The organism is Paenibacillus sp. FSL R7-0312 (assembly GCF_038004445.1).
Taxonomy (GTDB): Bacteria; Bacillota; Bacilli; order Paenibacillales; family Paenibacillaceae; genus Paenibacillus_AQ.
Map to the genome: position 1 here is coordinate 576,717 of NZ_JBBORE010000001.1, position 115,343 is coordinate 692,059.

At 52.9% G+C, this 115,343-nt stretch carries 91 protein-coding genes, 3 rRNA genes, 1 pseudogene and 4 riboswitches (2 of these 99 cut by a window edge); of the genes and pseudogenes, 20 read left to right on the forward strand and 75 right to left on the reverse strand.

Going from position 1 to position 115,343, the window contains the following annotated elements; translation table 11 throughout:
- From purH to MKX70_RS02485, 15 genes are all read right to left on the reverse strand, one after another.
- On the reverse strand, nt 1-1,176 hold the 5' portion of the coding sequence (gene purH / locus MKX70_RS02415; protein ID WP_042232438.1) for a bifunctional phosphoribosylaminoimidazolecarboxamide formyltransferase/IMP cyclohydrolase. It extends 372 nt beyond the left edge of the window; the window shows 1,176 of its 1,548 coding nt (coding positions 1-1,176); its start codon is at nt 1,174-1,176; its stop codon lies beyond the left edge, outside the window.
- Between the two features lie 473 nt (nt 1,177-1,649).
- On the reverse strand, nt 1,650-2,267 hold the full coding sequence (purN, locus tag MKX70_RS02420; protein WP_340781070.1) for a phosphoribosylglycinamide formyltransferase: 618 nt from the start codon (nt 2,265-2,267) through the stop codon (nt 1,650-1,652).
- Nucleotides 2,267-3,307: a phosphoribosylformylglycinamidine cyclo-ligase gene (gene purM / locus MKX70_RS02425; protein ID WP_340839519.1), complete on the reverse strand. Its 1,041-nt coding sequence runs from the start codon at nt 3,305-3,307 to the stop codon at nt 2,267-2,269. Before purM ends, purN begins: the two co-directional genes overlap by 1 nt.
- 770 nt (nt 3,308-4,077) lie before the next feature.
- Nucleotides 4,078-5,574, reverse strand: coding sequence for an amidophosphoribosyltransferase (gene purF / locus MKX70_RS02430; RefSeq protein WP_042241463.1), 1,497 nt, complete (start codon nt 5,572-5,574; stop codon nt 4,078-4,080).
- On the reverse strand, nt 5,559-7,805 hold the full coding sequence (purL, locus tag MKX70_RS02435) for a phosphoribosylformylglycinamidine synthase subunit PurL (protein ID WP_340839520.1): 2,247 nt from the start codon (nt 7,803-7,805) through the stop codon (nt 5,559-5,561). The genes purF and purL overlap by 16 nt, the downstream gene beginning before the upstream one ends.
- Nucleotides 7,783-8,472 (reverse strand): phosphoribosylformylglycinamidine synthase subunit PurQ, encoded by a 690-nt coding sequence (gene purQ / locus MKX70_RS02440; RefSeq protein ID WP_042232430.1) that lies wholly within the window; start codon nt 8,470-8,472, stop codon nt 7,783-7,785. Before purQ ends, purL begins: the two co-directional genes overlap by 23 nt.
- 5 nt (nt 8,473-8,477) lie before the next feature.
- On the reverse strand, nt 8,478-8,723 hold the full coding sequence (gene purS / locus MKX70_RS02445) for a phosphoribosylformylglycinamidine synthase subunit PurS (RefSeq protein ID WP_019913657.1): 246 nt from the start codon (nt 8,721-8,723) through the stop codon (nt 8,478-8,480).
- A gap of 65 nt (nt 8,724-8,788) precedes the next feature.
- Nucleotides 8,789-9,679 carry a phosphoribosylaminoimidazolesuccinocarboxamide synthase gene (locus MKX70_RS02450; RefSeq protein ID WP_042232428.1) on the reverse strand — a complete coding sequence of 297 codons (891 nt, stop codon included), beginning with the start codon at nt 9,677-9,679 and terminating at the stop codon, nt 8,789-8,791.
- 362 nt (nt 9,680-10,041) lie between these two features.
- Entirely contained in the window at nt 10,042-11,337 is a 1,296-nt protein-coding gene (gene purB, locus MKX70_RS02455) for an adenylosuccinate lyase (RefSeq protein ID WP_042232426.1), read from the reverse strand.
- Nucleotides 11,338-11,343: 6 nt separating this feature from the next.
- Nucleotides 11,344-12,645, reverse strand: a complete 1,302-nt coding sequence (locus MKX70_RS02460; RefSeq protein ID WP_042241461.1) for a 5-(carboxyamino)imidazole ribonucleotide synthase — start codon at nt 12,643-12,645, stop codon at nt 11,344-11,346.
- A gap of 80 nt (nt 12,646-12,725) precedes the next feature.
- Complete coding sequence (gene purE, locus MKX70_RS02465) at nt 12,726-13,211, reverse strand: 5-(carboxyamino)imidazole ribonucleotide mutase (protein ID WP_042232424.1); 486 nt, start codon at nt 13,209-13,211, stop codon at nt 12,726-12,728.
- Nucleotides 13,212-13,450: 239 nt separating this feature from the next.
- Nucleotides 13,451-13,552, reverse strand: a riboswitch (purine riboswitch).
- 162 nt (nt 13,553-13,714) lie between these two features.
- Nucleotides 13,715-14,149, reverse strand: a complete 435-nt coding sequence (locus tag MKX70_RS02470; protein ID WP_042232422.1) for a universal stress protein — start codon at nt 14,147-14,149, stop codon at nt 13,715-13,717.
- Between the two features lie 50 nt (nt 14,150-14,199).
- Nucleotides 14,200-14,463, reverse strand: coding sequence for a DUF1294 domain-containing protein (locus MKX70_RS02475; protein ID WP_039310312.1), 264 nt, complete (start codon nt 14,461-14,463; stop codon nt 14,200-14,202).
- Nucleotides 14,464-14,610: 147 nt separating this feature from the next.
- A complete protein-coding gene (locus tag MKX70_RS02480) occupies nt 14,611-15,864 on the reverse strand; it encodes an MFS transporter (protein ID WP_052415950.1) in 1,254 nt (417 codons plus the stop codon).
- Nucleotides 15,865-16,309: 445 nt separating this feature from the next.
- Nucleotides 16,310-18,439, reverse strand: a complete 2,130-nt coding sequence (locus MKX70_RS02485) for a DNA topoisomerase III (protein WP_340839521.1) — start codon at nt 18,437-18,439, stop codon at nt 16,310-16,312.
- A gap of 127 nt (nt 18,440-18,566) precedes the next feature.
- Between MKX70_RS02485 and tsaA the strand changes: the two genes are divergently transcribed.
- Nucleotides 18,567-19,016: a tRNA (N6-threonylcarbamoyladenosine(37)-N6)-methyltransferase TrmO gene (tsaA, locus tag MKX70_RS02490; RefSeq protein ID WP_042232419.1), complete on the forward strand. Its 450-nt coding sequence runs from the start codon at nt 18,567-18,569 to the stop codon at nt 19,014-19,016.
- Between the two features lie 22 nt (nt 19,017-19,038).
- A complete protein-coding gene (locus MKX70_RS02495) occupies nt 19,039-19,944 on the forward strand; it encodes an AraC family transcriptional regulator (protein ID WP_042232417.1) in 906 nt (301 codons plus the stop codon).
- A 76-nt stretch (nt 19,945-20,020) separates the two neighbouring features.
- Here MKX70_RS02495 and MKX70_RS02500 read toward each other — a convergent pair whose 3' ends face one another.
- The 17 genes from MKX70_RS02500 to MKX70_RS02580 form a co-directional block, all read right to left on the reverse strand.
- Nucleotides 20,021-21,157 carry a DUF4179 domain-containing protein gene (locus MKX70_RS02500; protein ID WP_042232414.1) on the reverse strand — a complete coding sequence of 379 codons (1,137 nt, stop codon included), beginning with the start codon at nt 21,155-21,157 and terminating at the stop codon, nt 20,021-20,023.
- Nucleotides 21,132-21,716, reverse strand: coding sequence for a sigma-70 family RNA polymerase sigma factor (locus tag MKX70_RS02505; RefSeq protein ID WP_042232412.1), 585 nt, complete (start codon nt 21,714-21,716; stop codon nt 21,132-21,134). Before MKX70_RS02505 ends, MKX70_RS02500 begins: the two co-directional genes overlap by 26 nt.
- 162 nt (nt 21,717-21,878) lie before the next feature.
- A complete protein-coding gene (locus MKX70_RS02510) occupies nt 21,879-22,625 on the reverse strand; it encodes an acyl-[acyl-carrier-protein] thioesterase (protein WP_042232410.1) in 747 nt (248 codons plus the stop codon).
- Between the two features lie 233 nt (nt 22,626-22,858).
- A 5S ribosomal RNA gene (gene rrf, locus MKX70_RS02515) occupies nt 22,859-22,975 on the reverse strand.
- Between the two features lie 127 nt (nt 22,976-23,102).
- Nucleotides 23,103-26,033 (reverse strand): 23S ribosomal RNA (locus MKX70_RS02520).
- A gap of 388 nt (nt 26,034-26,421) precedes the next feature.
- Nucleotides 26,422-27,979: ribosomal RNA gene (locus tag MKX70_RS02525) — 16S ribosomal RNA — on the reverse strand.
- The 16S, 23S and 5S rRNA genes sit together here, the layout of an rRNA operon.
- A 403-nt stretch (nt 27,980-28,382) precedes the next feature.
- Nucleotides 28,383-29,174 (reverse strand): transglutaminase-like domain-containing protein, encoded by a 792-nt coding sequence (locus MKX70_RS02530; protein ID WP_231637763.1) that lies wholly within the window; start codon nt 29,172-29,174, stop codon nt 28,383-28,385.
- A 32-nt stretch (nt 29,175-29,206) separates the two neighbouring features.
- Nucleotides 29,207-29,287: riboswitch (cyclic di-GMP riboswitch) on the reverse strand.
- Nucleotides 29,288-29,360: 73 nt separating this feature from the next.
- Nucleotides 29,361-29,441: riboswitch (cyclic di-GMP riboswitch) on the reverse strand.
- A gap of 127 nt (nt 29,442-29,568) precedes the next feature.
- Complete coding sequence (locus MKX70_RS02535; protein WP_042232406.1) at nt 29,569-30,222, reverse strand: class D sortase; 654 nt, start codon at nt 30,220-30,222, stop codon at nt 29,569-29,571.
- Nucleotides 30,223-30,391: 169 nt separating this feature from the next.
- Nucleotides 30,392-30,796: a GtrA family protein gene (locus tag MKX70_RS02540; protein ID WP_042232404.1), complete on the reverse strand. Its 405-nt coding sequence runs from the start codon at nt 30,794-30,796 to the stop codon at nt 30,392-30,394.
- A complete protein-coding gene (locus MKX70_RS02545; protein ID WP_081956361.1) occupies nt 30,786-31,763 on the reverse strand; it encodes a glycosyltransferase family 2 protein in 978 nt (325 codons plus the stop codon). The genes MKX70_RS02540 and MKX70_RS02545 overlap by 11 nt, the downstream gene beginning before the upstream one ends.
- Before the next feature lie 84 nt (nt 31,764-31,847).
- The gene (locus MKX70_RS02550) at nt 31,848-35,687 is read right to left on the reverse strand and encodes a phospholipid carrier-dependent glycosyltransferase (RefSeq protein ID WP_340839522.1); all 3,840 of its coding nucleotides are present in this window, start codon (nt 35,685-35,687) and stop codon (nt 31,848-31,850) included.
- Nucleotides 35,684-37,642 carry a hypothetical protein gene (locus MKX70_RS02555; RefSeq protein ID WP_340781075.1) on the reverse strand — a complete coding sequence of 653 codons (1,959 nt, stop codon included), beginning with the start codon at nt 37,640-37,642 and terminating at the stop codon, nt 35,684-35,686. The genes MKX70_RS02550 and MKX70_RS02555 overlap by 4 nt, the downstream gene beginning before the upstream one ends.
- 326 nt (nt 37,643-37,968) lie before the next feature.
- Nucleotides 37,969-39,369, reverse strand: a complete 1,401-nt coding sequence (locus MKX70_RS02560) for an NCS2 family permease (protein ID WP_042232401.1) — start codon at nt 39,367-39,369, stop codon at nt 37,969-37,971.
- Nucleotides 39,370-39,493: 124 nt separating this feature from the next.
- Nucleotides 39,494-39,593: riboswitch (purine riboswitch) on the reverse strand.
- 300 nt (nt 39,594-39,893) lie between these two features.
- Nucleotides 39,894-41,432: a glutamine-hydrolyzing GMP synthase gene (gene guaA / locus MKX70_RS02565; protein ID WP_042232399.1), complete on the reverse strand. Its 1,539-nt coding sequence runs from the start codon at nt 41,430-41,432 to the stop codon at nt 39,894-39,896.
- A 700-nt stretch (nt 41,433-42,132) separates the two neighbouring features.
- Nucleotides 42,133-44,580: a transglutaminase domain-containing protein gene (locus tag MKX70_RS02570; RefSeq protein ID WP_340839523.1), complete on the reverse strand. Its 2,448-nt coding sequence runs from the start codon at nt 44,578-44,580 to the stop codon at nt 42,133-42,135.
- A 52-nt stretch (nt 44,581-44,632) separates the two neighbouring features.
- On the reverse strand, nt 44,633-46,132 hold the full coding sequence (locus MKX70_RS02575) for a DUF58 domain-containing protein (RefSeq protein ID WP_042232397.1): 1,500 nt from the start codon (nt 46,130-46,132) through the stop codon (nt 44,633-44,635).
- A gap of 121 nt (nt 46,133-46,253) precedes the next feature.
- A complete protein-coding gene (locus MKX70_RS02580; protein WP_042241453.1) occupies nt 46,254-47,675 on the reverse strand; it encodes a polysaccharide deacetylase in 1,422 nt (473 codons plus the stop codon).
- Nucleotides 47,676-47,784: 109 nt separating this feature from the next.
- On the opposite strand from MKX70_RS02580, the gene MKX70_RS02585 reads away from it, so the two are divergent.
- On the forward strand, nt 47,785-48,471 hold the full coding sequence (locus tag MKX70_RS02585; RefSeq protein WP_042232396.1) for a DedA family protein: 687 nt from the start codon (nt 47,785-47,787) through the stop codon (nt 48,469-48,471).
- 13 nt (nt 48,472-48,484) lie between these two features.
- On the opposite strand, the gene MKX70_RS02590 is transcribed toward MKX70_RS02585, so the two are convergent.
- Entirely contained in the window at nt 48,485-49,762 is a 1,278-nt protein-coding gene (locus MKX70_RS02590; RefSeq protein WP_042232395.1) for an MFS transporter, read from the reverse strand.
- A 133-nt stretch (nt 49,763-49,895) separates the two neighbouring features.
- Between MKX70_RS02590 and MKX70_RS02595 the strand changes: the two genes are divergently transcribed.
- Both MKX70_RS02595 and MKX70_RS02600 read left to right on the forward strand, forming a co-directional pair.
- The gene (locus MKX70_RS02595) at nt 49,896-50,867 is read left to right on the forward strand and encodes a helix-turn-helix transcriptional regulator (RefSeq protein ID WP_042232394.1); all 972 of its coding nucleotides are present in this window, start codon (nt 49,896-49,898) and stop codon (nt 50,865-50,867) included.
- 131 nt (nt 50,868-50,998) lie between these two features.
- Nucleotides 50,999-51,295, forward strand: coding sequence for a zinc ribbon domain-containing protein (locus MKX70_RS02600; RefSeq protein WP_042232393.1), 297 nt, complete (start codon nt 50,999-51,001; stop codon nt 51,293-51,295).
- Between the two features lie 91 nt (nt 51,296-51,386).
- On the opposite strand, the gene MKX70_RS02605 is transcribed toward MKX70_RS02600, so the two are convergent.
- Together MKX70_RS02605 and MKX70_RS02610 are read right to left on the reverse strand one after the other, a co-directional pair.
- Nucleotides 51,387-52,919 (reverse strand): DHA2 family efflux MFS transporter permease subunit, encoded by a 1,533-nt coding sequence (locus tag MKX70_RS02605; protein ID WP_042232391.1) that lies wholly within the window; start codon nt 52,917-52,919, stop codon nt 51,387-51,389.
- On the reverse strand, nt 52,916-53,368 hold the full coding sequence (locus MKX70_RS02610) for a MarR family winged helix-turn-helix transcriptional regulator (RefSeq protein ID WP_039310060.1): 453 nt from the start codon (nt 53,366-53,368) through the stop codon (nt 52,916-52,918). Before MKX70_RS02610 ends, MKX70_RS02605 begins: the two co-directional genes overlap by 4 nt.
- Nucleotides 53,369-53,577: 209 nt before the next feature.
- On the opposite strand from MKX70_RS02610, the gene MKX70_RS02615 reads away from it, so the two are divergent.
- Nucleotides 53,578-54,267, forward strand: coding sequence for a hypothetical protein (locus tag MKX70_RS02615; protein WP_042232390.1), 690 nt, complete (start codon nt 53,578-53,580; stop codon nt 54,265-54,267).
- 215 nt (nt 54,268-54,482) lie between these two features.
- On the opposite strand, the gene MKX70_RS02620 is transcribed toward MKX70_RS02615, so the two are convergent.
- Both MKX70_RS02620 and bcp read right to left on the reverse strand, forming a co-directional pair.
- Nucleotides 54,483-58,769: a 2-hydroxyacyl-CoA dehydratase gene (locus tag MKX70_RS02620; protein WP_052416818.1), complete on the reverse strand. Its 4,287-nt coding sequence runs from the start codon at nt 58,767-58,769 to the stop codon at nt 54,483-54,485.
- Nucleotides 58,770-58,889: 120 nt separating this feature from the next.
- Nucleotides 58,890-59,351: a thioredoxin-dependent thiol peroxidase gene (bcp, locus tag MKX70_RS02625; protein WP_042232388.1), complete on the reverse strand. Its 462-nt coding sequence runs from the start codon at nt 59,349-59,351 to the stop codon at nt 58,890-58,892.
- A gap of 102 nt (nt 59,352-59,453) precedes the next feature.
- Here bcp and MKX70_RS02630 point away from each other — a divergent pair, with 102 nt between their 5' ends.
- Nucleotides 59,454-60,512 (forward strand): LCP family protein, encoded by a 1,059-nt coding sequence (locus MKX70_RS02630; protein WP_042232387.1) that lies wholly within the window; start codon nt 59,454-59,456, stop codon nt 60,510-60,512.
- Between the two features lie 105 nt (nt 60,513-60,617).
- Complete coding sequence (locus tag MKX70_RS02635) at nt 60,618-61,943, forward strand: glutamate-1-semialdehyde 2,1-aminomutase (RefSeq protein ID WP_042232384.1); 1,326 nt, start codon at nt 60,618-60,620, stop codon at nt 61,941-61,943.
- 72 nt (nt 61,944-62,015) lie between these two features.
- On the opposite strand, the gene MKX70_RS02640 is transcribed toward MKX70_RS02635, so the two are convergent.
- From MKX70_RS02640 to MKX70_RS02685, 10 genes are all read right to left on the reverse strand, one after another.
- Entirely contained in the window at nt 62,016-62,633 is a 618-nt protein-coding gene (locus MKX70_RS02640) for a hypothetical protein (protein ID WP_042232381.1), read from the reverse strand.
- A gap of 33 nt (nt 62,634-62,666) precedes the next feature.
- A complete protein-coding gene (locus MKX70_RS02645; protein ID WP_042232379.1) occupies nt 62,667-62,918 on the reverse strand; it encodes a hypothetical protein in 252 nt (83 codons plus the stop codon).
- A complete protein-coding gene (def, locus tag MKX70_RS02650; protein WP_340841615.1) occupies nt 62,915-63,517 on the reverse strand; it encodes a peptide deformylase in 603 nt (200 codons plus the stop codon). The genes MKX70_RS02645 and def overlap by 4 nt, the downstream gene beginning before the upstream one ends.
- A 72-nt stretch (nt 63,518-63,589) precedes the next feature.
- Nucleotides 63,590-64,882 (reverse strand): stalk domain-containing protein, encoded by a 1,293-nt coding sequence (locus tag MKX70_RS02655; protein ID WP_042232377.1) that lies wholly within the window; start codon nt 64,880-64,882, stop codon nt 63,590-63,592.
- Between the two features lie 106 nt (nt 64,883-64,988).
- Nucleotides 64,989-65,279, reverse strand: coding sequence for a hypothetical protein (locus MKX70_RS02660; RefSeq protein WP_340839524.1), 291 nt, complete (start codon nt 65,277-65,279; stop codon nt 64,989-64,991).
- Nucleotides 65,280-65,294: 15 nt separating this feature from the next.
- Nucleotides 65,295-66,182: an inositol monophosphatase family protein gene (locus MKX70_RS02665; protein WP_039308641.1), complete on the reverse strand. Its 888-nt coding sequence runs from the start codon at nt 66,180-66,182 to the stop codon at nt 65,295-65,297.
- Nucleotides 66,183-66,347: 165 nt separating this feature from the next.
- Nucleotides 66,348-67,355: a UV DNA damage repair endonuclease UvsE gene (gene uvsE, locus MKX70_RS02670; RefSeq protein WP_042232373.1), complete on the reverse strand. Its 1,008-nt coding sequence runs from the start codon at nt 67,353-67,355 to the stop codon at nt 66,348-66,350.
- Nucleotides 67,352-67,669 carry a hypothetical protein gene (locus MKX70_RS02675; RefSeq protein WP_042232370.1) on the reverse strand — a complete coding sequence of 106 codons (318 nt, stop codon included), beginning with the start codon at nt 67,667-67,669 and terminating at the stop codon, nt 67,352-67,354. Before MKX70_RS02675 ends, uvsE begins: the two co-directional genes overlap by 4 nt.
- 46 nt (nt 67,670-67,715) lie before the next feature.
- Nucleotides 67,716-68,807, reverse strand: a complete 1,092-nt coding sequence (locus tag MKX70_RS02680) for a D-alanine--D-alanine ligase (protein WP_042232367.1) — start codon at nt 68,805-68,807, stop codon at nt 67,716-67,718.
- A 19-nt stretch (nt 68,808-68,826) separates the two neighbouring features.
- On the reverse strand, nt 68,827-69,855 hold the full coding sequence (locus MKX70_RS02685; RefSeq protein WP_042232363.1) for an amidase domain-containing protein: 1,029 nt from the start codon (nt 69,853-69,855) through the stop codon (nt 68,827-68,829).
- 443 nt (nt 69,856-70,298) lie between these two features.
- Here MKX70_RS02685 and acnA point away from each other — a divergent pair, with 443 nt between their 5' ends.
- The gene (gene acnA / locus MKX70_RS02690) at nt 70,299-73,043 is read left to right on the forward strand and encodes an aconitate hydratase AcnA (RefSeq protein WP_340781086.1); all 2,745 of its coding nucleotides are present in this window, start codon (nt 70,299-70,301) and stop codon (nt 73,041-73,043) included.
- Between the two features lie 117 nt (nt 73,044-73,160).
- Here acnA and MKX70_RS02695 read toward each other — a convergent pair whose 3' ends face one another.
- The 3 genes from MKX70_RS02695 to MKX70_RS02705 form a co-directional block, all read right to left on the reverse strand.
- Nucleotides 73,161-74,174 carry an ABC transporter substrate-binding protein gene (locus tag MKX70_RS02695; RefSeq protein ID WP_340839525.1) on the reverse strand — a complete coding sequence of 338 codons (1,014 nt, stop codon included), beginning with the start codon at nt 74,172-74,174 and terminating at the stop codon, nt 73,161-73,163.
- 197 nt (nt 74,175-74,371) lie between these two features.
- Nucleotides 74,372-76,588, reverse strand: a complete 2,217-nt coding sequence (locus tag MKX70_RS02700; protein WP_340839526.1) for a helix-turn-helix transcriptional regulator — start codon at nt 76,586-76,588, stop codon at nt 74,372-74,374.
- A 167-nt stretch (nt 76,589-76,755) separates the two neighbouring features.
- Nucleotides 76,756-77,505 (reverse strand): IclR family transcriptional regulator, encoded by a 750-nt coding sequence (locus MKX70_RS02705; RefSeq protein ID WP_042232357.1) that lies wholly within the window; start codon nt 77,503-77,505, stop codon nt 76,756-76,758.
- Nucleotides 77,506-77,853: 348 nt separating this feature from the next.
- On the opposite strand from MKX70_RS02705, the gene MKX70_RS02710 reads away from it, so the two are divergent.
- Nucleotides 77,854-78,849: an alpha/beta hydrolase gene (locus MKX70_RS02710; protein ID WP_340841616.1), complete on the forward strand. Its 996-nt coding sequence runs from the start codon at nt 77,854-77,856 to the stop codon at nt 78,847-78,849.
- A 203-nt stretch (nt 78,850-79,052) separates the two neighbouring features.
- Nucleotides 79,053-80,234 carry a Fe-Mn family superoxide dismutase gene (locus tag MKX70_RS02715; protein WP_340839527.1) on the forward strand — a complete coding sequence of 394 codons (1,182 nt, stop codon included), beginning with the start codon at nt 79,053-79,055 and terminating at the stop codon, nt 80,232-80,234.
- 87 nt (nt 80,235-80,321) lie between these two features.
- Here the strand turns inward: MKX70_RS02715 and folE are convergent, their stop codons facing one another.
- From folE to MKX70_RS02740, 5 genes and pseudogenes are all read right to left on the reverse strand, one after another.
- Nucleotides 80,322-80,915 carry a GTP cyclohydrolase I FolE gene (gene folE / locus MKX70_RS02720; RefSeq protein WP_039308661.1) on the reverse strand — a complete coding sequence of 198 codons (594 nt, stop codon included), beginning with the start codon at nt 80,913-80,915 and terminating at the stop codon, nt 80,322-80,324.
- A gap of 54 nt (nt 80,916-80,969) precedes the next feature.
- On the reverse strand, nt 80,970-81,221 hold the full coding sequence (locus MKX70_RS02725) for a YneF family protein (protein WP_042133331.1): 252 nt from the start codon (nt 81,219-81,221) through the stop codon (nt 80,970-80,972).
- Between the two features lie 101 nt (nt 81,222-81,322).
- Nucleotides 81,323-83,094 (reverse strand): annotated as a pseudogene (gene queG, locus MKX70_RS02730) (tRNA epoxyqueuosine(34) reductase QueG).
- Between the two features lie 38 nt (nt 83,095-83,132).
- The gene (gene lepB, locus MKX70_RS02735; RefSeq protein WP_081956359.1) at nt 83,133-83,750 is read right to left on the reverse strand and encodes a signal peptidase I; all 618 of its coding nucleotides are present in this window, start codon (nt 83,748-83,750) and stop codon (nt 83,133-83,135) included.
- Between the two features lie 209 nt (nt 83,751-83,959).
- The gene (locus tag MKX70_RS02740; protein WP_039308670.1) at nt 83,960-84,379 is read right to left on the reverse strand and encodes a GNAT family N-acetyltransferase; all 420 of its coding nucleotides are present in this window, start codon (nt 84,377-84,379) and stop codon (nt 83,960-83,962) included.
- Nucleotides 84,380-84,848: 469 nt separating this feature from the next.
- Between MKX70_RS02740 and MKX70_RS02745 the strand changes: the two genes are divergently transcribed.
- Nucleotides 84,849-85,457 carry a superoxide dismutase gene (locus MKX70_RS02745; protein WP_039308673.1) on the forward strand — a complete coding sequence of 203 codons (609 nt, stop codon included), beginning with the start codon at nt 84,849-84,851 and terminating at the stop codon, nt 85,455-85,457.
- A gap of 164 nt (nt 85,458-85,621) precedes the next feature.
- Here the strand turns inward: MKX70_RS02745 and MKX70_RS02750 are convergent, their stop codons facing one another.
- Nucleotides 85,622-86,488, reverse strand: coding sequence for an SDR family oxidoreductase (locus tag MKX70_RS02750; RefSeq protein WP_042232348.1), 867 nt, complete (start codon nt 86,486-86,488; stop codon nt 85,622-85,624).
- 221 nt (nt 86,489-86,709) lie between these two features.
- Between MKX70_RS02750 and MKX70_RS02755 the strand changes: the two genes are divergently transcribed.
- A complete protein-coding gene (locus MKX70_RS02755; RefSeq protein WP_042232345.1) occupies nt 86,710-87,303 on the forward strand; it encodes a TetR/AcrR family transcriptional regulator in 594 nt (197 codons plus the stop codon).
- A gap of 163 nt (nt 87,304-87,466) precedes the next feature.
- Here MKX70_RS02755 and mutY read toward each other — a convergent pair whose 3' ends face one another.
- Complete coding sequence (gene mutY / locus MKX70_RS02760) at nt 87,467-88,807, reverse strand: A/G-specific adenine glycosylase (RefSeq protein ID WP_340841617.1); 1,341 nt, start codon at nt 88,805-88,807, stop codon at nt 87,467-87,469.
- Between the two features lie 137 nt (nt 88,808-88,944).
- A complete protein-coding gene (gene acpS, locus MKX70_RS02765) occupies nt 88,945-89,337 on the reverse strand; it encodes a holo-ACP synthase (protein WP_042232341.1) in 393 nt (130 codons plus the stop codon).
- Nucleotides 89,338-89,503: 166 nt separating this feature from the next.
- Here acpS and MKX70_RS02770 point away from each other — a divergent pair, with 166 nt between their 5' ends.
- Complete coding sequence (locus tag MKX70_RS02770; RefSeq protein WP_042232338.1) at nt 89,504-90,322, forward strand: alpha/beta hydrolase family protein; 819 nt, start codon at nt 89,504-89,506, stop codon at nt 90,320-90,322.
- A gap of 112 nt (nt 90,323-90,434) precedes the next feature.
- Here the strand turns inward: MKX70_RS02770 and nadE are convergent, their stop codons facing one another.
- The 3 genes from nadE to MKX70_RS02785 all read right to left on the reverse strand — a co-directional run bounded on the left by nadE (nt 90,435) and on the right by MKX70_RS02785 (nt 93,417).
- Nucleotides 90,435-91,244, reverse strand: coding sequence for an ammonia-dependent NAD(+) synthetase (nadE, locus tag MKX70_RS02775; RefSeq protein ID WP_042232337.1), 810 nt, complete (start codon nt 91,242-91,244; stop codon nt 90,435-90,437).
- Between the two features lie 125 nt (nt 91,245-91,369).
- Nucleotides 91,370-91,804: a BrxA/BrxB family bacilliredoxin gene (locus MKX70_RS02780; protein WP_042232334.1), complete on the reverse strand. Its 435-nt coding sequence runs from the start codon at nt 91,802-91,804 to the stop codon at nt 91,370-91,372.
- Between the two features lie 176 nt (nt 91,805-91,980).
- On the reverse strand, nt 91,981-93,417 hold the full coding sequence (locus tag MKX70_RS02785) for a two-component system sensor histidine kinase NtrB (RefSeq protein WP_052415943.1): 1,437 nt from the start codon (nt 93,415-93,417) through the stop codon (nt 91,981-91,983).
- Between the two features lie 445 nt (nt 93,418-93,862).
- Between MKX70_RS02785 and MKX70_RS02790 the strand changes: the two genes are divergently transcribed.
- Nucleotides 93,863-95,131 (forward strand): BaiN/RdsA family NAD(P)/FAD-dependent oxidoreductase, encoded by a 1,269-nt coding sequence (locus tag MKX70_RS02790; RefSeq protein WP_042232331.1) that lies wholly within the window; start codon nt 93,863-93,865, stop codon nt 95,129-95,131.
- Nucleotides 95,132-95,210: 79 nt separating this feature from the next.
- Here MKX70_RS02790 and MKX70_RS02795 read toward each other — a convergent pair whose 3' ends face one another.
- Together MKX70_RS02795 and MKX70_RS02800 are read right to left on the reverse strand one after the other, a co-directional pair.
- Nucleotides 95,211-96,479: an ABC transporter permease gene (locus tag MKX70_RS02795; protein WP_340839528.1), complete on the reverse strand. Its 1,269-nt coding sequence runs from the start codon at nt 96,477-96,479 to the stop codon at nt 95,211-95,213.
- On the reverse strand, nt 96,458-97,201 hold the full coding sequence (locus MKX70_RS02800) for an ABC transporter ATP-binding protein (RefSeq protein WP_340839529.1): 744 nt from the start codon (nt 97,199-97,201) through the stop codon (nt 96,458-96,460). The genes MKX70_RS02795 and MKX70_RS02800 overlap by 22 nt, the downstream gene beginning before the upstream one ends.
- 402 nt (nt 97,202-97,603) lie before the next feature.
- On the opposite strand from MKX70_RS02800, the gene MKX70_RS02805 reads away from it, so the two are divergent.
- On the forward strand, nt 97,604-98,071 hold the full coding sequence (locus MKX70_RS02805) for a MarR family winged helix-turn-helix transcriptional regulator (RefSeq protein ID WP_039309924.1): 468 nt from the start codon (nt 97,604-97,606) through the stop codon (nt 98,069-98,071).
- 125 nt (nt 98,072-98,196) lie between these two features.
- Here MKX70_RS02805 and MKX70_RS02810 read toward each other — a convergent pair whose 3' ends face one another.
- The 3 genes from MKX70_RS02810 to MKX70_RS02820 form a co-directional block, all read right to left on the reverse strand.
- Nucleotides 98,197-99,702, reverse strand: coding sequence for an MDR family MFS transporter (locus MKX70_RS02810; protein WP_445323638.1), 1,506 nt, complete (start codon nt 99,700-99,702; stop codon nt 98,197-98,199).
- 18 nt (nt 99,703-99,720) lie between these two features.
- Entirely contained in the window at nt 99,721-100,290 is a 570-nt protein-coding gene (locus tag MKX70_RS02815; RefSeq protein WP_340839531.1) for a GNAT family N-acetyltransferase, read from the reverse strand.
- Nucleotides 100,291-100,461: 171 nt separating this feature from the next.
- A complete protein-coding gene (locus MKX70_RS02820; protein ID WP_039309934.1) occupies nt 100,462-100,761 on the reverse strand; it encodes a hypothetical protein in 300 nt (99 codons plus the stop codon).
- A gap of 221 nt (nt 100,762-100,982) precedes the next feature.
- On the opposite strand from MKX70_RS02820, the gene MKX70_RS02825 reads away from it, so the two are divergent.
- The gene (locus MKX70_RS02825; RefSeq protein WP_340839532.1) at nt 100,983-101,462 is read left to right on the forward strand and encodes a GAF domain-containing protein; all 480 of its coding nucleotides are present in this window, start codon (nt 100,983-100,985) and stop codon (nt 101,460-101,462) included.
- 139 nt (nt 101,463-101,601) lie between these two features.
- Here MKX70_RS02825 and MKX70_RS02830 read toward each other — a convergent pair whose 3' ends face one another.
- The 3 genes from MKX70_RS02830 to MKX70_RS02840 all read right to left on the reverse strand — a co-directional run bounded on the left by MKX70_RS02830 (nt 101,602) and on the right by MKX70_RS02840 (nt 106,429).
- A complete protein-coding gene (locus MKX70_RS02830; RefSeq protein WP_340781105.1) occupies nt 101,602-104,034 on the reverse strand; it encodes a glycogen/starch/alpha-glucan phosphorylase in 2,433 nt (810 codons plus the stop codon).
- Between the two features lie 105 nt (nt 104,035-104,139).
- Nucleotides 104,140-105,243, reverse strand: a complete 1,104-nt coding sequence (gene glgD / locus MKX70_RS02835; RefSeq protein ID WP_042232315.1) for a glucose-1-phosphate adenylyltransferase subunit GlgD — start codon at nt 105,241-105,243, stop codon at nt 104,140-104,142.
- A 22-nt stretch (nt 105,244-105,265) separates the two neighbouring features.
- Nucleotides 105,266-106,429: a glucose-1-phosphate adenylyltransferase gene (locus MKX70_RS02840; protein WP_042232313.1), complete on the reverse strand. Its 1,164-nt coding sequence runs from the start codon at nt 106,427-106,429 to the stop codon at nt 105,266-105,268.
- A 480-nt stretch (nt 106,430-106,909) separates the two neighbouring features.
- On the opposite strand from MKX70_RS02840, the gene MKX70_RS02845 reads away from it, so the two are divergent.
- The 3 genes from MKX70_RS02845 to MKX70_RS02855 all read left to right on the forward strand — a co-directional run bounded on the left by MKX70_RS02845 (nt 106,910) and on the right by MKX70_RS02855 (nt 109,971).
- The gene (locus MKX70_RS02845) at nt 106,910-107,596 is read left to right on the forward strand and encodes a response regulator transcription factor (protein WP_042232310.1); all 687 of its coding nucleotides are present in this window, start codon (nt 106,910-106,912) and stop codon (nt 107,594-107,596) included.
- Nucleotides 107,593-109,221: a sensor histidine kinase gene (locus MKX70_RS02850; RefSeq protein WP_042232309.1), complete on the forward strand. Its 1,629-nt coding sequence runs from the start codon at nt 107,593-107,595 to the stop codon at nt 109,219-109,221. The genes MKX70_RS02845 and MKX70_RS02850 overlap by 4 nt, the downstream gene beginning before the upstream one ends.
- 183 nt (nt 109,222-109,404) lie before the next feature.
- Nucleotides 109,405-109,971, forward strand: coding sequence for an FAD-dependent oxidoreductase (locus MKX70_RS02855; protein WP_042232307.1), 567 nt, complete (start codon nt 109,405-109,407; stop codon nt 109,969-109,971).
- 220 nt (nt 109,972-110,191) lie between these two features.
- Here the strand turns inward: MKX70_RS02855 and MKX70_RS02860 are convergent, their stop codons facing one another.
- The 6 genes from MKX70_RS02860 to MKX70_RS02885 form a co-directional block, all read right to left on the reverse strand.
- Complete coding sequence (locus tag MKX70_RS02860) at nt 110,192-111,175, reverse strand: glycosyltransferase family 2 protein (protein ID WP_340781110.1); 984 nt, start codon at nt 111,173-111,175, stop codon at nt 110,192-110,194.
- Nucleotides 111,176-111,205: 30 nt separating this feature from the next.
- Nucleotides 111,206-113,356, reverse strand: a complete 2,151-nt coding sequence (locus MKX70_RS02865; RefSeq protein WP_340839533.1) for an ArnT family glycosyltransferase — start codon at nt 113,354-113,356, stop codon at nt 111,206-111,208.
- Between the two features lie 252 nt (nt 113,357-113,608).
- A complete protein-coding gene (locus MKX70_RS02870) occupies nt 113,609-114,154 on the reverse strand; it encodes a DUF1697 domain-containing protein (RefSeq protein ID WP_042232302.1) in 546 nt (181 codons plus the stop codon).
- Nucleotides 114,155-114,179: 25 nt separating this feature from the next.
- Nucleotides 114,180-114,995 (reverse strand): phosphotransferase family protein, encoded by an 816-nt coding sequence (locus MKX70_RS02875; RefSeq protein ID WP_340781112.1) that lies wholly within the window; start codon nt 114,993-114,995, stop codon nt 114,180-114,182.
- Nucleotides 114,996-115,012: 17 nt separating this feature from the next.
- Entirely contained in the window at nt 115,013-115,309 is a 297-nt protein-coding gene (locus MKX70_RS02880; RefSeq protein ID WP_042232297.1) for an antibiotic biosynthesis monooxygenase family protein, read from the reverse strand.
- Between the two features lie 15 nt (nt 115,310-115,324).
- On the reverse strand, nt 115,325-115,343 hold the 3' portion of the coding sequence (locus MKX70_RS02885; RefSeq protein ID WP_042232296.1) for an alpha/beta hydrolase. It continues 602 nt past the right edge of the window; only the last 19 of its 621 coding nucleotides appear in the window; the start codon falls outside the window, past its right edge; it ends in the stop codon at nt 115,325-115,327.

Below are 115,343 nucleotides of genomic sequence, written 5' to 3' on the forward strand. Positions count from 1 at the left end.
GACCTGCAGCTCCTCCGGATTCACGGAATGGACGTCACTTTCCTGCACAACCATTCCCCCTTCAATGGAGGTTACGACAAAGCTGGTTTTGCGGGAAGCCGCCGTGCTGAGGTTGCCCAGCTTGAGCAGGCGGATATTCTTTTTCTTCGTCAGGATTTCCAGCGCTTCATCCGTGAAGCCCGGAGCCAGCACGATCTCAAGGAAAATATCCTTCAGCATATTAGCCGTATCCTCATCAATGATCCGGTTCGCTGCTACAATTCCGCCGAAGATGGAGGTTGGATCAGCATTGTACGCTTTTTGATAAGCCTCATATACACTCGCCCCCACGCCTACGCCGCAAGGATTCATATGCTTAACAGCTACAACAGCCGGTTCTTCGAACTCTTTGACAATCTGGAGCGCGGCATTCGCATCGTTGATGTTGTTGTAGGACAGCTCCTTGCCGTGCAATTGCTCGGCAGCGGTGAGTGTATCCTGCGCAGCCAGCGGCTTGCGGTAGAAGGCAGCCTTCTGATGCGGGTTCTCCCCGTAACGCAGATCCTGGATTTTCTCATAAGTGACCGTATAGCGCTCCGGCAGCGGTTCACCGGTTACATTCGCCAGATAATCGGCAATCAGGGCATCGTAAGCCGCCGTGTGGCGGAAGACTTTGGCCGCAAGACGTTTGCGGGTTGCAAGGGTGGTATCTCCGCTGGCGCGAACCTCCTCAAGCACTGTAGCATAATCAGCCGCATCCACTACCACACTGACAAAAGCATGGTTCTTCGACGCCGAACGCAGCATCGTAGGTCCGCCGATATCGATGTTCTCGATAGCTTCCTCATACGACACATCCGGCTTGGCAATGGTCTCCGCGAACGGATACAGATTCACCACTACAAGGTCGATGTAGTCGAGTCCAAGCTCGTTCATCTGCCGAGTGTGCTCCTCGTTATCACGAACCGCAAGAAGGCCGCTATGTACAGCGGGATGCAGCGTTTTGACACGACCGTCCATAATTTCGGGGAAGCCCGTTACTTCGGAAATACCGATGACCGGAACGCCTTCTTTAGCCAGAAGTGTGCTGGTGCCGCCTGTGGAGATAATTTCTACGCCTAGTGCAGACAACTCGCGGCAAAAATCCACGATGCCCTGTTTGTCGGATACGCTGACCAGCGCTCTTTTGATACTCACTTTGAATAGTCCTCCTCTGGATTCACGCTAGATTAGGTTGTGGCCTATGATCGCAGGATCATTGTCGCCGGTTAGCCCGTGCTTATACTTGAGTTTGTAGTGTTTATATAATAAGTGGATTTACGTCATTTAATTTCGGCTTGTTATCAGCCGGATAAATTAGTTGGATATTGTCCATCTAAATGATGCCATATGCGCCTTAGAGCCTACGAGCGCCAGAATTAGTTGTACTGTATCCAATTACGTTCTACGATCGCTGGTATTCAGACAAATTAATTGGAGTGAATCCAATTGCTATATCGACAGCAACCGGCATCTCAGCAAACCCGTAATTCCGGCAATTTCAAACTGCTCAGTCAGCCCATCCGACATCTTGCAGACTTTGTGCAATATTTCCCGAGAAATATCAGAATCAGCCGCACCTGCCTGAAATACATTTATTCGTGTGTCAGATCCGGCTGGTATGGCTTCTGCTATTGTTCGCTGATTGTCGTTATTCTTCCGTTCAGATCCACTCTGCCGGCTGCCAAAGCTGCCACCACTTCGGGATACAGCCCGTACTCTACCTGGTGGATACGTTCTGCAAGTGAATCGGCTGTGTCTCCCGGCTTCACCTCAACGCTGCGCTGGGCAATAACCGGTCCGGTATCCATGCCTCCGTCGACAAAATGCACCGTCACTCCCGTCAGCTTCACGCCATAATCCAGCGCCTGGCCAATCGCATCCTTACCTGCAAAGGCCGGCAAAAGCGACGGATGGATGTTGATGATCCGTCCGGCGTAAGGCTCAAGCAGCACCGGTGAGATCAGACGCATGTATCCGGCCAACACGATCAGTCCGATGTCCCGGCGCTGAAGCTCCGCAACAATCGCTGCCTCGTACAGCTCGCGGCCCGCGAAGTCCTTCGGCCGCAGCAGGAGGGTGGGAATTTCCGCTTCCTCCGCCCGCTGTGCCACAGGCGCTTCCGGCTTGTCTGAGACCAGCAGCTCTATGCTGCCTCCGCCGAGCTTCCCCTCCTGCTGCGCCTGGACCAGTGCGGCGAAATTGCTGCCCTGCCCCGAAGCAAATACAGCGATCCGGCTCCACTCCATCAGACTTCAGCCCCCGTGAAGGTAACCTTGCATTCACCTTCTGTTACAGTGCCGATACGATAAGCTTCTTCCCCGCTGGCCTTCAGCAGCTCGAGCGCGCGCGCTCCGTCCGCTTCAGCTACCACCAGTACAAGGCCGATGCCCATATTGAAAGTGGTAAACATATCGCGGTTGCTTACCTTGCCTTTGCTCTGCATCAAAGCAAAGACTGGCTGAATCGGCCAAGAGCCGTAGTTAATCTCTACATTTACATTCTCAGGCAGTACACGCGGGATATTCTCGATGAACCCGCCTCCGGTAATGTGGGCCATACCTTTAACCGGAAGCTGTTCCAGCAGGGCCAGCAGCGGCTTCACATAGATTTTGGTTGGAGCCAGCAGAACGTCCACGAGTGGAGCGCCGAGTTCAGGCACTACATCGTTCAATCCGTAGCCGCCCTCCTCCAGCAAAAGCTTGCGCACCAGCGAGAATCCGTTGCTGTGAATGCCGCTTGATGCCAGACCAATTACAGTGTCTCCAGCTGCAATGTCTGCTCCCGTTACCAGCTTCGCTTTGTCAGCAACCCCTACGGTAAATCCGGCGATATCATACTCACCGGCCGAGTACATGCCCGGCATCTCCGCAGTCTCTCCGCCAATCAAGGCGCAGCCTGCCTGATGGCAGCCTTCGGCGATTCCGGCAACGATCGCCTCGATCTTCTCCGGCACTACCTTGTCGCAGGCCAGATAGTCGAGGAAGAACAGCGGCTCTGCGCCCTGGACTACGATATCATTTACACACATGGCTACAGCATCGATGCCAATTGTGTCGTGGCGGTCCGCTGCGAACGCGATTTTGAGCTTCGTGCCCACGCCGTCCGTTCCCGATACGAGGACCGGCTCTTCGTATTTGTCCTTATTCAGGCCAAACAATGCGCCGAATCCGCCCAGCTCCGTCATCACTTCAGGACGGTAGGTGCGCTTCACATGCTTCTTCATGCGTTCTACCGCTTCATTGCCAGCCGCAATATCCACTCCGGCGTTTTTATAAGCTTCCGACACTTTTGGACACCTCATTTAAATTAGTTTAGAGCGCGGTTCGGGGCGGCCTGGGTTTGGCCGGATTGGTGGTTATAGTCGTCATTACGAAGAATATTTGGACTTCCGGCCGCTGTTATATTTGGATTTCCTTGATTTGAACCGCTGGCCGCGGTAGAAATCCAAATATAAAGGCGGACGCTACCGCTCCTACAGTTCCAAAATTCCTCTCCATGACTCCAACCACCGGGGTTCAAACCCGTGCCGCAAGCCGAATTACGCGCCTTGCACAGCAGCAATGTTTCGGCGCTGTGGGCGAAGCCCAGCGCCTCCAAGCGCACGGGGCGAAGCCGTGCGATCCCTAAAGCGACAGAACCTCCGATTTTGCGACAGCAAACAGGGCAGGTTCTGGAGCACTTCCCGCACGGGGCGAAGCCGTGCGATCCCTAAGGCGACAGAACCTCCGGATTTGCGTTAGCAAACAGGGCAGGTTCTGGGGCTCTTCCCGCACGGGGCGAAGCCGTGCGATCCCTAAGGCGACAGAACCTCCGGATTTGCGTTAGCAAACAGGGCAGGTTCTGGAGCTAAGGCCCGGCGGGAAGCATGCCGCCAGGGCGCGGAGCGCCGTGAAGCGTGTCCCGGCCGTGCGCAGCACACAGGGACAAAGCGGGCACCCGCACCCACGCCCTCTTAGCAAGTTTAGAGCAAACTCCTTCCACCAAACTTCCGGGTGGCCGGAGGGCAGCGCCCTCCGGGGTCCCCCTTCGCAAGGGGGATTTAGGGGGATGTCCCACCTAACACGAGCATCCGTCCTTCTCTTCCCCGCCGAAATCCACCTGCGTGGGGTAATCATTATCGAAGCAGGACAGGCATAATCCGCCTTTGTAATCGTCACTATTATAGCCGCCGATGGACTGGATCAGTCCATCCGGTGAAAGGAACGCAAGCGAATCCGCATTGATCTCCTCGCACATCTCGGCGATTGTCTTATAAGAGGCGATCAGCTCGCGGCGGTCCGGGGTATCGATGCCATAGAAGCAGGGATTCTTGAACGGCGGCGAGGTGATCCGCACGTGAACCTCAGCCGCTCCGGCCTCGCGCAGCAGATTAACAATCCGGCGCGAGGTCGTGCCGCGCACGATGGAATCGTCGATCATGACTACACGCTGGCCTTCCACGACACGTCGCACCGCGCTGAGCTTCATCTTCACGCCCTGCTCACGCAGCTCCTGGCTCGGCTGGATGAAGGTCCGGCCGGTATACTTGTTCTTGATCAGTCCAAGCTCGTACGGGATGCCTGTCTGCTCAGCGTAGCCGATAGCTGCGGAGATACTGGAATCCGGCACGCCGGTTACGATATCTGCGTCCACAAAGGCTTCAAGCGCCATCCGGCTACCCATCCGCTTGCGGGCGGAGTGCAGGTTGGAGCCGTTCAGATCGCTGTCCGGACGGGCGAAATAGATATATTCCATCGCGCACAGTGCTTTGCGTTTAGGTTCCGCGAAGCGGTCCTCGCGGAAACCGTCCTTATCCAGCACGAGCAGCTCACCCGGCTCAATATCACGCACCAGCTGGGCGCCAATGACTTCGAGTGCACAGGATTCGGAAGCGAAGACATACGCCGTACCCAGCCGGCCCATCACTAAGGGACGCAAGCCATGCGGGTCAGAAGCAACAATCAGCTTGTCGTTGGTCATCAGCAGGAAGGCGAAACCACCAACCAGCTGGGCCAGGGCATCCTTCGTGGCTTCGACAAAATCCTTCTGCGAACGCGCGATCAGATGCGCCAGCACCTCGGTGTCGCTGGTGGTCTGGAAGATCGAGCCTCCCTGCTCCAGCTGCTTACGGATTAGAGGTTCATTCACGATATTGCCGTTCGTGGCAATCGCGAGATCACCGTCACGGTATTTGAAGACCAGCGGCTGCGCATTGGTCAGCCGGCTGTCTCCGCTGGTCGAATAACGCACATGCCCGATAGACATGTCCCCGATCAGCGAAGCGATCTTATCTTTGTCGAATACTTCCTTCACCAGGCCCATGCCGCGGTGATAGTTGAAGTCGCGTCCATCCGCCACACAGATGCCCGCGCTTTCTTCTCCCCGGTGTTGCAGGGCGTGCAGGCCGTAATAGGACATGGAAGCGGCTTCCGGGTGTCCGAAGACCCCGAAGACGCCGCATTCTTCTTTTAACGTGTCAAAAATATCTCCCGAGCCCGTTCCTTCGTTGTAAAAGTCGCCGGTCCACAGGATAGGGGCTTCCTGCTTGTTCCCGGTCTTTATTTCATAAGACATGGAATAGCATCCTCCCAAATGGTCTTGAGTTCAGTAACGGCTTCATCCAGTGCTGCCGCTCCGTCCAATGCAATACGCAGGCGGTCTCCGCCAACAGTTCCAATGATTTCGACCGGTACGCCGTAGGCGGCAACCGCTGCTTGTAATTCTTCCGCACGGCTAGGCGCAGAAGTCAGAATAATCCGGGATTGGCTCTCGCTGAACAGCGCCACATCACGGCGCAATCCGCTGGCGGACAGCTCAATATTCGCTCCAATGGTGCCGCTGATGCAGCTCTCTGCCAGTGCTCCGGCCAGGCCGCCTTCGGACAGGTCATGCGCAGAGCGGACAAGCCCGCTGCGGATCGCAGCAAGTACGGCATCCAGCAGTTTGCGTTCCGTTGCCAGATCGAGTTCTGGCGGACGTCCTTCGGTCAGGCCGTGAATAGCATACTGAAATTCACTGCCGCCTAGCTCTGCCTTCGTAACACCAAGCAACAGAATCGAATCGCCTTCCTGCTTGAAGGCCTGAGTGGTAATATGATCGGTATCTTCAACTAATCCCACCATGCCGACAACCGGTGTCGGATAGATAGCTCCTGAAGCATTTTCATTGTAGAGACTGACGTTACCGCCAATTACAGGGGTATCAAGCACACGGCAGGCTTCAGCCATACCGTCTACCGCACGTTCCATCTGCCAGAAGATTTCCGGCTTCTCCGGACTGCCGAAATTCAGGTTGTCCGTAATCGCTAGCGGCTGGGCACCGGAGCAGACAATATTACGTGCGGCTTCGCTGACAGCAATACGCCCGCCCACTTCAGGATCGAGATAGACATAACGTCCGTTACAGTCCGTAGTCATCGCCAGAGCTTTGCGTGTGCCGTGGATCGTTACCACCGCTGCATCGGAACCCGGACGAACGGCCGTGCTGGTCCGCACCATATAATCATATTGGTTGTATACCCATGCTTTGCTGGCTACTGTAGGTGATCCCAGTACGGTGCGCAGGGCTCCGCCCAGATCGGTGACTTCATCATAGCGAAGCGTATCCACCGCAGCATTCTCCTCATAGTAAGCAGGAACTGCCGATGGTTTGTTATAAATCGGACATTCATCGACCAGAGCTGTTACCGGCATGTCGCCGACCACTTCACCGTGATGGAACAGCTTCAGGCGGCCATCGTCAGTAACCTTACCCACTTTGCGGCAAATCACGCCCCAGCGGTCGAAGATTTCCTGCGCCTGAGCTTCATCCTTAGGCTCAACCACGAACAGCATCCGCTCCTGGGATTCCGAGAGCATCATTTCATAAGGGGTCATGCCATCTTCGCGCTGCGGCACCTGATCCAGATACAGCTCCAGACCGTTGCCCGCTTTGCTCGCCATTTCCGCACTGGAGCAGGTAAGACCGGCTGCGCCCATATCCTGAATTCCGAGTACGATCCCGCTGTCGATCAGCTCCAGGCAAGATTCCATAACCAGCTTCTCCATGAATGGATCACCGACCTGTACCGCCGTACGTTTCGCTTCGGACTCTTCACTGAGCTCAACCGAGGCGAAGGTCGCACCGTGAATCCCGTCACGGCCGGTAGGAGGACCCACGTAGAACACAGGGTTGCCTACACCTTTGGCGACACCGCGCTGGATTTTATCATGATCAATCAGTCCTACACACATCGCGTTGACGAGCGGGTTGCCGTCATAGCTGTCATCAAACATAATTTCCCCGCCGACGGTAGGGATGCCGATACAGTTGCCGTAGCCTGCGATCCCGGATACAACATGCTCGAACAGATACTTTACCCGGTCGCTCTCAAGCTTCCCGAAACGCAGGGAATTCAGCAGCGCCACCGGTCTTGCGCCCATGGAGAAAATATCGCGGATAATCCCGCCCACCCCGGTCGCCGCGCCCTGATAAGGCTCAACTGCTGATGGATGGTTGTGGCTTTCGATTTTGAAGACCACCGCCTGGTTGTCTCCGATATCGACGATCCCCGCGCCTTCGCCCGGCCCCATCAGTACCTTCGGTCCACTTGTCGGGAAACGGCCCAGCAGCGGCTTCGAGTTCTTATAGGCACAGTGCTCGGACCACATCACACTGAACACGCCGATCTCCGTATAGTTAGGCTTACGTCCCATGAAGGAGGTAATGAGCTCATATTCGCTGTCCGATACACCGAACTGACTGTAGATTTTCTGCTCCGCGATTTGCTCTGCGGTCGGCTCCTTAGCGGATACTTGCTGCGTCATAACGATCCCTCCATGTTGTAAGAATGGATGTGAACATCCGTTTGCCGTCTTCCGAACCAAGCAGGCTGTTCGCTGCGCGTTCCGGGTGAGGCATCATACCAACCACATTACCCGCCACATTGCTGACTCCGGCAATATCAGCGACTGAACCGTTCGGATTGTCGCTGTATGTGAACACGATCTGGTTATTAGCCTTAAGCTCAGCCAAAGTCTCTTCATCGCAGTAGTAATTGCCTTCACCATGCGCGATCGGAATGACGATCTCTTCATCCTTCGCATAGTCAATAGTAAACGGGGTTGTGTTATTCACGACCTTAAGCACCGTGTCATGACAGCGGAACTTCATCGACATGTTGCGGCGCAGAGCGCCTGGCAAGAGGCCCGCTTCGGTCAGGATTTGGAACCCGTTGCAGATGCCGAGCACGAATTTACCCTGCTCCGCAGCCTTGGCCACTTCAGCCATGACCGGAGCGAACCGGGAAATTGCGCCGCAGCGCAGATAGTCACCATAAGAGAAACCGCCCGGCACGAGAATGCAGTCATAAGCCGACAGATCCGTCGCCGTATGCCACACATAATCTACTGGTTCACCGAGGCTGTCTTCTACTGCTTTGTAGCAGTCAATGTCGCAATTGGAGCCTGGAAAGACAAGTACAGCAAATTTCATGACTTTTAGTCCTCCAATTCGTAGCGGTAATCCTCGATCACCGTGTTGGCCAGCAGCTTCTCGCACATTTCCTTGAGGCGTCCTTCCGCTTCTGCGCGGTTATCGGTATCGAGGGTCAGCTCCATATACTTGCCGATGCGCAGACTTTCAACTTCCTGGAAACCTACAGAATGCAGCGCCCCTTGCACGGCTACACCTTGGGGATCGAGCACGCTTTTTTTGATGGTGACGTAGACTGTCGCTTTTAACATACGCTTGTAGTTCCTCCTAAAATTTATTGAGCTAACTTCTATAAGAGCATTCCGTCAAAAACAATCTATAACGACTTCCCGGTAAGGCGGTGATAAATATCCAGGTAACGGCGTGAGGTCTCTTCAACGACTTCTGCCGGCAGCGGGTCCGGTGTACTATTCTTGTCCCAGGAGGATGCCGAAAGGTACGTCCGTACAGGCTCTTTATCCATGCTGTCGATCTCGATATCCAGCGCATATTTGTCTTTGGCCCAGAAACGGGAAGCATCCGGTGTGAAAATCTCATCGATCAGGATGACCTTGCCGTCCAGCAGCCCGAACTCGAATTTGCAATCCGCAAGAATAATGCCGCGGTCGTTACAATATTCTCTGGCAAAAGCGAACAGCTTCAGGCTCTTCTCCTTAAGCTCCAGTGCAAGCTCCGCGCCAATCAGCTCCTGCATCTGCTCAAAAGGAATGTCCTCATCATGGCCGACATCATTCTTCGCTGCCGGTGTAAAAATCGGTTCGGCCAGCACCGCATTCTTGCGGAGCCCTTTGGGAAGCTCGATGCCGTTCACTTTACCTGTCTCCTGGTACTGCCGCCAGCCTCCGCCGGTAATGCAGCCGCGCACGACACATTCGATATCAATCCGCTCTGCTTTGCGGACAACCATGATGCGGTTCTTCAGTGCTTCGCGGTCCCGTACAATATCCCCGAGCCGGTCTACATCGATATGAACCACATGGTTCTCAATGAGCTCCTTGGTCTGACCGAACCAGAAAGCGCTAAGCCGGTTAAGCACATTGCCTTTGTCCGGAATCGCCGGGTCCAGCACGTAATCAAATGCGGAAATGCGGTCCGTAACGACGATCAGTACCTCATCCCCCAAATCGTACAGCTCACGAACCTTACCTTTGTAGAGCAGCGGCGCATTTACGAGTTCCACGGCTGTGGATACGGCCGTTGATGTCATGACCTTTCCTCCCTTGAACAAATGATCTTGCTTATATTTGGGCTAAAAGCGCCTGGGACGCTGTCATTCCCCGCTACGCGGGAGAATTGAACTGAACGGCTAGTTAATCGGCCCCTACAAAAAATTTTGGACTTCCGAACGCTGTTATGGTCATATTTCTCTGATTGAACCACAGGCTGTGGTAGAAATCTGACCATAAAGGCGAACGCTGACGCTTCTTCCAGTTCCAAAATTCCTCTCCGTTCCTTATTAACTAATCTCACAGCTTCAATTCTGTCGCTTATCGCTCCAGAACAACAACTCCCCATCCCTCCGCCCGTATCTTCTCCAGCTCATCAGTTCACCACTGACTCACCTTTTTTTTAGATTAGCTCCAGCTTGTGGAAAATGGTATCCACATGCTTGAGGTGCCAAGAAGGATTGAAAGCATCCTCGATCTCTTCCGGACTAAGCACAGCAGTGATTTCCGGTGTAGCTTCAACGATGTCACGGAACTGTGTTTGTTCTTCCCAAGCCTGCATCGCACGCGGCTGTACAGTGTCGTATGCCTGCTCGCGGCTGAAGCCTTTGTCGATCAGCTTCGTCAGGATGCGGCCGGAGAACGGAACACCGAAGGTGCGGTTCATGTTGCGCTTCATGTTGTCCGGGAATACAGTCAGGTTCTTCACGATGTTGCCGAAGCGGTTCAGCATATAGTTCAGCAGCATGGTCGCATCCGGCAGAATGATCCGCTCTACCGAGGAATGCGAGATATCGCGTTCATGCCACAGCGGCACGTTCTCGTATGCTGTAACCATGTGCCCGCGGATCACGCGGGACAGGCCGGAGATGTTCTCGCTGCCGATCGGGTTGCGCTTATGTGGCATAGCGGATGATCCCTTTTGACCTTTGGCAAAAGCTTCCTCCACCTCGCGGATCTCACTCTTCTGCAAAGCGCGGATTTCAGTAGCGAACTTGTCCAGAGAAGTGGCGACCAGTGCCAGCGCAGCCATGTACTCCGCGTGACGGTCACGCTGCAGCGTCTGTGTGGAGATCGGTGCCGGGCTGGTGCCCAGCTTGCGGCAGACAAATTCTTCAACGAATGGGTCGATGTTGGCATAGGTGCCGACAGCCCCGGAGATTTTACCGAATTGGACGCCATTCGCCGCATGACGGAAACGCTCCAGATTACGCTTCATTTCCTCATACCAGAGCGCCATCTTGAGTCCAAAAGTCGTTGGCTCAGCGTGTACGCCGTGTGTACGGCCCATCATCGGGGTATCCTTGTAAGCTACTGCCTTATCTTTAAGAATCTCAATGAACCGGATGATATCCTGCTCCAGAATTTCGTTGGCCTGACGCAGCAGGTAGCCAAGCGCCGTATCGACAACGTCCGTGGAGGTCAGTCCGTAATGCACCCATTTGCGTTCTGCACCCAGGCTCTCGGATACTGCACGGGTAAAAGCAATTACATCATGACGCGTTTCCTGTTCAATTTCGTCGATCCGCGCGATGTCGAATTTGGCGTCCTTGCGCAGCTTCGCGGCATCCTCATGCGGGATCACTCCCAGCTCGGCCCAAGCCTCACAGGCGCAAATCTCAACTTCCAGCCACGCGTTAAATTTATTTTCCTCGGTCCAAATGGCCCGCATCTCAGGTCTGCTGTAACGTTCGATCATAGCTTGTCAGTTCCTCCAAAGGTTAGTTTGCTCTACCCAGGACAGGCCGTCTCCGGTGTCCTTACAGAGCAGGTTGATATGGCCCATTTTGCGGCCAGTCTTGCTCTCAGTCTTGCCATATATATGAAGCTTAGGGGATACCCCAAGCCGGTTTGTTCCTTCATCCGCAGTGCAGGCCGCCTGAATGGCACCCTCCAGATGCTGGCCGAGCACATTCACCATAACTACAGGCGTAAGCAGCGTAGTGTCACCCAGCGGCAGATTGCAGATCGCCCGCACATGCTGCTCGAACTGTGAGGTTACGCAGGCATCCATTGTATAATGCCCGGAATTATGCGGGCGCGGAGCCAGCTCGTTGACGAACAGCTCTCCGTCCTCCGTCACGAACATCTCCACAGCCAGCAGTCCGACGGCATCCATGCCGGAGACAATCTGCTCGGCCAGCTCGCAGGCCCGGCGCTGAATCTCCTCCGGCACCCTTGCGGGCACAATCGAGAGATGCAGGATATTGTCCACGTGGATGTTCTCTGCGGGCGGGAAGCTCTTAACTTCACCCGCTGGGCTCCGGGCGGCAATGACCGAAATTTCGCATTTGAAGGCGATAAATTTCTCCAGCACCAGCTCGGGTGCGTGTGCCGTGGCCTCGGCAGCGTCTTCCGCTTCAGCCGCTCCCGGCGAGTCGGGCGAAGCCGCTGCCCCGCTTGCTTGCGGTGCTGGAGCCGCCGCTCCCGGCGCTACCTGCCGGAACGCTGCTGCAAGCTCTTCCGGCCGGCGGATGACGGCTTGTCCCTTGCCGTCATACCCCCCTGTGGCTGTCTTCAGCACACAGGGCAGGCCCAGGTCGGCAGCCGCGGCCTCAAGCTCCGCCAGGCTGCCGACCTTGCGGTACGGGGCAACGGGCACGCCCGCAGCGATGATCGCCGCCTTCTCGCGCAGCCGGTGCTGCGTCGTATACAGCAGCGCGCTGCCCTGCGGCACGTACGATTCCTCCGTCAGCAGCGCGGCTACGCCCGCGTCGACGTTCTCGAACTCGTACGTGATCACGTCCGCGCGCTGCGCCAGCTCACGCGCCGCGTCCCGGTCGTTGTACGCCGCAATAATCTGCGGCGTAACCTGCCCGCAGGGCGCATCCGGCGCGGGGTCCAGCGCCACGAAGCGGTACCCCATGGCGCTGCCGGAGAGCGCCATCATACGCCCGAGCTGCCCGCCGCCGAGCACGCCGATCGTCGCGCCGGGCAGCAGCGTCCGGGACGTTCCCGCCCCTGATGCTTCAACAGCACCAGCGGCTGCCTCATCCCGGCGCTCCATTCTCTCAGCTCCGGCTTGATCCCGCTCTGCTCTTTGCTGCGCCACGCTCTCCGAGCCTCCGGCCGTCGATTCCTCCGGCCTCATAGCGTCTCGCTGCTTTCCAGCACTTCGCGCTGGGTTGCCTCGCGCCGCAGCTGCACCTTTCTCGCCACCTCCGGCTCGAATGCACCGATGATCTGCGCAGCCAGCAGCCCTGCATTGGTAGCTCCGGCACGGCCAATGGCTACCGTGGCTACCGGGATGCCAGCCGGCATCTGCACAATCGACAGCAGCGAGTCCAGGCCGTTCAACGCCTTGGACTGCACAGGCACACCGATGACCGGCAACGTCGTTTTGGCTGCCACCATACCCGGCAGATGCGCCGCACCGCCCGCTCCGGCGATAATCACCTTCAAGCCGCGCTCCGCCGCTTCCTCGGCATAACGGAACATCAGATCCGGTGTGCGATGCGCAGAGATGACCTTTTTCTCATAAGGCACACCCAGCTCCTCAAGCACAGCACATGCATGCTCCATAGTTTCATAGTCCGATTTGCTGCCCATAATGACACCTACTTGCACAGACATTGTTCACCCAGCCTTCCGTTTCCCGTTATAGATATTCCTTGGATTTAAGTGTGTCCTATTTCCCTCTAGTTTCCCATAAATCCGAAAAAAATAGCCCGGATTCCAGACGCATTTTGCTGCGGGTGGACCCGGACTACTAAGGAATTAGGAGAGTACTGCCCCGGCATCTGCAGATACCCGGCCTTTAAGAGAGCCGGCGCAGAGCACACCCCCGGTATACGCGGCGGCGGCTGGCCGTTTCAGTTATCCTATTTCCTCGTAGTCCGGCAATTTACGGTTACCGGGTAGAAACTTCCGGGCCTTATCCCCGGTTTTATACGAGCTCTTCATAGGTTCAGTTTAACAATGCCCTACACTTCGTGTCAACTTAAACACGAACATTGTCATATCATGTCTCCCAAATGTTCGCTTTTGGGCACATTTAATTTTCTTATTCTGCCTATTCCGGCCATCTCCACAGAAAAAAAGGGGAACGCCTAAGCGCTCCTCTGCAAGTATCTCTATTATTTAACAACCAGCACCGGAATGCGGGCACTTTGCACTACATTGTGGCTGACGCTGCCCAGAACGAACTCCCGGATTCCGCCAAGCCCGCGGCTGCCGATAACGATGACATCCACCGTGTGCTCTTTGGCATAACTCAGAATCACTTCGGCAGGCGATCCCTGCAGCAATTCTACAGTAGCGTTCAGGCCTTCGGCTTCCAGCCGGCTTTTCACTTCTTCGGTAGTCTGTACGGCGAGGTCATAGTAGTCCTTATTCACTGAAGCCGGCAGAGGCGCGAGTGCTTCCCCGATGAAGAACCGCGGGAATTCAAATGCGTGTACGACGTACAGGGAGGACCCTGGAGTTACCTTAGCCAGTTCAATCGCACGCTCGAGTGCCTGATTGGAAGCCTTCGAACCGTCATAGGCTAGCAAAATTTTAGAGAATAACATATACGCCACCTCTTTCTATTGTGTACAGCCTTAGCCAAACTACAAGAAACTTAACTCAAAAAATATCCATACAGCAGGATATTCAGCAGCAGCAGCAGCGGAATTCCGATCCTGAAGGAAGTATGCCTCGTCTTGTGGCGCTTGCGGTACATGGCAATCAGCACACCCAGCGCGCCGCCCATGAACGCGAGCAGAAACAGTGTTTTCTCCGGCACCCGATCCCGTCTTTTGCGGGCCTTGTTCTTGTCTTCCGACATCACTACATACCCGATAATATTGATCAGTGCGAACCACAGCAATACAACCTTGACCATCCTTCCGGCCCCTCCTCCTTGCATCCTATCTACTCTCTATTATATTACCCTTTCGGGCAAAAAACCAATAAGTTCCCCCACAAAGTGAGGTTTTGGCGCAGGTGATCACTCAGGTACTTTGCGGGGACCCCTTCTATTACAATAAACCTAACCCTGCCTGCCAAGTATCCGCCGCTCTTGTCTGCTCCCTGTGCCCGGTTCCCCGGCCTCTCTGATCCAGACCCAGGACAACACTGCAGCAAGCAGCGCTGCAATTCCGCCAAGCCAGAACCCTCCGGTCAGTCCATACGCCGCACTCATCCAGCCCGCTACAAAAGGCCCCCCGGACATGCCTATAGCATACACTGCCTGATAGAAGCCCATAGCCGTTGCCCGCTTGAATGGAGCGACTCCCGACACCGATTTACCCAGCAGCAGCGGGAAAATAAGCCCCTGCATGAAGCCGTTCCCAACCTGCGTTGCACAGAGAGCGGCCAGAGTAGGCATAGAGGGAATCAGCAGCGTGAATACCGCACTCCCGGCAAAACCCAGCATTAACGTTCCCCGGTCCCCAAGCCATTTGCCGAACAGACGTGAGCCGTACAATGTGGCAATCGCATGCGGCAGCATGAAAGCCAGCGTCAGCCAGCCAAGACTCTCTTTGCTCGCACCGATATCCAGCGCCTGATTCGGCGTATAGCCGAACATCGTAATGAACAGTACACAATGTGCCAGCACGGACAAAAGCGAGACCTTGACCAGCAGCGGTTCCCGGACTACTCCGGCAAGATCTTTAATCTGAATCGCATTCCGCTTCTCCTGCTTCTGTTCAGGCAGACGTAGTGCAAGCAGCAGCGCAGCCGCCGCCACAATCCCGCCGATAATAAACGGAGTGTTCCAGCCCCAGTGATCGACCATATAGCCGCTGATCATCATACTGGTCAATTGGGCAATAACCGTTGTGAACTGCAGCATGCCCATGGCTTTACCAGCCTCTTCTTTCGGAAAATACCCCGCGAACATCACCGAGTACACGACCCAAGCGGAGGCCGCAATCCCTGAGACGGCACGTGCAGCCAGCGCCCAGCCCGGATGTGCACCAGCCAGGAACAGCAGACAGCTCAAGCCGCTTGCGATCAGTCCCAGATAAATAAACGGCCGCCTCCGGTTAAGATAATCCGAACCGATGCCAATCGGCAGACGGAACAAGATCTGCATCAGGCCGTATACGCCCAGCACCGCTCCAACCATGATATATGAAGCTCCTAGATGCTCCACATACGGAGACAGCACAGGCACATAGATATAAGAAGAGAACCAGAACATAAAGACAATCACTAGAAAGAAAAACCGGCTGCCTCCCCGGCTGCCCGAGACTTGTACCGATTGAATTTGATCCTCTTGTTGCTTAGCCGCCGCCACTTCATCACCCGCTCCACTATATTTGCCGGAATCCTAACAGTCCTCTCCAGCCTCAATCTCCTAAGTAAAACATATCTGCCGCCCCTTGGACAGCCCCCGTAAAGTACATTACGCATTAATCTGCAGTTTCACACCAGCCGTATCCGCTTTTCCATAAACACAACAAAACTACCGGATGCTCCGGCAGTCTTGTTGTTCTCGAAGCCTTCCCTCTCTGGAAGGAAAACTAACTTCTATATAACAGAGCTTAGAATAAACATGCTGCTCTTACGTTAACTAGTCTTACGCTTGCCTTGGCTTGTATCTTTATTTGTATCTTGGCTTCTATCTTCGTTTGTATCTTCGTTTGTATCTTGGCTCATCGTTTGTTGCTCACTTCATTTAAGTCGCTCACTTCATTTAATGCACTTTTGCCTATACACAGTAGGCTATCTTATTTCCCCTTCTACTTGGCTTCCATCGCTGCCTTCAGCAATTCACCAAGGTTAGAGCCGCCGGCGCTTTCCGGCTTGCTGTACTGCTGGACCAGCTTCTGCTGTTCACGTTTGTTAATATGCTTGTGGTCCTTATCCATCGTCTCCGTAATCCCGCAGCCGAGGCATTGCACATACATCCCTGCCTTGCCTTCCTTAAGCTCCATCTTCTTATGGCACTGCGGACAGCGGCGGTTTGACAGCTGCTTCTCCCCTGCGCGGGTATAGCCGCAGTCCTCTTTGGGGCAGACCAGCAGCTTGCCGCGTTTGGTCTTCTTCTCCAGCATTCTTGTCCCGCATTCCGGACAATGGCTGTTAGAGACATTATGCGGCTTGTATTCCGCCCCGCTATTCTTGACCCCGGACACCAGCTCCTGGGCCATACTGCGGATGCTCTGCAGAAAAGGCTCCGGACGACCTTGCCCGCGCGCGATTTTCTCCAGCTCCGCTTCCCAGCGTGCCGTCAGCTCCGGCGTGCGCAGCTGTCCGGAGACCAGTCCGATCAGCTGTTTCCCTTTGCCCGTCGGATGCAGCAGATTACCCTGCCGCTCAATCGTATCCGAACTGACCAGCTTCTCGATAATATCGGCACGGGTTGCCGGTGTTCCCAGCCCGTACTTCTCCATCTGCGTCAGCAGCGAAGCTTCATTATAACGCTTAGGCGGCTGCGTCCGGCCGGGCTTGATGATGCAGCGCTCAATTTTTACGCTGTCGCCCTCCCGCAGCTCCGGCAGCTTCACACTGCCCGCTGCAGGCTCGTCGCCCGCATTCTCATCCTCCTCATCCGAACTCATATCCCCGCCATAGACTTCGCGCCAGCCCGCGTCCTTAACCGTAGTGCCTTTAACCTGGAACGTTTCTCCCTCCACGCTCACCGTCACAGCCACTGCATCATAACGTGCCGGAGGATAGAACAGGCTGATGAACCGCCGTACAATCAGATCATACAGCTTCCGTTCTTCCGCACTTAATAGATTAAGCAATACCGTCTGCTCTGTTGGAATAATTGCGTGATGGTCACTGACCTTACTGTCGTCAACAATCCGTTTCGTAACCGGCAGCGGTTTGCGCAGTAGCGGTCTAGCGAGGGCCGCATACGGTCCGACTGCTACGCTGTCCAATCTTTCCTTTAGCGTACCCGTCATATCGGCAGTCAGGTAGCGGCTGTCCGTACGCGGATAAGTAACCAGCTTATGCTGTTCATACAGCTTTTGCAGCAGGCTTGAGGTTTGTTTGGCCGAGAAGCCAAATTTACGGTTTGCATCCCGCTGCAGCTCCGTCAGGTCATAGGCCAGCGGATGGGGTTCGCTTTTCTCGCTTTTGTGCACCTTAGTGATCCGTCCGCTGCGGCCAGTCAGCTTCTCCTTCAGAATACCCGTCTTGTCTCTGTCAAAAATCCGGCCGTCCCCGCCCTGCGCACGCCATCCCGCCTGGAAATTGCCGAAATCGGCAGTCAGCTGATCGTATTCCTGGGAACGGAAGCCCGTGATTTCATTCTCCCGGTCCATAATCATGCCAAGCGTTGGTGTCTGTACACGTCCTGCCGAGAGCGGCGCACCGAACTTACAGGTTAAGGCGCGCGTAATGTTCAGCCCGATCATCCAATCCGCCTCTGCACGGCAGCGGGCAGACTCATACAACCGGTCGAAGTCCTTGCCTGGACGAAGCGCGGCGAAGCCTTCCTTAATCGCCTTATCCGTCTGCGAGGAAATCCATAGCCGCTTGAATGGCTTCTTCCACCCAGCCATATTCATGATCCAGCGTGCCAGCAGCTCTCCCTCACGCGCAGCATCCGTCGCAACGATCAGCTCCTCAATATCCTGCCGTTTCATCAGCTGCTGTACCGCTTTGTATTGCTGGCTGGTCTCCCGCAGCACCTTCAGCTTGGCCTTCTCCGGAAGAATCGGCAAATCCTCCAATGCCCAGGTAGCATATTTATTGTTATAGTCCTCAGGCTCAGCCAGGCCAACCAGATGCCCCAGAGCCCAGGTAACCACATATTTCGGCCCCTCCATATAGCTCTTTTGCTTATTTCCGCAGCCCAGCACCCGGGCAATCTCCCGGGCAACCGATGGCTTCTCCGCCAGTACCAGTACCTTCATAATTCTCTCCCCTCCATATCAACAACCTATTATACCACGGGATAAAAGACCGCAAATATCATCAGGCTGATTTCATTTCATTTCAGCTAAACTAGAATTATTCCCCAGCCGAAAGGAGTCACAGCCAATGCTCACATCAGAACCGTATAATGTTATATCAGTAGGTGTAGTATCCGTATCCGGATCACAGCACAACCTGCGTCTCGAGATTAAACCTCAATACAGACCTGCCTTGAAGGGGCTGGCTGATTTCAGCCACTGCCAGATTCTCTGGTGGATTCATGAATTTGCAGACGATGCCTTCCGGCGTACTACGCAGATTGAGCCTCCATATGAGGCTCCGGTAACGGGTGTATTTGCCACACGTTCTCCCGTACGCCCTAATCCCATTGGCCTTTCTGTGGCCGAAATTGTGTCCGTTGATGTTGGACAGGGAATGGTTGAGGTTACCGGACTGGATGCCTATCCAGGAACGCCTGTGCTCGATATCAAAGCCTATTTTCCTGCTACCGACCGTGTCCGTCATGTCAGAGTCCCTGAATGGGCGTCCTCTTGGGGAGAGTGGGCTCTAGAGTAAAACTAGTACGAGGAGAGAGCTCATGACTAACTGCAAGCTTATTCTGCAAGCGATTGAGTACATTGAATCCAATCTGAAGCAACCATTGTCTGTCCTGAACCTCTCCAGAGTGAGCGGTTATTCGTTGTATCATTTTATCCGGCTGTTCCAGGGGGTTACCGGGCTAACACCCGGCGACTACATCGCAAGACGTCGAATTTCCGAGGCTGCCCGTGAGATTCTGAGAACGCCTGACCGCAGCTTCCAGGATATTTCCCTGGATTATTCCTTTAACGATTATGAGACCTTCACCCGTGCCTTCAAAAGATTGCTCCATACCACCCCCACCCGTATCCGCCAAAAATCAAATCCGGATATCCCTCTGCTGCTGCATCCTATACGGGGAATGGATCTGCCGCACTGGACCGTCCACAACACCGGATCTCCGGAAATCATTGAGCTCGGGGAAATCAGACTTCAGGGACCGTTTATTACAGTTAACAACGATCCTTCTATTATAGGTGCCGCTTGGGAAAAGCTATTTAGCGGTATTTCTTCCATTCCCTGCCGTAAGCTTCCAGAGCGGTATTATCAGCTTGGCTATTGGCCGGATAATTATGAGGATAGCGGCATCTCTTTTCTCTGTGGCTGTGAGTTGAACGCATCACCGCCTTTACCATCCGGCACTACACTTCGGGCAAACAGAGGACAAGCAGATAGTGATCTTCCCGTTCACATCCTGCCACCAGCGCGTTATCTCAAGTTTCTGCATAAAGGTCCCTCAGCAGAAGTCTCGGCTACATACAAATATATATATGGCGTATTTCTGCCCGGAACCGATTATCGCCTAAACCTCACTTATGAATTTGAATATTATGGTGCAGGCTATCTTGGCCCGGATAATCCGGATTCAGTAAGTGAGATCTACATTCCGTTAACTTTGCTTTGAATACAAACAAGTCCGCCTCTGCAGAGCAGACGCGGACAAGAATCCAGTTCATTTTACGCATAACTAATTCTCTGATTTAAGGAATCACTATTGTGGTCTCAAGTTCTTTATAATAAGTTTTTAACCTCTCACCATTACCATCCAGCAAGAGATTCAATTCACTATCAAAAGTACAAGTATACGGTCTAACCGTAACCGTCTTTGGTTTTTGCGGGAAGACATCGTATATATTATCCAGAATAGGATGGCGAAGTGCTTTACCCATCCCATATCCCATTTGCCGGGGATTGATCACATTGCCGACATCATCCACAAGCTCATAGAATACTTCGGTAGGCGCATATTCTCCTGTCTGCTCCGCCGAGGCAGGCACTTCCCCTTCACTGGTTACGATCAATCTTAGGGTAGCAGGCGTAATGTCCAGACTCTTCACTGTGTACTGGAAGGAGCCTTTGCTTGCCCCCTGACCTGGAGTAAGATTAATGACCCCCTCCGTTACTTTTTTCACCGTTACCTGGAACTCAAACGGCTCTGCGATCTGAGCAACAGGCACCTGGATATCCACCTTGAATTCGTCTCCTAAGGCTGCAGTGTTCCGCAGATTATTCAGCTCTAATAACAGGGTATGCGGTTGTCCATGTACGTCACCTGTAGAAGAGGAGCCGAAGTTAATGGGCTCACCGGACACCTGAGTAACTACAGGCAGCCCCAGTAGCCCTTTGGTCGATTGATCAAAGTCATGGGTTTTAAAATCAGTAATCTCCGCCAGAACCCGTTCATCCATGATTCCCGCTCTCTCAAATCCAATGGCTAACCGGGCACCGTCATAAAATACTTCTGTAACACTTAAAGTAACTCCATCCTTTGTAACGCTCATGTTAGGTGAAGTAGTCAGGCCCTTCTCCGCCGCCAATTTCAAACCAGGGTCCTCCATGTGCTTGAATATACTGCTAAATACGGGGAATTGACTCAATGTATCGGCCCATACAGGGGAGATGAATCCTGCTGTTACTGTACCTAACCCGATCATTACGGCCACACATGCGGCTGCTAACGTCTTTTTAAACAATTTACTGCCTCTTTTTATCTCCATATGCTCAATACGGTTCATAATTTGCTCATTATAGGTGTCTACAGGGAGTTGAATCTTTCCGATGCTGCTGCGAATGTAATCCACCGTTTGCTTCTCAGTTTGATTCTGCCACTTCTCCACGAGTGCAGCCTCCTTCGTTCGCTTTTTGCAAGATCAGTTTTCTCCGGAGCCTTTCATACTTCTTGCGGAGCGCCGCTGAACTCCTCCCGGTAATTTGCGCAATTTCTTCGAAGCTGTATTGTTCGATGACACGCAGGATCAACAAACTGCGCTCCTCCGAAGTTAGGTCTCCGAACATTTTGTCCACAGGTGAATCATCTGGAGACTCAGGAGCTTCCCGTACCAGCTGCAATTTATATAGTGACATTAACCGGTTGCGGCGCTTATTCCTGCGAAGCTGGTCCAGGCAATGATGATAAGCTACCTTATATAACCAAGCTGAAAAAGAGACACGCTTCTCATAACGCCCAAGCTCCTGATACACCTTCACAAATATATCCTGTACAGCATCCTCTGCTTCTTCACGGCTCCTCAAAATATAATAGCAATACGTATATATTTGCCGTTCATATGCAGTTATCACTGAAGTAAAAGCATGCTTTTCACCTGCACGTACCTTATCAATCGCTTCTTCAATTCGATTTGGATTCACTTGGCCCCCAGGATTGCCTTGCTCCAAAAGAATCACCTCCGTTTACCTCTTACCTCTATATAACGAATGCCAGGTGCGGATTTGTGACATCCCGGGAATTAGCTTTATATACGAAAAAACGGCAGTCCTTTGAACACCGGGTAGCTACCGTTAGTTAATGCTATTTATAATACTTTAGTTGTTAAAGGACTATCGCGCCAGTCTAAGACAAGCTTCAAAAAACACCTTGTCCCCGCCTTGCCCGCGTACATATACTCCTTCTTCAGTCCGGGAGGACCGTAAAATACTAATTTCCTCCCCATACTGGGCTTCCTGCGCATAGGTTATGTGAAGACCGCTGAGCTCCAGTTCCCCCCATTCCTCCAAGGTCAGCGCATCGCAGCATAAATCTACATACCTTGCATTGTTCAGATGCCCGTTGTTATCGAGCCCGCTATATCTTACTTGATAGCAATAGGCTTCCTGCAGAGAAAGATCAGCGGGAATCATTACTTTGTCCGGGAGACTTCCTACCGAATCCTCCAGATAAGGCTCTACAGCAATGGGAAGGGCTGAAGGTCGAAGGATCTTCCGCTTATCCATATCCACAAGCGCCCAGATCGAGCGTGCCGCTGCCAATTCTACAGCATTACTATCAAAAATCCGATAATCCCGCTGCCAGAGCGCTCCTTTGTTTCCTTTACTCCAGGTACGCACATTAAGAAGCTCGTTAGGCGACGGTAAATGTCGAAGTTCTAGATCGAGTGTGATAACCATCCAGCCCATTCTTGCATTAAGCATTGTATCAATACTTAAACCTAGACTGCTTACAGCCGAATCCGCAGCACGCTGCATAATATCAAGAAGAAAGGAGAGCTTGCCCCTTGACCGAAAATCAGTGTCACTTGCATGAACCATAAATTCCTCTGTCCACAAAAGGTTGCCGTGCTTGTCCATAACTTTACGCTCCTTTACGCATCCATCCACAATTCCCTCTGTGTATCCACATTATCTAACACGATATCCACATGTGTATAAGTTTTCATTTCTTTCTATTTACCGCCGAATTATACACAAGCTATGCACAAAATTCACAAGCAGCACCAGAAATAGGGCCCTAAGTAATTGTAATACTATTCTCTATAGGACACAAAAAAGCCATTGTCGATTGCTCAACAATGGCTTCATGTGCTTGGCGGCGTCCTACTCTCCCAGGACCCTTCGGTCCAAGTACCATCGGCGCTGGAGGGCTTAACGGTCGTGTTCGGGATGGGTACGCGTGGAACCCCTCCGCTATCGCCACCAAACATGCGTCTGTGAAACAGACGCTGCCGCTTGAAATTCGGTTCATCACGGATGTGTGAATGAATTTCATGGCGTACAGGCTTGATCGCCTGAAAACTGAATCCGAAACGAATCTGCGCTCTAAGAAATTTGGATAAGCCCTCGACCGATTAGTATTGGTCAGCTCCATGCATTGCTGCACTTCCACCTCCAACCTATCTACCTCGTCGTCTTCAAGGGGTCTTACTAGTTGGGAAATCTCATCTTGAGGGGGGCTTCACGCTTAGATGCTTTCAGCGCTTATCCCGTCCGTACGTAGCTACTCAGCCATGCTCCTGGCGGAACAACTGATGCACCAGCGGTACGTCCATCCCGGTCCTCTCGTACTAAGGACAGCTCCTCTCAAATTTCCTGCGCCCACGACAGATAGGGACCGAACTGTCTCACGACGTTCTGAACCCAGCTCGCGTACCGCTTTAATGGGCGAACAGCCCAACCCTTGGGACCTACTTCAGCCCCAGGATGCGATGAGCCGACATCGAGGTGCCAAACCTCCCCGTCGATGTGGACTCTTGGGGGAGATAAGCCTGTTATCCCCAGGGTAGCTTTTATCCGTTGAGCGATGGCCCTTCCATGCGGTACCACCGGATCACTAAGTCCGACTTTCGTCCCTGCTCGACTTGTAGGTCTCGCAGTCAAGCTCCCTTATGCCTTTGCACTCTGCGAATGATTTCCAACCATTCTGAGGGAACCTTTGAACGCCTCCGTTACTCTTTAGGAGGCGACCGCCCCAGTCAAACTGCCCGCCTGACACGGTCCCCGTACCCGCTTAGGGTACTAGGTTAGAACCTAGATACGATCAGGGTGGTATCCCAACGGCGCCTCCGCAGAAGCTTGCGCTCCTGCCTCAACGGCTCCCACCTATCCTGTACAGATCGTACCCAAATTCAATATCAAGCTGCAGTAAAGCTCCATGGGGTCTTTCCGTCTTGTCGCGGGTAACCTGCATCTTCACAGGTATTAAAATTTCACCGGATCTCTCGTTGAGACAGCGCCCAAGTCGTTACGCCATTCGTGCGGGTCAGAATTTACCTGACAAGGAATTTCGCTACCTTAGGACCGTTATAGTTACGGCCGCCGTTTACTGGGGCTTCGGTTCACAGCTTCGGGTTTAACCCCTAACCACTCCCCTTAACCTTCCAGCACCGGGCAGGCGTCAGCCCGTATACTTCGCCTTGCGGCTTCGCACAGACCTGTGTTTTTGCTAAACAGTCGCTTGGGCCTTTTCACTGCGGCCCCCTCGGGCTATTCACCCTACCGAGGCACCTCTTCTCCCGAAGTTACGAGGTCATTTTGCCGAGTTCCTTAACGAGAGTTCTTCCGCGCGCCTTAGAATTCTCTTCTCGCCTACCTGTGTCGGTTTGCGGTACGGGCACCTTCTCCTGGCTAGAGGCTTTTCTTGGCAGTGTGAGATCATGACCTTCGCTACTACAATTTTCGCTCCCCATCACAGCCCAGCCTTATTGATGTGCGGATTTGCCTACACATCAGCCTCACTGCTTAGACGGACACATCCATCAGTCCGCGTCACTACCCTCCTGCGTCACCCCATCGCTCATAGCGGATTACGGTGGTACAGTAATTTCAAACTGTTGTCCTTCGACTACGCCTTTCGGCCTCGCCTTAGGTCCCGACTTACCCTGAGCGGACGAGCCTTCCTCAGGAAACCTTGGGCTTTCGGCGGATCAGATTCTCACTGATCTTTTCGTTACTCATACCGGCATTCTCACTTGTATGCTGTCCAGCGCTCCTTACGGTACACCTTCAACCCACATACAACGCTCCCCTACCCCAGATACAAAGTATCTAGCCATAGCTTCGGTGGTGTGTTTAGCCCCGTTACATTTTCGGCGCAGAGTCACTCGACCAGTGAGCTATTACGCACTCTTTCAATGGTGGCTGCTTCTAAGCCAACATCCTGGTTGTCTGTGCAACTCCACATCCTTTCCCACTTAACACACACTTGGGGACCTTAGCTGATGGTCTGGGCTGTTTCCCTTTTGACAATGGATCTTAGCACTCACTGTCTGACTCCCGGCAAGAAGTTAATGGCATTCGGAGTTTGACTGAGCTTGGTAACCCTTGCGGGCCCCGCACCCAATCAGTGCTCTACCTCCACCACTCCATTCACCGAGGCTAGCCCTAAAGCTATTTCGGGGAGAACCAGCTATCTCCGAGTTCGATTGGAATTTCTCCGCTACCCCCACCTCATCCCCGCATTTTTCAACATGCGTGGGTTCGGGCCTCCAGTGCGTGTTACCGCACCTTCACCCTGGACAGGGGTAGATCACACGGTTTCGGGTCTACGTCCACATACTCATTCGCCCTATTCAGACTCGCTTTCGCTGCGGCTCCGTCTTCTCGACTTAACCTTGCATGTTAAACGTAACTCGCCGGTTCATTCTACAAAAGGCACGCCATCACCCAGTAATAGGGCTCTGACTTTTTGTAAGCACACGGTTTCAGGTTCTATTTCACTCCCCTTCCGGGGTGCTTTTCACCTTTCCCTCACGGTACTGTTTCACTATCGGTCGCCAGGTAGTATTTAGCCTTAGCAGATGGTCCTGCTGGATTCATACGGGGTTTCACGTGCCCCGCACTACTCGGGATCCGTCTCGGAGAGAACACAGTTTAGGCTACAGGGCTTTTACCTCTATCGCGGGCCTTTCCAGACCTCTTCACCTACCATATTCCTTTGTAACTCCATGTGAGACGTCCCACAACCCCAAGGGGCAAGCCCCTTGGTTTAGGCTGTTCCGCGTTCGCTCGCCGCTACTGACGGAATCACTATTGTTTTCTCTTCCTCAGGGTACTTAGATGTTTCAGTTCCCCTGGTCTGCCTCTGCGTATCCTATGTATTCAGATACGAGTAACTGCGAATTACCACAGCTGGGTTTCCCCATTCGGACACCCCCGGATCAAAGCTTGCTTACAGCTCCCCGAGGCAGTTTCGTTGTTCGCCACGTCCTTCGTCGGCTCCTGGCGCCTAGGCATCCTCCGTGTGCTCTTATTAGCTTAACCAATCGCTCCGGTATTGGCTCATTCGCTCATCTTGTTTTAAACAGCGCTTCCGGATGAATCCGTCCGCTAGTCTGTTTAAAGCCAAAAGTCGCTCATAATCCAAAACCATCGCTCAGCATGACTAATAACTATTTCAACTTGCTTACACAAGTTTCAGCTAAAAGATGTTCTAAAACGCAAATTCGTTTCGGTATCCAGTTTTCAAGGATCAAGGTGCTGAAATTTCGGGACAATCACGACTGTGATGTTCGAAAATTCAGACCGTTTAAAGATGAGAGCTTAAACTCTCAAAACTGACCAACGAGTGAGTGTTTGAACCCTAAGGTTCGTTGTGGAAGCTTTAGCTTCCGATTTGAATGTTTCCGTTGCAGGAAACGATTCTCCATAGAAAGGAGGTGATCCAGCCGCACCTTCCGATACGGCTACCTTGTTACGACTTCACCCCAATCATCTACCCCACCTTCGGCGGCTGGCTCCCTTGCGGGTTACCCCACCGACTTCGGGTGTTGTAAACTCTCGTGGTGTGACGGGCGGTGTGTACAAGACCCGGGAACGTATTCACCGCGGCATGCTGATCCGCGATTACTAGCAATTCCGACTTCATGCAGGCGAGTTGCAGCCTGCAATCCGAACTGAGACCGGCTTTGCTGGGATTGGCTCCACCTCGCGGTTTCGCTTCCCGTTGTACCGGCCATTGTAGTACGTGTGTAGCCCAGGTCATAAGGGGCATGATGATTTGACGTCATCCCCACCTTCCTCCGGTTTGTCACCGGCAGTCACTCTAGAGTGCCCAGCCTTACCTGCTGGCAACTAAAGTCAAGGGTTGCGCTCGTTGCGGGACTTAACCCAACATCTCACGACACGAGCTGACGACAACCATGCACCACCTGTCTCCGATGCTCCGAAGAGGGGCACTATCTCTAATGCTTTCATCGGGATGTCAAGACCTGGTAAGGTTCTTCGCGTTGCTTCGAATTAAACCACATACTCCACTGCTTGTGCGGGTCCCCGTCAATTCCTTTGAGTTTCAGTCTTGCGACCGTACTCCCCAGGCGGAGTGCTTACTGTGTTAACTTCGGCACCAAGGGTATCGAAACCCCTAACACCTAGCACTCATCGTTTACGGCGTGGACTACCAGGGTATCTAATCCTGTTTGCTCCCCACGCTTTCGCGCCTCAGCGTCAGTTACAGCCCAGAAAGTCGCCTTCGCCACTGGTGTTCCTCCACATATCTACGCATTTCACCGCTACACGTGGAATTCCACTTTCCTCTTCTGTACTCAAGTCACCCAGTTTCCAGTGCGACCCCAGGTTGAGCCCAAGGTTTAAACACCAGACTTAAATGACCGCCTGCGCGCGCTTTACGCCCAATAATTCCGGACAACGCTTGCCCCCTACGTATTACCGCGGCTGCTGGCACGTAGTTAGCCGGGGCTTTCTTCTCAGGTACCGTCACTCCGGTAGCAGTTACTCTACCGGACGTTCTTCCCTGGCAACAGAGCTTTACGATCCGAAAACCTTCATCACTCACGCGGCATTGCTCCGTCAGGCTTTCGCCCATTGCGGAAGATTCCCTACTGCTGCCTCCCGTAGGAGTCTGGGCCGTGTCTCAGTCCCAGTGTGGCCGTTCACCCTCTCAGGTCGGCTACGCATCGTCGCCTTGGTGAGCCGTTACCCCACCAACTAGCTAATGCGCCGCAGGCCCATCCCCAAGTGGCAGATTGCTCCGCCTTTCATTCTCTCTTCAGGAGAGGAAAGAAATTATCCGGTATTAGCTACCGTTTCCGGTAGTTATCCCAGTCTTGAGGGCAGGTTGCCTACGTGTTACTCACCCGTCCGCCGCTAAGTTCATTTGAAAGCAAGCTTTCAAATGAACTCCGCTCGACTTGCATGTATTAGGCATGCCGCCAGCGTTCGTCCTGAGCCAGGATCAAACTCTCCAAATTGTATTTAGAAAGAGCGATTGCTCATTTTGAAACATCTGACGAGAATTTTCATTCTCACGATGAAGTTTCTAAAGCGTACAAGACGCTGTGAAACTCATCATTTTTGGATCTCGCCGAAGCGATCTCCCACTCACTCGTTGTTCAGTTTTCAAAGATCAAGCTTGTTGTCAACGACGACTACCGCGTCACCAGCAACTCTTATAATATATCACGTTCATCCGAGTAATGCAAGCTTTATTTTGAAATCACTTATTTAAGTCATTTCTCATTAAGTTTGCCGCTCCAACAACGCTTACTTATAATACCCTATCTCTCTACTAAAAAGCAACCCTTTCCTAAATAAAAATAACCCGCTTAATAATTAAGCGGGTTATCCTCAATGAAACTATAAATGCATCTGCTCTTAGTAGAACTTAGCTGCAGTATATTTACTTGCTACTTTAACCAGATCTGCTGTTTTGCTGTTCTTGGCAAGTCCAGCATCAACTGTAGTATCAATAGTTACCCATTTGCCATTAAGGAACACTTCATTCCAAGCGTGGTAAGACGTCACATAGCTTGTGTTACCCATAACCAGTTTGGTAGGAATACCTTCACTGCGAAGCATAGTAGCGAATAAGGAAGCGTAGTCGTAGCAGATTCCTTTCTTGGAAACAAGAGTACTGTCGTTGTTAGGGATGTAATCTGTAGTTACACTGGAAGCCAGGGAATAATCATACTTCACATTGGCAACGATATAATTATAGATAGCCTTCACTTTGTCTTCATCTGATGTCAAACCTTGTGTAAGTTGTGCTGCTTTCAGAACTGCTTTATCGGAAGAACTCCATTTAACATTCTGTACGGAGCTCAGATATACTGCGTTGGCGTTGCTCAGGCTAAGATCTACCGTCTCGGAAGAAATTACTTTGTATTTGTTGCCGGTAGTGTTCTCAAGTACGGAAACCTTGTATGAACCGTTACCTTGTTGCAGCGGGAATGTTTCAGTTGGTTTGGAGGTGTACAAGTTGTAAGTGTAGCTGTTATTGTCTTTGGTGATCATCAGCTTAATCTTCTTATCCTTAGGAACATTATAAGATACTCCGATAACACCCTGATCCAGTTGACCTATGTTCAACCAGCCTGCATCTGCATTAGCAGCTTGAGCTGTACCTGTCTGCATCGACGTAACCACTACGAATAGTGTAACCAACATTAGATAGAACTTCTTCATTGGATAAAACCCCTTTCGGTAGCTGGCTGCCATCCTTACGGGAAGGCCCTTTAGCTTTGCGTCCCTACCTTTCGATAGGTTTGCCGTTATCGTATAAGCTTTATCTGTCCTTGCTTCTACCATAAAATGCTAGATATACAATAAGAACAAACAAAAAAAGCCTCTTCATTCGGTAGCTGGCTGCCATCCTTACGGGAAGGCCCTTTAGCTTTGCGTCCCTACCTTTCGATAGGTTTGCCGTTTATCGTGTATTAGCTTTATATAGTTATATCTTACCATATCTATTTCTATTATCAAGACCTAAATCACTAGATTTCTGCGAAAACAAATAAAAATTTTAAGTATTTTAAATTTTTCCGTCATCATTCTACAAACATCAGGATAACTTTGCGTGAATGATAAGTCTATGCGTTGGATTCACCAGCGGATCACAAGTAATGAGTGTAAGAATCTTGTCATCCTCATTCCCTTTCAATACGGATACATCGGTCGGTTCCACAATAGTTACATCATAAACTACATAATTGTATTCCTGCTTACCGGTTGTAACGGAAATAGCGTCCCCCACTCCGACTTCATTCAATCTATTGAACAGCCTTCCCGTAGTTCTTGATCTATGCGCTGCAATCGCAGCATTGCCAGTAGCGCCGAGCGGAGCCGTCTCCTTCATATGCGCAGCTGCATGCTTCATATTCGCCTTGGTGGCGCCTTCCAGTACAGGCAGCTTCAGATCTATTTTGTCGATTTTGATAATCGCCATCACCTTGCCTCCGACTTCAATCTCAGGCGCTGCAGAGGGTTCAGGCTCTTCCGCAGCCGACTCATCTGCCAGCAGCTGGGTTACTTCCGCGTAAGGCTTACTTAGATCAGCACTGGCCGGAGCTGAGGCAGACGGAACGATTTCACTGTAGGCCTGTTCAGCCTCTTCCAGCAGCTTTTGCTGCTGACGGTCATTGTACCATTCGCTTCCTTTGGGATAGAGCATAATTAGCACCCCGGCAAGTATAATCAAATAGGATAATTTCCGCATGACAATCGCCTCCGTAATATAGAATAGATGATACCCTTCCGGAATAATTAAGAAGCAATGCTTCTATATAACAAGTAGAAACGACTTTACCGTCCTTTTTAAGGACGGTACCGTTTCAGCGAGAAATAGAAGGTAATTTATAGCAGCAAGCATATAAATTCATATATTTTCAGAATACCCACTTCCGGCTTCCGAAGAAATTAATGATTACCGTAACAAATGTGACCAGCACTTTGGCGATCAGCACTTGAATACCGAGAGAATCGGTCAATATATGAATCAGCAGCACCGATATAACCAGCACCAACAGGTTCAGCACGATAAACCTGACCAGCTGCATCCGGTCGAAGCCCTCTTTATTGCCGATGTCCCTGTCACGGAAGGTTACCTTTTTGTTCCAGAAGAAGCTGTTGGCCGTACCGGCGCTATAGGAAATAATCTGCGCAGGGGTATTGATCATCCCAAGGGAATGCAGCAGTGTGAATACAGCAAAGTCAACCAATGTATTCAGCAGGCCTACCGCATTGAATTTCAGGAACTGGATGAACCCCGCACTCCATCTCTTATCTGGCATAATCGCTTTCCTTCCGCGTGTCTTCTATTTCCGCATCCGGATAGCCTTTGGTCTCACGCACAATATAGAGCGGTCTGTCCTTCGACTCATCATAGATCCGTCCGATATACTCTCCAATTACCCCCAGCAGCATCAGCACAATCCCATTGAAGAGCAGGTTCACGCCAACTATAGATGCCCATCCGGGTACGGTCCAGGAGGTAAAGATTTTTTGGAACAATACCAGGAACAGATAGATGAAGCTGGAAAAGGACAGAAAGAATCCGATATAGGATGCGATTTTGAGCGGTTTGTGGGAAAAGGAGGTGATGCCGTCGAGCGCAAACCGGATCATTTTCTTGAGCGGATACTTCGTTTCCCCGGCAAAGCGCTCCTCCCGCACATATTCTACCATGGTCTGCCGGAAGCCTACCCAGCTCACCAGACCCCGGACGTACCGGTTCTTCTCCTTCAGACCGCGCAGCACATCACAGACTTTACGGTCGATCAGCCGGAAGTCCCCGGTATCGGTAGGGATTTCAACACTGGTCATACTGCTGAGCAGGCGGTAAAAGATCTTAGCGGTGACTTTCTTGAATAAAGTCTCCCCGTGACGCTTCAACCGCTTGGCATACACAACTTCGTAGCCCTCTTTCCACTTCGCAATCATCTGCAGAATAACCTCAGGAGGATCTTGGAGGTCTGCGTCAATCACCACGACTGCCTGGCCTTCGGCATAATCCATACCAGCCGTAATCGCCACCTGGTGGCCGAAATTACGGGAGAAGTCGATCAGCTTGACATGCTCATCCCGGCTGCTGATCTCGCGCATGATCTCCGCCGTACGGTCCCGGCTGCCGTCATTGACGAAAACCAGTTCATAGGAATCGCCGCAACCATCCATTACTTTTTTGAGCCGCTCATAGGTTACCTGAATGACTTCCTCCTCATTGAACATGGGGACAATCACACTGTATCTGGCTTTCACCTTAGTTCCTCCTATAAGTTTCTACGAGATCCCCCGCAATAAAACTGACTTTTTAAGCATCTGTGCCTCATTAAATAGTGCCCCCTAGAATACCCAGGAAGGGAACCACCGCAGTACCGTATTTATATAACTGCTATTAACCTGCATTCCGGATAATACCGGATAGAACATTACAAACAGGATGGCTGCTGCAGCCACATAGGCATACCGCAGGTATTTAGCATCGCCGAATCTGCTGTCAAGCAGCTTCAGGATATAGACAACCGACAGAATCATAAACGGCACCATCGCAAAATAATGGTACAGGAACGTCTCACGCGGCACAAGCATCCACGGAACATACTGTGAGAAGAACCCGATCCAGATCACGTACAGATTCTTGTCCCGGCGTTTCACGGTAAACCACACGGCTGCCAGCATAGCGAAGATTCCTGTCCACCAGATGAGCGGATTCCCCATGGTCACGATGCTGCTGGCCTTGCCTTCCGGCAATCCTTCACCGCCGCTGAAGAACCAGACCGGACGTTTCATGAACGGCCACTCCCACCAGGAGGAGGCGAACGGATGCGTTGCTACAAGCTGGCTGTGATAGTTGTACATATTTTTCTGGGCATCAATCAGTCCCTTAATGGTGAAGCCTTCCGCCGAAGCAGAGAGCGCCGGTACAAAGGACAGGCTATAGATGATAACCGGGATAGCAATAAAGAATAGGATGCAGCTGGCCAAAGTGATGATGGTGTTCTTCCAGAAGGACTGGTCCGCTGTCCGGCAGGCCGCTTTGAGCCCCTGACCGGTCAGCTTGCCTTCAGCCAGCAGACGGCCTGCAGCCTTATACTCCCTATACCGCTCAAACAGCGCCAGTGCCAGCATCACCGCAAGTCCTGCCCCTCCGTACAGGACAATCCACTTGGAGGCCACTCCGATTCCGAAGAACAGTCCGGACCAGAACAGCGGAACCAGCGTTGTGCGCAGCGGCATACGGTAGAAGTTCATCGTATAATACCGCTGCATGAAATAGAACATCAGCATAATGAAGAATACGCCGTATACATCAATCGTCGAGATGCGCGTCTGGGTGAAATGCATGAAGTCCAGGGCGAACAGTCCGGCTGCTAATGCAGCATACGTAGTCTTCCGGAACAGCCGCATCGCCATAATATAGATCAGCGGTAGCATAGCAATTCCAAACAGCGTGCCGATGATACGCCAGCCAAACGGATTAACGCCAAACAGCTCCATGCCGGCACCGATCAGCAGCTTGCCAAGCGGCGGGTGCGTATTCTCATAAGGGACAATATCATGATAATGTTCATAAGCCGTCCGCGCATGATAGATTTCATCAAAATACGTACTGTTCATGAAATTCGAATTTTCCGGGATCAAGGACTGCTCATCGAACAGATGGGCTGGTTCCCCTCTTTTGGCGGCAGCAGCGGCATCCGGTGTAACTCCGGCAATCGGCAGAGGCGTCTTCGGTGCCTCCTGGCCATAGAACGCCACTTCATTCAGGGTGAAGCCCGGAGAGGTGACTGTCAGCTTGACGTATCTTGCCGATACGTTCAGCGGCTGGCTTTTCCATATGAAGACATTGCCGACATCCTCGCTCACATCCAGCGGGCTGCTCCAATTATCCGGAGTCTGGCTGAACTCCAGCTGAAACTTGCCCGTGCCGACACCGCCGAAGATATTTACCCGCTCCAGCTGGTGGGCCTGCCCCAGATCCACATAGAAGCTCTCGCCGCTGGCGGCAGGCTCCCACAGGGTTTCAGGCGACTTATTGTCCCCCAGATGATAAAGCGCAAGCGCTCCATAGAGCACCGTTATGGCGATCATCCAGATCCAGTCTCTGCGCTGCAGCTTCAGCGAGGAACGCCGTTCTTGCTTGGCAAGGGGCTGAATCCCCTCTGCAAGCCGCACATCTGCTTCAAATGCAGCCTGCGTAGTAACAGGCTCTGGCAGGAGCTTTGTTGCTTTGCGGATATATACATCGTACCCAACATACAGCAGATATAATGCCAGAACTACGGTCGTAATCGCTGTAACCAGGACAATTCCGTCTGTCGGCGGATTGCTGCCGGTATTGAGATAGGCCAGCGTATAGCCTACATTAATATATTGAGTCAGTGAGAATCCGAGAAACAGCGTCAGGAAACGCCGGTCCTTGCTCTCAATGAAGGTGAATAGAGACAGTAGCAGAACAGGATACAGGTAGCGTTCATGCATTTTGGTACCAAATACAAAGACAACCGTGATCAGCACCATGCCGAGGAAATACGATTTAGATAGATCCTTACGGTCCTTGGTATTGAAGGAATAATAAGCAGCAAGAGCTACTGCTACAAGTATGAAGATAAAGCCCCATATGCGGTAAGGTATGCCGAGCCAGGTGACATCAAGCGCTGACCACATCGGATCCGTCAAAGCATAAAGATTGAATGCATTAACCGTAGAATACGGATAAGAAGATAAAGTGCTCTTATATAATTCAATCACTCCGGCAAAACCACCGTTATTCCAGAAGAATGGGGCTGCGAGCAGAGCAAATATTCCCAGTCCATAGACAGCGCCCAGAGCAAGCTGCTTCCAGGCACGGTGATGATAGAAGGCAAAGAGCAGGACCGGTGTGAAAATCAGCGCCTGCGGTTTGATCAGTGTGGCAATGGCGAAAAAGATTGCTGCGCGTACAAAGGTTCTATCCACTACTCCCATTATGCTGAGCAGCAGGAAGATAAGGAAGAAGGAGTCTGCTTGTCCCCACGCTGCAGAGTCCATCAGCACTGCCGGGTTAAACAGGAACAGCATCATCAGCCCGATCGCAAGTCCGGGTCCGATCTTGGTGCGCGCGCCTTTGTAGATGATCCAGCCAAGCACGAGGTCGGAGATGATGGCCGGCAGCTTATACAGCACAGTCTCTGCGCCTGATCCGCCCGCAAAGCTAAACAATCCTCGGAGCAGACTCAGCAGGTACAGCACATACAAGTAGCCTGGGGGGTAATCCGCGAAATAGCCTTCTTCATAGAATTTGCCCGGACCAAGATCAGTCAGACGATGGCTCCAAGCCATGAATGTATTCATATCATTCTGATAGCCCTGCGCAGTCAGGCCAATCCAGATCCGCAGAATAAACGCTACACCAAACAAGACATACAGCCAGCGTGTATAGATCACGTCCTGCTGGTTCAGCAGGCGTTTACTGCTGAAGGCTCTGTGATATAAAAGAGCAAAGAACACACTGAACACTGCCGATATCAGCAGCAGCTTGGCAGGTGACACCTTATGCGGTGTTTCTGCCGGCTGGCTCCCGCCGCCCGCATCCGCCCCGGCCGCCGGTGCACCGCTGTCCAGCGATACAATGCTCACGCCTTCCGGGGCTGTATCCAGCTGTTCTACGGACAGATCATCGAAATAGGCCTTGCCCTGAATCAGGTTGGCATATCCGCCCAGGGCAGCACCTATCCCGATCTCGGTCTGCTCTTTGCCGGTCTGGCCGATGAACTCGAGATACTGCCAATCGCCAGCTGTATCCTGGGTGGCGGGATAACCGCCGCCAATCCCGACTGGGAATATATTAGCACCCATTCCCCCGCCTGCTGTACTGACTATTTTGACATAACCCGAGATCTTATAGTAGCTGTCCGGCGAGACGGCAACCGTCTGTACCCACTTCAGGTGATTGGGTTCAAGGTTCTCAATGACTGCCGCTTTGCTGCCGGAGTGAACATCCTCGGACTGAACGGACAGCAGACCGGAGGCATCGCCCGGGATCCACATATCTTTGCTCCAGCCGGCTGGAGCACCGTCCTCCCCATCCTCAAAACCCGGATTCTGCAGTAAATTCCCCTCAGCATAAACGTTTGTTACAGGAAGAATAAATAATAAGAGCATCAGTATAACGGTTGCCGCCGCACGTGTATTCTTGGTCATCGTTCCACCCTCACCTCGTCAATGTTAATCCAGCCGTTACCGCCGGTTATGTAAACTTCTGCCTGCATCCCCTGCTCCAGCGCGACCACAGGAAGTGTAACCTGATGATAATCTTCCCCTGCCTGCAGTTCGGCTTCTGCCAGCAAAGTGCCGGCTGCACGGATTCCGATCTTCCCGCCGCCGCTGCCGCCTGCACTAACCATGGCGGACAGCTTGTAGTCACCGGCTGCCGCGGCAAAAACCTGCGACACGCTTTTGTCAGCTCCCGCATCAAGATAAGCCAGCCTAGTTCCGGCGTAAGGCTTATTATCAGCCACTCCCGTTCCCGCAGTGAATGTCCAGCCCGAAGTTCCTTCTTCAAACCCCCCATTCCTAAATTCAGCAGCGGGATTCTCCGGAGCTACCGGAAGCCTGTCCGCTTTGTCATTAGTAAGCATTACACTGTAGTTGGCGAAACGCTTAACTGTATATGCTGCACTTGCCGCAGGAAGCGGAGAGCTATTCCCAAAGATATATGCGGCATTGGCAGGCACCATGTTCAAATCGTCAAATCTGTATCTCCCAAAGGAGGATACACGCTGGAAAGCTTCTCCCGGATTGGCGTAAACGACGGAATTCTGGAAGTCCTGCGGATTGATCCGCTCATAGAACAGCACATAAATGTATGGCATATTCACATTATTGGTAATATAGATTTCTCCCGGGCTGTGTTCGGAAGCATACTGCACCGCCTCGCCGAAAGAATCATAAAAAGCCGGCCCGATCCGGCCGGGGAACTCACGGAAATAATCATTGGAGAACAGGACAAAAAATATTGTAAACACTGCAGCGGCCAGTACAGCAGCCCCCTTGACTCTCCCCGCAAGCCACACAAATCCGGCGCTTACCAGCATGATGAACGGATAGAAAATAATATTGATCCGGTTGATATTTACACTTGTAATAAACGCCATCAGCACGGCAATCAGGAACCAGAGCAGCAAGATTCCATACCCTGCGTTCTCCCGCCGCCTGGTCCACCATGAATGTATAAGGACAACCAGTCCCAGCAACGCAAAGGGCAGCGCGATCGGGTACGCATAGCCATAAGGAGAAATTGAATTCCATGGCAAGCCGTCAGTCCCGCTAAGCATAAGCTTGCTGAATGCACTGAAGTTATCCGCAGCTGCCCTCCCCAGCTGTCCGCTGAACACGGATGAGATCTCCTCCACACGCGGCATCGTAAGCCTGGGAATAGTGAACAATGGAGTGGCTATGTCCGGCATAGCGTAACGGTTAATAACAATAAATAATAGTATAGGTAGGGCCATTGCTGCAAACAGCAGGCTGTTCCACACAAGAGTCCGGAGCTTAAGCATCTTGCTATACAATAGAAGAATTGCCGTACCAAGTGCAAATAACGGGACAAAAAAGTAAGCTGTTCCATAGGCATACAGCGAGAGGGCCAGCATGCCGGCAAACGCATAAAACCATCTCGGATTGTCGAAGGATCTTAGCAGAAGGTACACAGCTATCAAAATCATCGTAGGAAACAGATTCGATTCCAGCGCCCACCTTGACATCATAATATGCCAGGGATTAATCGCAATAAAGAACATGGCTGCGATTCCTGCTCCGGATGAGGCGGACAGCCGTTTCATAATCAGGTAGAAGAAAATCATGGCCAGCAAGCCCATGACCAGACTGAGTGCCCGCACAGACAGCGGCGTCAGGCCGAACAGCAGAATAAACGGCATGGACAAGTAGGCATACAGCGCATTCTGTCCGCTGCCCCAGGCGATAAGATGAACGGGCAGATGTACACCATTGCGGTCCATCCCGTAGTGAAGAATGGCGTAAGCATCATAGCCGATAGATGCTTCGTCCTGGTTCAGTCCCGGAGGAATTGAATTTATGTATATGATACGAACGATTGCCCCCAGTAGAAACAAAAGGTACGGCCAGGGATTGTTCATGCAGGACTTGTAAGCTCTCGTAAGTAAGCCGGACAACGTTTATCACCTCTTCAACAATATAATCTAAATACTGGATGAAGAAAAGGGTAAAGCAGAGTTCCCCCCAGCTGCAGCCACCCTATGAGGGATTCTCCAGTGAAACCTGTACATTTCTATAACAAGTAGAAACGGCTTTGCCGTCCTTTTATAAGGACGGTACCGTTTCAGCGAGAAATAGAAGGATAATTGATAGCGTGAAGCAAATAAATTCTTATATTTCTATAAAAAAACGGCCCCTTCATATTAATGAAGGAACCGTTTAAGTTAAAGACGGATGTCGTTCTCTCTTAGCCTTGGCTGCCGATCAGAACATAACGCAGAATAATCAGAACAGCCAGTACCCACATCATCCAGTGGATATCATATTTCTTCTTGCCGGCCAGATTCGCTACGCAAGCCAGAATAACATAAGTGACAATCCCGAACGAAATACCGTTAGCGATGTTGTAAGTAAAAGGCATAATAACAAAGGTCAGGAAGGCCGGGATCGCCAGGACCATATCCTGGAAATCAATGTCGCGGATGGACTGGGCCATCAGGACACCGACAATAATCAGTGCAGCGGCTGTTGCAGGGCCGGGAATAAGCGCTACAACCGGAGCCAGGAACAAGGCAAGCAGGAAGCATACGCCTGTAGTTACTGCAGTCAGACCCGTACGTCCGCCTTCAGCTACACCGGCAGCACTCTCAACATAAGCAGTTGTTGTGGAAGTACCCAGCATCGCACCACCGGCAACGGCTACTGCATCTACAAACATGGCGTTACCAACACGTCTTTTGCCTTCTTCAGCATCCTTCATGATTCCTGCACGTTCAGCAGTACCTACAAGTGTACCGAAGGTATCAAACAATTCTACAAAGGTGAAGGTAGCAATTGCGGAAACGATACCGGTGTGCATAATGCCTTCCCAGTCGAATTCCCAGAAGTTGAGTTGCGTGAAGTCAGGAACCCAAGGGGTCTGCGGATTACTCAGCGAACTGAAATCTACAGCGCCCATCAGGATTGCAGCCAGCGTGGTACCCAGAATACCGAACAGGATTGCGCCGCGGACGCGCAGCACCATCAGGATGGAGATCAGCAGCAGTCCGATAATAACGAGCTGAACATTCGTGTTCTCCAGGCTGCCCATATGAATTACAGTTTCGAAGGAAAGGACATCTGTGAATTTATTAGCAGCAATGTCGCTTCCGGCTTCAACGCCGATCGTCATCAGTCCGCTGTTCTTCAGTCCGATAATGGTGATGAACATCCCGATACCGACCGTGATGGCATGCTTCAGGCTGTCAGGAATTGCAGTGAGCAATATTTGCCGGACCCGCGTAACGGTCAGCAGAATGAAGATGATACCGGAGATAAATACAGCGGTTAACCCCATTTGCCAAGTGAACTCATGGTCAGTAGTAGCTGAAGACAATACTACGGATGCAAAATATGCGTTAAGGCCCATACCTGGTGCCAAAGCTACCGGGAAGTTAATGAATAATCCCATGGCAATTGTGAAAATACCAGCTGCCAGCGCCGTAGCGAGGAATACGGAATACCAGCCCATATCAATCCGGCCGAAGGCAGTCAACGTGCTGGGATTCACCGATAGGATATAAGCCATTGCCATAAACGTAGTCAAACCGGCCATAATCTCTGTGCGTACTGTGGTGCCGTTCTCTTTCAACTTGAAAAAGCGATTCAAATTGTTCTCCCCCTAAGGTGTATGTTATGCCATCACAGCAACAGAAAAGCCGGCATCTGGGAAGACACCGGCCCGAAAAAAGAGGTTCTTGTCCGGCATATCCGGTGTTAACCGGAATTCCAGGTAAGCTGCTCTTCTTAATCGTAGCCAGGTCATTACGGTGACCTCGTAGAGACTTCCGGGCCAATCCCCGGAATTATACGAATATATATTTGCTGTAGCGCTTTATCATTTTAGGTGTATATGACATGGGTTGTCAATGGTAAATACGAACATTAAGCGTAAGGTTTATGCAATTGTTCGTAAATCGAACATTTTCATGACAAATTCCGCTTGGTACAGAGATGATCTGCCAAACATCTCGGCATAAACGCGGACGGTACTGTACTTAAGCAGGTTAAAACACGTATGATGGAGCGCTAAGCGGCATAGCCGGGTGGCTTGCTCTTATATCAGCAAAAAAAACCGAAAACGCCAATGAAGGCGTTCCGGCTCCGGAATTCTATAGTCAGCTGCTGCTGAGACTATTCCCACTCGATCGTTGCAGGCGGCTTCGAAGTAATATCGTACACGATGCGGTTTACGTTATCGACCTCGTTGACGATGCGCACGGAGATTTTCTCCAGAATATCCCACGGAATACGCGCCCAGTCGGCCGTCATTCCGTCGATGGAAGTTACAGCACGAATACCTACGGTATAGGAATACGTACGCTCGTCGCCCATCACACCAACACTCTTCATGTTAGGCAATGCGGTGAAATACTGCCAGATTTCGCGGTCGAGACCGGCTTTGGCAATCTCTTCACGCAGGATAAAGTCCGAATCACGGACAATAGTCAGCTTCTCTTCGGTTACTTCACCCAGAACACGGATGGCCAGACCCGGACCCGGGAAAGGCTGACGCCAAACGATGGCATGCGGCATTCCGAGCTCTTCACCCAGTTTACGGACCTCATCCTTGAACAGGGTGTTCAGCGGCTCGATCAGACTGAATTTCATATCTTCAGGCAGCCCGCCTACATTATGGTGGGACTTGATTGTCTGAGCCGTTGCTGTACCGCTCTCCACGATATCTGTATACAGTGTGCCTTGCGCCAGGAATGCGAAATCACCCAGCTTGGCCGATTCTTCGTCGAAGCAATAAATGAATTCATTGCCGATGATCTTACGTTTCTGTTCGGGATCGGAAACACCGGCCAGCTTGCCGAGGAAGCGGTCACGAGCGTCGATTTTGACCACATGGATATCGAATTTGCCGACAAAAGTCTCCATAACGCTCTCCGCTTCACCTTTGCGCAGAAGGCCGTGGTCAATGAACATACAAGTCAGCTGATCGCCGATGGCCCGGTGAATCAGCATAGCCACAACAGAGGAATCTACACCGCCGCTGAGCGCGCAGAGCACTTTTTTGTCGCCGACTTTGTCGCGGATATCCTTAATGGCATCATCAATAAACGACTCCATCGTCCATTTGCCCTCGCATCCGCAGACCTCATACAGGAAGTTCGAAATCATCTCATTCCCGTTCACAGAGTGACGCACCTCAGGGTGGAACTGTACGGCGAAGAATTTGCGTGCATCATTGCTCATAGCTGCGATTGGAGCACTCTCTGTCCCGGCATCCAGCTTAAAGCCTTCCGGAAGCTCCACAACATGGTCGCCGTGGCTCATCCATACGGTCTGATTGCTCTCAAGACCTGCTGCAAGCACGGACCCTGGCGAGAATTCCACATCCGCTTTGCCGTATTCACGCTTGGATGCGCGTTCTACCTTGCCGCCCTGCTGCTGGGCCATCAGTTGCATCCCGTAACAGATTCCGAAGATCGGAAGTCCGAGTTCATAAATCGCCGGATCTACATGTGGTGCATCCTCAGCGTACACACTGCTTGGCCCGCCTGAGAAAATAATCCCTTTGGGCGACAGTGCCTTAATCTTCTCCATTGGTGTATTGTACGGCAGAAGCTCGCTGTATACCCCCAGGTCCCTAATTCTGCGCGCGATAAGCTGGTTATACTGTCCCCCGAAATCCAGAACAACGATAATTTCATTTGGCTTGTTCATTACTTGCCTCCCTTGATTATTGGATTCATTATACTCATGGTTAATTCTCAGCGTCAAGGAAAGGAGACGTCTTGTCTTCGGGGATTTCTCCCATATGTGACGGGGTCTGGGGCGATTTAGGGGAGCCTGTAAAGACAGTATCCAGATCTTGGAATGCGTATCCGCTTCCACCTTAGCCGAGTGAGGATAGGTCTGCTGTTATAGTTGCCAAAAAGTGATTTCCTCTTTCAGGAATGCCGTCATATGCTGGACAGAACAGAGGGCTGGCCGGCGGGCGTACATCGGGAAAATGACTATGAACTAACTAATTCGCCGGAAAACCAACTAATACGCCAGAGCTAAACTTTTGCAGCCCTCCAAGGGTCACGCTGTACTCTCCGGGGCACCGCCCGGCCGCAAAGTGAGCTCACTTAATTTTCACCTGCAAAGAAAGGGCTAAATGTTGTAAGTATTACAACATGGATTCATGAATGCTGGGGGATTCGTAACAATTGTTGTATGAAATGCAGGAATTGACGCGCTTAGCCGCCTGATTACGGGGGAAATGCTGCTTTTTATGCAACAGTTTTTGATTTGGCTCGTTTTTATGAGGAGATTGTTGTATTTCGTGCAGGCATTCAGTCGGCATCTAAGTTCAACTTAAATATTGATGTAAATGATGAAAAGGCGCCCGCTGCATTAGCAGTGAACGCCTCTTATCTTATCGGGTCAGACGGAATGTAATCGTCATACATCTGGCAATGAACGCGGCTGCGTCAATGGCTTCCGCATCCTTGGCAGGAGCACTGGAGCGCAAGGTGGGAATGGAGCGCGGAGACTGCGCGTGCGCCTCCGAGGCGCCGGGGCACGGCGATTGCAGAACCGCGCCGGCTGCCTCAGGACGCGGGGGCTGCGGGACCGCGACGGCTGCCCCAGGACGCGGGGGCTGCGGGACCGCGACGGCTGCGCCGGGGCGCGGCGATTGCGGGAGCGATACGGCTGCGCCCCGGCGCGGTGGATGCGCGCGCGCGGCAAGCCCGCCCGCGCATCCGCTGTACGCCAGGATTTCCCACTGGCGTACGAAGTCCCGGACGGCGGCGCGAAGCCGCCCGTCCTCAATGGCCAGGGAGTCTGCGTACTCCCTGGCGGTAACCGCGGGCAGCGGCGGCCCATACCGCGCCGCCAGCCCGTGCCAGGCCAGAGCGGCGGCGCGAAGCTGCCGCTCACGGCTTAATCTGCCGGCGCGGCGCACCGCCGGCAGCAGGGCCAGGCAACGCCGCCAGCGGATGGCGGCGGCCAGCCCCAGCGCCGCAGCGGCAAGCGGCGCCGGAGCTGTGCCGCCCGCCTGCGGCAGGGCGGCGGACAGAGCGTCCGCGAGCTGCGCCGCGGACATGCGGGCTCCCGGCGGCGCGGAGGCAGCCGCCAGATTCGTCTCCACCGCGCCTGCGGCAGCGGCGGAGGCAGCAGGCGTGGGGTCGAAGGGAACCCAGCCGGCGCCGGGGAAATAGACCTCGACCCAGGCGTGGGCATCGCCTCCGGTCACATTGTAGCGCTGCGGCATGGAGCCGGCCACAAGCGTCCCCGGGCCGTAGCCCTGGACGTAACGGGCCGGAATGCCGCTGCTGCGCAGCAGGATTGTCATTGCCGTGGCGAAATGCACGCAGTAGCCCTGCCGGGTCCCGAAGAGGAAATCGTCGGCGAAATCCGCACCGGACGGCGGCACTCGGGTCTGCAGGGTGTAGGTGTAGCCGGTTTGCAAATAATCTGCAACCGCAGCAGCGGCATCATAACGGTTAGCCGCAGCAGCGGTAAGCTGCTCTGCCAGAAGCTTCACCCGCTCCGGCACGGCTGCGGGGAGCTGCAAATACAGATTGCTCACCCGCTCAGGATCAATCCCCTGCAGCTTGCGCAGCACAGCCGGATCACTTTCCGGAAGCACGGACTTCACCGTATATTCCGTTAACTTGGCAGAGCCGGAAATCTCCGGTAGCCGGAAGCTGCTCTTCTCGCCGTTCGCAAGCACATAACCAAGCTGGCTCCCATCGGCCAGCCGGATATTCTGTACATCGACTGCCGTGCCGGCGCTGAAGATAGGAAGCCCGCCGGATGAAGGCTTCGCGAACTGAATCCGCTGAATGAGCGGCGCTGGCCCGGCCGCTTCCGGCTCCGCAACCGGGAGGCTCGTTAAATTAAGCGGTTCATAGGAAGCCACGCTTCTAATCCAGCGGCGGCCGTCATAATAAGCCACGCTTTCTCCCCGCCAGTAGGACGCACGTGCAGCGGTTACGCTAAAGACGGCCTCTCTGCTTGGCGACAAGGGCATTCCCAGCTCCCCGTCTCCCGCACTGTAACCGGTGCTGGCAGCCTGAGGTCCGGCAGATTCTCCGGGCCTTTGCGTTTCCGCCCAATTCTCCAGCTTATTAAGAACCGGCTGCAGTGTAATGGGGACCACCGGCCGGGCACCAATTCCCTGCCCGCCTATCCAGGCTGCCACCGTCACGGCCACCGCTGTAGAGAGCGCCCATATTCCCCAGCGGGCGTAAGGAAGAGCGTGGCTTCCTGTCCGTTCCTGCAGACGGAGCAGTCCGCTTAATGACCGCATCCAGAGAATCAGACCTGCTGAGACCAGTACATCACCGGACGTATCGACAGCATAGACCATATCGAGCGCCAGCAGATATACCAGGGTTACACCTGTAAATAAGGTGATACTTCCCCTGTACAGAGCCAGTTGCTGGACAGATGATACTAACAGGCCCCAGCCAAGCACCAGAATCAGCAGCCGGCTGTCCTCACTTAAGGCAGAAATCCGGCCTGACAGGAGCAGGAGGGCATCCTCACGGATATCTGCTGTATAGAGCCGCAGCCAGGCAGTTCCCTCCTGTGCCGCGCACTGGTAGAACCAGGTCAGGAAGATCAGGAGGAACTGCCCGCAGGCCTGCAGAAGGCGAGGAAGCTGAATGCATCCCCATAACAGCAGTCCGGCAGCCGAGAGCATCAGGAGCTTCAGAAGCTCGGCGGTCTCCGCCGATGCCGCCAGCCGCTTGAGCGGCAGCAGCCACAGGGTGAACATTCCCATAATAGCCAAAGAGAACAGCCCGCGATAATACAGGGGACTGCTCTCCCTTTTATCGGCGAAGCTGTTCTCCGTACTTTCCGTTTCCGGCAACCTGCTGCCCCCTGATGAAATTATAGGGCCGCCTAAGTCTGCTGGCGTAACCCTAATGGGATGTCGGTTGGCCCGGATATCCATAATACTCCGCCCCCTTGTACACTTGTGCAGGAGAGACATCGTTCAGACAATGGATCCGCGCGCCCAGCCGCATCAGACTTCCGGCTATAGTGCCCGATGTACGCTGCTTACCGCCGGAACCCGGGCTATAGTTATCGGCCGGATAACTCTCTACAGGTTCAGGGAATCCTTCCCTGGCCTCCTTGGTTCCGGTTGAACTCCGTACCGGATCGTCCGCCGCTCCTCCGGCCGGAGAGGGCTGATCCCAGACATAGTACAGCTCAACCTTAATTCCCTGGACCAAAAAACGGGCAAGCGTCCGGGCAGAATCTTCTTCAAGCCGGCCGGTAATGACAGACACCGTCATGCCGGGAATCCAGCCCCGCGAAGCATCCTCCAGCAGCCGGGTGAGACTCTGTGAGCCGGATGGGGATATTTCCGTAAGCAGGTCTTGTACCCTGCCGGGGATCTGACCCAGGCCTTCATGTCTGGCCATTCCTTCCGGCCAACCGCCGCTGAAGAGCTGCAGGTAACTGCTGGAACGTTCGGCAGAGAGCATCAGGCCCATTGCCGCCGACACCGCCCGTTCAAAAGCAGGCATAACCGATCCCCGCTGCCCGCGCGGTACCAGGGCACCGTAAGGAACCTCATAATCCTCCGGACAGTTGGCAAGCACGATACAGGTCATTTGCCCGGCTTCCCGTTCAGGTACTCTGCTCTGCAGCGTTCCCTTACGGGCGCTGTTCTTCCAGTGAATCCGGCTGAGCGGATCACCGGGAGCATAGTCACGGATATCAGCTGCTTCTGCACTGCCCTGCTTCCCCCGTCCGGGAAGCATCCGGTCTCCCGGCATTGCACGGTTATCCGGCAAGCTGCCGGCCAGATACAGCGCCTTCGGGAGCACCTTGAAGCTCTCCTTGCCTCCCGGCTGACAGCCGCCTGTGAACAAACCAGGCAGATCCCCCCAGGTGACACCGCAGCCGTAAAGCTGGTGGATCCCTCTGGGAACAGACTTCAGTTCATACGAATAGGTGAAGGAGCGCCGGAATCCGGGGAACAGCAGCTCCTGATGGCTGCCTTCACTCCAGTAATCGGCAACAACTATCCAGGGAAGCGGGATCTTGGAGACAAAGCTGATCTGTACCTTAACGGTAACGGTATCCCCGGCCGAAGGACGTGCGGGTGTTATTGTGCGGAGAACCGCTACCCTCCGTGGACCGCAGAGATGCAGGAGCAGCCCGCCGGACATTACAATTACGCCAGCCGTCAGGAGCAGCAAGAGTGATTCCCCGCCCCGCCACAGATATAATCCCAAGGTCGCTGCGGTTAAAAGCAGCATCCGTGCCCACTCCTGTACAGTGCTGCGGACACGCCGGCGGGACAGGAACGCAGCCGCAGATTTCCCTGAACTCTCCCGCTTTCCATGCTCATATTTGATCTGATCTATCAATGATGAAGAGGACAAGGATGACACCCTTTCTTCGGTCATAGACTAGCTCCCCGCCTGCCCGCAATTTCGCTGGCTATTCGGCTTCCGGGAGCCTATTACTATCTATTCTTCCCATCAAAAAGGGTACCCAGACATCCAGGGAATTCTTTTTAGCACTGGTTCAATAAGCCTTCACTCTGCGCTCTTCTGCATTTACACTGGCCGTAAGCGGTGGATGCCCTGTGGCTTCGAGCAAATCCCGCAGGGGTACCCAAAGGGAAGAACCAATGAGCTGTATCTCTGCTGTCTTGAGCTCCACTGCTCCGTCCGGCTGGATGACTTCTATCTGCTGTTTCTTTGAATTCACAGTCACTGTTCGTCCATTCCATTTCACCTGTCCGCTGCGGGCAGCCGCATCCCAGCCAACTTGCCCGCCCAGCCGTTCCACGGCGGTACGGAGAGGTACGAAATATTGCCCGTTTCTAACGTTGTACTCTCCAGGCTTCAGGATGGTTTCCAGCCTTCCTACCTCCAGAGCAAGCGGTTTGCCGGGTGCAAACAGTTCAGCATTCGGAACAATATTCGCCGAGATCCAGGCTTTGGACGGCTTCACCCGCTGCAGTGCCGCTGCCTTAGCCGACACTCTGAACTGTACCGGCTCACTCTGCGCATTAAGTAAGCCGAATTCATAACCGGCGGCTTTGTAGCGTTCAATAATAGCCGGCAGCGCCTTGGCACTCTGCTCATGACCCGACCCGTCATGCAGCAGCAGGATGACACTCCGGGAATCCAGATCAGCAACCGAATGCTGCAGGATCTCTGCGGCAGGTACTCCCCGGCGGCTGGAGTCTCCGCTGTCTACGGTCCAGTCCATCACCTCATAGCCCGCCTGCTTCAGCAGATAAAAATAAGTACTGTCAAAATGGCCAAAGGTGCCTCCCGGTGCACGGACCAGCTGCGGACGAACCCCTGTAATGCCTCTGACGGTTTCCTCTGTCTGTTTGATCTGACGCCAGAACTCCGTGAATCCGCTATAGAGATCATGATAATTATGGTTATAGGAATGATTGCCGATGGCATGCCCCTGCTCCCAAATGGCATTGACCAGCTCAGGGCGGCTGGCAGCTTGCTCCCCCAGCACGAAGAAGGTAGCCTTCACTCCCTGCTCCTGCAATATCTTGAGGACCCGGGGAGTAACTGCACTTGGCCCGTCATCGAATGTAAGATAGACGACCCTTGTTGCCTTGCTGCGCTTAGCATCCTGATTAGATTTGCCCGCAGCGGCGGACACTTTCTGTAGGGTAGAAGCCTGCTGATTGGTGGCGGATGCATAAGTTGCCCCCCCTGAAACAGGAGGCAGCAGAGGCTCTGCTTCCGCATTCTTGACTGCAGCCGGCGGCAAATCTTGCACCGGGACTTCCAGAGGATTATTCTTAGAGAGTAAAGATGCTGCACTGCCTGCTTCAGCCTGCAGGGAGAATGTCCTCCATGAAGCCGGGGATTGCCCCTTGTCCCCAAGGGCTGACATACTTAGAAGCACTGCCATAACAAGCAACCCGCGGATCATATACCGGCGGATACGATTTTCCCGGCTTTCCTTCATCTTCTCTACCTCCAGCATTCTATTGGCGCCTTCACGCCATTTGGTAGATTGTATGAAGACAAGCTCCAAAATAGAATCAGGCGCGCAGCCTTCGGAGAGTGATGGATGTATGGAAATGCTGAAATGGATACAGGAATTGTTCGCCAGCTATGGATATAGCGTATTGTTCTTTGGGCTTTTGCTGGAATTCATTGCTCTACCTTTTCCCGGGGAGACTACCATGGCCTTCGCCGGGTTTCTGTCCTATACCGGGAGGCTGGATTTCTTCACGCTGGTTATCGTAGCTTTTGCAGGGACCACAGTTGGCATGACCATTACTTATTTCATTGGGCTTAGGGCCGGGCTGCCCTTCATCCAGCGTTACGGCAAATGGTTCATGTTCTCTCCGGCCAAGCTGGAAAAGACCCAGCGCTGGTTCGAGCGGTACGGCAGCGTGCTGATTTCAATCGGCTACTTCGTTCCGGGCGTCCGCCATTTCACCGGCTACTTCGCCGGTATTATCGCACTGCCTTTCCGCAAATTTGCAATGTACGCCTATGGCGGCGCCTTGTTCTGGGTACTGCTATTCCTCGGTATCGGCAAAATCTTCGGACCGCAGTGGATGGGCATTTTCCACGTAATCGAAACCTATGCCCTCTGGATTGCCCTCTTTGCCGGAGCCATTGCTGCGCTGATTGTGATGTACCGTTACCGGAATGCCATCCTTCTCCGGCTGTCCCGGCGCAAATCCGCTGCTCCGCTGGAGACGAAGGTCAAAGTAAAGGTCAAGGTCAAAGAAACCTCCAAAACCCGCTGATTTTTTCAGACCATTAAGGCTGGGACTCCCTGTACCGCTTATTCCATTTGCTGCGCAGCAGGTAATAACCTCCCAATAGCAGCGCAATCACAGTAAAACCCGCCCCGCCCGCGAATCCCAGCATTCTGGGCTCCACCTCATCAAGCAGCCAGCCGGCCCCTAACATGGACAGACCCAGCAGGGTTCCGCTTACTGCCGCCAGCAGGCCGAATACAGCCGGCTGCAGCGCAGGCGGCGTTTCTCTCATCACCAGCGTATCCAGACAGGCATTGCCGGTTCCTCCGGCCAAAGATAACAGAATGTACAGCAGAAATGCTGCAGCGAAATGACCGCTGCTGCTAATCATCATGAGCAGAATGCCCTCGAGCAGCAGACCGCCCAGTGCTACCGCTAAAAGCCTTTTGCGGAATAAACGTCCGGCAAAGAAACTCAGGCTGAGCCCGATGCCAAGCGCTGCGTAGAACGCCCCCACCCCGCTGTCACCCGCATGAAATACCTGCACAGCATATACGCTGATCAGCACATTATCCCAGCCATTGATCACCGGCACCAGCAATTCATAACAGAGCACAATCTGCAGTGCCAGGCTGCCTCCAAGAACTGTACGCAACGCCCGCCGCCGTGTCCCTTTGGCAGACAAGCCTATGTTAGGATTTCCGCCTTCAGTATGCAGTGCAGACTCCCGGCGGGCGTCTCCGTCAAGGGCCTGCTTGGGATAATGAATCCCCCTTATCAAAAGTCCTGCCGCCAGAAACGACACAGCATTCATAACAAAGGCCATATCCGGACCGAAATAAAGCGAGACAATCCCTCCCGTAAAGGCGCCAAGAATCAGCACGCAGCCGTTCAAAAGCTGTTCCAGGCCGTTGATCCGCAGCAAATCCTCCGGCGCTGCCAGCAGCGGGATGGATGATTTGCGCACCGGACTATAGATGGCTTCACCCGCTGCCATCACAAAGCTGCCGGCATACACCAGCCACAGCCTATGGTTCCCGTCCACCCAGAGCAAAGACAAGGCTACCGGGATACGCAGGAAATCCACAGCCATCATGATCGTTTTGCGCGGCAGTCTGCCAGCCAGGAATCCTCCAAGCGGTGCCATGAACAGATAAGGCAGCACCCGCACGCCAAGCGATATCCCTACGGCCATTCCCGACCCGGTCAAATGAAGAACCAGAGCCAGCATGGCAATACTGCTGAAACGGTCGCCGATACCATTGATTAACCCGGCTGCAAACAGCCTTTGATAGCCTTTATTGCGTCCGGCAAGTGATCCTGCATTTGTACTCATAACTTTAGCCCCTCATTAAATTATATAAATATCTAATTAGATGATAATATAATATGAAATTTGGAGCAATGCTTTATTTCAGACAATTTGCTAAGCTTAGATCATTAACCCGAATGAAAGCAGGTGCATTTCTGTGAAAATAGACCGTCTCCTCTCCATTGTCATTCTGCTGCTGAACCGGCCGCTGATTCAGGCCAAGGAGCTGGCCGATATGTTCGAAGTCTCCGTACGCACCATCTACCGCGATATAGACAGCATTAACACCGCAGGTATTCCTGTTGTCACGTATCAAGGGGCCGGGGGCGGTATCGGCCTCATGCAAGGCTACCGGCTGGACCGTAATGTGCTGTCCGAGCGTGAGCTGGCCGATATCTTCGGTGCACTGCAAAGCGTCTCCTCTTATGGCGGTGAAGGGCACCAGCTGTTAATGGAGAAAATCAGCAGTGTGATCCCGCCTTCCCAGACTGCTGCCTTCCGCAGCAAGACCACTCAGATGATCGTAGATCTCTCTCCTTGGGGACTGATGGGCCCTTTGGAAGAGCGGATCAGCCTTCTTAAAGAGGCGCTGGAGGAAAATACCGTCATCTCCTTCGAATATATCTCGGCCGAAGGCCGGGCAAGTACGCGTACCGTTGAACCCTACACCCTTGTACTCAAAGGACAAAGCTGGTACTTATACGGTTTCTGCACAGAACGCCGGGATTTCCGGCTCTTCAAGCTGCTGCGGATGAAAGCGCTGGTGAAGGAGAAGCGGAACTATACCCGCCAGGATATTCCGCTGAAGGAGCTGCCCTGGACGGACGGCTGGAAAGAACCGCAGAATATCCAGCCGATCCGGCTGCAATTTGCACCGGAAGGCAGGCATCTTGCGGAAGAGTATTTCGACTCCGAGGAACTGCAGCAGGATGATCGCGGCGGGTACACCCTCACGGTCCATTATCCTGAGAATGATTGGCTGTTCGGTTTCCTGCTAAGCTTCGGAACCGTGCTGGAGGTGCTTGGGCCGGAACATATCCGCCGGAGAATAGGCGAGCTGGCCGGAGGCGTTGCTGCCAAATACGCCTCCAGCCTCCCTCAGCCGCAGCCGACACACCCTGCTGATTAAAGAACGGAATAGTATCTTTTTTCCATAACCCGCACATGAACCTGAAACTATGCTGTCAGGTTTGCCGGCTTATACTGGACAGGAAGAGGCGGCAAACACCGCCTGAACCAGAACCCTGAGGAGTGTGCAATATGGAAACGGCGTCAACGAAACAAACGGAGAGCTTGTTCTGCCAAAGCTGCGGAATGCCGGTTAACGAAACAGAGCTGCAGGGCAGCGACAAGGAAGGCAACAAAACGGAGGAGTATTGTATCTACTGTTATGAGAACGGTGAATTCAAGCAGCCGGACATCACTCTGCAGGAGATGACCGATCTCTGTGCCGGGTACTTGGTGGAGGAAGGAATGGATGAAGCTGCCGCCCGACAGATGCTGGGGGATTCCCTGCCTCAGCTGAAGCGCTGGAGCACGGGAGCCGGGGTTAGCTGAGGCTGTAAACGGACAACAAAAGGACTACCCGGCAAAACCTTTACGGCTTTGCGGATAGTCCTTTTGATGAAATTATAGCCTGCGCATACATTTAAGCTCTTTGCGATTTCACCTTGTTAGGCTGTGGCTGTACTGCATCCTCTTCTTCCGTCTTCAGGAAATCCGGCTGCGGAGAAGTCTTTCTGATGAACAACGCCAGCACCAGGGCAAGCACTGTCACCCAGGTAGCTACAGTGAACGCATGAGTAATCCCGTTAATCGTTGCTTCCTGCGTAAGCTTAAGCATCGCCGCCTTATCGGTCTGCGATACCGCACCGCTTGTCAGTGCATCGGTAATGTTGCTCTTCGTACGGTTGGTCATCAGGCTGACGAACAGCGCCATACCCAGTGCACCGCCTACGGTCCGCAGGGTGTTGGACATTGCCGTACCGTGCGAAGCCAAACGCTGCGGAAGCTGATTCAGACCGGCAGTTACAATGGGCATCATCAGCATGGACATCCCGAACATCCGTGCAGTATACGTCAGAATCAGATGTGTATACGTTGTGCTGTTGCTGATCTGGCTGAACTCCCAAGTCGTAATAGCCGTGATGGCAAGACCGATAACTGCCAGCCATCTTGCACCGATTTTATCAAATATAATTCCGGTAATTGGAGACATAATACCCATCAGAATCGCACCCGGCAGCAGCATCAGTCCGGACTCCATCGGTGTAAAGCCGCGGATCGTCTGCAGATAGATCGGCAGCAGAATCATACCGGCGTACATAGCCATGGTCACGATAATGTTAATTACAGTAGTAAGTGAATACATGTTGTAGCGGAAAATCCGGAATTCAAGCAGCGGCTTATCCGCTGTAAGCTCACGCCATACGAACAGCCCCAGGGAGACAATACCCAGAATCAGACAGAGGATAACGGTTGTACTCCCCCAGCCGTCTGTTCCGGCATCACTGAAGCCGTACAGCAGTCCGCCAAACCCCAGAGTAGATAAGACTACACCGGGCTTATCCAGTTTTGGAGAAGTCAGCTTGCCTACATTCTGCATCGTCTTCATGCCAAGCAGCATCGAGAAGATAGCCAGCGGAAGCACAATGTAGAACAGCACGCGCCAGGAGTAGTTCTGAACCACCCATCCGGATAAGGTAGGTCCGACTGCCGGAGCAAAAATCATCGCAACCGCCATAAGTCCCATAGCCTTGCCGCGTTCTTCAATCGGGAATATGCGCAGGAACACAATGTTCATCAGCGGCATCAGAATCCCGGCACCTACCGCCTGAATAACTCTGCCTACCATAATCATTTCAAAGCCCGATCCTATTGCACAAACCAGTGTACCTATGGAAAATAGCATCATCGCCGTCGTAAAGAGCTGGCGGGTCGTAAATTTCTCTACCAGATAAGCGCTGATCGGCACCAGTACACCATTAACCAGCATGAACCCTGTAGTCAGCCATTGTGCCGTATTGGCGGCGATCTTCAGGTCCTCCATCATTTTGGGCAGCGCCACATTCATCAGTGTCTGATTCAATAACGCCACGAAGGCGCCGATCAGAAGCGCTGCGATAATCGGACCTCTGCGGATCGTCTTGGACGATGCAGCGTCAGCAGTAATTGTACTCATAGCTTCTTTTTGTCTCTCCCTTGTTCTAGAATCTTGATGATTTCACCATGCAACCGCAGCAGTTCTCCGGCATCCTCAGCAGGTATATTAGCCAAGGGCTGCAGGTACCTGCGCAGAGACTGTTTGCTTAACTCCCGGATCTCCTTGCCCTTATCGGTCATCGCCAGCTTAAATATACGTCTGTCGCTCTGCGAGCGTTCTCTGGTAATCAGTCCAGCCTTCACCATCCGGTCCACCACTCCGCTTGCCGCGCTGTTGCCAAGATGCAGCAGGTCTGCAAGCTCAGTGATACCGATATCGGGATGTGCCGACAACTTACGCAATACCATTAGCTGGGTGGATGTAATCTTCAGCTCTTCTGCGTCCTTCCACAAAAGCTGCTGGAAATTATGGTTGATACAGCGGAAAGAGGACAGAATATCGTCCAACTGCTTTTCCTTTTCCTCCAACCTCAATCCCTCCAATTACCCAATATAAAATAATACTTCGTATACGAACTATTTTACTATTTACCTATTTATTCGTCAATAACTTGCAGAAATTTTCTGAAAAAGTAATTATTCTTTCACTCCTTCCGGGATGCCGCCGGCAAAAGTTTGCGTTTATTGTGGACTTCCCGGGTCCAAAATATAAACCACACAGAAAGCGGGGAAATCAAATGAGTCTGGAGCAACAACGTAAGAGCTGGAGCGGGGACCATAAGCTTTTGTCGGGGATCATCGTAAAGCCTGAAGCGCATGCTGAAGCTGTTGCTTTATTCCTGAAGCTGCATTCAGCCCTGTATACTGCAGACATAAGCAGCGGGGAACAGCCTAGTCTCGAGGATTCTTTATGGAATAATCTGTTAGAGCCAACTTTGCGCAGCTATCCTGTACATACACCCGGCAGCCGTAACTCTATAGTCTGGCATATATGGCACAGCGCGCGGATCGAGGACATCACCATGAACATCCTTGGTGCAGACCATGCGCAGGTGCTTCATTCAGAGCACTATGCAGAAAGCCTGCAGACCCCGTTCATCCACTCCGGTAATGGAATGAATGATCAGGAAGTGGCTGCATTCAGTGCCGAGGTGAATATCGGGGCATTAGCGGCATACCGGCGTGCTGTAGCAATCAGAACACGCTCCATCCTTTCCGCTGTGCAGCCGGGGCAATTCGGACGCAAAGCCACTCCGGCGCAGTTCAGCAGGGTGCTGAAGGAAAAAGCCGTCCTGGAAACCGAGCAATGGCTGCTCGATTACTGGAGCGGCAAGACCCTTGCCGGACTGGTGCTGATGCCTGCCACACGGCATAATTTCGTCCATCTTAACAAAGCGATGCGCGTGAAGCAGAAGCTGCAGAGGTAAACTATATAAACCGCCTTAAGAGAACAACCCTTCATATTACGGTCATTCGCTGCGGGATTGGCGGAGGCCTTACACTTGCTTCTTTAGCAATGGGCAGGAATTTATGACGAGTTACGTGATCTTCGCCACAGAAAGCGGATGAATCGCAAAAGAGCGGGCCGGAGGTTAATCCGGTCCGCTCTTTGGCATATGCAGGGTTGTCACCATAACTGAGCTTATACCCCGCAGCCCACAGTGCCAGTTAAAGTAGGCTGCAGCCGTGCGACTTCCTCTGCTGACGGTTGTTTACCGCTCTCTAGCCCGCTGGCAATTGACATCATCAGCTTGATCCGGTTAGCCTGATTCACGACGCTGACCCCGGCATCATAGTCGATAGCAACGATATTCGCGCCCGGATACAGCTCCTTCAGACCTTTAATCATGCCCCGGCCGGTAATATGATTCGGCAGGCAGGCAAATGGCTGAATACAGGCGATATTGTTCACGCCATTATCCAGCAGATCCATCATCTCCGCTGTCAGGAACCAGCCTTCGCCCATCTGGTTGCCTACAGAGACCAGGCGGCCTGCTTTCTCGGCCAGCCCATAAATATTCTCCCGGCCTTTGGCCAGTCCGGCTTGCTCCAGTGCCACTTTGACCGGCTTGCGGTAAATCTCCAGATACGAGATCAGCATGGGATTAATATATCCCAGCCGTTTGCTTTTGCCGAATTGCTCGGCTTTGTAGATCGGATTATAGACACAATAGAAAATGAAGTCCAGGAAATCCGGCATTACAGCCTCTCCGCCTTCTGCCTCAATCATCTCGATAATGTGGTTATTGGCATCGGGATGGAACTTGATCAGTATTTCACCGACAATGCCCACCTTCGGCTTCACTGCCGGGTTGACCGCGAGCCGGGAGAACTCAGCAACGATCTCACGGCACAGCCGCTTGTACTCACGGAACGAGAAGTTTGAGAGGCTTTTCTTGCAGCGCTCCATTCCTCTGCGGAATAAGGCTCCGGCGCTTCCCGGAACGGTCTCATACGGTCTGAAGCGGTGCAGGAGACGCATCATCAGATCACCGTAGCAGGCCGCAGCAATCAGGCGGTTCGCCAGCTTCAGGCTGATCCGGAAGCCCGGCTGATTCTCCATTCCGGATGCATTCAGCGAAATGACCGGAATCTGCCCCAGATTCGAATCCTTCAGTGCCTTGCGCAGCAGGGAGATATAATTGGTCGCCCGGCAGCCGCCGCCGGTCTGTGACATGATCACGGCAGTCCGGTCCGGATCGTATTCCCCGCTCTTCAGCGCAGACAGCATCTGCCCAATGGTTACAATCGCCGGATAACAGGCATCGTTGTTCACGTACCTTAGACCTTCCTCGGTCTCCTGCGGTCCGGTTGATTCCAGAATTTTCAGACGATAACCTGCATCCTGGAACACCCGTTCAAACAACTCGAAATGGATCGGTGACATCTGCGGAGCCAGAATGGTATAGGTTTCCTTCATTTCCTTCGTGAACGGCATATTTGCCTGCGTCTTGTATAGCAGCTGAGGCTGCACATCCCCCTTCTCCCGCTCACGCATAGCTGCCTGCAAGGAACGAAGACGTATACGCGCTGCCCCCAGATTGCTGATCTCATCAATCTTAATCAGCGTATAGACCTTGTTGTGACGTTCCATAATCTCCTGAACGGCATCGCAGGTGATCGCATCAATACCGCAGCCAAAAGAAGTCAGCTGGACAAGCTCCAGATCGTTTCTTCCCGCAGCCAGCCGGGCCGCACGGTACATCCGCGCATGGTAGGTCCATTGGTTGACTACGCCTACGTCTCCTTCACTGTGGTCCAGATGGCAGACCGAATCCTCGGTCAGCACAGCAAGACCCATGCCGGTGATCATATCGGCTATGCCGTGATTGATCTCCGGATCAGCATGGTAGGGATGACCGCAGAGCAGAATCCCCTTCGTCCCCGTCTCCGTGAGGAAGACCAGCGTTTCTTCGCCCTTCGTACGCACATCATTCTTCGCCCGATCAGCTTCAGCAAGTCCCGCCTGTACAGCTGCAGCGATCTCCTCCTTGGGAACATCGGCAAAGGTCTTCACCAGCACGCGCGTCAGCGCCGGAATATCATCAAAGGTCAGAAATGGACTGACAAGAGGAACCCCCTGCTCCTTCAGACCATCCATATTGTTGCGGATAACCTCCGGATAGGAGGCAACTACCGGGCAATTGAAATGATTCTGGGCCGCTTCATCTTCCTTCTTCTCAAAGACTACCGCAGGATAGAAGATGAAATCAACGCCTTTCCCAATCAGACTCTGGACATGTCCGTGAGCCATCTTCGCCGGATAACAGATCGATTCCGAAGGGATGGTATCCATCCCGCTCTCATACAGCTTCTTGCTGGATTTCGGAGACAGTACGGTCCGGTAGCGCAGAGAGGTGAAGAAGGTATGCCAGAACGGATAATTCTCGAACATATTCATCGTCCGCGGAATTCCAACCGTGCCCCGTACCGCCGCTTCTTCAGGCAATCCCTCATAATCGAAGAATCGTTCATATTTATACTGCATCAGATTCGGCAGCGTATTCTTCTCTTTCTTGCCTCCTGCCCCGCGCTCGCAGCGGTTCCCGGTCACGTGAAAGCTCTTGTCCGGGAAGCGGCTGATTGTGAGCGCGCAGTTATTGGCGCAGCGGCTGCAGCGGCCGGGAGAGACTGAGTATTGGAATGTCTCCAGCTCTTCGGGTCCCAGAATAGTGCTAATCCCTTCTGGGCGAGCCTGTTCTTTGGCAATCAGCGCACAGCCGTAGGCGCCCATAACGCCGGCAATATCAGGTCTGACCACGGTTCTCCCGGTCAGCTGCTCGAAGGCCCGCAGTACAGCTTCATTGTAGAAAGTACCGCCCTGAACAATGATGTTGCGGCCCAAATCCTCCGGATTGCGGATTTTGATTACCTTTTGCAGGGCATTCTTGATAACTGAATAGGCAAGTCCGGCCGAGAGATCCGCCAGGGACGCGCCTTCCTTCTGTACCTGCTTCACCTTGGAATTCATGAACACTGTGCAGCGGGAACCGAGGTTCACCGGCTTGACGGATTGGAGCGCCGATTGGGCGAACTCCTCAATGCCGAGCTCCAGCGCAGAAGCGAAGCTCTCCAGGAAGGAGCCGCAGCCTGCCGAGCAGGCTTCATTAAGCATCAGGCTGTCGATAGCGCCGCCGCGGATCTTGATGCATTTCATATCCTGGCCGCCGATATCGAGGATAAAGTCTACTTCCGGCATGAATTTGGAGGCCGCTTTATAATGCGCTACCGTCTCCACTTCGCCGCCGTCTGTCCGCAGCGCGGCCTTGACCAATCCCTCGCCGTAACCGGTAGCATAAGCTCCGGCGATGTAGCAGCTCTCCGGAAGAATCCGGTAGATTGCCTTCAGCGCATCCGTGACAGACTGCAGCGGGTTGCCTTTATTGCTTCCGTACGAGGTGTATAGAATCTCATCCGCCGAGCCGGTAACCACCAGCTTTGTCGTTGTAGAGCCGGCATCAATGCCGAGATAAACAGGTCCGCGATAGGCGGACAGCTCCGAACGCGGTGCCGTCGCTTGGCCGTGGCGGAGTCTGAACTGCGCCAGATCATCCGGAGTCTCAAACAGCGGTGCCAGCTCAGCATCCTCCGCACGGTCCAGCGAGAAGTCCACGGAAGCAATCCGCGAGATCCAGCCGGATAGCGGCAGGAATAGGGGGTCAGACTGCGCAAGCGCCGAACCGATCGCTACAAAATATTGTGAATGCTCCGGGAACAGTATATCGCCTTCCTTAAGTCCCAGCGTATCCGCAAAACGGTCGCGGAGTGCAGACAAGAACGTCAGCGGTCCGCCCAGAAAAGCCACACGGCCGCGGATCGGCCGGCCGCAGGCAAGTCCGCTGATCGTCTGGTTCACAATGCTCTGGAAGATGGAGGCTGCCACATCCTCGCGGCGTGCTCCTTCATTAAGCAGCGGCTGCACATCACTCTTGGCAAATACCCCGCAGCGTGAAGCGATTGGATAGATCCGCTCATGCTTCACTGCAAGCTCATTGAGCCCGCCGGGATCTGTCTGCAGCAGCGAGGCCATCTGATCGATAAAGGCTCCGGTACCGCCTGCGCAGGCGGTATTCATCCGCTGCTCTATGCCGCCGCTTAGATAGATAATCTTGGCATCTTCACCGCCAAGCTCAATCGCTGTATCGCACTGCGGAATCCGTTCGCTGATCGCCTTGGTACAGGCAATGACCTCCTGGACAAAAGGAATCTCCCCCAGTTTAGATAGTGATAAACCGGAGGAGCCGCTTACAGTGAGTGCCGCTTCGCTATCCGGGAACCGGTCCTGTACATCGGACAGGAGCGATAGCGCTGCTTTTTTTATATCGCTGAAATGACGCACATAATCTTGATAAATAATTGTATCCCGCTGCATAACAACCAATTTGGCCGTAGTTGATCCGACGTCAAGCCCAATACGCAGTATTTTCATGCCATCCCCCATGCCTTGCTCCAAATTTGAAGTAATATGAGGCAACTATATCATGAGAGAGGCTGACCAAAGCTGTTAAAAAAGTAACAGACAAATACAATTAACTCCCAGCATACTTAATTATTTCACGATTTGTTCTAATGCTGCCTCCACATGGCCCTTGACCCGGACTTTTCTCCATTCCGCACGCAGAATTCCTTCTTCGTCAATCAGGAAGGTGGAGCGCACAATGCCCATAAATTCTTTGCCGTAGAGCTTCTTCAGCTGCCATACTCCGAATAATTCGCTGACCTTATGCTCCTCATCGGAGAGCAGCGGAAATGGCAAACCGTTCTTCGCGATAAATTTGCCGTGTGAGGCGAGATTATCGGAGCTGATTCCCAGCAGGACCGCTCCATGGGCTGTAACCCTGTCATGGGCATCACGGAAGTCGCAGGCTTCCTGCGTGCAGGCGGGTGTCATATTCTTGGGATAGAAGTAGAGCAGGACTTTCCTGCCGCGATACTGGCTTAAGCTAATTTCCTGCCCTGTGGAAGCGGGGAGCTTGAAGTCCGGGACCGCTTGTCCAAGCTTGATATTCATTTAATGTTCACTCCTTATGGATATGGCTGATGATTCGGAAATTGCGTGTATTCCCAAAAGAAATTATAATGTAGAGAATGTGAACCGGAAAGGAAGAACGAAATGCCGCCAAGAAAGAACCGGCACGCAAAAGCCGGCAAATCAAAAAAGAAGACGTTGCTCTGGACTCTGGCAATCATACTCCTTCTAATTATCGGAGGTCTGGTTTATTATTTCACCGCGATCTACAACCAGCTGGACAACCTGCACAAGACAGGTGAAGATTCTCCGTTTGTCAATGTGCCAACAGCCTCGGCGGAAACTGTTCAGCCCCCTGAATGGGAAGGTACAGAGCCTGTGAACATCCTGCTTATGGGTGTCGATGCGCGCGGGGTGAAGAAAGGCGAGGTTCCACGTTCGGATACCATGCTGGTTGCCTCACTAGACCCGGTCAAGAAAAAATTCTATGTGTTCTCTATTCTTCGCGATACTTATATCCCTATCCCTGACCACGGGACACAGCGGATCAATGCTGCAATTACCTATGGACCCAATACGGCGATGCAGACGGTAAGCGACCTGCTCGGCATCCCGATTCAATATTATGTGTATACCGATTTCCAGGGCTTCATGAAGCTTGTAGATGCCGTTGGCGGTGTCGACTATGAGGTTGAGAAAGACATGCACTATACTTCCAAAGCGGACGGGCCGGAGTTCGATATCGATCTCAAAAAAGGCTTCCAGCACCTGGATGGCAATATGGCGCTGCAGTACGTGCGCTTCCGCCATGACGCCACTTCCGATTTCACCCGGACGGAACGCCAGCGCGGATTCCTCAAGGCCGTGGCGGACAAGGTGATCAGTACCACTTCTATTATTAAGCTGCCCACGATTCTGTCAGAGGTTACGCCTTATATTGATACCAATCTTACGTTAAGTGATATGTGGAAGCTGGGTAGCGTTGGCTATGACAGCTCCATGGGAGGCAGTGCGCAAATCCCGCCGATGGAGCTGATCCGAGAGAAAACCACCAAGGATGGCTCCCAGGTCATCGGCTTCACCAGTGATGAAGATCTGCAGCAGTTCGTGCAGGATACAGTCACTGCGCCGGATCCTACTCCGACTCCTGAAGCAGAGGCTTCCCCGGGCAGCAGCCCTTCCGCTACACCTGGATCTAACTAGAATACAATATAACCATGCTTGGCACACAGGGGCGGGCGGACAGCGGGATACACCGCCTGTTCGCCCTTTCCCTTGCGCCTCCGACATACGAAAGGATGTTATTCCATGAACCGCAGCACATCAGAACATTTATACCAGGAAGCTCTGCAGCATATCGTTGGAGGCGTCAACAGCCCCTCCCGTTCCTTCAAGGCCGTAGGCGGTGGTGCCCCCGTATTCATGAAACGCGCAAGAGGCGCCCGCTTCTGGGACGAGGACGGCAATGAATATATTGATTATCTGGCCGCCTATGGCCCGATCATTACCGGACATGCCCACCCCCATATCACCGCTGCCATTACAGAGGCTGCACAGAACGGACTGCTCTATGGCACGCCGACCCAGCTTGAAATCAGGCTGGCCAAAATGCTGAAGGAAGCTATCCCCTCCATGGACAAGGTACGCTTCGTCAACTCCGGTACAGAAGCCGTCATGACAACGATCCGAGTAGCCCGCGCCTACACGAAGCGCAGCAAGATTATCAAGTTCGCAGGCTGCTACCACGGCCACTCTGATCTTGTGCTTGTAGCAGCTGGATCAGGACCTTCTACGCTTGGCATCCCTGACAGTGCAGGCGTTCCGGCCAGCATCGCCCAGGAAGTCATCACTGTACCCTTCAATGATCTGGACGGGCTACGCGAGGCGCTTGAGCAGTGGGGTGAAGATGTGGCTGCCGTTATGGTCGAGCCGATTGTCGGTAACTTCGGCATGGTCATGCCGCATCCTGGTTTCCTCGAAGGCCTGTGCAAGCTGACGCATGAGAACGGCTCGCTTGTCATTTACGATGAGGTCATCACCGCTTTCCGTTTCCATTACGGCTCCACCCAGACTTATGCAGGTCTTGAGGGCCATGAGGATATCATTCCCGATCTGACCGCACTGGGCAAAATCATCGGCGGCGGGCTGCCTATCGGCGCTTACGGCGGACGTAAGCATGTCATGGAGCAGGTCGCTCCGCTGGGTCCGGCATATCAGGCCGGAACGATGGCTGGTAACCCAGCCTCGATCTCGGCTGGGATTGCCTGCCTTGAGGTGCTGAGTGCCGAGGGTGTCTATAATGAGATGGAACGGCTCGCTATCCGCCTGACCGAAGGGCTGCAGGAATCTGCCGGACGGCACGGTATTCCATTGACCATCAACCGGATACGCGGTGCATTCTCTACGCATTTCTGTAGCCATCCGATTACCAATTATGATGAAGCGCAGGATACCGACGGTGAAATGTTCGCCAGCTTCTTCCGCCATATGCTTAACCGCGGCATTAATCTGGCGCCTTCCAAATATGAAGCGTGGTTCCTGACCACTGCCCATACGGACGCCGACATCGATATTACGCTGGAGGCAGCAGAGGCCTCGTTCTCGGCTATGGCGGCGGAGCAGCAACAGCTGTAAGAAACTCTAGATAAAGAGGCTGGCCCCAATGGGGCCAGCCTCTTTTCACACCCAATATACCGTACAGCTTCCTTAGAAATCAATCCGCTTGTCCAGAGTGACCTCCTTATGACGCGGACGTCTAAGTCCTCTGCCGTCAGGGACCAGTGAGAATTCAATGGAATCCAGCGCTTCCGGGAGCGGGGGCCAAATTAAAAACCGCATCTCTACCTGGGCACCGCCGCCCCGGCCACCATGCATCTGCACCTCATATTCAGCCTCTCCCAGAATTGCGAGTGTAAGAGGGGCTTCGATGCTGACGCTTTCTACGGACGCTGTCAGGCACTTGATCTCGACCGAAAGAATACTCAGGTTCTCATATTGCATGGAATGAGTGAGCGCATATTCAAAATCCCCATCCCGTGTTGTCTTCATGATCGGAAGCACTCCGCGCAATTCACCCGGCTCTTCCCAAAAGTGACGTCTGGGCACTGATTGATTCAAGCTGCCCAGTACAAGCGATATTTCCGAAAGCTCCAGCCCCAGATCATTGGACCATTGCTGCATCAGCTCCGGATCCGGAAACAGCTGTTGTCCTTCTGCGACTGACTTCCTCTGCTGCACTAGTCTTAGAATCTGCTCATCAATCTTCTTCGCTTCATCGTTGTATACATTCTGCAAGCCTCTTATAGCTATTCTGTTCCACTCCATACCGCTTCACTCCCGATTTCAGGGTTGAAATGATCAGCTCCCGCCGCTCTTGCGCTGTCCATACATGAACAGCGCAGCAACCGCGAGCGGGGTCACCAGCCTTACAGCGAGCGGCATGCTGCCTCCCGCAATAGCGACAACCACATAACTTACAACGATGGCCACTTCCGCCATGATGTGCTCGTGGAATGTACCTTTTCTAATCCTGTAGACAAAAACCAGCGCAATGACTAGTGCCAATCCTGTATATAGAAGGGTTAGCGGCAATCCTTGAATATCCATCATTCCCCCTTGCTCTTCTGTTCATACAGACTGCGGATTTCCACATCCTGCGGAAGCTTGAACGGATTCTGCTGATTGATCCGGTCATAGAACATGATCCCGTCCAGATGATCCATCTCATGCTGAATCACGATCGCCTGATAACCCTTGAATCTCTGGGTAATCACCTGACCATTCAGATCAAACCCCCGAACCTTCACGGTCTCATACCGCGGCACAAAGCCGTGCACAGGCCGGTCCACGGACAGGCAGCCTTCGCTCTCCGGTAAATACACCATCGCCAGAGAATGGCTGATGATCTTGGGATTCACCCAGGTATACTCTACATTTTTGCCGTTATCGTCCTTCAGGCACATCACGAACATCCGCTTCTTCAGCCCCACCTGATTGGCGGATAAGCCTACCCCTGAACGGAGCTTATGCTTGGCAGACATCTCGGCATCCTGGCTGTTCTTCAGGAACTGCATCATACACTTCAGCGCTTCGCGGTCTTCCTCCTGCAGCGGCAGCTGTACGGGTTCTGCTACCGCACGGAGTACGGGATCCCCTTCACGCACGATATCATCCATCGTGATTATATATTCGGCATTATATTTTGTAATAGACAACTGCGTTCATCCACCTTTGCCTTACGGGCCTGATTTTATTATGCAATATTGATATATTATGCTGGATTAAGGATTAATGAAAGCTGTCCGCAGCTTGCTGCTGTAATTCACATCGAAGCCAAGTCCGGTAGCGAGTGCGGCGAGCGGCAGGTACGTTTTATCCTCTTTGCCAACCTTTTGCAGGAAAGCCGGGGTATCAATCGCCACATCCGTTCCGTTCACCTTAATCGTCTTCGAGCCAATCGTAATCACCACGGTTCTTCCGCCGTAAATAATCGTCGCGCTGGAGGTTTTGTTATCCCATTTACCGGTTGCGCCTACCGCATTCAGAATGTCCTTCAGCGCCAGGAAATTCTGTCCATTCTTCAGAATGGGCTTATTGGGCGTATTAAGTGTGGTTCCCTTCACTACAATTGACATCGGTGCGGCGGCTGAAATCATCACTGCAGCTGCCGGAGTAAGGTATCCTCCCCACTGCAGCTCTGCGAACACTGTGGCAATCCGTTCATAGCCCAGCTGCGTCGGATGGAAGTCCGCCGCTCCAGCCCCGATAATGTGGGTGAGCGATCCCTCTACTCCCGCAAACTTTGCGGCAACATGGGCTACCTTTACGGGCGCTCCCGCCTGGTTCAAGGTAGCTGCGATATTCTCAGCCGCTACTGTGAACTGTGCAGCTGCACTCATCAGCTTGTCATATGAAGCGCCCAGGGCAATTCTTGGAGCAGGCTGATATTGATCGGCCAGCAGAATCGTTGCCAGGGGATTCACGGCCCGGATGTTATCCAGCGCCGATTTCACATTGCTGCTGTACGCCGCGAGGCGCTCCGCAAGCTGGGCAGTGAAGTCAGCCTCCGTAAGCGTCTTAACATTCAGAAACAGACTGCTGACATCATTGCCGCCTATAGTAATCGTAATCAAATCCGCTGCAGCAAGCTCCGTTCTAATCTGCGGCGTCATAGCGGCAAACTGGGCAATCCGCGGATCAGGCAACCCCGGCTGAATACTCTCAGGAGTAGTTGCCGTACCCTCTTTGATGGCAGCGGTATACTGAAGCAATCCTGATGTCTTCAGGCCTAATATACCGTAATTGCTTAGCGTACTTCTGCCGTGATACCAGCCTTGCTCCAGTAATCTCTCGGCGTATCCGTACGGCTTCACATTGGGATCGGTCATACCCGGCTCATACCCGGCAGTAATAGAATCTCCAAGTGCCACGATGCGAAAGACATCCTGCTCCGAGCCCTGCGTAACGGCTGCTGCAGCGGCACCGGCAGGGCCTGCATGCACATTAATCAATACGGCGAACAGCAGCAGCCCGCTAGTTCCGGCTGATATGAATCTTCTCCATGTCTTCAGCATCGTATTCCCCCTACATTAGTATAATTCCATTCTAACACCCAGCCACGCTACGCAAAAGAGCGGTTTCCCGATAAATCGGAAAACCGCTCCTGAGGTCCGCTGCGGCTTACTGCTCTCCGCTGCCGGATTCTGTAGAATTCTTATGGCCGCCCGCGCTAGACGGGCCGCTGATTTGTTCAGAACGCTGCACATATTTATCATACCGGCTGTCCAATTCGTAAGCGATTTTGCGGTATCGGCGCGTTTCTTCGACTATAGGATCGAGCGTAGTCTGTATCCGGATCTCATACTTGGGCGAAATCTGGCGTATTTCCTTGGCCTGCCTGTCGTCTTGCTCCATCTCGCCATCCTGCAGAAGCTCACTCAGTCTGCGCTCCAGATCATCATTGTCACTCATGGCAATGCCGCCTCCTTACTGCTTCTTGAATCCCGTGGCGTCAGCTGCTTGCAGGGAGTTCACCAGATAATCATGTATCCGTCCATTGCTCGCCACTACATGGCGTGTACTGATATCGTAGGGATTGCCCTGGGTATCAGTGACTTTCCCGCCGGATTCCAGTACCAGCAGCACACCTGCCGCACAGTCCCACGGACTCAGACCCACTTCCCAGTAGCCGTCCACCCGGCCTGCCGCAACATATGCCAGGTGCAGCGCTGCCGAACCGCCGGCGCGAACGCCGCGCACCTGAGGCAGAATTTGCTGCAGTCCAGCCATATTGGCAGGCTGGGCGAATACCCGGTCCGGCGGGAAGCCCATGGCAATCAGGCTGCTTCCAGGCTCCGCCTCCGCTGACACGGCGGTAGGAATCCCGTGCATATACGCACCTTTGCCCTTCTCGGCTACGAACATTTCGTCACGGATCGGGTCATAAATGACTCCCACTGTCAGCTCTCCCTTGACGACGAGGGCAATAGATACACAATAGAAAGGAAATCCGTGTACGAAATTGGTAGTGCCGTCAATGGGATCAACGATCCACAAATACTCATGCTCCCGCGCTTCATCCAGGGCAGCAGTCAGCGCGTCCGCTCCCGGCTGAACGCCTTCCTCCCCAAGGATGGCATGGTCGGGATAATGGGTCAGGATCAGCCGGCGGATCATTTGCTCCACACCTTTATCGACCTCCGTAACCAGATCCTGGGCGGATGTCTTGCTGCCCAGCTCCTTCACCTGGCCTTGTCTGCTCTTGATCCATTCCCCCGCTTTGGCTGCAGCATTAATTGCCGCCGCCGTATGTCCCTTGCTTGTAACTACATAGGGTTCCCGTTCATTTCGGTTATCAGGACTTACAGGACTCATCTCTTCACTCCGCTTTCTTTGAGCATGATCGTTCTCCCATGGAACGCTGTTACGCGCAGGACGTCAAATTGCTGCTCAACTTTCATTCAACGTACCCTATTTCAGCCCACTTATCAAGTCAATATTGGCACCGTAATAAGGCCTAATCCCCTTGTTTGTTGGCTGTTATGCTTGTATATTCACGCTGGCTCCGTTTAGTACCGTAATTCCGTTCCCGCCCTGTGCAAGCTCCTTCATGGCCTCCATCAGACCAAACAAGGCTCCGTCCTTGAGCTTCGCTTCGATCATGACATCCACTGCCGGAGTACCTTCGGCGATTCGCTTCAGAAAAGCAAATATCGGAGCCGGCTCCACGCCGTCGGCATGGCTCCGCGGATCGGACGGGCTGCGCGGGCTGGAGACATGAATCTTCGGAGGCAGTACTTCCCCGGGCAGGACATCCTTCAGGGCAAGACTGCTTGTCCATGTCTTCTGGATCTCCGGCCACAGCTCCCAGGGGAGCTCGCCTTCGTTGTTGACCCATTGATGATGGATATCCAGCACCATCGGCAGCCCCAGGCTGCGGCTAACTTCCAGTGTCTCCACCGCATTGAACGTCTTGTCGTCATTCTCCAGCGTCATCCGTTCCCGGAGTGCAAGCGGCAGCGCGGAGCATTGCTCACAGAAACGCGCCGCAGACAGAGGCTTGTCCCCATAAGCACCGCCTATGTGAATATTGCTCTTGGCGGTTGCCGGCAACCCCATGGCCTCAAGCATATCGGCATGATGCTGCAGGTCGCGGATCGAGCTTGCGAGGACCTCTGGACGCGGAGTACTAAGGACCGTGAAATGGTCCGGATGAAAGCTGACCCGCATGCCGTGCCTCTTCACATAAGTGCCCACCTCAGCGAACTCCTCCGCCAGTGCTGACAGCGGATGCCAATCCGCCAGATCAGGATGGGTAGCCAGCGGAATCAGCTTGGAGGTCAGGCGGTAGACCCTAATATCCGAGCCTGCATTATGCTTCAGCAGGCGGAGTGTATTATGCAGATTAATCCGTGCGATTGATTCCAGCTTACGCAGTCCGGCTTCCCGGTCGCCCAGCTTGTTAAAGCTTGCCATAGTCATTGTCTTAGAGGGTGAGCAGTCCGGGATGACGGTAGACATGGCGACATAGCCGAAGCGGACAATCATCCTTCTTCTCCAAAGAACATTTCGTAGGCAAGTGCCGTCTGTACACGCGACTCTTCCTCATTCAGCTTGCGTACCAGATCCATCTCCACAGCTGTAACCTCATTGCCCTGGAAGTTAATTTCAGCTATGGAAGCCGATATCTTGACGATCGCTACAGCAACATTCTCCGGGTTGTAGGCGATGACCTTCTGACCGGTCGGGTATACACGGAAGCCCTGCTTCACCATTTTGGTTCGTCCGTACTCCAGCAGCTCATATAGCTCCTGTTCATTCTTGAATTTGCACACTGAATTGAATTCTGATAGAAACCCCATGCTTCTCTCTCCTTCCCGGCCGGAATGCTCCCGCCGATCACCTATATTATTCGTTATCGTACTTAAGCCCTTGTCTGAACTGGTACCGCTCCAGCGCGAGCCCGATCATTCGGTCCAGCAGCGCCTGATAGGATACGCCGGTCTCACGCCACAGCAGAGGATACATACTGAACGGGGTGAAGCCGGGCATTGTATTCACTTCATTAATGAGAATTTTGCCGTCAGACTTCCGCAGGAAGAAATCGGCCCGGGTAATCCCGCTGCCCTCAATGGCCTTGAAAGCCAGCAATGCCGATTCGCGCAGACGGTCTGCCACCTCGGGATCGACAGGTGCCGGGATCAGCATCTGCGATTTACCGTCTGTGTATTTGGCGGCATAATCATAATATTCGCCGGAAGAGACGATTTCACCCGGAACTGAGGCTTCTGGCTCTTCATTGCCAAGTACGGCAACTTCTACCTCACGGGCATCGATGAATTCCTCGATGATGACCTTGGTATCATAACGGAACGCGTAATCAACAGCCTTGATCAGACTTTCTTTGTCGGCTGCTTTGGAGATGCCTACACTGGAGCCAAGGTTGGCCGGTTTCACGAATACCGGATACCCCAGCTTATCCTCTACACCAACGATCAGCTCATGGCTTTTGCTGTTCCAGTTCGCAGCATTGAAATAACAATATTCACATTGATCAAGCCCTGCCTCGCCGAATAGCTTCTTCATGACAACCTTATCCATACCCGCCGATGAAGCCAGCACGCCTGCGCCAATATACGGAATATTCGCCATTTCGAACAGCCCCTGGATGGTGCCGTCTTCCCCGTTCGTGCCATGCAGCAGCGGGAACATCACATCCACAATGGAATCTCCGCCGCTTAGTCCGCTGAACAACGCATTCAGGGCCATCCCCATATCACCGGAAGCTCCGGACAGCTTAAGCTCTTCAATTCCGCTGAATGGAGCCTCCAGGGCTGCTCCTACCTTCCACACTCCCTGTTTGGAAATGTAGAACGGAATAATTTCATATTTATCGTAGTCAAAAGCGTTCATAACCGCATAAGCCGTCTGGAGCGATACCTCATGCTCTCCGGATTTGCCGCCGTACACCAGTCCTACGGTCAATTTAACGTTCCCCATGCCCTAACCTCTTTCTGAATTATAAGTAGTCATTAATATGAAAAAAACGGTAGGCCGTGCGGTCCGTCCAGGCGTAGGAATCCTTGTAATCCCAGAAGCGGTGGCGGCTGCTGACCGTCCGGGCGTTCACCAGCGGCATGCCTCCCGCATCAAAGGCGGTAACAATCGTGCTGTGCTGGTAATGTCCGTTGCCGTCCCAGTCGTATTGGATCACATCGCCTAACATCAGCTGCTCCGGCCGCTCGACAACTTCAGCGCGCAGACCACTGCTCCGGCTGCCGCTCAAATAACGCTGCAGGCTGTCTGAAACCGCCCAGCTGAAGCTCCACCATTCCTGTGCCCCATTGTAGCCCTTGTACCACCAGCCCGTTTCTCTTTTACCAGTATAGTTGATAGGTGCTCCCCCTGCAAAGAGACATTGGGAGACATAATTCGTGCAGTCCACCTCGAAAATCTCGAACTCCGGATTGCCGTCCTTCCACCAGCGGTCGGCATACGCCGCCGCCTCTTCGCGGCGGTAGCGGACCTCCCTTGCGCTGCTCACTCCGCGCAGGACCCTGCGGTTCAGCAGCGGCTGGGATGGCCGCGGTGCAGGCAGCACCTCCCCCCACTGCGACAGCCGCAAGGCAGGCTCAGTCTCCACCACTTTGCGCACAGCATTCCGCTCGGGAACACTTCGCTCCACGTTGATTATCTCCCAGTCTCCATCTTTCCGCACAAAGGTCAGCCGCTCGGACTCAATCACATCCTCGCGGTGCGTCATTCCGCCCTTCTCATAATAGAATGCGCTGTGCAACGCCACATCGGCGACCACCTCGGCGGGATTCTGCCGCACGGTACGCAGTGTCCTGACGCCTGTTTCCCCGCGCAGCGGAGTGATTCCCCGCATGCTGTACCACTGCGCAATACGGCGGAAGCGTGTACGCTGTTCGTCCAGGAACCGCGGATCCTTGATTGTGGTTTGGCGCGGTTCAATTCCAGGTGCAACCCGCCCCTTGTTCAGCTGATCCACATAGACATAGAGACTTTTCTTCCACTGCTGCTCCATTCATTCTCCGCCCTTTCGTTCAAATATAAGAATTTATAGGCTCCGGCACTATAAATTATCCTTCTATTTCACGCTGAAACTGTGCCGTCCTTTTTAGGGCGGCATAGCCGTTTCCCCTTGCCGTGTTGGCTGCTGTCCTATGTAGTCCTATATATATGAAGGATTGCCTGCCGCTATACAGGACGGGAACGATTTAACTACAATTGAATCCGGGAAACCATCCGCTCCAGGCATGGCTGGAAATAGGCGGAAACGGCTTTGCAGCATGAAGCATATAAATTTTCTGAATGAACGGCTTTTTCGCTTAATTTAGCGCAGTTTCACCCTCTACAAACCTTCCATGAAGAAGGAAAAAAAACTTTACTCCCCTCTTTGCAACCGTTATACTTAAAGTATAGGAATATGAAATGTAGTTTCACCAGATGAAACGAGGAGGCGCATATATGCCAAGCAAGGACCATTTCTCACTGGCTAAGAACCTGGAATCAGGCGGCAAAACTTATCGCTACTATCATTTGAACTCGCTGGAAGAACAAGGCGTGGGCGACATTTCATCCCTGCCATTCTCCATTAAGGTATTACTTGAAGCTGCTGTCCGCCAGTATGACGGACGGGCAATTACAGAAGAGCATGTGAAGCAGCTGGCCGGCTGGTCCGGCGGCATTGACCGAAATAAAGAAATCCCTTTCATCCCGGCCCGGATTGTATTGCAGGACTTCACCGGCGTACCGGTAGTCGTTGATCTTGCCGCCATGCGCGACACCGTCAAGAAAGCCGGCGGCGACCCTAAGAAGATTAATCCGCTTGTGCCGGTTGACCTGGTTATTGACCACTCGGTTATGGTCGATGCCTTCGGAACTGCCGACGCACTGGAATATAATATGAACGTTGAATTCGAGCGCAACGAGGAACGTTACCGCTTCCTGCGCTGGGCGCAGACTGCCTTTAACAACTTCCGCGCAGTTCCCCCGGCAACCGGGATTGTGCATCAGGTTAACCTGGAGTATCTGGCTTCTGTAGCCACTACCAAAACTATTGACGGCGAAACGGTCGTATACCCGGATTCCCTAGTTGGAACGGACTCCCACACCACAATGATCAACGGTCTTGGCGTGGTCGGCTGGGGTGTAGGCGGGATTGAAGCGGAAGCAGGCATGCTCGGCCAGCCGCTCTATTTCGTGACACCGGATGTCGTGGGCTTCAAGCTGACCGGCAGTCTGATGGAAGGCGCCACCGCTACCGACCTGGCCCTGACCGTTACCCAAATGCTGCGCAAGAAAGGCGTAGTCGGCAAATTTGTAGAATTCTACGGTCCTGGTCTGGCTAATATCAGTCTGGCGGACCGCGCGACCGTAGCCAATATGGCACCTGAATATGGAGCAACCATCGGCTTCTTCCCGGTAGACGACGAGACGCTGGCCTATCTGCGCAGCACCGGACGCCCGGATGAGCTGGTTGAGCTGGTAGGCGATTACTACAAAGCGCAGGGGATGTTCCGCACCGCAAGTACGCCGGACCCTCAGTTCAGCGATATCATCGAACTGGATCTTGCCTCTGTAGTGCCCAGCCTGGCCGGACCGAAACGTCCGCAGGACCGGGTCGAGCTAACCCATATGAAAGAAACCTTTGAAGGCATCATCCGCACACCTGTTGACAAGGGCGGCTATGGCCTCAGTGATGAGAAGATTGCCGAAGTCGTGGAAATACAGCACAAGAACGGCAGCACCAGCAAGCTCAGCACAGGAGCCGTTGTCATTGCCGCCATTACCAGCTGTACGAATACCTCCAACCCAAGCGTTATGCTTGGAGCAGGACTGCTCGCCAAGAAGGCTGTCGAACGCGGATTGACCAAACCAGGTTATGTCAAAAGCAGCCTGACGCCCGGATCGCTGGTCGTTACGGAATATCTGCAAAAGGCCAATTTGCTGAAGCCGCTGGAAGCGCTGGGCTTCTATCTGGCCGGATACGGATGCGCCACCTGTATCGGCAACTCCGGTCCGCTGCCGGATGAAGTCAGCCAGGCCATTACAGAACATGATATGACCGTTGCCGCTGTTATATCCGGCAACCGTAATTTCGAGGGCCGCGTACATGCCCAGGTCAAAGCCAACTATTTGGCTTCACCGCCGCTTGTGGTAGCCTATGCGCTCGCTGGTACCGTTAATATTGACCTGAAGACCGAGCCGCTGGGGTACGATCCGCAGGGCGAGCCTGTCTTCCTGGCCGATATCTGGCCTACTACTGCCGAGATCCGTGAAGCTGTAGCACTCTCGCTCAGTCCGGAAATGTTCCGCAGCAAATATGAGAATGTCTTCACGGCCAATGAGCGCTGGAATTCCATTCCGGTACCGGAAGGCGAATTGTATGAATGGGACGATAATTCCACTTATATTCAGAATCCGCCATTCTTCGAGCATCTGGCAGACGGTATCGGCGACATCAAGGATATCCGCAGCTCGCGTGTTCTGGCGCTGCTGGCTGATTCCGTCACTACCGACCATATCTCACCAGCCGGGAATATCTCCACCTCCGGTCCGGCCGGAGAATATCTGCGTAATCATGGCGTAGAACGTGCGGACTTCAACTCCTACGGCTCGCGCCGCGGGAACCATGAAGTGATGATGCGCGGTACCTTCGCCAATATCCGGATCCGCAACGCCGTTGCTCCGGGAACCGAAGGCGGGGTAACCACCTTCCTGCCGAGCGACGAAGTGATGTCGATCTATGACGCATCCATGCTGTACCAGTCCGCCGGCCAGAACCTGATCGTCATTGCTGGCAAGGAATACGGCACCGGCAGCTCGCGTGACTGGGCCGCCAAGGGCACGTTGCTGCTGGGAGTCAAGGCCGTCATCGCCGAGAGCTTCGAGCGGATTCACCGCAGCAATCTCGTCGGCATGGGCGTACTGCCGCTGCAGTTCCAGGAAGGCCATGGCTGGAGCAGCATGGGCCTGACCGGACGTGAGACCTTCGACATTACCGGTCTCGACAACTATGTACTACCCGGTCAGGAGCTGACCGTCACCGCCACACGCGAAGACGGAACCCAGTTCGACTTCCCGGTCATTGCCCGGCTCGACAGCACTGTTGACATCGACTACTACCGTAACGGCGGTATCCTGCAGACGGTGCTCCGCCAGATGCTGGCTGATGCCACAGCTTCGGAAACGGCTCTGCCGGTAGAATAACCTTATACACACAAGCTTAAATATTACAAAAGCTGCGCTGGTATCAGATATTGATCTGACACCGGCGCAGCTTTTTATATGCAGATTTGCAGATAGCTTCCTTATTTCAATAATGGATTATTTCACGGACAGCAGGCTTGTTGTGATGAAATCCAACTGCTTCTCCAGTGAGATCGGGTCATTGTAAGTATCTGCATCAGGATTGAGCTGGAAGACGTTTCCTGCTTTAACTGCTGGCAAGCCTGCCCAGATCGGATTATCATATACAATCTTAGGATCTGTTGTATCCCCTGACCATGGACAAGTGAAGATAATATCACCGGCGAAGTCCGGAAGCTTCTCCAGAGAGATGGAGGCCCAGCCTGTCCCGCTGTCAATCGCCTCTTTCTGCGCTTCTGCAGGTGCCTTCAAACCAAATTCCCCGTATAGAATTTCACCGCCCCGTCCATAATTATGTCCAAATACATACAGACCCTTGGCATACGGGTTCAGGATAGATACGGTTTTGTTGCCCACAGCGGCCTGCACCTGCGGCTTCAAATCAGCAATCCGGGCCTCCCACTGTGTGATCCAGGCCTTCGCTTCATCATTCTTATTCACAAGCTTGCCGTAGTCCAACATCTGATCCTTAAAATTCTTTGCGCCATACTGAATCTGCACTACAGGCGCAATCTCCTTCAGCTTATCGATGCCTTCCGTGCCGGTGTACACAATTATCAGGTCAGGATCCAAGGACAGGATATTCTCCGGGGTGACATCATCACCAAGTGGTTCTGCACCCTCAAGCATTTCTGCAAGATACGGACTAGCCTTGGCTCCTTCCATAACCCCTACCGGCTTTACGCCAAGCGCCAGGAGATATCCTGTGTAGAACGCGGTAGTATCAACGATTCGCTGCGGATTCTTGGGTACTTGAACTTCTCCTACACTGTCTTGGAAAGTGACCATTTCTACATCAGCGGTTGAATCCGCAGTGCGGGCTGTTGCAGCAGGAGTCGCCGTAGAAGACGTCTCAGGAGAAGCAGCGGAGTGGTTTGCAGAGTTATTAGCGGACTGGCCACAAGCTGCCAGCAGCAGAGCCAGGGCTAAGGTGAGGATGATGAGTACCAGACTTTTATTAGAATGTCGCAAAATGATCCCCCTATGTATGTGATATTGATAATCATTATCAATTATAATATAGCACAGCGTTTTCTCTCTGACAACTTCATTTTATTAAATTTTAAATAGTCCACCTGCCTTCCTGCAGCATATGAATGCAAAAATCCCCTTTCAGCCGAAAGGGGATGGATATCCATATGGAGCAAAGCAGTTAAACCGGCTAATGATCAGATCTCGATGCGCTCAGAGTCGAGTATTCTTTTATAGACCAGAGCAATGATCTGTGAACGGTCCGTTACATTCATTTTGGTGAAAATACGGCTTAGATGATTCTTAACGGTATGCTCGCTGATAAATAAGGCACTGGCAATTTCCTTATTCGTCTTGCCCAGAATAATCAATTCAAGCACTTCCTCTTCACGCGGCGAGATTCCCCATTCTTCCTTAGGTGTCTTCAGTGCAGCGTTGTTCAGCAGCTTGACCGCCGATACCTTTCTCCTCATTGGTTGAGCATCCGAGCGGCTGCGCAGAAACGATTGAAGGGCTGATTGCGGCTCACTGTCAATCTCCCCGACAATGTACTCATCCAGACTGTAGCGGGAGGGTTCCAGCCATTCCAGCTCCGGTTCCGCAAGCTTATCCCTATCCGCATGTTTGGCGGTATGATGAAGCACAAGTGCCAGCAGCTGTGCGGGCAAAGAAACCGACGGCTTATCCATCTTGAAATAGAAGGATGCCAATTGATCCACCTGCTTCAGCAGAGCTATCTCTTCCTGATAGAAGCCGTATCCCTGCAGAAATTCAAGTTTGAACGGAGCCAGCAGACAGGCGTTTCTCATCCGTTCCGCTTCCCGTTCCGGCAGACCGGTGTAGCGGGCAAGCTCATGCGCCATTGAAGAGGCATCCAGCGACATACTCTCCAGCTCAGGATTGGTGCTCCCCAGATAATCCCGGGTATGCTGGAGGAATACCCCCGCCTGCTTCACAAGCCTGCTATCCTTCTCGATGAGCCGGATTGCCGTGCTGGCCAGACTGGCTAGACAGCTCGCGAATGTCAGCCATTCCTCTGCTTCACTGCGGCGTCTGAAGCCTACCGCCAGAATTCCTTTGAATACCTTCTCGGCAATCAGCGGACATTCCAGCAGCACCTGCTCCTCGGCATCCTCGTTAATAATAGCGGAGGAGAGAAAGGCTTGCGGCGAATACCGGTCCCCAATCTCCTGGACATACTGGGCAGCAGCCTCCGGGCTCCAGCCCTTGGCATGATGGCTGCTTCCTGCTGCCTCCTCAAAGTAGACGAGTACAGATGAAGGATAGAACGGCATCCCCATAATGATCTCGAGCAGTTGAATACCCAGCTCCTGTGATGATGTGGTCTGCGGCAGCAGGCACGCGGCCTCTTTAAGTCTCAGTGTAGCATCATTACGCAGGGTTTCGCGCTGCCTGAGCTTCTCCCCGCGTGAGGATAGCCCAAGCAGAGAAGCAACCATCTGGTCCTGCTGGGCGTGGTCCTGCAACTGGCGGATTTCACCAAAGCCCACAGCCAGCAGCAGCGCTTTTTTGCCGCTGTGAATCTGAACCGGATAACATGACAAATACTCCGGCTGCGTAATTCCGCGCTGGGTGAAGAATAACGATCTCGGATCTTTGGCAACGTCCTGCCAGTGCCGGGGCTCCCTGCCGAGAACAGCTTGTCCCAGAAACCCGTCCCCCTGCTGGAACTCGGCATTCATCAACAGATTCGCTTCTTTGCCGGCGGAATATTTCACCTTATACCTGCCTGCCTCTTCCTCTTTGGCAAAAGCATATAAATCGGCATCCGAGAGCCTTCCTGCCATTTGCTGCAAAACATCCTCAATCTTCAGAAAGTCTGTTTCCAGATTGGAGAGCAGCTGTGAAACCACCATGCCGCTTCTCTGCGCCAGGGGTTTGAGCACACAGCCCGCCAGTAATTTAGACATTATGTTTCCAAGAACGGCCAGTTTGCCCCTGATCTTACCGATATGCTCCCGGCTAAGCTCAGGCATGGCAAGCAGTTCAGTCCGTAACTCCTCATAGTGGGGGTGAATCCTCATTTTGGCCTCAAACGCCTGCAGTACAAGCTCCCGGGTCCCTTCTTCCATGTATAGGCCCGACCACAAATAATAAGTCTGTCCATACTCGGGAACCAGCGGACTGACCACATACTTTAGCCCGGGAACCCATTCTTCCAATACAGCAGGATGCGATAAGGGACCCAGTCTGAGCAAAGCCGGCTCGAAAGGGCGCTGCGTCTCCTGCAAAGAACTGAACATTTTCTGATAGAATATTCCGTAAAGCGTTGGACGGGTTATTACATTCCCTGCCTGATCCGTAAGCACAATAGCCTGACTCGTGACAGAACCGAACGTATCCTGGAGCTCTTGAATTTCTCCCATCAGTGAATCGGGTATTACAGCTTTCATCCCATCACCTCATGCTCTGGATTACATTTCATAACTTTTAATAATTGTAACTAATATTTTTTAATAATAGTTCATTTTAACTAGATACACAATGGAACTGGCAGGCCTGGTTAGCCTCTATTTACTATAATTACCCCCTTGCCCGGCATTTAACGGGAAGCGCCGTTTCAGCCCATCATCAGACCCATTTCAGCTGCAGCCTCACCCAGTATCACTGCATAATCCTCCAGCGTCTCCCGCGAAAGCCGGCTGACCGGACCGGACAGGGAGAGTGCTGCAACCACTCCCCCGGCACGCCCGGTAATAGGCACCGCCACTGCAGCCGCACCCGGCTCGCGTTCCTCGAAGCTGGTGGCATACCCGCTGCGGGTGATTTCCTTGAGCTGCTCCAGATATAGGCTCCGGTCTACAGCTTCAGGCCAGGCCGGGTCGGCCAGCAGCCGGACCTGCACTTCCGGAGGCGCGTAAGCGGCCAGCACCTTGCTCGATGCGCCTACAGAGAGGGGCAGCCTTGCGCCGATCTGTGCCACCCGGCGGATTGCCTGCCGGCTCTGCACAGCCTGGATACGCACGCGCTCCAGATTGTCGCGCAAATAGAGGCTGACCGTCTCTCCCAGACGGTCACGCAGCCGTTCCATCGCCGGCAGCAGCAGTACCGCTGGTTCATTCAGCGTCGGCAAATGCGTTGACAGCTCCCAGATGCGAATCCCCAGCCGGTATTTCTCCGTGCCCTCATCACGCTGCAGGAAGCCCTTCTCTTCAAGCGTAGTCAGCAAGCGGTGTACCGTACTTTTATGCAGGCCAATCTTGGCGGAAATCTCCGTCAGACTGAGGTCATAATCATTATCCTGAGTGAAGCACAGCAATATATCCAGCGCACGTTCTACGGCGCGTACAGTCAGTTTCCGGTCTTCCACCCTGATCTCCCCCTCACGTGTTTCACCTCTTGAAACCCGGTTACATTATTCTTCAGATCCATTCTATCTTAGTGCAAAAGTCCGAAAAAAGTCCAGCATATTCACTGTACGGTAAAGAATGGGCCGCAGTTTACAGTTACATTACAAAACCGCTCAATTCATTGACTTTGTAAGGGCATAACCATACGATTAAATATATGAAGTATTTATGCTATTCAAACTTAAGCTTATGCTTCCCAAGCAGTTACACTGCAAAGTAGTCTCATAGGAAGCGGATGTTCCACAAAACTTTTAGGAGGGGACCTTATGGATCTTGTAACAAGTCACCCCGGCTCGCCGGTCTCCCGTATGCCTAACGAGGATAAGCCTAATTCCATACCTATTATTTCACTGCGGATGATACGCGTTAAGCATATTGTCGTAGCTCTGCTGTTATCTGTGTTCTTCTTCTTATTATTCTGCTTCATCGCCCTGCACGGCTATATAGCTTGGGTGCTCTCGAACCCTACTGTAGCCCCCCTCTACTCTAACCCTTATCTTGCCAAAGGGCTGGCGTATGAGGAGATCACCTTTCCGGCAAAGGACGGCAGCCGTATCATGCAGGGCTGGTATATTCCTTCAGAGGGAGCCAAGAAGACCATTGTCTTCAGCCATGGCTACGGTGCTAACCGCGAGGAAAGCTGGGTTCCCATGTACGACCTGGCCCATTATGCGCACAGCCTGAAATTTAATGTGGTCATGTTTGATTACGGCTTTGCTTCCAAGATCAATAAGGATATCGCTACCGGCGGCAAAAAAGAATCCCAGCAGCTCCTTGGGGCGATTGAATATGCCAAGGAAAAGGGGGCAAACGAAATTGTAGTCTGGGGCTTCTCCATGGGCGCTGGTACCGCGCTGCAGGCGGGTCTCGTAACCAAAGACGTGGATGCAATGATTCTGGACAGCACCTTCCTGCTGGAGCCGGATACACTCTATCACAATATCAAGCAGAATATAGATCTTCCCCGCCAGCCTTCACTGGAGATTATGGAGCTGTTGTTCCCGGTATTGAACGGTACAGGGCTGAATCAGATTCCCTATTCCAAGGTGAAATCCGAGGACTATCCGTTCCCGGTACTCTTCATGCACGGTACTATGGACGAGAAGGCCCCTTATCCGATTGCCGAAGAACTGGCCGCGAACCAGACCAACCCTTACTCCGACTCATGGATTGTGGAGGACAGTCATCATGAGCTGCTGTTCCGTGAGCATCCGCGCGAGTACCTGCGCCGTGTCTCAGCATTTCTCGGAAATGTCCAGCTGGCCCGCATCAGCGGGGACAACGGAAGTCAGGCCAGCAAGTAACCACAAGTAGAAACAGAAACGTTCTATACCTATATTGGATTGAATAAGCATGCGCAGCTGTATTTCCTTATACATGCTGTGCATGCTTTTTTGGGGTTTGCTCACCATTGTGCCTTAGGCCACAACGAATACCGTTACATAAGCGCACTCTCCCGGTCATATAATGAAGCGTTGAAAATTCAGGACGGGGGGGACTGCATGCTATGCAATATGTATCCGGTGCGCCGCTGCCAGTGCACATTCTAGGGGAAATCGCTTTCTGGAAAAAACAAGAGAAGGAACATGCCGAGGTTCTTATCCAGCTTACTCCAAACCTGGAGGAGCCTTATGTCAAGCTGCTCCAGGAATGGACAGTTGTCTTCCTGGCTACGGAGCAGGCGGCGTGTCACCTGCTCGGAAGCCCACAGGCTCCGGCCTACGGCGGTCCGGGAAGCCTTACCGCCGAAACAGAGCTGCTGCTTCATACAGCCTGCAGCCAATCCAGTGAGTTCATCCGCCAGCTGAAGGCTATGGTCGAGGCTAGCCAGGCCATGAGTGTCTCCCCTCTGGCCGGTGTTGTAGTGAAACATTTTATCTGCGAATCGGAGTATTTCCTTGCCGTGCTTACGGCGCTCACCGCCCCGGGATATGGCGCCGGCGCCGGGATGATGCGGCAGAGCCCTCTAGAGCAGGATGAACCGGCTGCTGTGCCTGCGGTGTCCCTAAGTGAAGATCCTCCCCAGGAAACGGCTCCTCTGTGGGAAGCCCGGGAATTAGGGCCGGTCCCGATCGGCGGGCACACACTGCCCCCGCTCCCTTATGCTTATAATGCGCTGGAGCCGTACATTGACGAGAAGACGATGATTATTCATCACGACAAGCACCACCAGAGCTATGTAGACGGACTCAATAAAGCAGAGATTAAATTGGCGGAAGCCCGGAAGAACAACGATTATGATCTCGTTAAACACTGGGAGCGGGAGCTTGCCTTTAATGGGGCGGGCCATTATCTGCACACGATCTTCTGGAACGTCATGTCCCCGCAGGGCGGAGGCCGGCCATCCGGAGCACTGCTGGATGCCATTATACGCAGCTTCGGAAGCTACGATGCCTTCAAGGCCCAGTTCACTGAAGCGGCCAATAAAGTGGAGGGCGGCGGATGGGCTATCCTGGTCTGGAGCCCGCGCAGCCGCAGGCTGGAGATTCTGACTGCTGAGAAGCATCAGAATCTGTCCCAATGGGATGTTGTTCCGCTACTGGCGCTGGATGTATGGGAGCATGCCTATTATCTCAAGCATCAGAACAAGCGCGCGGATTATATCCAGGACTGGTGGAAAGTCGTGAATTGGCCTTACGTAGCCGAGCGGTACAGCGCCGCCCGTAAGCTGGTATGGCAGCCTTTTTGAGGTCTTTCCCCAAAAAAGCCCGGCGGCCACTCGAAAGTGGCCGCCGGGCTTTGCCTTGCACAAGTCAGGGAATATTAGTCCCGCGTACTATTCTTTGATCAGAGCAAGAAACTCAGCCCGGGCAGCAGCATCCTCTCGGAAAGTGCCCCGGGTTGCCATGGTTACTGTCTTGCTCCCGGGCTTCTTCACACCCCGGGCACACATACACAGATGCTCTCCTTCGACAACCACCATAACACCGTGCGGATTCAGCACCTCGGTCATGATGTCGGCGATCTGGGCAGTAATGCGCTCCTGCACCTGCAGGCGGCGGCTGACCGCTTCCACGAGCCGGGCCAGCTTGCTCAGTCCGGCAATCCGCCCGCTGGGGACATAGCCAATATGCACTTTGCCGAAGAAAGGAGCCATGTGATGCTCGCACTGGCTGTAATAGACGATATCCTTCACAATGACAAGCTCTTCATGAGACTCGTCAAAAGTAACGCCTAGCGCTTCGCGCGGATCAATCGAATAGCCGCCAAATATCTCTTCATACATCCGCGTGACTCTAGCCGGTGTTTCCAGCAAACCTTCGCGGCTGGTATCTTCACCAATCAGTTCTAATATTTTCTCAACATGATACTCGATTTGCTCACGGTTTACAGAAACCTTCCCGTTCATGTACTCCTTGATGCTCCCCATGAAATCTCCCCCTTCCGCACCACCAGCTGACTCTTATCTATTTCTCTATCCTGATTATTTCTTCTTGCGGGCCTGTCCTTTGGCTGCCGCAGGCGCACGCCCCGGCTGATTGCCGTTCTTCATCATCTGCTGGGCACGCTGCATTTGCTTTCCGTTCAGGTTATATCCCATTTGCTTAGCAACCTTCTGCAGCATTTCGGGATCATTCTGCATCGTTGTCATTTGTCTGCGCAGATAATACACACCGATAAAGAATCCGCCGATCAGACCTACAACAAGCGTAATAATAGGCAATGCAATATTCATCTGTAATCCACCTTTGTACTCTATTGTCTGGCAATGCCCTTAAGGCACGCGAATCTATCATAGCATTTCAACAACTGGACAGCAATTGGCAAATCCCGTGATCAGAAGAGATAGGTGCCGCTTGTATCAGGCCCCGCCTGCTCCGCTTCCAGCTGCAGCAGCCGGCTTTTGATTCCCAGGCCTCCGGCGTAGCCGACGAGCGAGCCTCCGGCACCTATAATCCGGTGGCAGGGTACAATGACCGGAACCGGGTTGCGGTTATTGGCCCCGCCAACAGCGCGTACTGCCTGCGGATTGCCAATCCTGACCGCAATATCCTTATAAGAGGCGGACTCCCCGTAAGGCACGCTGAGGAGAGCTTCCCATACCTGGCGCTGAAAATCCGTTCCGCGCGTATCCAGCGGCAGACTGAAGCTCTGCAGCTCCCCGGCGAAATACGCTGCAAGCTGCCGCTCCGCCTCGGATAATCTCCTGGCATCCGCATAAATCCGTGCAGCGGGTCCCAGCTGTGCCTTCACCCAGCCTGCGATAGTGTCCGAGTTCGCATCATAGGTGCCGAACTTGATCATGCATAGTCCGGAAGCTGTAGCGCATAGCGTCAAAGGGCCAATGATTGAATCGATCTCCTTATAATAGAGCGAAGCTTCCGCCCCTTCGCTGCTCTCTAGACGGTGATTCATTCTCCTTCCGCCTCCTTCTGCCCCAGCAGCTTGTCCTGTGCCCGGCTTAGCATTCCGCGCACCGTAACGTCCTCTTCCTTCTGCAGTGCCTGTTCCACGGCTGTGAGGGCTTCACTGCCGCCGATGCGGCTTAGGGCCCAGGCGGCAGTCCCGCGCATCTCCGGCCGCGGCTCCTGCAGCAGAATCTCGGTCAGCTTCGGTACGGCAGAAGCTTCCTTGAAATTGCCAAGCGCGATTACCGCATTGCGCTGGATAGGCTTTTTGCCCCGCCATGCAGCTGAGCTGCTGCCGAATTTCTCCTTGAACTCACGATTGCTCAGATCCAGGATCGGCATCAGCAGCGGCTTCACGATCTCCGGATCAGGCAGCAGCTGCGGGCGGTGATTCCAGTTCTTGCCGCGGTTATGGGGACAGACAATCTGGCAGGTATCGCAGCCGTACAGCCGGTTCCCGATCTTGGTCATATAGTCCTCACTGAGGAACCCTTTGGTCTGTGTCAGGTAGGATATGCAAGCCTGGGCGTTGAGTTGTCCCGGACCGACCAGTGCGCCGGTAGGACAGGCGTCGATGCATTTCGTACAGTCCCCGCAGCCTTCCTGCACCGGCTGATCCGGAGGCAGCGGTATATTCGTCACCATTTCCCCGAGATAGATCCACGATCCCCATTTGGGGGAGATAATCGCGCAGTTTTTGCCGCTGAACCCGATGCCCGCCCGCTCTGCAACCGCCCGGTCAACAAGAGCGCCCGTATCCACCATACTCTCCAGTACGGCATCCGGAATACGCTCGCGGATGAAGTTCTCCAGCTTCGCCAGCGCTTCACGGAGTACATGATGATAGTCCTGCCCCCACGATGCCCTGGCCAGTATACCTCTGCGTGCTCCGGGTTCGGACTTGGGCGGTTCCTCCATTTTGGAGGGATAGGCTACAGCAATTGCAATAATAGAGAGCGGCTGCTCTCCCGACTGCAGCGCCGGAACCGTCCGCTTGTCCAGATCCGGCTCCTCGAAGCCCGAGTCGTACCCGTTGTCCCTATGTTCCTGAAGTATATTTTTTAAATATAAAAACGGCTCTGCGGTGGTGAACCCGATATCGTCAATACCGAGCGCCGGCGCAGCAGCCTTGATTGCAGCCTTGAGATCCTCCCACTTGGAAGGCGGCGGAGCATAAGGTGACTGGAAGTTAGAATTCATTTCCGCCTCTCCTTTATTATTAGGTCTATACAAATCCCTTACAGGATTCTCATCTTAGCTACAGGCCACCAGATCAGGGATGCCTTCCCCACGATACTCTCCTGTGCAACGGCGCCGAAATAACGGCTGTCCTTGCTGGCCCCGGCATGGCGGTTATCCCCCATCACAAAGTAGGTACCTTCCTGGACAGTCAGCTGACTGAAATCCGGGTCTTGAATGGCCGTATCGATATAAGGCTCATCCACTACTTTACCATTAACGTAAAGCTGCTGGTCCTGAACTTCCACGATATCCCCGGGGATACCAATAATCCGCTTAACCAGGTACTCCTTACGGTCCGGACCTGTACTGGGGTCATGCAGAACAACAATATCGCCCCGGCCCGGATTCCCGAAGCTCAGTGCAATCTTATTAATAATCAGCTTCTCCCCTTCATAGAGGGTTGGCTGCATGGATTGGCCAATCACAGTAGACACATTGAACACAAATATATTAAGCAGTGACATGATCGCGAATACAATCCCCGCAGTGATGATCCACTCCCGCATATCCTTAAGCCAAATTCTTCTCGATTCCCGCTTGGATTTGTTATGGGTGACTGATCTGTATCGTTGTTTGCGGCTCCGCATGAATTCTTCTTCAAGCTCCCGGTTCATAGGCCACCTACTTGCTTCGATTGGGTTTATAAGTCCATAACAATAGAAAAGCATATCTTCCGCCCATTTGCAATGCAATGGACACTGGGAAGATATGCTTTAGTATAATGAAACAGACTATGCAGGTGTGATCTTATTCTAAAGTACAGGCTGCAATAGTTCTCTACTCTACCAATTGTTTCCGCTTACAGCACCGTTTCAAAAAATAATTACCCGACAATGCTCAGCTTGCGTACAGATTTGAAGATCTGGTCCTCACCATAACCCATGGCCTCATACAGCGGCAGTGCGAAGGAATTATGCTCATCAACGGCTACATAAATACCGCTGACCTTGCGTGCCTGGAATCTGTGTTCCATCGCCGATACGAGACTCTTGCCGACTCCTCTGCGGCGGTATTCAGGATGGACGGCAATGCGGAAATAACAGCCGTGGTTCTTCTCAATCGTACCAATCAGTGCGCCGATGATTTCTCCTTCATCCTCTGCAACTACAATGAGATCTGAATCCCATGAAAGCTGCCTGGAGAAGGGCTCGATCGTGCTCTCGAAACATTCTTCCGATAATGCGGTCTGCAGCAATTCAGTCACTGGAGTAACGTCGCTTAATTGAAAGGAACGAACGTGCATACTTAAAAGTCTCCCTTTTCTATGGCTTAGAATTTTACAAAAAGAAGGAGTTTCCATAACAGTGTAAAGAGGAAAAAAGCATCAAAAACCGAGGAATACCTGCTTTTAAATCTATTAAAACACACTTTTCTCCCGATATCATCAATTTTCTTTTGAAAGCGCTTGATATGAAGCGTTTTCATTGAATAAAAGTTCATTTTTTCATGATTAAGGAAATTATCGCACTCTCTTAAGAAGTTTTATAACTTTAACACACCCATAACATTTGTAGTGAACTATAGATGAAAAAACACTTTATAAACAATAATGTTTGTTTAATGTTGCATTATTGTTCCAGATACGGTTTAATAATAAGTATCTCAACGGATATATAACCTATAAGCCACATCGGAAATAAGGGGTTTTGACGTCAAGACCGCCAAAATTCTTTATCTATACAAATTCTAATATACTCAGGAGGGATTTTTCCATGGCATTTCAATTACCGGCACTTCCTTATCCAAACAACGCTCTTGAACCACACATCGACGCTTTGACGATGGAGATTCATCACGACAGGCACCATAACACTTATGTGACGAACCTGAACGCCGCACTGGAAAAAGCACCTGAACTGCAAGACAAGAGCATTGATGAGCTGCTGACTGACCTGAACGCTGTACCTGAAGCTATCCGCACTGCTGTTCGCAACAACGGCGGCGGACATGCCAACCACACCTTGTTCTGGGAAGTTATCGGACCGAACGGCGGAGGCGCACCCACTGGCGCTCTGGCTGCTGCAATCGACAGCGAACTGGGCGGATTCGATAAGTTCAAGGAAGACTTCGCTACTGCAGCTACTACACGCTTCGGCAGCGGCTGGGCCTGGCTCGTCGTGAAAGACGGCAAGCTTGCTGTAACCAGCACTCCTAACCAGGACAACCCGGTCAGCGAAGGCGCAACTCCAATCCTCGGCCTTGATGTATGGGAGCATGCTTACTACCTGAACTACCAGAACAAACGTCCTGACTACATCAAGGCGTTCTGGAACGTAGTGAACTGGGAAGAAGTCGGCAAACGTTACGAAAGCGCAAAATAACGAATTGCGGCTTTGATGCCGCAGCATTATGGTATAAAGAAAAACCGGGAGCACCCTTGTGGGTGGCTCCCGGTTTTTTGTGTTTTGGGGGATGAAGCAGGAAGTATCTTGCAAGGTTTCCAGACCGTCCTCTGACCCTAATTATAGATTTCCACATCAGCAAATCAACCGTGTTGATGAGAAATTGACTCTTTCAAGAGCTCTCTAATATTCATCGGGGGTCGTCCGATCAGGTTAGACAGTGTGGTACTCGCTTGCGCGAATTCTCCATTCCGGCTCGCAAGAAACATCCCCATGAGCATGTTAGCCCTATCCTCAGGTTGACCTTGGGATTTTAAATGGTCCTGATATTCTTCATCCGACACAACAATTCGGCGTAGTGGGCGGCCGGTAATCTCCGAGGCAATAGTCGCGAGTCCATCCATATCCATCGCCTCGCAGGCCGTAAGATTAGGAGTTAGGCCGTCGAATTTCTGCTCCATTAGGATAGCCGCCGCAGCTTCGGCCAAATCGGGGTGAGATGTCCAGGCAACCGGACCGTCCTCAGGAGTAATCAATTCCCCTGTCTGGATTGCTCTTCCGATCAACATCCCCGCTAATGTTGCGTAAAAGCCGTTACGTAGCGACGTGTAGGCCATACCTGAAGCTTTCAGTAATTCTTCTGTTGCAGCATGGTTGAGCATAGGGGGAAAGTACGAGTTCGGGGAAGAACCTATGTGACTTGTGTACAGCACCCGACCGGCACCAGCCTTCTTTGCCGTTTCAATCGCTGTTTGATGTTGACGAATCCCTCCCTCTCCCATGATGCCGGACGATACGATGAGAACCTGTGATGCTCCTTCGAAGGCGTGGAGAAGACTATCGGCATCGTCGAAATCACCCTGACGGACGCGAACTCCACGATCCTTAAGATCCTGTGCCTTATTCAGATCCCGGACACTCACAGCAATCTGCTCGGCCGGAGCACGCTTAAGCAGCTGCTCTACCACCGCCCTGCCCAATTTTCCGTTGGCTCCTGTAACAATGATCATGACAACACTCATCCTTTCTTTACTCACACGAATGGGTCCATCAAACTGATGATAATAATGCAGTGTTGTCTACACATATAAGGGCGTGTAAAATACACTTTATAAAAAAAGTATAAGAAAACTGTGCATTTTGGACTACCAGCAAAAGGGCCTTTTCGTTGCCTTAGCAACATTTCATGTAATTTTGTTGGTTTTAGGTTCATCAATAAGGGAGGTAGAGTATGATTGTGAACCTTAACGATCCTCGAGTAAAACGAACGCGTCAATTATTAATGCAGGCCTTCACGGAACTACTCGATCAAAAGAGGAATATCTACTCTATTTCTGTGCACGATATTACGACCAGAGCGACAGTTAACCGCGCTACCTTTTATGCCCATTTCGAAGATAAGTTTGCTTTTCTCGAGAACTGGATGCTGGACAAATCCCAAATCATCTTGAAGAAAAGATTACCCCACGAATCAAAATTTACTTTCGACTGTCTGCCAACCCTCATCCAAATCGTATTCGAATTTCTTACCGGATTTAGACAGCATATAACTCCAGGAGACAAGCAGTTTGAACCGATGTTTGAGATCGCAATGCAAAAGGAAGTTCATCAGCTCCTGCTCAAATGGTTAAGGGAGGATGCCGTTACCGGGGTTTCGCAAGAGAAACTGGAGGCTACATCTCTAGTCATAAGCTGGGGCATATTCGGGTCGGCCTTGCAGTGGAGCCGGAACCCCCAAGGTCGCAAGGCGGAAACAATGGTAAAAGAGGTTTTAGAGGTTGTAGGGGCCAGTTTGGCACCTGTTTTGGAACGAAGAACGGAATAAGGACCGTGCAGGAAGGCATCCTCATTCTGCACGAATGGCAAGAGGGATCTGATAAGCAAACAACAGAGTGAAAAAGGTTAGAAGCCCCTTCCTGTTACTACGGAAGGGGCTTCTGGGAAATTCAATTACCGTTACTTGTGGTACGGTTCAGCAGATGAGGGCCTCAGTTACCGGACTTCCCCTCCTGCTCATCGAAATAAGCGTTGAGCAGCTTGAGGAACACATTGGGAAAGGCGTAATTCGCCATATCGCTGCGGCTGATCCAGCGTACTGCACCTGCGTCCTCGGGATGGCCGCTTCCGTCCGCGAACCGCTCCGCCGGGACGGGCTCTTCCACGAACAATCCTCCGGAGGAGGACGGTTCGGGCGGCACCGTGCCGGTACTGTAAACGCCGGCCGCAGCTTCGGCAGCGCCAGAAGCGGCTGCACCCGTGGACTCAGCTGTGCTGGCTGCGCCGTACGGGGCCCGCCCTTCCGCAGCCAGCGGCAGGGCCGCTTCTTCCCTGCAGCGGTACACCTGCAGGGTCCAGACAATATGGCTGAATGTGTGCTCCGCAGCCATCCAGTGCCCCTCAGGCCGGGCGAAGATCCCGGCCTGAAGCAGGGACCGGCGCAGCCGGTCCTGCGCTGCCTTCTCCGGCAGCAGCGCAGCGGAAGCGCCGCCCTCCGCAGGCGGCGCCGGCCAGTGCGGCAGCTCCCACATGCGGGCCAGGAGCCCGCTGGATGGCCGCTGCCGGATGAGGACCCGGCCCGCGTGCTCGCCGCGGCCCTCTATCAGGGCTGCCAGCCGCTCTTCCGGGCGCGGCGGCTTGGCCTTGGTCTTAACGGGCAGCGAGGTCTCGCAGCCCGCGAGGCGCGCTGAGCAGTGCTCCATCACCGGGCACAGCAGACAGCGCGGTGATTTCGGCGTGCAGATCAGCGCGCCAAGCTCCATCAGCGCCTGATTGAAGTGCGAGGCTTCCCCTTCGGGAATCAGCTCTGCCGCCAGGCGCTCCATTTTGACGCGGGTGGGGCCTTTGGCGATATCATCCTCAAGCAGGAAGTATCGGGACAGCACCCGCATAACATTGCCGTCCACAGCGGGCTCCGGCCGGTTGAAGGCAATGCTGAGAATAGCTCCAGCCGTATAAGGCCCTACTCCCTTAAGCCCGAATACGGCATCGCGGTCATTGGGAACCTGCCCGCCATACTCTTCCTTCACCTGCTTCGCGGCATGCTGCAGATTCCGGGCGCGTGAATAGTAACCAAGCCCCTCCCAGCACTTCAGGACATCCTCCTCCGGTGCATCGGCCAGTGACTCCACCGTAGGGAAACGCTCGATGAACCGGTTGAAATAAGGAATGACCGTATCGACTCTTGTCTGCTGAAGCATAATCTCCGAAATCCAGATGTAATAAGGATTGCGGTGACGCCGCCACGGCAGATCCCGCTTCTGCCCATGGTACCACTCCAGCAAATTACGGCTGAAATAGGACTTGGCTTCCTGCTGCTCATTTGTAGTCATCATTAATCTCCTTGCTTCTATATTGAATGTATCTATATTCCGCGATAAGCAGGCTCGTCCCCTTATTGCGTATGGTTTCCCCCGTATAAATACCGCTCTGCGAAGCGGCAGGGCAGGATTCGGCACTCCGCAGCAGCTTAGTTTACCTGCTCCACTACGGCAAAAGCTGAAGCCAGATCCCCGCTGTGTGTAATGGCCAGATGGATGACAGGGCGGCCGCCCGGCAGAAGCAGCCGGTCCCAGGCCGCCTCCGACAGTGAAACGACCGGTTTGCCCTGGCTGTCCGGCAGAATTTCAATATCCTGAAATCCCACCTTCGCGCCGATTCCGCAGCCCAGTGCCTTCACTACTGCCTCCTTGGCGGCAAAACGCCCCGCAGCGAATTCCGCTGCCTTACCCTTCCGCCCTGCGGCCAGCTCAAGCTCACGCGCTGTAAGAATGCGCTGCAGAAATCCGTTTGCTTGTCCGCTTGACAGCAGAGCCGTAATCCGGCGGATTTCCAGCACATCATTTCCGATTCCATAAATCACTATATCCACTCCTTAGCTGGACAGGCAATATGCAATTACTGTAAAAAACCGCCCTATCCTTACCTGCTTTAATAATGGTATGATCTTCTTGAACATTATTCATAAACATTATAAATAATACAACCTTCAAATCCGTTTCAGATTATATAGAGAGGGGATTTACCCGATGACCCGTAATTTCCAATTGCCCGCAGGAGAAGATGCTGTACTCCGCTGCTCGCATTTCCCCGCCCGGGATAAGGCTAAGAGCCTGATTGTTATCGCCCACGGTTACAAGGGGTTTAAGGATTGGGGGATGTTTCCTTATGCTGCGGCAGCCCTCAGCCAGGAGCATGAGGTCATAACCTTCAACTTCTCACATGCCGGAATCGGCGAAGATCTGCAGAATTTCACGGAGCTTGAGAAGTTCGCCCGCAATACCTATACCCGTGAGATCAAGGATATGGAGATCCTGCTCTCTTATCTCAGCCAGCACCACAAATTCGGCAGCCTGCCGTTATTCCTGCTGGGCCACAGCCGTGGCGGCGGAGACAGCCTGCTGTATGCGCTGGACCATCCGGGAGAGATCACCGGAGTGATCTCCTGGAACGGCATTACCGACCTCGACCTGTTCACGGAGGAACAGAAGATTGAGATGAGGCGCAGCGGCCGGACCCATGTGCTTAATGGCCGGACCGGCCAGCAAATGCCGCTGGATGCCGTATTGCTGGAAGACCTGGAACAGCATGCCGTGCGCTACAACCTGCTGGAACGGATGACAACGGCCAGCTTCCCGGCGGTTCTTATTCAGGGAAGCCAGGACAGTGAACGGCTGCGCCGGGGATCAGAGCAATTAACGGAGCTCCGCCCGGATATCCGCTGGGTGCAGATTCCCGGCGGCAATCACACCTTCGGAACCGTGCACCCGTTCGAAGGAGCTACCCCGCAGCTGGAGGAGGCAATATCCGCCTCCCTGGAGTTTATTAACCAGATCCTGGCCGGCTAAGCTTACAAGTTAGGCAGCGCCTCTCCAGCATTACTATATGAAAGCCAGAACCGCCGGGAATTCTGCGAAATGAATGCAGCTTCTCCGGCGGTTCTTTTATTCTTCTGACTGCTTATATTCCAGGGATTGCATCCCGTTTATGCCCCGTTCTGCGGTAGTAGGCTTCAAGCTTCCCGGCGACCTCGGGAGATACCGCTTTGCCCTCCAGATAGTCACTGTTGTCATCATAGGTGATCCCAAGCTCAGTTTCATCCGTCTGGCCCGGCCAGAGGCCGGCTGTCGGTGCTTTGGTCACGATATCGGCCGGTACTCCAATCGCCGCAGCCAACTGCCGCACCTGCCGTTTATTCAGTGAAGACAGCGGTGTAATATCAACCGCACCATCGCCCCATTTGGTATAGAAGCCGGTGATGGCTTCAGAGGCATGGTCTGTTCCTACTACCAGCAGATTGTTCTCGAAGGCTAGTGCATACTGCATAACCATCCGCGTTCTCGCCTTCACATTTCCTTTACCCTGATGGGTGATGTGGCGGTGCTGTCCCAGCGCCTTCAGGCTATGCTCTACCTCCAGCGCGATCTCGTTTACAGCTTCTTCAATATTAGTCTCTACCGTATGCTTCAGCTCAAACGCCTTGGCCACCGCGTAACTGTGCTCAATATCCTCCTGCTCGCCGTAAGGCTGGAATACACCGAGTGTAATATACTCTTTGCCTTCCTCTGCCGTCAGCTCGTCCGTAGCCTGTTTGCATAGACCCGCAGCCACTGCACTGTCCACTCCTCCGCTGATTGCAATCAGCAGCCCCCTGGCACCCGCCTGCAGCGTATATGCTTTCAGGAAATCCACACGTTTGCGCACTTCCGCTCCGGTATCAATCACCGGCTTAACTCTCAAGGCCTTAATAATCTCTTCCTGGATTCCCACTTCACACACCCCTTTTCTCATATCTTGATCTGTCCGAAGGGACTCAGGTGCCTATATGTTCAGAAAAAATCCCGCATGAGCCTAGCCTCCGGCTGATGCGGGAATATCCCTAACAGAAAATGAGCTTACTGGCACAGACGATTGAAAACTTCCTTCAGCTCAGCAGCAATTTCAGCAGCCGAACGGTCTTCAACGCCGTGACGTTCGATGAAATGAACAAGCTCGCCGTCCTTCATCAATGCAATGGATGGTGAAGATGGCGGGTACGGAGCAAAATACTCACGCGCCTTGGCTGTAGCTTCCTTCTCCTGGCCGGCAAATACCGTGAACAGGTGGTCGGGGAGAATTTCGTTCTGCAGCGCCTGGGCTACACCTGGACGGCATTGGCCGGCGGCACAACCGCAAACGGAGTTAACGACCACAAGTGAAGTTCCCTTAATGGCTGGAAGAGTTGCTTCAACTTCATCCGGAGTCAGCAGCTCCTGAAATCCGATACTCGTCAGATCATCGCGCATAGGCTGAATGGAATCCTTCATATATTGATTAAAAGACATGGACATTTCTCTGCACTCTCCTTTACCCTTTGAATAGTTGTCAGAACCCGGATAACATCGCCGCGTTACTGTACTACTTGCTAACTTTATTATACATACATACTCAGTGAAAGCAAGAGAAGCAGCCTGCCTCCAAGCCGTTATCCGGCAGCGCTATATGGCATAGTTCGAGCCTTGAATCCCTAAGAATAGACTTCAATCTCAGCGGGTTCCTTCTCGGGCTCAAAGGGGATCGTAACGATGACCGAGGTTCCTTTTCCCACTTCGGATTCCACATGAATGGTTCCGTTATGCCGTTCGGCGATACTTAAGCACAGCGGGAGCCCAAGTCCTGTACCCTGACTTTTGGTTGTGTAGAACGGGGTGAATAATTGCTTCAGCTGGCTCTGCGGAATACCGCTTCCCGTATCCGTGATGATCAGCTGCGCGGTATCTTCCTGCTCACAGGTTTCCAGCGTCAGCACACCCTTGGCGTCCATCGCCTCCATGGCGTTGCGGGCCAAATTAAGAATCAGCTGCTTGATCTCCCTGACATTCAGCCGCAGGGGCGGCAGTGACGGGCTAAGCTTCAGCTCAACACTCTGGCCGCGAAGATTGGCATCTGCCCAGATTAAGGGGGTAAGCTCTTCCAAAATCAGCTCCAGCTGGACCATCTCCTTTTCCGATACCCGGCTCTGGGCCAGTGACAGAAAGTCATTGATGATACTGTTGGCCCGGTCCAGCTCTTCCATAACAATATGATAGTAGGAGTGCAGGTCCTCCGGACTCTTCTCCCGCATCAGCTGCAGAAATCCGCGCACTACCGCCATGGGGTTGCGGATCTCGTGGGTAATCCCGGCAGCCATCTGCCCGACCAGTGTCAGACGTTCAACATTATCAAGCTCGCTGCGGATTTTCTCCTCTTCCGTAAGATCCTGTATAATCATGACAATGCCGCCCGGAACACCGGACTCATGCTTTAGTGGCGCAGTAAATATATGATAGGTCATGGAATCATAATTGATCTTGGCATTGGAGCGCTGCTTGTTCAGCAGAATTCCCCGTAAGCGTTCATAGATTTCCCGATCCATGCTTTTACCGAAGACCTGGTCTGCCGGCTGGGATAATATAATCTCTCTGGTTAAATGGGGGTAATGGCGCTGTATCAGGCTGAGCATATATTCATTCAGCTCTGTCACATATCCGTTGTCATCAAACGACATAATATTCAGCGGCACCACATTGGTAATCTGCTGCAGCTTCTCCGATTCCCACTGGAATTTCTCGGAGATTCCTTTCATCCGTTCCTTGACCTGCAGCCTATCCCAGGCCGTTTCAATATATACAATAAACAGTCCGCCCAAAATAACAGCCGTTAATAAATACACCCCTAACAGAATCGCTTCAGTGGGGGGTGTGTTAAGAATAATATGCCCTTGCATCCTAGGTGCAATTACAATGAACAGCATACTGGGAAATAAGGCGCCCCACAGCATGCCGACTTTATGGATTAGGGTGGCATGCTTAAAGGGCTTGGCCATCCCAAACAACAGTGGATAGAGCAGGCCTCCCGTATTTAATATGAGATGTTCAAATCCTGAAGGAACCGAGAATAGTGCAGTGCAAAATATGAAATACATTGCCAGGTAAGCTCCTGAACGAAAAGTCCCGTACAAGATCCCTATATACGCCGGAAGGATAGCCAGATTCAGATACACTACTCCGAACATTGTAGTCGACAAGGCCATACACAATGTAACCCCGAGTGCACAGCATATTATCAGAAAAGTCTGGTCATCCGGAAATCTGCGGTTTCTGCGTGTGAAATGGCCCTGATCTAAACGCCACTGAAACAGAAACAGGAAGGTGCACGCAGCCGATATTTGCAATAAAATATCCTTAACCGCATGAGTAATTGCAATCACTCCCCAATTTGGACAATATACCCTATCCCCTTAGATTAAAGCACAACCGCGCACTCCTGACAACGACAAACACATCAGATTTCTCCGGGCCTGGCTACACTCCGGCTGGAATGGTATGATGCCGTTAGAAGAGTGTTGCAACATGTAAAGGAGCAGAGTTATGAGTAATTATGATGTAATCGTCATTGGAGGCGGACCGTCCGGGTTAATGGCCAGCGTAGCCGCAGCCGGACACGGGGCGGCTGTATTATTGGTTGATAAAGGTGCCAAGCTGGGGCGGAAGCTGGGCATCTCAGGCGGCGGGCGCTGCAATGTTACTAACATTAAGGAAACTGAAGAGCTGATCGCCCATATTCCGGGCAACGGCCGATTTTTATACAGCTCGTTCGATCATTTCAACAACCGGGATATTATTGAGTTCTTCGAAGCCCTCGGTATCGCCCTGAAGGAAGAGGACAACGGGCGGATGTTCCCTGTATCGGACAAGGCTGCAAGTGTTGTCTCCGCGCTGGTTGGCAAAGTGCGCAGTCTTGGGGTGCAGATTATGACAGACAGTCCGGTGCGCGAGGTTATCTATGAGGACGGTGCGGTCACGGGCGTACGTCTGGAATCGGGAAAAGCCTTCAGTGCCGGGGCCGTTATTATCGCTACCGGCGGCAAATCCGTGCCGCAGACCGGCTCTACGGGTGACGGCTATCCGTGGGCCGCTGCTGCAGGACATACGATCACGGAGCTATTCCCGACGGAGGTCCCAATCCTTTCAAGGGAGGAATGGATTAAATCCGGTGAGCTGCAGGGCTTATCCCTGCGTGACGTGAGTCTTACGGTCTGGAATCCCAAGGGCAAGAAGGTGATCTCCCACCGCGGAGATATGATCTTCACTCATTTCGGGCTGTCCGGCCCGATCGCCTTGCGCTGCAGCCAGTTCCTGCGCCAGGTTCAGAAGAAATCAGGTATAGATACCGTAGAGTTGTCTATCGACCTCTTCCCCGACCTGACTCTGCAAGAGGCAGAGAACCTGCTGCTGAATAAGCTGGAGCTGGAGCCCAAGAAGGCCATCCGCAATTCACTGAAGGGCCTGCTGCCTGAGCGCCTGATTCCGCTGCTGCTGGCCAAAAGCGGACTGGACGGTGAGGTTACAGGGCATCACCTGCCGCGGACCGGTCTTCAGGCACTGGCTGCCTTGCTGAAGCGGATGCCGGTACTGGTCTACGGAACGCGTTCCCTGGCGGAAGCTTTTGTGACTGGCGGAGGGGTGAATCTGAAGGAGATTGATCCGAGAACAATGGAATCAAAACTAACGCAGGGGCTGTATTTCTGCGGCGAGATTCTGGATATTCACGGATATACCGGGGGCTATAACATTACTGCAGCCTTCTCGACCGGATACACAGCCGGCAAACATGCGGCCGCGCAGCCGCGCGGATAAGCAGCCGCTGCGGTTCCCGGGCTCATTCCTGTAAATAAATAAGCCTTCCTCCAGGTTACGGAGGAAGGCTTATTGTATGTTATCTGGCAAACCGCATGACACTGAATATACGGGCGATCCAGATGGCTGCCGCAGCGCCTACCGGTATAAAGAGCAGGAGCCCCCACCAGCCATACACGGGGATGCAGACAACGGCTGCACTGAGGACTGCAAACGGCATTAATAGAATCGGCATAGCCTTGGAACCGGCATCCGCCTTCTGTGCTTTGGTGAACGGCAGAATACCGATGTAGTCATCGCCGGAGAACAGCAGCCAGAAGGAAGACAGCCAATACGCCATCAGTGTAGTCAGGATGGCAAACAGCAGCCACTTCAGAACCACCGGCACAATAAAGATGGCCACAAGCGCCACGCCGGTAAACGACAAATACAGCTTGAAATGGGCCGGATTGCGCAGCATCGCTTTGACCGCTGCCGCCGAGAAGCGGCTCTCTGGTTCCTTGGAGGCCAGCAGCGGCTGCGATTTGCGGAAGATCCACGGTTTATACCTTGTAGGCCGCGGCTTATCCAGTACACCGCGCAGCAGAATGGCCGCTATCTTCATCCGCTGCTTGTAGTCTTCGCGCACATCGTTCATGAAGGTGCCGCGCAGCCGCAGACGGGCCCTGAACACTATGGCTGCGATCACGGCGAATCCGCCAGCAGCAATGAACAGCAGGACGGGGCTATCCTTCCAGAGGATTGCCAGACGCAGATAGACTCCGCAGGGCACCGTGACAGCCGGAATCAGCCACAGCCAGCGGCGGAAGCCCTGCCGCTGTACCTTAACGATATGGCCCAGCAGCTTAACGGACCAGCTGCAAGTTACCGTCAGCGCGAGCAGCCCGTAGGCCCCTGCCGCACTGACTCCGAACCCTTTGATTAGAAACGGCAGCAGAACGGCAACAGCCGCCCCCATCTTCAGCGTGGTTACCGCAAGGCTGTAGACCATTCCCCGCAGGATAATGGTGCTGATCCAGTTCTGCCGCTGTCTAAGAAACAGCGAGTCACCTTCCTGCAGCAGCAATACGATTCCTCCAGTAGCCAGCAGAATGGCCAGCAGCGCAGGTACGAGCAAATAGGGGACAGAGCTGATCCATGCTGGCTGCTCCCCGTTCCAGTAACCATAGTAGAAGCGTCCGCCTAGCAAGCCTCCCGGGATAATAATATACAGCAGGACGGTCCAGTCCACAGCTGTACGGATAATAGTAGACTGCTCACGGAAGTGGGAAGCCAGCCGGCGCCGGAAAAGAGCCGCAGCTGTAGGAAACGCAAATGAATTCCTGCTCATGTTAATTCGTCGAAGCAATCAAACAACGACCCCTCCGGCAGCCCTGCATCTCCGCGTATACCTTCCAATGTGCCCTCGGCAGCAATTCTGCCGCCGGAGATCAGTATGAAGCTGTCACAGATTTTCTCCGCTGTATCCAGAACATGCGTAGACATCAGCACACCGGCTCCACGTTCGCGCTCCGCCTCAAGCAGGCGCAGGAAATCCTTGGTTGCCCGGGGATCAAGCCCGATGAACGGCTCGTCCACGATATAGACATCGGGCTGGACCAGAAAGCCCAGCATCAGCATCATCTTCTGCTTCATGCCTTTGGAGAAGCCGGCAGGCAGATCATTGCGTACGCCTTCCATGCCGAACTGGATCAGCAGCCGCTCCGCTGTAGTTTCAAAGGTATCATAGCTTAGCCCGTAGGCTGCGGCCGCGAGATCAAGATGCTCCCACAGTGTCAGATCTTCGTAGAATACCGGCTGCTCCGGTACATAGGCATAGGACTTGTTCTCGCCGCCCAGCTTCACCTTGGCCTTGGCATGCTTCAGCAGACCGAGCAGAGTCTTGATCGTGGTGCTTTTGCCGGCGCCGTTCGGTCCGATTAATCCAAGCAGCTCGCCCTTACGCACCTGAAAGGAAATCCCTGATATCCGTATATCTCCTGCTTCATAACCGGCTTCCTCAATCACAACATCAAGCACGACATCCTCATCGTCTTCACGCTCTTCGTAATAATTCGTAATCTGGTTCATATGACTCTCCATCTCCTAGGCAATCGTTCATAGTAATGCGATCATAACACCATAGACGGGTCTATGCTGCAAAAAATTTCACCACCGCTATCTGTCAGCGGCCTGGTCTCTATCCCCATTATACGAATTACCGGGGACAGACCTCAAATCCGCGCCGGATACCGCTATTTTCAACCCTGTGCTACAGCTTTGGTACGATCACCATGTGAAAATCGTGTGAAATCCGCAGCAGCTATGCACCTTCAAAAAATTGTTTGATTTTTAATAATTAAAAGTGTGCTTATTGTGACAAATGACATGTTCTTCATTCTTTGTTTGAAGTAATGTAGAGCTAGATCAAGAAAAGCAGTATTCCAAACCGTGCGGGGAAGCCCGTACGATTAACAATAGAGGTGGAGAAGCATGATACAATCTTATGAACGCGATACTCAATTGACACTGCATTTGTACAGGGTTTTTGCCAAGTCTTTCAAGAGCATTAACGAACACGCCGTTACCGGCAGCAAGATTGAAGGTTTCAATCCTACAGCCTTCGCCGTTATGGAGGTCCTCTATTATAAGGGGGCACAGCCTATCCAGCAGATCGGCGCCAAGCTTCTGCTGCAGAGCGGCAACGTTACTTACGTAATCGACAAGCTGGAAGAACGCGGCTACCTGCAGCGCAAGCCCTGCCCGAGTGACCGACGTGTGATTTTTGCCGAGTTGACTGTAGAAGGCGAACGCCTGATGAACGAGATGTACCCGAAGTATTCGGAACGCCTGCATCTGGCTTTCAGCGGACTGAGCGATGAAGAAAAGGAACAAATGATTATTCTTCTGAAGAAGATGGGCCTGCAGGCTGAGAAGCTCTCCCCGCTTCCACGCAAATAAGCGCAGTTAAGGCAGATATGGTTGTGAATCTATTCACTAACCTGCATGATATAAAGATAACAAAGCGGCAGCGTAATCCGGATGGATGGCGCTGCCGCTTTGTTATGAACAAGCAGGATTGAAGATTACGGCTTGGACACGGTACTTCCCTCTTGAATGGTTGGCAGCCCTTTATTAAGCCCTGCAGAAATAACCAGGGAGGCCACAGCAAAGACCGCCATCACAATGAAGAGCGAGTGCAGGCCGCTCTCCAGCGCGCCGTGCAGACTGCCCCAGGCCTCAGCAGACAGGGTACTCCCGCTATGCGGGTTAAGCAGTTGGTTGATATCAGCCCCTGTAGCAGCAGCCCCAGACTGTTCCGCCAGCTTCCTGTCGATATTGTAGTTCAGCCACGACCCGAAGATCGCCACCCCCACCGTCTGTCCGAGTGAACGGGTGAAGGTATTCAGGGCCGTTGACGCACCGCGCTGCTCATGCTGTACAGAGGATTGCGCGATAATCGTAAAGACTGTAGAAGCATAACCAAAACCTACGCCGCAGAACAGCATCAGAATCAATAGCAGCAGCTGGGACGAATCCCCGTTCATCAGAGTCAGCCCTACCGCTGCAACAACAATCAGCGACAGCCCTAGCATCCCTGTACGGCGGGTACCCGCGCGCAGAATCATTCTTCCGCCAGCGATAGAGCCGAGCATCCAGCCCACCGACATCGGGGCGAGAAGCAGGCCCGAGAGGGCCGCGCTTTTGCCGAAGACGCCCTGCACCCACAGCGGTACGTACGTAGACAGCCCAATAATTAAGGTGCTGACCATCAGGTTAGCTCCTGTAGAGACAGCGATATTGCGGATAGAGAAGAGCTCCAGCGGCAGCATTGGCTCGGGAGCACGGCGCTCCACGAACAGGAACACGGCCAGCAGCACAGCAGCCCCCGCTAAGATAGCCAGCAGCAGCGGAGAGTTCCAAGCCAGACTCTGCCCTCCCGCCGTAAGACCAAAGAGCAGTGCTCCCATTCCTGCCGCGAACAGCAGCACTCCAGCCACATCAATTCTCGTCTTGCGCCGGACCTTCTCTTCCTTGAGATACCGCGAGATGAATATAATAGATAGCAGCCCAAAAGGCAGATTAAAGACAAACACCCAGCGCCAGCTCAAATAATCAACCACGTAGCCGCCAAGCAGCGGTCCTACGAGGGAGGAAATCCCCCATACCGAGCTGAGCAGCCCCTGAGTCTTCGCCCGTTCCTTAATGCTGTAGATATCCCCGATAATCGTAAAAGTCATAGGAATGAGCGCACCCGCCCCGATCCCCTGTATCCCCCGGAAAATAATCAGCTGCTGCATACTCTGTGAAATCCCGCATAACAGCGAGCCTGCCAGAAAGACCACAGCCCCGCCAATGAACACAGGCTTGCGGCCAATCAGATCACTTAACTTACCAAAAATAGGTGTCGTAACGGCCATAGACAGCAGATAAGCGGTGAATATCCAGCTGAGCCACTGCATTCCCTGAAAATCGCCGACAATGGCCGGTCCCGCCGGTCCCGTGACCGTCCCTTCGATTGCAGCCAGAAAAGTGGCCAGCAGTACTCCAATTAAAATTAACTTGCGTTCAGTTTCACCAGGTGACTTCAATGAATCCAAATCCTCTCTCTATGTTCTCAGGGCCCGCACTTTCTCTCCTTGCAGCAAGGAATACATCCTTACATCCTGATAGCCGGAAGCCGTATGCCGGTACTGCCGAAGCAGCCCCTCCTGCCGGAAGCCGAGCCTTGTAATCAGCTTCTCAGCCCGGATGTTGTCAGGATGGCATAAGGCTTCAATCCGGTTCAGCCCCATGCTGCCGAAGCCGAAGTCCAGCATAAGCTCCAGCGCTTCCCGCATATACCCCTGACCCATGGCGGCAGGTGACAGCTCGAAACCGATCTCCCCCCGGTAAGCACCCTCAAGCTGCCAGTGATTATAGCCGCAGCTTCCGATAACCTCCCCATCCAGCCCCAGAATACTCCAGCGTATGCTTTCTTCTTCCAGGGCCATCTGTGCCAGCAGAGCAATCAGTGCTCCCGCTTCTTCTGCAGAGGACAAGAAAGGGGCGTCCAGCCAGGGCGCAACCTGGGGATGGCACCAGATCTTAAACAGCGCTCCTGCATCTCCGGCAGCCATAGCCCGGAGCCGCACTCTCCGGCCGGTTAATTCCGGAATGACTCCGCCACATGTATACATCTTCCCGCCCCCTTTCATCCTAATAAGTATACATCAGGGTGTAAGCATTCCCTTAAGCGAAATCTAACATGAATCCGAATTCCACACAAATAGCGCCTGCTCCACGCGGCTTGCTCCCGCGCGATCAGACGCTGTACGTTTCCTGAACATGAATGGTTACTTGATGTAGAATTAACCCGATGTACCCGCAGCCTTAACCGGCTTGAGCACTTCGGTACATAGCACTCCCAGCTTGGCCTGAATCGCTTTGAATTCCTCTATCCCCGTTCCGGTAATGCTGTATGCCTCACCATGAGCCGTGAGAAAGTTCTCCTGGGTCAGCCGTTCCAGCTCCTGTTTCACTTCGCGTTCCGCTACCCGGTACCCCAGATCCTCCAGCTCCGGCTGCATCTCCGTCAGTGTCAGATTCCTCTCATGTGCGAAATATAGCATATGGATTCCAATAAACAAGTTCTGTACGTCGGCGCGCATATTCCACTCCTTCCGGCTATAAGCCTTCGGTATATTTATAAAAGCATTACCCTGCCCGGGGTTGCCGGAAACATCCGACCGGAGATAATTCATACATCTTCCTTATTTTCCACTAACCGGATAAATCCGTTATTGCTTGACGTATTGCGCTCCGCTGTACTATCTTGTTAGTTAACAGTTATGGATTCATACTGACTCAAGGTACAGGAAGGTGATGCTTCATGTTTCAAGCCATGCCTTATGATGGCACCCGCAGCGAACGGTTTGAAGCCGTTCTAAGCCAGCTCGGGGCACTTATGGAGGGCGAGCCCAATGCTATCGCCAACTTATCCAATGCTTCGGCTCTGTTAAAGCTCTCTCTACCGGACACGAATTGGACCGGTTTCTATTTATTTGACGGCAAAGAGCTGGTTCTGGGCCCGTTCCAGGGACTTCCGGCATGCATCCGTATTCCACTTGGCCGTGGCGTATGCGGAACAGCGGCTGCGGAACGCCGTACCCTTGTCGTAGGCGATGTCCATGCCTTTCCGGGGCATATTGCCTGTGATGCTGCCTCGAACAGCGAAATCGTAGTTCCGCTGGTTAAGGGGGATGCCCTGTACGGCGTACTGGATATCGACAGCCCGCTCAAACACCGCTTCGACGATGAGGAACGCCGTTTCCTTGAACGGTTCGCAGCCATGGTATCCGAGGTGCTGTAATTCTCTTCCGCTCCTTAAGCCTGAGCATGAAGAAGCCGCTCCACTGCAGGAATGTCCTGCTGATGGAGCGGCTTCTTCATGTGCAGAATTAGTACAGGCTGAAGCTCCTACTCGCGGAGATTCAACCTGTAGCTCAGCGTTATACCTGGACCGGATGGATATGCCAGATCTCGGAGGCATAGCGGGCAATCGTATTATCACTGGAGAATTTGCCGGAATGGCCGATGTTGATAATTGACTTCTTAAGCCATTCCTTCTGGTTGCGGTAGGCCAGGTCAATCTTGACATGGGTCTCCACATAACTGGCGAAATCCTTGAGGACGAAGAACTCATCATTATTATCAAGCAGCGACTGGTAGAGCGTATCGAATTCCTGGGCATGAGCGCAGAACGGTCCAGGCACAATCAGCTGATCCAATACTTCCTTCACCCGGCCGTCGCCATTGTAGATATCGCGGGCGTGGTAACCGCCGTACTGGTAGTAGTCCATGACCTGCTCTGCCCGGAGACCGAACAGGAACATGTTATTATCTCCCACCATTTCATGCATCTCTACGTTGGCTCCGTCCATTGTCCCGACGGTCAGCGCACCGTTCATCATAAATTTCATGTTCCCGGTACCGGAGGCTTCCTTGCTCGCTGTAGAGATCTGCTCACTCACATCGGCTGCCGGAATAATCTTCTCCGCCAGTGATACCGAATAATTCTCCAGGAAGAAGATGCGGATCTTCCCGTTAATGTCCGGGTCCTTATTCACTACATCAGCCACCGTATTTATCAGCTTAATGATCCGCTTAGCCAGATGATAACTCGGAGCCGCCTTGGCACCAAAGATGAACGTACGCGGTACGATGTTCAGCGAAGGGTTGTCTTTGATCTGATTATACAAATGCATAATGTGCAATACATTCAACAGCTGGCGCTTATACGCATGCAGCCGCTTCACCTGCACATCGAAGATAGAGTCGGGGTCCACCCGGACACCGTGCTTCCCGTAGATGTAGTCAGCCAGATGCAGCTTGTTGCGGCGTTTGATTGCAGCCACCTGCTCCTGGAAGGAGGTATCCTCACTGTATTTGATGAGTCCGATCATCTCCTGCGGCTGATGAATCCAGCGGGTGCCGATCGATTCGCTGATCAGTCCGGCCAACTCAGGATTGGCATGCTGCAGCCACCGGCGGTGTGTGATGCCGTTGGTCTTATTATTGAAGCGGTGCGGATACATCTCATTGAACAGGCGCATCTCACGCTTTTGCAGAATTTCCGTATGCAACGCCGCTACGCCGTTTACGCTGTGGCTGGCCACGATGGCGAGATGCGCCATCCGGACCTGATCATCATGAATGATCGCCATCTGATTGATCCGGTCCTGATCGCCTGGATATTTGCTCATCAGTTCGCCGCAGAAACGGGCATTGATCTCATCAATGATAAGGAAGATGCGCGGAAGCAGCTCCTTAACCATGCCAAGCGGCCATTTCTCCAACGCCTCGCTCAGAATGGTATGGTTCGTATAAGATACCATGCGTGTGGTCATGCTCCAGGCTTGATCCCAGCCAAGACCGTGTACGTCCATCAGGATACGCATCAGCTCGGGGATAACCAGTGTTGGGTGCGTGTCATTAATGTGCAAGGCTACCTTATCGGGCAGGCTGTCGATCGGAGCACCTGTCTTGGCGAAGGTACGGAGAATACTCTGCAGTCCAGCACTACACAGGAAATATTGCTGTTTCAGGCGGAGAAGCTTGCCTTCGTATTGTGAATCGTCCGGATACAGGAATTCAGAGATTGATTCTACGGAGCGCTTGTACTCCAGGAACTTGTGATAATCTGTCCCCCCTAGCGCACCGAATACTCTCGAAGGCTGCGTGATCGACTCTGCACTCCAGTTGCGCAGTGTATTCACATGCCTGCGGTCTGCCCCGATAACAGGAATGTCATACGGAACGGCTCTCACGGCTTCATAGTCCTTATGCTCAAAGAACAGCTCATCGTTCTCCCAGCGGGTATCCACATGTCCCCAGAAATGCACTTCCACCTGTTTGTCTTCACGGCGGACTTCCCACACATTATCATTCTGCAGCCAGTAGTCCGGCAGCTCTACCTGATATCCGTCTACAATCTTCTGCTCGAACAGGCCGTATTTATAGCGGATGCCGCAGCCATGCCCTGCATATTGCAGTGAGGCGAGCGAATCCAGGAAACATGCGGCCAGACGGCCCAGACCGCCATTGCCCAGCCCTGCATCCGCTTCAACCTCCTCGATATCCTGCAGGCAGAAGCCCAGCTCCGAGAGACCTTCACGGACAACCTCCAGCACACCCATATTCAGCAGGTTATTGCCCAGAAGCCTGCCGATCAGAAACTCCATGGAGAAATAATAGACCTGCTTATCCTGATCGATCTTGAACTTCTGATTGGTGTCCGCCCAGTTCTTGCCGGCATTCTCGCGGATCATATTACCGAGGATATTGTAAATATCGGCGTTTGAAGCTTCCTCCAGCGGTTTGCCTAATTTCCCGATGAGTTTCTCGCGGAACACTTGTTTGAAAGTCTCTTTATCGTTGAACAACAGCAGGTTCCTCCTAACAGATGCTTGTATTTGTGGGAAAATATTGCGTATTACAACACTGGATCAGAAGAACTGCCACACTGCACAGTTCCCCTGATCCAGATATTATATCTTGCTGCTCTTGGCAATGACAAACGGACGTCTGCTGTCTCCGACAAGTATCCGTTCCTTGCTCAGATGCACGTCTTTGTCCATAATGACATTCTCAATTACGGCATTTTCTTCAATTACACATTTCTGCATGATTACTGAATTGATGATTTTGGCTCCCTTGCGGACCTGCACACCGCGGAAGATCACGCTGTTCTCTACAGTTCCGGCAATAATACAGCCGTTAGCTATAAGTGAATTGCTGACTGAAGCGCTATCCAGATAACGGGTAGGGGCTTCATATTTAATCTTGGTCTGGACCGGACTCTCTTTGAACAGGCCGAAATAATTCTCCTGCTTCAGCAGCTCCAGGCTGTTCTTGTAGTAGCTCTCCAGCGAATTGATAACGGAATGATAACCCGTGTATTCATATGCGGCAATCTTGAACTTGTGGCGGTTCTTCTGAATGGCATCGCGGAAGAAATAGCTCTCGCCATGGGCGATGCAATGCTCCACCTGCTCCAGGAACAGCTTCTTCTCCATAATAAAAATATCCAGATATACATTGGGATGATGCTTCTCATGGTGAATATTCGTTACTGTATGGTCTTCATTTACCTCAACCCGCAGGCAGGGATCATGCTCCGGCTGGAGCTCATCAATCTGTTTATAGACCATAGTCACATCAGCGCCTTGCTCCAGATGGAATTGGTACACCTCCTGCAGATCAACTGTGTTAATATGCTGGCTGCCGGAGAACACAATATACTTCGCAGAAGCCCGTTTGAAGAAATCCAGATTGTTATGATAATGCTGCAGGTCGCCAAGGGACGTGTCCGTGGGATCATTCCAGTCCGGAGGCAGAATGAACAAGCCGCCGTGCTTACGGTTCATGTCCCAAGATTTCCCGTCGCCGAGATGGTCCATCAGCGAGCGGTACTTGCGGCGGACAAACAGTCCCACGCTCTCCAGCTCCGCACGCATCATGTTGGACAAGACGAAATCGATCAGTCGGTAGCGGCTGGCGAACGGGACCGCTGCCCCGCAGCGGAAATAGGTCAGTTCATTTAAATTATCCAGTTCATGGTCCAGATTGATTACGCCCATAAGCTCTTTCATCGGTATCCCCCGCCCTCTGTGGTTATATGGTTTTGGCTGCTACGGATTTGTTTTTTTTGCTGCGTTTGTCAATCAGCAGAATTTCGTCCTCATTCTCCCGGTTGACGCCGATTTCCATATAATCCTCAATGACTGTGCTCTCACTGATGATGGCTTTGTGGATTCTTACATTCTTGCCGATCTTCACCTTAGGCATAATTACAGAATCCGTAATCACGCTGCCTTCGCCCACTTCTACCCCATAGAACAGTACCGAATGCTTAACCTCGCCGTATACAATGCAGCCTTCGTTAATAATGCAGCTGGACACCTTGGCTCCCGGTGCAACATATTGTGCCGGCTGATTCGGATTACGGGTGAAGATTCTCCAGCTGGTATCATTCAGGTTCAGCGGAGGAGTGTCACTAAGGAGATCCATATTCGCTTCCCACAGGCTGTCTACAGTACCGACATCTCTCCAGTAGCCTTCGAAAGGATAAGCATACAGGGACTCTCCGTCATTCAGCATCAGCGGAATGATGTCCTTCCCGAAGTCATGGGACGAGCCGGCGTTCTCCCCGTCCTCAAGCAGATGCTTGCGAAGAACATCCCATTTAAAAATATATACACCCATAGAAGCAAGTGTGCTCTTAGGTTTGGCAGGCTTCTCATCAAACTCGTAAATCTTGAGATCGTCTTCCGTATTCAGTATGCCGAAGCGGCTCGCTTCCTCCAAGGGCACGTCAATGACCGAGATGGTGCAGTCGGCGTTCTTAGATTTGTGGTACTGCAGCATAGCATGATAATCCATCTTGTAAATATGGTCACCGGACAGAATCAGTACATGCTCCGGATCAAATTGATCAACAAACTTAAGATTGCGGTAAATCGCATCAGCCGTGCCCCGGTACCAGCTGCTTCCATTCTCCCGTTCATGCGGCGGCAATACAAACACCCCGCCGTCCTTGCGGTTCAAATCCCAGTCACTGCCGACTCCAATATACGAATGCAGCACCAGCGGTTCATACTGTGTCAGTACACCCACTGTGTCGATACCTGAATTCGAGCAATTACTTAAAGGAAAGTCGATAATGCGGTAGGTTCCTCCGAAATAAACAGCCGGTTTGGCAATCGATTTGGTTAATCCCTTCAATCTTTTTCCTTGGCCTCCCGCCAATAGCATGGCTACCATCTCTTTTTTCTTCATGGAAGAGCCTCCTTGACTTATGGGTAATGAAGCATGTAATAAATAGGTTGAATGATTGGTGCGGTGTAGTGTAGATCCCACCTTGAAACCCAAAAAGAATTGAAGCGGAAAGAAGCAAACCATAAGAAATGCGTGTGACAGGAATGAATAAGATTTAAAACGGGGGAGGAAACAGAGAATCGGGACAAGCTACCGGTTTAGCAGAAAAAAACGCTCAAAACCGGGATTGTATCCTTATTGTAAAGTGTTCTCTACCCGCCGTCAAAACCCTTTATTGTCCGCTTCAAAAACTTTTAATTTCTAACTATAATCCTTATTAATAACATTAATATTTCCGTATAATTAGTTTAACCATTATGATTAACCATGAACGACAATTCTGAATCCAATCTTTGGCTCCAATGACCTATTTTCAGCAAACGTTCAACGGATAGCGTCATACTATGGACACTATAATCACTGAATATGGAGGAAATGCTAATGAAAGCAGCGCAAGGCGTCCGATTGCTCCTGGTGGATGATGAGCCTCATATCCTCCAGTTTCTTGAACTGGGATTAATGAACGAAGGATTTGAAGTACAGACTGCGCCGGATGGTGCAGGTGCAATCGCTGCAGCCGCAGAGTTCAAGCCGCATGTCGTGATTCTCGATGTCATGATGCCCGGCATGGACGGCTTCGAGGTCGTCCGCTATCTCCGTTCAGAGGAAACGGAGGTGGCTGTGATCATGCTTACCGCCAAGGATGAAGTGGATGACCGGGTTAAAGGCCTGTCTATCGGTGCGGATGATTATATGGTCAAGCCCTTCAGCTTCGACGAGCTGCTGGCCAGGATTCAGGCCCGCCTGCGCAACCAGTTCCCGGGACTGCTCGGCGAGGTGCGCTGCGGCCCCTTCCGGATTGACGGCCGGCGCAAGGAAATCCGCCACAAGGAGGAGGTGCTGGAGCTCTCGCCCACAGAATATGAGCTGCTGCAATATCTGGTTATTAACCACGGGCTGGTGCTGAGTAAACCCATGATTCTGGACAAGGTGTGGGGATATGATTTCGGCGGTGAGGAAAACATCGTTGAGGTCTACATCCGTTCCCTCCGGGAGAAGCTTGGTGACAAGGATCACCGGATTATCCGCACCCTGCGCGGCGCGGGATACCGGGTGGACCTTGTATGATTGCCCGGACCCGGGGCTTCTTCAGCAAACTGCAGGCACCGCGATCCCTCCGCAAACAGCTGCTGGCCACCTCGCTGTTAATCCTGTCCGTATTGCTGATTCTGATCGGGGTACTCCAGTATGCTCTGATGCGGAATTTCATTTACAGCAACCGCGCGGAAGCTATGGAAACCCAGATGCGCTCCGTACCGCGCGAATTCTATTACATTAATCTTAATAATCCTGCGGGAAATGCAGCAGATCTAAACGACAGTGCGGGGGGCAATTTTCCTGGCGGAGCTGTAAGCGGAACAATAAGCCCGGGTAACCCTCTCCAAAGCGGGAATCCTGGCGGGGCTGACAGCGCCGGGAATAACGCCAACTTGGGCCCTGGCAACAAGCGGTTCTACGCAGACCGCCGCCCGCTGCTGCTTGATGCCCATACTACGATAGCCATATACAGCTCAGACGGCACCTTCAAGGATCTGCAGGAAGAAACCCTGTCTGCTTCAGCAGCACCAAGAATGAGCAACGGGGAATATAACAGCCTGCTGAAGCAGGCATCCGATAAGGCTACCGGGAAATACAGGCTGATTACGGCAGCAGACGGCAACGAGCATCTGGCTGTCTTCATGAACCTCGGCAGACCGGGTACTACTAAAATGCTGCTGCAAATGAGCGTGGAAACCGGGCCGCTGAGAGATGTAATTATGCAGCAGCTGCTTATTTTTGGCGCGTTATCGGTAGTCGCACTGCTGGCCGGACTGTTCCTGTACCTGCCCGCACTGCGCAAAACGCTGATTCCCTTGTCCAATATGGGGGAATCCGCCCAAAGCATCGACGCCGGCAATCTCGATGTGCGCTTCCCTGTAGAGCAGGGTCAGCTTGAGGTCGACAAGCTCTCCCAGTCCTTCAACGGAATGCTGGAGCGCCTGGAAATTTCTTTTCACAATGAACGTGAGGCCAAAGAACAGATGCGCCGGTTCGCGGCAGATGCCTCCCACGAGCTAAGAACTCCGCTGACCTCAATATACGGGTTCCTGGAGGTACTGCTCCGGGGAGCGGCCGATAACCGGGATCAGCTCTATAGCGCACTCAACAGCATGCATGGAGAGGCCAAACGCATCAACAAACTGGTGGAGGATCTGCTGCTGCTTGCCCGTATGGATGGTGCTCCGCAGCTGCGGGTCAAGAATCTGCTGCTCGGTGAGATGATTGACGAGATGCAGCCGCAGCTGCGGGTACTGGCCGGTAAGCGCGAGGTGAACTTCGATATTTCTTATGGCGTGAGCGGCCCTGTTGATGCTGACAAAATAAAGCAGGTTATTCTTAATCTATTCCATAACGCCGTGCAGCATACGGATGCGGAATCCGGAGCGATACAAGTCTCGCTGCATGCCAGAGGAACAGTGGCTGTTCTGACTGTGAAGGACAACGGCTCCGGTATCGCTGCCGGACATCTCCCGCATGTCTTCGACCGGTTCTACCGCAGTGATTCTTCCCGCACCAGAAAATACGGCGGCTCGGGGCTCGGATTATCCATTACCAAGTCTATCGTGGAGGCGCATCAAGGAGAGATTACTGTAACCAGCACTCCTGGTGAATTCACAATCTTCCAAGTCTCTCTCCCCTGCCTGCCGGATTAGCTAATGACCTGTAATTAACGATATAATAGTTAGCAGAAGAAAGGGCCGCCCTCATAGAATGCTTCATCAAGATCATTCATAGAGGCTAGGCTAGCAAACTTAAGCTTAAGCTTCCGAAGTGAGTTTTGTCGGAAGGATTTCACTGAAGCTAAGCTACTAACAAAACTTTTAGGAGGTTACATCATGTACGAAATCGCTATTATCGGCGCCGGTCCTGCCGGGGCAAGTGCCGCATTGTTCGCCGCCAAGGCGGGCAAAAAAACACTGTTGATCGACAATGACAAAGGCATGACCCGCAGAGGCTGGTATGAGAACTTTTACGGAATCAGCGAAATCGGCGGACCCGACCTTGTGGAGACCGGACATAAGCAGGCCGTGAAATTCGGAGCTGAACTCGTAGCCGAGCAGGCAACCGGACTGAGCGCAAGCGGTGAAGGCTTCGTAATCGAGACCGAGAGCGGCGCTACCTATGAGGCCAAGCATGTTATTCTGGCTACAGGGGTTCTGACTGATCTGGCTGCCAAGGCCGGAGTGGAAACCAAGGATGGCACGGAGCCAAGAATCAAGACGGTTATTGCAGCTACTGCAGAAGGCAAAACGAACATTGACGGCATCTGGGCAGCAGGAACAGTTGCCGGTGTAAGTGTGCACGCAATTATTACTGCCGGAGACGGGGCCAAGGTTGCGGTTAATATTATCAGTGAGCTGAACGGCGCGCGGTATGTTGATCATGACTTGCTAAAGGCTTAATTCACGCAGACTATTAAGAATCCCATTAAACAATGCCTAAACGACCCGCCTTTCATCCATGGATGAGGGGCGGGTCGGATTCTTGAGCCGGGTGCCATAACGGGGCGTTGAGCCTTAGAGGCTTGGGGGTTAACGAGAATGCTCCAGAGTTCAGCCGCAGCAAAAAGCTGCTCGGGCCGATCACGGCTCGCTTGCCGTGATCGGCCCGAGCAGCCTTCAATTATTTGTCAAGATGGGCTACTCTGTGCTTCTGCGTATTTTGCTGCGGTCTGCCGCCGTAGAACTCCTGTACAATGTAAAGCGGACGTCCCTTGGATTCATCATAGATCCGGCCGACATACTCGCCCAGCACGCCCAGCATAATTAGCACAAAGCCGTTAAAGGTTAGTGTAATGCCGATCATCGACGCCCACCCTTTAACGGCCGCGTCCGTAAAGAGCGCCAGGTAGAGCACATACATAAGGTACAAAAAGCCGGATGCGGACAGCAGGGCTCCGAGATAGCCCGCCAGCTTCAGCGGTTTATACGAGAAGGATGTAATACCGTCCAGCGACAGCTTAATCATGCGCTTCAGCGGATATTTGGTTTCTCCGGCCAAACGTTCATCCCGCTCGTATTCGAGCGCCTTCTGGCGAAAGCCCACCCAGCTTACCAGTCCGCGGACAAAACGGTTTTTCTCCGGCAGACGCTTCAGCTCATCGCAGACCTTGCGGTCAATGAGGCGGAAATCGCCGGTATCTACCGGGATAGAGATATCTGTTGAATAACGGAGCACCCGGTAAAAGAGGGCTGCTGTCCACTTTTTGAACAGCGATTCCCCGTTTCGTTTGATGCGTTTGGCGTATACGACCTCATAGCCTTTTTTCCATTCGGCAATCATATCGAGGATCAGTTCGGGCGGGTCCTGCAGATCCGCATCAATAATGACAACGGCATCGCCCAGGGAGTAATCCATACCTGCAGTGATGGCGATCTGGTGGCCGAAATTACGGGACAAATCAATCAGCTTGACACTTTCATCCCAATAGCTGTACTCCTCGATCATCTGCGCACAGTTGTCTGTACTTCCGTCATTGACGAAGAGCAGCTCATAGGACTCACCAGTAGCTCCCATCACTTTCTTGATCCGCCGGTACGTCTCCTGAATCACTTCCTCTTCATTGAACATCGGTATAATTATGGAATAGCGTACTTTGGTGCTCATGGGCAGCTCCTCCTCAAATGATGTAGTAACTTAATTAAGGGTTACTTCGTATAATGTTCCGCCATTGCCGCCAGTCTGTGTTCCCTGCCAGTCTGCGGAAGGAACCTCAGTCCCGTTATCAGTGATCCAGGAAGTAATTTCAGAGCTGCCGCCTCCGCGTCCTCCGCCCATACCGCCGCTGGATACCAGGAAGTACTTCACTTGACCGCTCTCCACCAATGCCTTCAGTGAATCTGTTGTATACGGTACATCCGAGGCGTTGAATCCGTTAAGGATAACCACTGACTCGCCTTCGTCGATAATATAAGCACCAGCTGTTCCATAATCCATCGCTGCGAACAGGTATTTCTCACCGGTGTTATGTTCCTTGAGATAAGCCAGCAGATTCTCATTAATTCCTGTAGCACTATTCCTGCCGCCCATACCGCCAAAGCCGCTGCTGTCCGGGCCGGCTGCCGGAGTCATGCTGTTATTGCCGTATATGATCGGTGTAAACGCCCAGTAGAGCGGGCCAATCAGCAGCACGAGAAGTCCTGTTACAGCCGCGGCATGCACCAGAGACTGCTTAACTACGGTGCCGTTCAGCATCCGCAGGATCACCAGCAGTACCGATACTGCAACGCCCGCTGCCAGAACACCGGTAGACCAGCCGCTGCCGATGGTATCGTCATAAGGATGTATGATATACACCTCAAGTACCGTGGTAGCAAGTACCGCTGCGGGAAGCAGCCAGGACAGCCAGGTCGCACGTTCCTTGTAATAGCTCCAGAGCTGCGACCAGCCTGCACCTGCCAGCGCCGCAACCGGCGGAGCCATCATGATCAGATAGTATTGGTGGAAGAATCCTGCGATACTGAAGAATCCCATCACCGGCACCAGCCAGGCGAGCCAGAACAAGGCCTCCTTATGCTTCCGGGTGAAGTTCTTGCGGCGAAGGCTGGCAAAAATTCCGATGCAGCCAAACAACACGAACGGCAGCAGCCAGCTGGCTTGACCGGATAATTCGGATTGGAACAACCGCAGCGGGCCGGCTGTACCTGTGTTGAACATCCCGCCTCCGCCATTCATTCCGCCTGGGCCGCCTGGGCCGCCTTGACCGCCGGCACCGCCGTCAAACCCGGGACCGCCTCCTTCAAACCCTCTTCCGCCACCTTGTCCCTGCATTCCGCCATCCTGTCCGGCAGCCGGCTCCCGGCTTCCGTCGCCTTGGCCTGGGGCGGCTCCATTGTTGCCACGGCCCTGATCATCCCCGGCCGCAGAATCCTGGCTCTGCACCTGTTCTTGCCCGGCAGCAGCCCACGAACCGCCGGCTCCATTCATTGCCGGCATTTCACCGCCAAATCCAGGCATCTCCCCATTCATTGCTGGCATTCCGCCACCGCCAGTCCCTCGGTCACCGGTCAAACGGGAAACACCGTTATATCCAAAGGCCAGATTGAGTACAGAGTTGGTTCCGCTGCTTCCGATATAAGGACGTTTGTCCGCAGGAATGGAATCTACGACTACTGCCCATGAGAGCGAAACGGCCAGCAGCACTGCGGTGCAGGCTGCCAAAGTGCCTGTTTTCTTCTTCCAGTTGACCTTGGCCGCCAAGATATAGAACAGATAGAATGCCGGAACGACCATATAAGCCTGCAGCATCTTCTCATTGAAGGCTACACCAATCAGCCCGAATGCAGCGAGCAAGCTGCCCATCCTGTGCATTCTGATGCCTCTGAACAGAAACCATGCCCCCAGCAGCAAAGTAAACACCAGCAGCGCGTCAATATTGTTCGTGCGGCTTACCGCCGCTGCTACCGGTGTAGCCGCCATAGCCAGCGCCGCGAGCCGTGCCGCTGCCCGGCCGAAGGTAGGCTTCACAAGCAGATAGACAATGAATACAGAGCCTACACCGCCCAGTGCCTGCGGCAGTATGACACTCCAGCCATGCAGGCCAAAGATCAGCGCGCTTAATGTCTGCAGCCAGAACGTTACCGGCGGCTTATCGACAGTCACTGACCCTGCCGAGTCAAGGGAGGCGAAGAAGAAATTATGGAAGCTCTGCAGCATGCTCCCTACTGCGGTAGTGTAGTACGTATTGACATATTGATCATTCCAGATTCCATACCCGTACAGAACCGCCGCCAGCAGCAGAATACCCAGCAATACAACGTCTGAACCCAGCCTTTTCAGTAATTTCATTGATTCATCCACTCCCATCCGTTCTTCTTGACATCCGGTAAGACGCCTTGTTGACCGGCCTTATCTTTGTATAGGTGTATTATTGCATCCTTACCTTAACTCATAATGAAATCAGGCTGAATGTTTGCTGAAACACTGGCCTAATACAAATGAACGGCAAACAGCCCCGCTTCGCCGTCCATGCTTCAGGAGCGGCACCGTAATAACGGAAGCGGGGTTATAAAATAAAGCACAAAGTGCGAAATCCTCAAGCTACGGCTTGCGGGCCAATGCTGTCACCTTACCAAGGGTATTCCAGTTGCGTGCGGTGAGGGTTGTGCCCAGCAGTCTGTCGAACTGTACTTTGAAGAGCGGCGATTCACTTACACTCACCTCATAGTAGGTGTACATTTCTTTACCGACCACCCGCACCCTGTCCGCTCCATCCTCATAGGGACGAATCATCTCCAGCGCCTCAGCCGAAGGCTCAGCGTCCAGAAACGAAACGTACAGACGTTTGAATTCCTCCGGCTCCGTCAGCGGGAACGGATTGCCGGCAATGACCGCTTCCAGTTCCTCCAGGGAACGGATGATCACGGGCACCCCGAATCCGAAGGTCTCCTGAATGCGCTGGCTGATCACCTCAGAGAGCCGGATGGCGGAAGACTCTTCACTCTCAAATACAACATTTCCGCTCTGGATATAAGTCCGTACATTCTCATACTGGAGCTCTGCGAACATTGCCTTAAGCTCCTGCATTTTGATCAACTTGTTGCCGCCGACATTAATCCCGCGCAGCAGTGCAATGTATGTACTCATAAGCGTACCTGCTTTCTGTTGAAGATTATTGGGCGGGCGGCAGTGCTCTCAGGCGTTTGCGGATTTCGCGGACCAGCTGCTCCTTCTCAGGTACCGGAAGCCACTCTACCAGCCGTGCGGCCGCTACCGGCAGTATCCAAGCTTCAATGTCTGCCAGGGATAGCCCTGATAGTCTCACATATTCACGGGTATATTGACTCGTCATCCGCTTTCTGGCGAAGCCTAAGAACATTTTGGTGAACAAAGAGGCATGTTTAGGCATGGCACCTATACTGAACATGACTACGGACCGCGCAGCATCTGCCGCAGGATTTCCCGAAACGGCAGTCATCCAGTCAATGACCCACAGCTGCCCGTCCATCAGCACATTGTCCGGATGGAAATCCCCATGACAAAGCTTGTTCCCGTCCGGAAGCAGCTCCAGCTGAGATAGAATAGGTGCCTTCTCTTCCATATTAAGCATAGGTGCAGCAATAACATTCTGCTTCAGCCGCTGTTTCTGTTCTCCAGCTTCACCCGGGCCTGCAAGCTGATGGAGGCTGTAATGAAGAGCCGCCATCTGCCTCGCGTAGCTGGAGATTAGCCTTGGTTTGGCACCCATCAGCTTCAGCAGCGAAGGACCATGGATCTGCTGGAACACAATTCCCTTCCTGCCCTCTTCCGCAACAAGCTCAACCGGCTGCGGGGTACGCACTCCCTGTTCAAAGACATATGTACTGATGTCGTATTCCCAGTCCACATGATGCTCCGGAACCTCATCCAGGTAGAGCTTAAGAATCCTTCCTTCGCCATACTCCATGACTTCCGCAGTCCGGCCTTTTCCAATTATTTTCCCCAGCATCCCGCTCTTCCTTTCCTCTAGTCCAGATTGATCCGGGTATAATGCTCCACTACCGGGAAAGGGCTGTAGTAATGATGCAGCAGCGCTTTCCACTCCTGATACTGGGCCGATTCTCTGAATCCCACCGTGTGATCCTCCAGGCTGCGCCATCTGACAATCAGCAGATATTTATGGTCATCCTCCATACAGTGCTGGAGCTCATGCCCCAAATAACCATCAATCGAGGCAATCAGCGGAGAGGCCTCCTTGAAGCTCTGTTCAAACTGCCGGGTCAGTCCCGGCTTCACCTGCAGCATTGCCGCTTCTGTAATCATGTTTTTATCTCTCCCTTAAAGTGAATCGCGGAAA

What these genes read in the sequence shown, in the direction of transcription:
- MKX70_RS02620 (WP_052416818.1), bottom strand. Translation starts at nt 58,769, where the DNA reads ATGAAAATACTGCGTATTGGGCTTGACGTCGGATCAACTACGGCCAAA.
- MKX70_RS02815 (WP_340839531.1), bottom strand. Translation starts at nt 100,290, where the DNA reads ATGTATACATGTGGCGGAGTCATTCCGGAATTAACCGGCCGGAGAGTG.
- uvsE (WP_042232373.1), bottom strand. Translation starts at nt 67,355, where the DNA reads ATGATTGTCCGCTTCGGCTATGTCGCCATGTCTACCGTCATCCCGGAC.
- MKX70_RS02605 (WP_042232391.1), bottom strand. Translation starts at nt 52,919, where the DNA reads ATGAGTACAATTACTGCTGACGCTGCATCGTCCAAGACGATCCGCAGA.
- MKX70_RS02820 (WP_039309934.1), bottom strand. Translation starts at nt 100,761, where the DNA reads ATGCGCGCCGACGTACAGAACTTGTTTATTGGAATCCATATGCTATAT.
- purL (WP_340839520.1), bottom strand. Translation starts at nt 7,805, where the DNA reads ATGACGCAGCAAGTATCCGCTAAGGAGCCGACCGCAGAGCAAATCGCG.
- MKX70_RS02635 (WP_042232384.1), top strand. Translation starts at nt 60,618, where the DNA reads ATGAACCGCAGCACATCAGAACATTTATACCAGGAAGCTCTGCAGCAT.
- MKX70_RS02680 (WP_042232367.1), bottom strand. Translation starts at nt 68,807, where the DNA reads ATGGGGAACGTTAAATTGACCGTAGGACTGGTGTACGGCGGCAAATCC.
- purE (WP_042232424.1), bottom strand. Translation starts at nt 13,211, where the DNA reads ATGTCTGTGCAAGTAGGTGTCATTATGGGCAGCAAATCGGACTATGAA.
- MKX70_RS02580 (WP_042241453.1), bottom strand. Translation starts at nt 47,675, where the DNA reads ATGAAGGAAAGCCGGGAAAATCGTATCCGCCGGTATATGATCCGCGGG.
- MKX70_RS02845 (WP_042232310.1), top strand. Translation starts at nt 106,910, where the DNA reads ATGAAAGCAGCGCAAGGCGTCCGATTGCTCCTGGTGGATGATGAGCCT.
- MKX70_RS02645 (WP_042232379.1), bottom strand. Translation starts at nt 62,918, where the DNA reads ATGATGGATATTCAAGGATTGCCGCTAACCCTTCTATATACAGGATTG.
- MKX70_RS02755 (WP_042232345.1), top strand. Translation starts at nt 86,710, where the DNA reads ATGATTGTGAACCTTAACGATCCTCGAGTAAAACGAACGCGTCAATTA.
- MKX70_RS02450 (WP_042232428.1), bottom strand. Translation starts at nt 9,679, where the DNA reads ATGACATCAACGGCCGTATCCACAGCCGTGGAACTCGTAAATGCGCCG.
- MKX70_RS02825 (WP_340839532.1), top strand. Translation starts at nt 100,983, where the DNA reads ATGTTTCAAGCCATGCCTTATGATGGCACCCGCAGCGAACGGTTTGAA.
- MKX70_RS02860 (WP_340781110.1), bottom strand. Translation starts at nt 111,175, where the DNA reads ATGAGCACCAAAGTACGCTATTCCATAATTATACCGATGTTCAATGAA.
- MKX70_RS02790 (WP_042232331.1), top strand. Translation starts at nt 93,863, where the DNA reads ATGAGTAATTATGATGTAATCGTCATTGGAGGCGGACCGTCCGGGTTA.
- MKX70_RS02675 (WP_042232370.1), bottom strand. Translation starts at nt 67,669, where the DNA reads ATGGGGTTTCTATCAGAATTCAATTCAGTGTGCAAATTCAAGAATGAA.
- MKX70_RS02535 (WP_042232406.1), bottom strand. Translation starts at nt 30,222, where the DNA reads ATGCGGAAATTATCCTATTTGATTATACTTGCCGGGGTGCTAATTATG.
- purB (WP_042232426.1), bottom strand. Translation starts at nt 11,337, where the DNA reads ATGATCGAACGTTACAGCAGACCTGAGATGCGGGCCATTTGGACCGAG.
- MKX70_RS02805 (WP_039309924.1), top strand. Translation starts at nt 97,604, where the DNA reads ATGATACAATCTTATGAACGCGATACTCAATTGACACTGCATTTGTAC.
- MKX70_RS02875 (WP_340781112.1), bottom strand. Translation starts at nt 114,995, where the DNA reads ATGCTGGGGAAAATAATTGGAAAAGGCCGGACTGCGGAAGTCATGGAG.
- bcp (WP_042232388.1), bottom strand. Translation starts at nt 59,351, where the DNA reads ATGAATATCAAGCTTGGACAAGCGGTCCCGGACTTCAAGCTCCCCGCT.
- MKX70_RS02850 (WP_042232309.1), top strand. Translation starts at nt 107,593, where the DNA reads ATGATTGCCCGGACCCGGGGCTTCTTCAGCAAACTGCAGGCACCGCGA.
- lepB (WP_081956359.1), bottom strand. Translation starts at nt 83,750, where the DNA reads ATGAACCGGGAGCTTGAAGAAGAATTCATGCGGAGCCGCAAACAACGA.
- MKX70_RS02475 (WP_039310312.1), bottom strand. Translation starts at nt 14,463, where the DNA reads ATGGTCAAGGTTGTATTGCTGTGGTTCGCACTGATCAATATTATCGGG.
- guaA (WP_042232399.1), bottom strand. Translation starts at nt 41,432, where the DNA reads ATGAACAAGCCAAATGAAATTATCGTTGTTCTGGATTTCGGGGGACAG.
- MKX70_RS02540 (WP_042232404.1), bottom strand. Translation starts at nt 30,796, where the DNA reads ATGCCAGATAAGAGATGGAGTGCGGGGTTCATCCAGTTCCTGAAATTC.
- MKX70_RS02750 (WP_042232348.1), bottom strand. Translation starts at nt 86,488, where the DNA reads ATGATCATTGTTACAGGAGCCAACGGAAAATTGGGCAGGGCGGTGGTA.
- MKX70_RS02665 (WP_039308641.1), bottom strand. Translation starts at nt 66,182, where the DNA reads ATGAGTCCTGTAAGTCCTGATAACCGAAATGAACGGGAACCCTATGTA.
- glgD (WP_042232315.1), bottom strand. Translation starts at nt 105,243, where the DNA reads ATGAAAGAGCTTATGGGCGTAATCAATCTGGACCATGAACTGGATAAT.
- MKX70_RS02725 (WP_042133331.1), bottom strand. Translation starts at nt 81,221, where the DNA reads ATGAATATTGCATTGCCTATTATTACGCTTGTTGTAGGTCTGATCGGC.
- MKX70_RS02840 (WP_042232313.1), bottom strand. Translation starts at nt 106,429, where the DNA reads ATGAAGAAAAAAGAGATGGTAGCCATGCTATTGGCGGGAGGCCAAGGA.
- purQ (WP_042232430.1), bottom strand. Translation starts at nt 8,472, where the DNA reads ATGAAATTTGCTGTACTTGTCTTTCCAGGCTCCAATTGCGACATTGAC.
- MKX70_RS02470 (WP_042232422.1), bottom strand. Translation starts at nt 14,149, where the DNA reads ATGTTATTCTCTAAAATTTTGCTAGCCTATGACGGTTCGAAGGCTTCC.
- MKX70_RS02740 (WP_039308670.1), bottom strand. Translation starts at nt 84,379, where the DNA reads ATGCACGTTCGTTCCTTTCAATTAAGCGACGTTACTCCAGTGACTGAA.
- MKX70_RS02710 (WP_340841616.1), top strand. Translation starts at nt 77,854, where the DNA reads ATGCCTAACGAGGATAAGCCTAATTCCATACCTATTATTTCACTGCGG.
- purF (WP_042241463.1), bottom strand. Translation starts at nt 5,574, where the DNA reads ATGTCTTATGAAATAAAGACCGGGAACAAGCAGGAAGCCCCTATCCTG.
- purN (WP_340781070.1), bottom strand. Translation starts at nt 2,267, where the DNA reads ATGGAGTGGAGCCGGATCGCTGTATTTGCTTCGGGGCAGGGCAGCAAT.
- MKX70_RS02640 (WP_042232381.1), bottom strand. Translation starts at nt 62,633, where the DNA reads ATGGAGTGGAACAGAATAGCTATAAGAGGCTTGCAGAATGTATACAAC.
- folE (WP_039308661.1), bottom strand. Translation starts at nt 80,915, where the DNA reads ATGGGGAGCATCAAGGAGTACATGAACGGGAAGGTTTCTGTAAACCGT.
- MKX70_RS02495 (WP_042232417.1), top strand. Translation starts at nt 19,039, where the DNA reads ATGACTAACTGCAAGCTTATTCTGCAAGCGATTGAGTACATTGAATCC.
- MKX70_RS02575 (WP_042232397.1), bottom strand. Translation starts at nt 46,132, where the DNA reads ATGACCGAAGAAAGGGTGTCATCCTTGTCCTCTTCATCATTGATAGAT.
- MKX70_RS02550 (WP_340839522.1), bottom strand. Translation starts at nt 35,687, where the DNA reads ATGACCAAGAATACACGTGCGGCGGCAACCGTTATACTGATGCTCTTA.
- MKX70_RS02870 (WP_042232302.1), bottom strand. Translation starts at nt 114,154, where the DNA reads ATGAGTACATACATTGCACTGCTGCGCGGGATTAATGTCGGCGGCAAC.
- MKX70_RS02785 (WP_052415943.1), bottom strand. Translation starts at nt 93,417, where the DNA reads ATGTATTTCATATTTTGCACTGCACTATTCTCGGTTCCTTCAGGATTT.
- MKX70_RS02745 (WP_039308673.1), top strand. Translation starts at nt 84,849, where the DNA reads ATGGCATTTCAATTACCGGCACTTCCTTATCCAAACAACGCTCTTGAA.
- MKX70_RS02510 (WP_042232410.1), bottom strand. Translation starts at nt 22,625, where the DNA reads ATGGACAAGCACGGCAACCTTTTGTGGACAGAGGAATTTATGGTTCAT.
- MKX70_RS02600 (WP_042232393.1), top strand. Translation starts at nt 50,999, where the DNA reads ATGGAAACGGCGTCAACGAAACAAACGGAGAGCTTGTTCTGCCAAAGC.
- MKX70_RS02460 (WP_042241461.1), bottom strand. Translation starts at nt 12,645, where the DNA reads ATGGAGCGCCGGGATGAGGCAGCCGCTGGTGCTGTTGAAGCATCAGGG.
- MKX70_RS02485 (WP_340839521.1), bottom strand. Translation starts at nt 18,439, where the DNA reads ATGAAGGTACTGGTACTGGCGGAGAAGCCATCGGTTGCCCGGGAGATT.
- MKX70_RS02880 (WP_042232297.1), bottom strand. Translation starts at nt 115,309, where the DNA reads ATGATTACAGAAGCGGCAATGCTGCAGGTGAAGCCGGGACTGACCCGG.
- MKX70_RS02530 (WP_231637763.1), bottom strand. Translation starts at nt 29,174, where the DNA reads ATGTTGGTTACACTATTCGTAGTGGTTACGTCGATGCAGACAGGTACA.
- MKX70_RS02865 (WP_340839533.1), bottom strand. Translation starts at nt 113,356, where the DNA reads ATGAAATTACTGAAAAGGCTGGGTTCAGACGTTGTATTGCTGGGTATT.
- MKX70_RS02590 (WP_042232395.1), bottom strand. Translation starts at nt 49,762, where the DNA reads ATGAGTACAAATGCAGGATCACTTGCCGGACGCAATAAAGGCTATCAA.
- purS (WP_019913657.1), bottom strand. Translation starts at nt 8,723, where the DNA reads ATGTTAAAAGCGACAGTCTACGTCACCATCAAAAAAAGCGTGCTCGAT.
- MKX70_RS02630 (WP_042232387.1), top strand. Translation starts at nt 59,454, where the DNA reads ATGCCGCCAAGAAAGAACCGGCACGCAAAAGCCGGCAAATCAAAAAAG.
- MKX70_RS02655 (WP_042232377.1), bottom strand. Translation starts at nt 64,882, where the DNA reads ATGCTGAAGACATGGAGAAGATTCATATCAGCCGGAACTAGCGGGCTG.
- mutY (WP_340841617.1), bottom strand. Translation starts at nt 88,807, where the DNA reads ATGACTACAAATGAGCAGCAGGAAGCCAAGTCCTATTTCAGCCGTAAT.
- MKX70_RS02685 (WP_042232363.1), bottom strand. Translation starts at nt 69,855, where the DNA reads ATGGAGCAGCAGTGGAAGAAAAGTCTCTATGTCTATGTGGATCAGCTG.
- MKX70_RS02555 (WP_340781075.1), bottom strand. Translation starts at nt 37,642, where the DNA reads ATGAACAATCCCTGGCCGTACCTTTTGTTTCTACTGGGGGCAATCGTT.
- MKX70_RS02780 (WP_042232334.1), bottom strand. Translation starts at nt 91,804, where the DNA reads ATGTCCATGTCTTTTAATCAATATATGAAGGATTCCATTCAGCCTATG.
- MKX70_RS02585 (WP_042232396.1), top strand. Translation starts at nt 47,785, where the DNA reads ATGGAAATGCTGAAATGGATACAGGAATTGTTCGCCAGCTATGGATAT.
- MKX70_RS02800 (WP_340839529.1), bottom strand. Translation starts at nt 97,201, where the DNA reads ATGAACCAGATTACGAATTATTACGAAGAGCGTGAAGACGATGAGGAT.
- tsaA (WP_042232419.1), top strand. Translation starts at nt 18,567, where the DNA reads ATGCTCACATCAGAACCGTATAATGTTATATCAGTAGGTGTAGTATCC.
- MKX70_RS02615 (WP_042232390.1), top strand. Translation starts at nt 53,578, where the DNA reads ATGAGTCTGGAGCAACAACGTAAGAGCTGGAGCGGGGACCATAAGCTT.
- MKX70_RS02700 (WP_340839526.1), bottom strand. Translation starts at nt 76,588, where the DNA reads ATGAAAGCTGTAATACCCGATTCACTGATGGGAGAAATTCAAGAGCTC.
- acnA (WP_340781086.1), top strand. Translation starts at nt 70,299, where the DNA reads ATGCCAAGCAAGGACCATTTCTCACTGGCTAAGAACCTGGAATCAGGC.
- MKX70_RS02660 (WP_340839524.1), bottom strand. Translation starts at nt 65,279, where the DNA reads ATGAGTGACAATGATGATCTGGAGCGCAGACTGAGTGAGCTTCTGCAG.
- MKX70_RS02770 (WP_042232338.1), top strand. Translation starts at nt 89,504, where the DNA reads ATGACCCGTAATTTCCAATTGCCCGCAGGAGAAGATGCTGTACTCCGC.
- MKX70_RS02855 (WP_042232307.1), top strand. Translation starts at nt 109,405, where the DNA reads ATGTACGAAATCGCTATTATCGGCGCCGGTCCTGCCGGGGCAAGTGCC.
- MKX70_RS02715 (WP_340839527.1), top strand. Translation starts at nt 79,053, where the DNA reads ATGCAATATGTATCCGGTGCGCCGCTGCCAGTGCACATTCTAGGGGAA.